The sequence below is a fragment of the Bacteroides sp. D2 genome (assembly GCF_025147085.1).
In the GTDB taxonomy this organism is placed as follows: Bacteria; Bacteroidota; Bacteroidia; order Bacteroidales; family Bacteroidaceae; genus Bacteroides.
In genome coordinates, this window is sequence record NZ_CP102261.1 from 5,305,509 (window position 1) to 5,420,851 (window position 115,343).

General features: G+C 41.9%; 96 protein-coding genes and 2 pseudogenes (1 of these 98 only partly in view). 36 read left to right on the forward strand and 62 right to left on the reverse strand.

Features of this window, described 5'->3' with window-relative positions; translation table 11 throughout:
* The 32 genes and pseudogenes from NQ505_RS19840 to NQ505_RS19995 form a co-directional block, all read right to left on the reverse strand.
* A protein-coding gene (locus tag NQ505_RS19840) for a M16 family metallopeptidase (RefSeq protein ID WP_008998388.1) crosses the window boundary here: on the reverse strand, window positions 1-276 show its beginning. Its footprint begins 1,008 nt before the window's first position; the window shows 276 of its 1,284 coding nt (coding positions 1-276); the start codon lies at window positions 274-276; the stop codon falls past the left edge of the window.
* 4 nt (window positions 277-280) lie between these two features.
* A complete protein-coding gene (gene kdsB, locus NQ505_RS19845; RefSeq protein WP_004318144.1) occupies window positions 281-1,033 on the reverse strand; it encodes a 3-deoxy-manno-octulosonate cytidylyltransferase in 753 nt (250 codons plus the stop codon).
* Window positions 1,034-1,420 (reverse strand): 2-amino-4-hydroxy-6-hydroxymethyldihydropteridine diphosphokinase, encoded by a 387-nt coding sequence (locus NQ505_RS19850; RefSeq protein WP_004318143.1) that lies wholly within the window; start codon window positions 1,418-1,420, stop codon window positions 1,034-1,036.
* A gap of 49 nt (window positions 1,421-1,469) precedes the next feature.
* A complete protein-coding gene (locus tag NQ505_RS19855; RefSeq protein ID WP_004318142.1) occupies window positions 1,470-3,794 on the reverse strand; it encodes a transglycosylase domain-containing protein in 2,325 nt (774 codons plus the stop codon).
* A 253-nt stretch (window positions 3,795-4,047) separates the two neighbouring features.
* The gene (locus tag NQ505_RS19860; RefSeq protein ID WP_004295819.1) at window positions 4,048-4,140 is read right to left on the reverse strand and encodes a smalltalk protein; all 93 of its coding nucleotides are present in this window, start codon (window positions 4,138-4,140) and stop codon (window positions 4,048-4,050) included.
* Window positions 4,141-4,208: 68 nt separating this feature from the next.
* Window positions 4,209-4,733, reverse strand: a complete 525-nt coding sequence (locus NQ505_RS19865; RefSeq protein WP_004295818.1) for an HU family DNA-binding protein — start codon at window positions 4,731-4,733, stop codon at window positions 4,209-4,211.
* 162 nt (window positions 4,734-4,895) lie between these two features.
* Window positions 4,896-6,470 carry an ATP-binding protein gene (locus tag NQ505_RS19870; protein WP_032853363.1) on the reverse strand — a complete coding sequence of 525 codons (1,575 nt, stop codon included), beginning with the start codon at window positions 6,468-6,470 and terminating at the stop codon, window positions 4,896-4,898.
* Window positions 6,471-6,755: 285 nt separating this feature from the next.
* Complete coding sequence (locus NQ505_RS19875; protein ID WP_008998390.1) at window positions 6,756-9,197, reverse strand: GumC family protein; 2,442 nt, start codon at window positions 9,195-9,197, stop codon at window positions 6,756-6,758.
* Window positions 9,198-9,206: 9 nt separating this feature from the next.
* A complete protein-coding gene (locus tag NQ505_RS19880; RefSeq protein ID WP_050486474.1) occupies window positions 9,207-10,013 on the reverse strand; it encodes a polysaccharide biosynthesis/export family protein in 807 nt (268 codons plus the stop codon).
* An 89-nt stretch (window positions 10,014-10,102) separates the two neighbouring features.
* Complete coding sequence (locus tag NQ505_RS19885; RefSeq protein WP_008998392.1) at window positions 10,103-11,509, reverse strand: undecaprenyl-phosphate glucose phosphotransferase; 1,407 nt, start codon at window positions 11,507-11,509, stop codon at window positions 10,103-10,105.
* Window positions 11,510-11,528: 19 nt separating this feature from the next.
* Complete coding sequence (locus tag NQ505_RS19890) at window positions 11,529-12,611, reverse strand: glycosyltransferase family 4 protein (protein ID WP_008998393.1); 1,083 nt, start codon at window positions 12,609-12,611, stop codon at window positions 11,529-11,531.
* 4 nt (window positions 12,612-12,615) lie between these two features.
* Complete coding sequence (locus NQ505_RS19895) at window positions 12,616-13,686, reverse strand: radical SAM/SPASM domain-containing protein (protein ID WP_008998394.1); 1,071 nt, start codon at window positions 13,684-13,686, stop codon at window positions 12,616-12,618.
* Window positions 13,687-13,732: 46 nt separating this feature from the next.
* Complete coding sequence (locus tag NQ505_RS19900; RefSeq protein ID WP_008998395.1) at window positions 13,733-14,911, reverse strand: glycosyltransferase; 1,179 nt, start codon at window positions 14,909-14,911, stop codon at window positions 13,733-13,735.
* A gap of 38 nt (window positions 14,912-14,949) precedes the next feature.
* Entirely contained in the window at window positions 14,950-15,516 is a 567-nt protein-coding gene (locus tag NQ505_RS19905) for an acyltransferase (RefSeq protein ID WP_008998396.1), read from the reverse strand.
* Entirely contained in the window at window positions 15,498-15,863 is a 366-nt protein-coding gene (locus NQ505_RS19910; protein WP_008998397.1) for a glycosyltransferase, read from the reverse strand. The genes NQ505_RS19905 and NQ505_RS19910 overlap by 19 nt, the downstream gene beginning before the upstream one ends.
* Window positions 15,864-15,877: 14 nt before the next feature.
* On the reverse strand, window positions 15,878-16,468 hold the full coding sequence (locus NQ505_RS19915; protein WP_259825838.1) for a hypothetical protein: 591 nt from the start codon (window positions 16,466-16,468) through the stop codon (window positions 15,878-15,880).
* A 10-nt stretch (window positions 16,469-16,478) separates the two neighbouring features.
* Window positions 16,479-17,516, reverse strand: a complete 1,038-nt coding sequence (locus tag NQ505_RS19920; protein ID WP_008998400.1) for a polysaccharide pyruvyl transferase family protein — start codon at window positions 17,514-17,516, stop codon at window positions 16,479-16,481.
* The gene (locus NQ505_RS19925; protein ID WP_008998401.1) at window positions 17,513-18,724 is read right to left on the reverse strand and encodes a Coenzyme F420 hydrogenase/dehydrogenase, beta subunit C-terminal domain; all 1,212 of its coding nucleotides are present in this window, start codon (window positions 18,722-18,724) and stop codon (window positions 17,513-17,515) included. The genes NQ505_RS19920 and NQ505_RS19925 overlap by 4 nt, the downstream gene beginning before the upstream one ends.
* A 4-nt stretch (window positions 18,725-18,728) precedes the next feature.
* Window positions 18,729-19,850, reverse strand: coding sequence for a glycosyltransferase family 4 protein (locus tag NQ505_RS19930; protein ID WP_008998402.1), 1,122 nt, complete (start codon window positions 19,848-19,850; stop codon window positions 18,729-18,731).
* 232 nt (window positions 19,851-20,082) lie between these two features.
* Window positions 20,083-21,201 (reverse strand): glycoside hydrolase family 99-like domain-containing protein, encoded by a 1,119-nt coding sequence (locus NQ505_RS19935; protein ID WP_008998403.1) that lies wholly within the window; start codon window positions 21,199-21,201, stop codon window positions 20,083-20,085.
* Window positions 21,202-21,493: 292 nt separating this feature from the next.
* Window positions 21,494-21,950: pseudogene (locus tag NQ505_RS19940) on the reverse strand (hypothetical protein); the annotation flags it as partial.
* Window positions 21,951-22,352: 402 nt separating this feature from the next.
* A pseudogene (locus NQ505_RS19945) lies at window positions 22,353-22,711 on the reverse strand (hypothetical protein).
* 35 nt (window positions 22,712-22,746) lie between these two features.
* Window positions 22,747-24,072, reverse strand: a complete 1,326-nt coding sequence (locus NQ505_RS19950; RefSeq protein ID WP_008998405.1) for an O-antigen ligase family protein — start codon at window positions 24,070-24,072, stop codon at window positions 22,747-22,749.
* A 28-nt stretch (window positions 24,073-24,100) separates the two neighbouring features.
* Window positions 24,101-25,237, reverse strand: coding sequence for a polysaccharide pyruvyl transferase family protein (locus NQ505_RS19955; RefSeq protein ID WP_008998406.1), 1,137 nt, complete (start codon window positions 25,235-25,237; stop codon window positions 24,101-24,103).
* A gap of 7 nt (window positions 25,238-25,244) precedes the next feature.
* Window positions 25,245-26,213 (reverse strand): Coenzyme F420 hydrogenase/dehydrogenase, beta subunit C-terminal domain, encoded by a 969-nt coding sequence (locus tag NQ505_RS19960; RefSeq protein ID WP_004303675.1) that lies wholly within the window; start codon window positions 26,211-26,213, stop codon window positions 25,245-25,247.
* Entirely contained in the window at window positions 26,197-27,747 is a 1,551-nt protein-coding gene (locus NQ505_RS19965) for an oligosaccharide flippase family protein (RefSeq protein WP_008998407.1), read from the reverse strand. The genes NQ505_RS19960 and NQ505_RS19965 overlap by 17 nt, the downstream gene beginning before the upstream one ends.
* Before the next feature lie 78 nt (window positions 27,748-27,825).
* A complete protein-coding gene (rfbB, locus tag NQ505_RS19970; protein WP_008998408.1) occupies window positions 27,826-28,899 on the reverse strand; it encodes a dTDP-glucose 4,6-dehydratase in 1,074 nt (357 codons plus the stop codon).
* Window positions 28,900-28,906: 7 nt separating this feature from the next.
* The gene (gene rfbD, locus NQ505_RS19975) at window positions 28,907-29,773 is read right to left on the reverse strand and encodes a dTDP-4-dehydrorhamnose reductase (protein ID WP_008998409.1); all 867 of its coding nucleotides are present in this window, start codon (window positions 29,771-29,773) and stop codon (window positions 28,907-28,909) included.
* A gap of 5 nt (window positions 29,774-29,778) precedes the next feature.
* Window positions 29,779-30,348: a dTDP-4-dehydrorhamnose 3,5-epimerase gene (gene rfbC / locus NQ505_RS19980; RefSeq protein WP_008998410.1), complete on the reverse strand. Its 570-nt coding sequence runs from the start codon at window positions 30,346-30,348 to the stop codon at window positions 29,779-29,781.
* Window positions 30,349-30,397: 49 nt separating this feature from the next.
* Complete coding sequence (gene rfbA / locus NQ505_RS19985; protein ID WP_008998411.1) at window positions 30,398-31,285, reverse strand: glucose-1-phosphate thymidylyltransferase RfbA; 888 nt, start codon at window positions 31,283-31,285, stop codon at window positions 30,398-30,400.
* A gap of 72 nt (window positions 31,286-31,357) precedes the next feature.
* The gene (locus tag NQ505_RS19990) at window positions 31,358-31,924 is read right to left on the reverse strand and encodes a UpxY family transcription antiterminator (protein WP_004318113.1); all 567 of its coding nucleotides are present in this window, start codon (window positions 31,922-31,924) and stop codon (window positions 31,358-31,360) included.
* A gap of 354 nt (window positions 31,925-32,278) precedes the next feature.
* Window positions 32,279-33,232, reverse strand: a complete 954-nt coding sequence (locus NQ505_RS19995; protein ID WP_032853370.1) for a tyrosine-type DNA invertase cluster 3b — start codon at window positions 33,230-33,232, stop codon at window positions 32,279-32,281.
* Between the two features lie 129 nt (window positions 33,233-33,361).
* Here NQ505_RS19995 and NQ505_RS20000 point away from each other — a divergent pair, with 129 nt between their 5' ends.
* The 8 genes from NQ505_RS20000 to glyA all read left to right on the forward strand — a co-directional run bounded on the left by NQ505_RS20000 (window position 33,362) and on the right by glyA (window position 39,411).
* Window positions 33,362-33,772, forward strand: a complete 411-nt coding sequence (locus NQ505_RS20000; protein WP_008998413.1) for a DUF4119 family protein — start codon at window positions 33,362-33,364, stop codon at window positions 33,770-33,772.
* A gap of 224 nt (window positions 33,773-33,996) precedes the next feature.
* Window positions 33,997-34,341 (forward strand): SH3 beta-barrel fold-containing protein, encoded by a 345-nt coding sequence (locus NQ505_RS20005; RefSeq protein WP_008998414.1) that lies wholly within the window; start codon window positions 33,997-33,999, stop codon window positions 34,339-34,341.
* A gap of 23 nt (window positions 34,342-34,364) precedes the next feature.
* Window positions 34,365-35,144, forward strand: coding sequence for a DUF4373 domain-containing protein (locus NQ505_RS20010; RefSeq protein ID WP_004318109.1), 780 nt, complete (start codon window positions 34,365-34,367; stop codon window positions 35,142-35,144).
* Between the two features lie 112 nt (window positions 35,145-35,256).
* Window positions 35,257-36,198 carry an aspartate carbamoyltransferase gene (gene pyrB / locus NQ505_RS20015; RefSeq protein WP_004315282.1) on the forward strand — a complete coding sequence of 314 codons (942 nt, stop codon included), beginning with the start codon at window positions 35,257-35,259 and terminating at the stop codon, window positions 36,196-36,198.
* The gene (pyrI, locus tag NQ505_RS20020) at window positions 36,195-36,656 is read left to right on the forward strand and encodes an aspartate carbamoyltransferase regulatory subunit (protein WP_008998415.1); all 462 of its coding nucleotides are present in this window, start codon (window positions 36,195-36,197) and stop codon (window positions 36,654-36,656) included. Before pyrB ends, pyrI begins: the two co-directional genes overlap by 4 nt.
* A gap of 16 nt (window positions 36,657-36,672) precedes the next feature.
* Window positions 36,673-37,242 (forward strand): flavin reductase family protein, encoded by a 570-nt coding sequence (locus NQ505_RS20025; RefSeq protein WP_004325806.1) that lies wholly within the window; start codon window positions 36,673-36,675, stop codon window positions 37,240-37,242.
* 16 nt (window positions 37,243-37,258) lie between these two features.
* On the forward strand, window positions 37,259-37,996 hold the full coding sequence (locus tag NQ505_RS20030) for a porin family protein (protein WP_008998416.1): 738 nt from the start codon (window positions 37,259-37,261) through the stop codon (window positions 37,994-37,996).
* A gap of 134 nt (window positions 37,997-38,130) precedes the next feature.
* The gene (gene glyA, locus NQ505_RS20035) at window positions 38,131-39,411 is read left to right on the forward strand and encodes a serine hydroxymethyltransferase (protein ID WP_004308877.1); all 1,281 of its coding nucleotides are present in this window, start codon (window positions 38,131-38,133) and stop codon (window positions 39,409-39,411) included.
* Window positions 39,412-39,749: 338 nt separating this feature from the next.
* On the opposite strand, the gene NQ505_RS20040 is transcribed toward glyA, so the two are convergent.
* Window positions 39,750-41,417: a formate--tetrahydrofolate ligase gene (locus NQ505_RS20040; protein WP_004295785.1), complete on the reverse strand. Its 1,668-nt coding sequence runs from the start codon at window positions 41,415-41,417 to the stop codon at window positions 39,750-39,752.
* A 167-nt stretch (window positions 41,418-41,584) separates the two neighbouring features.
* Here NQ505_RS20040 and aspT point away from each other — a divergent pair, with 167 nt between their 5' ends.
* The 3 genes from aspT to NQ505_RS20055 all read left to right on the forward strand — a co-directional run bounded on the left by aspT (window position 41,585) and on the right by NQ505_RS20055 (window position 47,129).
* Window positions 41,585-43,279 (forward strand): aspartate-alanine antiporter, encoded by a 1,695-nt coding sequence (aspT, locus tag NQ505_RS20045; RefSeq protein WP_008998417.1) that lies wholly within the window; start codon window positions 41,585-41,587, stop codon window positions 43,277-43,279.
* 22 nt (window positions 43,280-43,301) lie between these two features.
* Entirely contained in the window at window positions 43,302-44,945 is a 1,644-nt protein-coding gene (aspD, locus tag NQ505_RS20050) for an aspartate 4-decarboxylase (RefSeq protein WP_008998418.1), read from the forward strand.
* 177 nt (window positions 44,946-45,122) lie between these two features.
* Window positions 45,123-47,129, forward strand: a complete 2,007-nt coding sequence (locus tag NQ505_RS20055; protein WP_032853413.1) for a tetratricopeptide repeat-containing sensor histidine kinase — start codon at window positions 45,123-45,125, stop codon at window positions 47,127-47,129.
* A 20-nt stretch (window positions 47,130-47,149) separates the two neighbouring features.
* On the opposite strand, the gene NQ505_RS20060 is transcribed toward NQ505_RS20055, so the two are convergent.
* Window positions 47,150-49,258, reverse strand: a complete 2,109-nt coding sequence (locus tag NQ505_RS20060) for an outer membrane beta-barrel family protein (RefSeq protein ID WP_008998420.1) — start codon at window positions 49,256-49,258, stop codon at window positions 47,150-47,152.
* A gap of 132 nt (window positions 49,259-49,390) precedes the next feature.
* Here NQ505_RS20060 and NQ505_RS20065 point away from each other — a divergent pair, with 132 nt between their 5' ends.
* The 4 genes from NQ505_RS20065 to NQ505_RS20080 all read left to right on the forward strand — a co-directional run bounded on the left by NQ505_RS20065 (window position 49,391) and on the right by NQ505_RS20080 (window position 53,040).
* Window positions 49,391-50,905, forward strand: coding sequence for a sensor histidine kinase (locus tag NQ505_RS20065; protein WP_008998421.1), 1,515 nt, complete (start codon window positions 49,391-49,393; stop codon window positions 50,903-50,905).
* Window positions 50,906-50,917: 12 nt separating this feature from the next.
* Window positions 50,918-51,613: a response regulator transcription factor gene (locus tag NQ505_RS20070; protein WP_004295780.1), complete on the forward strand. Its 696-nt coding sequence runs from the start codon at window positions 50,918-50,920 to the stop codon at window positions 51,611-51,613.
* Between the two features lie 23 nt (window positions 51,614-51,636).
* Window positions 51,637-52,410, forward strand: a complete 774-nt coding sequence (locus tag NQ505_RS20075) for a hypothetical protein (RefSeq protein ID WP_008998422.1) — start codon at window positions 51,637-51,639, stop codon at window positions 52,408-52,410.
* 81 nt (window positions 52,411-52,491) lie between these two features.
* Window positions 52,492-53,040, forward strand: a complete 549-nt coding sequence (locus NQ505_RS20080; RefSeq protein ID WP_008998423.1) for a hypothetical protein — start codon at window positions 52,492-52,494, stop codon at window positions 53,038-53,040.
* 139 nt (window positions 53,041-53,179) lie between these two features.
* Here the strand turns inward: NQ505_RS20080 and NQ505_RS20085 are convergent, their stop codons facing one another.
* Complete coding sequence (locus tag NQ505_RS20085; protein WP_008998424.1) at window positions 53,180-54,187, reverse strand: SDR family oxidoreductase; 1,008 nt, start codon at window positions 54,185-54,187, stop codon at window positions 53,180-53,182.
* A 203-nt stretch (window positions 54,188-54,390) separates the two neighbouring features.
* Here NQ505_RS20085 and NQ505_RS20090 point away from each other — a divergent pair, with 203 nt between their 5' ends.
* The 3 genes from NQ505_RS20090 to NQ505_RS20100 all read left to right on the forward strand — a co-directional run bounded on the left by NQ505_RS20090 (window position 54,391) and on the right by NQ505_RS20100 (window position 57,892).
* Complete coding sequence (locus NQ505_RS20090) at window positions 54,391-55,293, forward strand: helix-turn-helix domain-containing protein (protein ID WP_004295775.1); 903 nt, start codon at window positions 54,391-54,393, stop codon at window positions 55,291-55,293.
* Window positions 55,294-55,323: 30 nt separating this feature from the next.
* A complete protein-coding gene (locus NQ505_RS20095) occupies window positions 55,324-56,223 on the forward strand; it encodes a helix-turn-helix domain-containing protein (RefSeq protein ID WP_008998425.1) in 900 nt (299 codons plus the stop codon).
* Between the two features lie 385 nt (window positions 56,224-56,608).
* Window positions 56,609-57,892 carry a clostripain-related cysteine peptidase gene (locus NQ505_RS20100; protein ID WP_032853373.1) on the forward strand — a complete coding sequence of 428 codons (1,284 nt, stop codon included), beginning with the start codon at window positions 56,609-56,611 and terminating at the stop codon, window positions 57,890-57,892.
* Between the two features lie 271 nt (window positions 57,893-58,163).
* Here NQ505_RS20100 and NQ505_RS20105 read toward each other — a convergent pair whose 3' ends face one another.
* The gene (locus NQ505_RS20105; RefSeq protein ID WP_008998427.1) at window positions 58,164-59,333 is read right to left on the reverse strand and encodes an RtcB family protein; all 1,170 of its coding nucleotides are present in this window, start codon (window positions 59,331-59,333) and stop codon (window positions 58,164-58,166) included.
* A 138-nt stretch (window positions 59,334-59,471) separates the two neighbouring features.
* On the opposite strand from NQ505_RS20105, the gene NQ505_RS20110 reads away from it, so the two are divergent.
* The 3 genes from NQ505_RS20110 (at window position 59,472) to NQ505_RS20120 (ending at window position 61,681) form a co-directional block, all read left to right on the forward strand.
* On the forward strand, window positions 59,472-60,383 hold the full coding sequence (locus NQ505_RS20110; protein ID WP_008998428.1) for an SDR family oxidoreductase: 912 nt from the start codon (window positions 59,472-59,474) through the stop codon (window positions 60,381-60,383).
* A gap of 402 nt (window positions 60,384-60,785) precedes the next feature.
* Window positions 60,786-61,064: a LysO family transporter gene (locus NQ505_RS20115; protein ID WP_004303461.1), complete on the forward strand. Its 279-nt coding sequence runs from the start codon at window positions 60,786-60,788 to the stop codon at window positions 61,062-61,064.
* The gene (locus tag NQ505_RS20120) at window positions 61,061-61,681 is read left to right on the forward strand and encodes a lysine exporter LysO family protein (protein ID WP_004295766.1); all 621 of its coding nucleotides are present in this window, start codon (window positions 61,061-61,063) and stop codon (window positions 61,679-61,681) included. The genes NQ505_RS20115 and NQ505_RS20120 overlap by 4 nt, the downstream gene beginning before the upstream one ends.
* 28 nt (window positions 61,682-61,709) lie before the next feature.
* On the opposite strand, the gene NQ505_RS20125 is transcribed toward NQ505_RS20120, so the two are convergent.
* The 10 genes from NQ505_RS20125 to atpD form a co-directional block, all read right to left on the reverse strand.
* Window positions 61,710-64,307, reverse strand: a complete 2,598-nt coding sequence (locus NQ505_RS20125) for a helix-turn-helix domain-containing protein (protein ID WP_008998429.1) — start codon at window positions 64,305-64,307, stop codon at window positions 61,710-61,712.
* A 584-nt stretch (window positions 64,308-64,891) separates the two neighbouring features.
* Window positions 64,892-65,788, reverse strand: coding sequence for a F0F1 ATP synthase subunit gamma (locus NQ505_RS20130; RefSeq protein WP_008998430.1), 897 nt, complete (start codon window positions 65,786-65,788; stop codon window positions 64,892-64,894).
* 61 nt (window positions 65,789-65,849) lie between these two features.
* Window positions 65,850-67,433 carry a F0F1 ATP synthase subunit alpha gene (gene atpA / locus NQ505_RS20135; protein ID WP_008998431.1) on the reverse strand — a complete coding sequence of 528 codons (1,584 nt, stop codon included), beginning with the start codon at window positions 67,431-67,433 and terminating at the stop codon, window positions 65,850-65,852.
* On the reverse strand, window positions 67,433-67,993 hold the full coding sequence (locus NQ505_RS20140) for a F0F1 ATP synthase subunit delta (RefSeq protein WP_008998432.1): 561 nt from the start codon (window positions 67,991-67,993) through the stop codon (window positions 67,433-67,435). Before NQ505_RS20140 ends, atpA begins: the two co-directional genes overlap by 1 nt.
* A 5-nt stretch (window positions 67,994-67,998) precedes the next feature.
* Window positions 67,999-68,502 (reverse strand): F0F1 ATP synthase subunit B, encoded by a 504-nt coding sequence (gene atpF / locus NQ505_RS20145; RefSeq protein ID WP_004295759.1) that lies wholly within the window; start codon window positions 68,500-68,502, stop codon window positions 67,999-68,001.
* Between the two features lie 56 nt (window positions 68,503-68,558).
* On the reverse strand, window positions 68,559-68,816 hold the full coding sequence (atpE, locus tag NQ505_RS20150; protein ID WP_004295758.1) for an ATP synthase F0 subunit C: 258 nt from the start codon (window positions 68,814-68,816) through the stop codon (window positions 68,559-68,561).
* Between the two features lie 108 nt (window positions 68,817-68,924).
* Window positions 68,925-70,067: a F0F1 ATP synthase subunit A gene (gene atpB / locus NQ505_RS20155; protein WP_008998433.1), complete on the reverse strand. Its 1,143-nt coding sequence runs from the start codon at window positions 70,065-70,067 to the stop codon at window positions 68,925-68,927.
* On the reverse strand, window positions 70,051-70,485 hold the full coding sequence (locus NQ505_RS20160) for a hypothetical protein (RefSeq protein ID WP_004303466.1): 435 nt from the start codon (window positions 70,483-70,485) through the stop codon (window positions 70,051-70,053). Before NQ505_RS20160 ends, atpB begins: the two co-directional genes overlap by 17 nt.
* An 83-nt stretch (window positions 70,486-70,568) precedes the next feature.
* Window positions 70,569-70,814: an ATP synthase F1 subunit epsilon gene (atpC, locus tag NQ505_RS20165; RefSeq protein ID WP_004303467.1), complete on the reverse strand. Its 246-nt coding sequence runs from the start codon at window positions 70,812-70,814 to the stop codon at window positions 70,569-70,571.
* Between the two features lie 12 nt (window positions 70,815-70,826).
* The gene (gene atpD, locus NQ505_RS20170; protein WP_008998434.1) at window positions 70,827-72,347 is read right to left on the reverse strand and encodes a F0F1 ATP synthase subunit beta; all 1,521 of its coding nucleotides are present in this window, start codon (window positions 72,345-72,347) and stop codon (window positions 70,827-70,829) included.
* Between the two features lie 676 nt (window positions 72,348-73,023).
* Here atpD and purT point away from each other — a divergent pair.
* Entirely contained in the window at window positions 73,024-74,190 is a 1,167-nt protein-coding gene (gene purT, locus NQ505_RS20175) for a formate-dependent phosphoribosylglycinamide formyltransferase (protein ID WP_004303468.1), read from the forward strand.
* Window positions 74,191-74,211: 21 nt separating this feature from the next.
* Window positions 74,212-74,682, forward strand: coding sequence for a GNAT family N-acetyltransferase (locus tag NQ505_RS20180; RefSeq protein WP_008998435.1), 471 nt, complete (start codon window positions 74,212-74,214; stop codon window positions 74,680-74,682).
* 152 nt (window positions 74,683-74,834) lie between these two features.
* Here NQ505_RS20180 and NQ505_RS20185 read toward each other — a convergent pair whose 3' ends face one another.
* From NQ505_RS20185 to NQ505_RS20205, 5 genes are all read right to left on the reverse strand, one after another.
* The gene (locus NQ505_RS20185; RefSeq protein WP_008998436.1) at window positions 74,835-75,986 is read right to left on the reverse strand and encodes an acyltransferase family protein; all 1,152 of its coding nucleotides are present in this window, start codon (window positions 75,984-75,986) and stop codon (window positions 74,835-74,837) included.
* Between the two features lie 97 nt (window positions 75,987-76,083).
* Entirely contained in the window at window positions 76,084-76,647 is a 564-nt protein-coding gene (locus NQ505_RS20190; protein ID WP_004295749.1) for a Crp/Fnr family transcriptional regulator, read from the reverse strand.
* Window positions 76,648-76,671: 24 nt separating this feature from the next.
* Complete coding sequence (locus tag NQ505_RS20195; RefSeq protein ID WP_008998437.1) at window positions 76,672-78,066, reverse strand: acyloxyacyl hydrolase; 1,395 nt, start codon at window positions 78,064-78,066, stop codon at window positions 76,672-76,674.
* 33 nt (window positions 78,067-78,099) lie between these two features.
* Window positions 78,100-78,723, reverse strand: coding sequence for a chloramphenicol acetyltransferase (locus tag NQ505_RS20200; RefSeq protein WP_008998438.1), 624 nt, complete (start codon window positions 78,721-78,723; stop codon window positions 78,100-78,102).
* 111 nt (window positions 78,724-78,834) lie between these two features.
* Window positions 78,835-80,352 carry a DUF4301 family protein gene (locus tag NQ505_RS20205; RefSeq protein WP_004295746.1) on the reverse strand — a complete coding sequence of 506 codons (1,518 nt, stop codon included), beginning with the start codon at window positions 80,350-80,352 and terminating at the stop codon, window positions 78,835-78,837.
* Window positions 80,353-80,458: 106 nt separating this feature from the next.
* Between NQ505_RS20205 and NQ505_RS20210 the strand changes: the two genes are divergently transcribed.
* The gene (locus NQ505_RS20210; protein ID WP_004308819.1) at window positions 80,459-82,678 is read left to right on the forward strand and encodes a RelA/SpoT family protein; all 2,220 of its coding nucleotides are present in this window, start codon (window positions 80,459-80,461) and stop codon (window positions 82,676-82,678) included.
* A gap of 14 nt (window positions 82,679-82,692) precedes the next feature.
* Here NQ505_RS20210 and NQ505_RS20215 read toward each other — a convergent pair whose 3' ends face one another.
* The 3 genes from NQ505_RS20215 to NQ505_RS20225 form a co-directional block, all read right to left on the reverse strand.
* Complete coding sequence (locus NQ505_RS20215) at window positions 82,693-83,850, reverse strand: MFS transporter (protein WP_004308817.1); 1,158 nt, start codon at window positions 83,848-83,850, stop codon at window positions 82,693-82,695.
* A 9-nt stretch (window positions 83,851-83,859) separates the two neighbouring features.
* Complete coding sequence (gene panB / locus NQ505_RS20220; RefSeq protein WP_004295743.1) at window positions 83,860-84,681, reverse strand: 3-methyl-2-oxobutanoate hydroxymethyltransferase; 822 nt, start codon at window positions 84,679-84,681, stop codon at window positions 83,860-83,862.
* A 245-nt stretch (window positions 84,682-84,926) separates the two neighbouring features.
* Entirely contained in the window at window positions 84,927-85,574 is a 648-nt protein-coding gene (locus NQ505_RS20225) for an HAD family hydrolase (RefSeq protein ID WP_004325784.1), read from the reverse strand.
* Window positions 85,575-85,724: 150 nt separating this feature from the next.
* Between NQ505_RS20225 and NQ505_RS20230 the strand changes: the two genes are divergently transcribed.
* The gene (locus NQ505_RS20230) at window positions 85,725-87,089 is read left to right on the forward strand and encodes an MATE family efflux transporter (protein ID WP_004325781.1); all 1,365 of its coding nucleotides are present in this window, start codon (window positions 85,725-85,727) and stop codon (window positions 87,087-87,089) included.
* Between the two features lie 39 nt (window positions 87,090-87,128).
* Here NQ505_RS20230 and NQ505_RS20235 read toward each other — a convergent pair whose 3' ends face one another.
* From NQ505_RS20235 to NQ505_RS20245, 3 genes are read right to left on the reverse strand one after another with little or no spacing between them, the layout of a single operon-like run.
* Window positions 87,129-89,447 (reverse strand): ABC transporter permease, encoded by a 2,319-nt coding sequence (locus NQ505_RS20235; RefSeq protein ID WP_004295739.1) that lies wholly within the window; start codon window positions 89,445-89,447, stop codon window positions 87,129-87,131.
* Window positions 89,448-89,465: 18 nt separating this feature from the next.
* Window positions 89,466-90,140, reverse strand: coding sequence for an ABC transporter ATP-binding protein (locus tag NQ505_RS20240; protein WP_004303508.1), 675 nt, complete (start codon window positions 90,138-90,140; stop codon window positions 89,466-89,468).
* 23 nt (window positions 90,141-90,163) lie between these two features.
* Window positions 90,164-92,473, reverse strand: coding sequence for an ABC transporter permease (locus NQ505_RS20245; protein WP_008998439.1), 2,310 nt, complete (start codon window positions 92,471-92,473; stop codon window positions 90,164-90,166).
* A 268-nt stretch (window positions 92,474-92,741) separates the two neighbouring features.
* On the opposite strand from NQ505_RS20245, the gene NQ505_RS20250 reads away from it, so the two are divergent.
* The 6 genes from NQ505_RS20250 to hcp all read left to right on the forward strand — a co-directional run bounded on the left by NQ505_RS20250 (window position 92,742) and on the right by hcp (window position 99,541).
* Window positions 92,742-93,545 (forward strand): metallophosphoesterase family protein, encoded by an 804-nt coding sequence (locus tag NQ505_RS20250; RefSeq protein WP_032843592.1) that lies wholly within the window; start codon window positions 92,742-92,744, stop codon window positions 93,543-93,545.
* Window positions 93,526-94,329, forward strand: a complete 804-nt coding sequence (locus tag NQ505_RS20255) for a hypothetical protein (protein WP_004295735.1) — start codon at window positions 93,526-93,528, stop codon at window positions 94,327-94,329. The genes NQ505_RS20250 and NQ505_RS20255 overlap by 20 nt, the downstream gene beginning before the upstream one ends.
* Before the next feature lie 97 nt (window positions 94,330-94,426).
* Window positions 94,427-95,767 (forward strand): sigma-54-dependent transcriptional regulator, encoded by a 1,341-nt coding sequence (locus tag NQ505_RS20260; RefSeq protein WP_008998441.1) that lies wholly within the window; start codon window positions 94,427-94,429, stop codon window positions 95,765-95,767.
* Entirely contained in the window at window positions 95,764-97,077 is a 1,314-nt protein-coding gene (locus NQ505_RS20265) for a sensor histidine kinase (protein WP_004318090.1), read from the forward strand. Before NQ505_RS20260 ends, NQ505_RS20265 begins: the two co-directional genes overlap by 4 nt.
* Window positions 97,078-97,087: 10 nt before the next feature.
* Window positions 97,088-97,756, forward strand: a complete 669-nt coding sequence (locus tag NQ505_RS20270) for a Crp/Fnr family transcriptional regulator (protein ID WP_004325775.1) — start codon at window positions 97,088-97,090, stop codon at window positions 97,754-97,756.
* 153 nt (window positions 97,757-97,909) lie between these two features.
* Entirely contained in the window at window positions 97,910-99,541 is a 1,632-nt protein-coding gene (gene hcp / locus NQ505_RS20275; protein ID WP_004295731.1) for a hydroxylamine reductase, read from the forward strand.
* Between the two features lie 214 nt (window positions 99,542-99,755).
* On the opposite strand, the gene NQ505_RS20280 is transcribed toward hcp, so the two are convergent.
* A complete protein-coding gene (locus NQ505_RS20280) occupies window positions 99,756-100,940 on the reverse strand; it encodes a uracil-xanthine permease family protein (protein WP_008777334.1) in 1,185 nt (394 codons plus the stop codon).
* A 166-nt stretch (window positions 100,941-101,106) separates the two neighbouring features.
* Here NQ505_RS20280 and NQ505_RS20285 point away from each other — a divergent pair, with 166 nt between their 5' ends.
* Together NQ505_RS20285 and NQ505_RS20290 are read left to right on the forward strand one after the other, a co-directional pair.
* Window positions 101,107-102,573 (forward strand): potassium/proton antiporter, encoded by a 1,467-nt coding sequence (locus tag NQ505_RS20285; RefSeq protein ID WP_004295729.1) that lies wholly within the window; start codon window positions 101,107-101,109, stop codon window positions 102,571-102,573.
* A 281-nt stretch (window positions 102,574-102,854) separates the two neighbouring features.
* Complete coding sequence (locus tag NQ505_RS20290; protein WP_008998442.1) at window positions 102,855-104,519, forward strand: long-chain fatty acid--CoA ligase; 1,665 nt, start codon at window positions 102,855-102,857, stop codon at window positions 104,517-104,519.
* A gap of 240 nt (window positions 104,520-104,759) precedes the next feature.
* On the opposite strand, the gene NQ505_RS20295 is transcribed toward NQ505_RS20290, so the two are convergent.
* Window positions 104,760-106,769 (reverse strand): glycoside hydrolase family 97 protein, encoded by a 2,010-nt coding sequence (locus NQ505_RS20295; protein WP_008998443.1) that lies wholly within the window; start codon window positions 106,767-106,769, stop codon window positions 104,760-104,762.
* A gap of 118 nt (window positions 106,770-106,887) precedes the next feature.
* Here NQ505_RS20295 and NQ505_RS20300 point away from each other — a divergent pair, with 118 nt between their 5' ends.
* Both NQ505_RS20300 and NQ505_RS20305 read left to right on the forward strand, forming a co-directional pair.
* On the forward strand, window positions 106,888-107,562 hold the full coding sequence (locus tag NQ505_RS20300; protein ID WP_004303523.1) for a response regulator transcription factor: 675 nt from the start codon (window positions 106,888-106,890) through the stop codon (window positions 107,560-107,562).
* A 23-nt stretch (window positions 107,563-107,585) separates the two neighbouring features.
* Entirely contained in the window at window positions 107,586-108,917 is a 1,332-nt protein-coding gene (locus NQ505_RS20305) for a sensor histidine kinase (RefSeq protein WP_008998444.1), read from the forward strand.
* Window positions 108,918-109,004: 87 nt separating this feature from the next.
* Here NQ505_RS20305 and NQ505_RS20310 read toward each other — a convergent pair whose 3' ends face one another.
* From NQ505_RS20310 to NQ505_RS20320, 3 genes are read right to left on the reverse strand one after another with little or no spacing between them, the layout of a single operon-like run.
* On the reverse strand, window positions 109,005-112,130 hold the full coding sequence (locus tag NQ505_RS20310) for an efflux RND transporter permease subunit (protein ID WP_004310040.1): 3,126 nt from the start codon (window positions 112,128-112,130) through the stop codon (window positions 109,005-109,007).
* Window positions 112,131-112,144: 14 nt separating this feature from the next.
* Window positions 112,145-113,239, reverse strand: coding sequence for an efflux RND transporter periplasmic adaptor subunit (locus NQ505_RS20315; RefSeq protein ID WP_008998445.1), 1,095 nt, complete (start codon window positions 113,237-113,239; stop codon window positions 112,145-112,147).
* A gap of 22 nt (window positions 113,240-113,261) precedes the next feature.
* Window positions 113,262-114,527: a TolC family protein gene (locus NQ505_RS20320; protein WP_004295722.1), complete on the reverse strand. Its 1,266-nt coding sequence runs from the start codon at window positions 114,525-114,527 to the stop codon at window positions 113,262-113,264.
* A gap of 236 nt (window positions 114,528-114,763) precedes the next feature.
* Between NQ505_RS20320 and NQ505_RS20325 the strand changes: the two genes are divergently transcribed.
* Window positions 114,764-115,126, forward strand: a complete 363-nt coding sequence (locus NQ505_RS20325; protein WP_004295721.1) for a thioredoxin family protein — start codon at window positions 114,764-114,766, stop codon at window positions 115,124-115,126.
* The last annotated feature ends 217 nt before the right edge of the window (window positions 115,127-115,343 follow it).

Below are 115,343 nucleotides of genomic sequence, written 5' to 3' on the forward strand. Positions count from 1 at the left end.
TTCGAGCCATGAGCCGTAGTAATCCAGTTTTTCGGCAATGGTGGCAGCCGTATATTTTTTCGTGCCTTCGCGCAGCATCCGGTTCGTAAACAGAGCTTGCAGTTTCTGCGATTGCTGCCAGCGTCCCCCGGCAAAAAGCACATCTATGCGTACTACTTCCTGTTCACCCGCATTAATAACAGTCAACGGAATGCCGTTTGGCAACGTCATTCGAACGGGAGGAAGTATACGAAAATTTTTCAGGGTTTGTATTTCAGGTTGTATCGTACGATCCATAAGATTAGATTCTATTCTTCAAAAATTCTTCTGCCCGTTCCAAGTCTTGTGGAGTATCGATTCCAATAGTTTCCACCTCACTGATACCGACCTTTATTTTGTATCCGTTCTCCAGCCAGCGAAGCTGCTCCAAAGATTCGGCCAACTCCAAAGAAGACTGTGGAAGCATGGTAATCTCTTTCAGCACCTCTGTACGATAAGCATACAATCCGATGTGCTTGTAGTAGGTATGTCCCTTCAACCAGTCCTGTTTCTCGGCATTACGCTGATAAGGAATGATAGAACGACTGAAATAAAGTGCGTTCCAGTTCTTGTTGACTACTACTTTCGGTGAATTCACGTTTTCCAGTACGGCAAACGGTTCATCGGCAGTAAAAGGCTTCACCAACGTAGCAATCTGCGTGGTTACATCTTCAAAACAAGCCTTTACCGCATCCAGTTGTGAAGGCTGAATAAAAGGCTCATCTCCTTGTATATTCACTACGACGTCAAAATCACCTCCAATCTTGGTACAGGCTTCATAACAACGATCCGTACCACTTTTGTGGTGAACGGAAGTCATCACAACCTTTCCCCCGAACGCCTTAACAGCAGCTTCAATGCGTTCATCATCCGTAGCTACATAAGCATCATCCAAAACGCCTGCCACTTGTTCGTATACGCGTTGTATGACTGTTTTTCCGCCCAACATAGCCAACGGTTTCGCAGGAAAACGAGTGGATGCATAGCGGGCAGGTATAATTCCAAGAAATTTCATCTACTTAATAAATAATGAAGAATGGAAAGCAGATAATGACTGTTGTATATATCCCCTTTGCCAATCCTCCGGTTTTAATATTTTGTTATCATATAAAAGCATGTCAATATCCAGACATACTTTTTCCTCTTTCTTATCCTCCGAACGACGTCCGGACCTCTGTTCTATATCTTTCAGCATTTTCCTCACCGTCTCTTCATCCTTATCGGAATAGAACAGAACCACTTGGTTGGAAAACAGAGCCGGATTCTTAAAAAACAAAGGTTTAGTTTCCAGTTCGGGAGCAAAACATATAGAAGAGAACGATTCAGTCAACTTCTGTCTGGCAAAAGTCAGGTTCTCTTTCCTATTGTAATTACTCCCTATGCAAACAATATACTTGTGCATTAAAATTAAGTATTAGGTATTAAGTATTAAATAGCACTATACTTAATACTTAATTAAACAGATCGTCCAGTCCTCTTTCTTCCACTTCGCCATCAGGAGTTTCCGAACCGGCACACGGGTCAAACCCTTCAGGGAGTTTGAATCTCTCCTGCTGGTCATATCCCAAAGTCGGATCGTCATACACTTTCTTCATATACATAGCCCAGATAGGCAAAGCTGCAGCAGCACCCTGTCCATAGGTCATTCTACCGAAGTGAATATCACGTTCGTCACCTCCTACCCAACAACCGGATACCAGTGAAGGAGTGAATCCCATAAACCAGGCATCGGAGTTATCATTGGTCGTTCCTGTTTTTCCACCCATATCGGCGGTAATTCCATATCGACGAACACGTCCACCCGTTCCTTCATTAATAACGGCACGCAGCATAACCAACATTTTGTAAGTGCTCGACGCGCTTATCACTTCTTCCATTTGCGGCGCAAAAGTAGAAATGACATTGCCATCACTATCCTCAATACGGGTAACGAACAATGGAGCCACCCGGATTCCTTTATTGGCAAAAGCCGTGTATGCGCTGACCATTTCACCGACAGAAATTTCACAAGGTCCCAGACAAAGTGAAACCACCGGATCAATTGCTTTATTGCGTACACCGAAACTATGGATCAAGCGTACCAAATCATACGGATTCAGCTTACCCATCAGGTATGCAGAAATCCAGTTATCGGAATTTGCCAATCCCCATTTCAGAGTTACCATTTCTCCATAACGCTTATCATTTGCATTACGTGGTGTCCAGGGAGTTCCATTCTCATCAATCAAAGTCTGCTCTACGTGGCGTGCCTGATCGCAAGGAGAAAATCCGTTCTCCATTGCCAATGTATATAAATACGGTTTAATAGTAGAACCTACCTGACGACGTCCCACCATCGCCATATCATACTGGAAGTATACATAATTCGGTCCGCCCACATAAGCTTTCACGTGTCCGTTTGCCGGATCCATTGACATAAATCCTGTCCGCAAGAAAGATTTATAGTAGCGGATGGAATCCATCGGTGTCATAATCGTATCTTTATCACCCTTCCAGGAAAAGACAGTCATTTCTTCCGGCGTATCGAACGCCTTACGAATCTGTTGTTCCGAAGCTCCCGCCTCTTTCATGAGGCGATAACGTTCCGTTTGTTTCATTGCTTTCGTCAACAACTCTTCCACTCGTTTTTCCGGTAGTGATCTTGCATACGGGGCATTCTTACTTCCCTCTTTTTCCTTGAAGAATACAGGTTGCAGATAATCACCCAAATGCTCTTTTACAGCATCTTCGGCATACTGCTGCATACGTGAATTGATAGTTGTATAAATCTTCAATCCATCTGTATAGATGTTATAATTTGTACCGTCTTTCTTCTTGTTTTTCGCACACCAGCCATATAACGGGTTAGTTTCCCAAGCGATAGAATCTTCGTAGAATTTCTGCATTTGCCAACCACGATAATCACTTCTTACCGGTTTCGGTGCTGTCATAACGCCACGGAGATATTCACGGAAATAAGTAGCCAGTCCCTCTTTATGGTCAACACGGTTATAAGTCAGTTTCAACGGAAGAGCCTGCAAAGAATCACATTCTGCATCTGTGATATATCCGGCTTTACGCATCTGCTCGAGCACTACATTACGACGGCCACGGGAACGTTCGTTGAAACGAACCGGATTGTAAAGTGACGGATTCTTACACATACCCACCAATGTAGCTGCTTCTTCAATCTTCAAGTCCTTCGGTTCACAGCCAAAATAGGTATATGCAGCAGTTTTGATGCCAACAGCATTATTCAGAAAATCAAATTTATTGAGATACATACTCAATATTTCCTCTTTGGTGTAGTAACGTTCAAGTTTCACCGCAATCACCCATTCAATCGGTTTTTGGAAAAGACGTTGAAGTGTATTTCTAGCCACATTTTCCGTAAACAACTGTTTAGCTAGCTGTTGTGACAAGGTACTACCCCCACCTGCATTTTTCTGAAACATCAAACCACGTTTCACAAACGCACGGAACAACGCTTTGGCATCAATACCCGAATGCTCGACAAAACGAACATCTTCCGTTGCAATAAGAGCATTGATAATACTGGGTGACAAATCCTTGTAAGCCGTGTACACCCGGTTTTCCTTGCTGTAAGACCATGTACCAAGCACTTTCTCATCTTCAGAAAAAATCTCTGTTGCAAATTTATAGCTCGGGTTCTCGAGTTCCTCTACAGGAGGCATATAGCCAATCCAACCCTTTGAAATGGAGACAAAGACTATAACAATAGCCAATACTATGACTGCCAAGAATATCCAAAGAGCTTTTATTATTTTTCGAATCATGTTTTTTCTCGCTTAAAATGACGCATTTAATTAAGATGCAAAGGTAGATAAAATCCGCTATTCAGCCAACGAGTTTGATTATAATTTCTATTTTGTTAAAATATAGAGCGATACTCCTAACAAATAGCATGAAACAAAACAAAAAAGAGCATTTTTCAAGAAAGCAACCCTCTTATTATATCTAAACACAAACAGGCGGGAAAAATCCCGCCTGTTATTCATTCATAAATATACCTATTTATAAGATAATCAATTACAAGGTTGCTGCCTGCACACCTACCACTCCGGCAATCGCACCGGCAACAGCAATAATCACTTTCAAAATAATACTCCACGTTTTTTTCATAGACATTTCTCTTTTTAAATTAAACACTAAATGAACACTCTAACCGTCAGCTATTAATCAACAAGACATTAAGCTGCGGGATCCGGTGCCTCTCCGCTACCGCCACCTTCATCTCCGCCACCTTCGCCTTCATCCGGTTTCTCGGGATCTTCCGGAGATACAGTAACGCTAATTTTCTTCAGATATTCATCCAGACTGATCAGATCTAACTTCTCATCTGCACGGGTAGCAGTTTTGGTGACACGCAACTCTTTATTAGCTTGGAAAAAGATACGAACACTATCCACACTCTTAGCATTAATATCCTTCGCCAACTCCGCACCTTTTGAACGGGCAGTCAACATAAACACACCCAAACCTTCGATATTCACAGACTTACCTTCCAACAACTGCTCCTTCATTTTTTCCACAAAATTCTGGATTACACTCTTGATGTCACCGATAGACAGCGAAGAACGATCCTGCATTTTCTGTGCAATATATTTCAGGTTGACGGACTGACCTAAAGTGATCAGATGCGGATAATATCTCTTAGGAGAATTGGGAACACGCGGATCTGTTGGCCGCGTAATGACTTTGTAAATTACACTCATACTACGTTTTTTTAAAGATTTAAATTCAAGTTTATTTATTCACGTTTTGTTGATCAACAATGCAAAGGTGAAACTTTTATTCCGGATAGAAAAGAAAAAAGCTCCTTGCGGAGCTATTTTCATTTACCTAAGTATATAATAAACTATAAATCAACAACATAATCAGCATCCTATAATCTCCCAGTCCCCAATCGTACACCGTTCGCTATCAAAACAGACAGCCACCTTTACGACAGGCAATCCACATAAAGCAAAGCGTTCCGGATAATTCTTCAAATCAATTTGCTCCATCGCTTCACCCGCACTTTTATCCAATTTCAGTTCCATCACATACAATGTAGTCTTCGTACGAAGTACTATATCTACCCGTCCACGAGGAGTACGAACCTCCACATCCACGTAATATCCCAACAAACTGAATATGATATAAAAGACCTGCTGATAGTGTCCTTCGAACCTTGTATTGTCGCAGTAAGGAATCGTAGACAGAAATTCCTGCAAACGGTGTAAAGCAGCATCCATATCACCATTCTGAATATCATAAAAAAGATAAGCTACCATGGTAGTTGCTTCAGGTGTCTTGTTATTTACATAATAAGGAAGAAGGCTCTCCATAAGTCCCAGCCTTACTTCTTTATTGGGAATATCCAGCGTATAAAGGTCTAGCATCTTATTATAATCCTTAATAGTGATATACCCACTTTGGTACAATAAAGGTACTGCATCAGTCATCGTTTCAGTAGGAGCATCGAAAACTGAAGATTTCAGCTGTCTACGTCCAATTTCGGAAGGTTTCACACCGAATTTATCCAACATCTTAACCAGATATGTAGGAGTACCGCTACCAAACCAATAAGATCCAAATTTTCCATCAGCAAAAGCATTTAGCAAACTGAAAGGATTATATATATCGGGCGAAGGAGATGTAAAATGATAACCATCATAATTTTCTTTCAATTTCATCAAAGCCTCTTCAGGTGTTATCTCCAATTTCTTTGCCAATCCTCCCAAATCATCCTTCATTTGCAAACGTATCTCATCTTCACTAATTCCACAGATAGCAGCGTATGGCTCATCCATACTAATATTCTTTATATTATTCAACTCACTAAAAATACTTAGTTGGGAGAATTTGGTAATACCAGTCAGAAATACATATCGCAAATAAGGATCACAAGCTTTTAATGGGCTGTAGAAGTTACGCATGATGTTACGCAATACATCCAGATTTTCCCGTTCATGTACCACATCAAGCAAAGGAGCATCATATTCATCAATAAGCACAACCACTTTCTTTCCGGTCTGCTCATAGGCACGTTTTATCAGTCCCATCAAACGCTGATTGGGATTAACCTCCTCCTCCAGCCGTCCATAAATCTGTTCATAACCATATAGTTTCAGATTCAATTCTTGGAGCAACTGTTCACTATCCGAATGTTTGGCGGTACTCATATCGAAGTGAAGTACCGGATATTCCGTCCACTCCTTCTCCAGTTTCTCCATAGCCAATCCATGAAACAGTTCCTTACGACCGGAAAAATAGCTATGCAGCGTGGAAGTAAGTAATGATTTCCCAAAACGTCGTGGACGGCTCAAAAACATATAGCTGGAAGCCGAATGAGTCATCCGGTAAACATATTCCGTTTTATCAATATAGAGGTAATTCCCCTCCCGTATCTTCGAGAATGTCTGTATCCCGATAGGATATAGTCTTTGCAAATCTTCCATATCAATCATATTTTTCACAAAGCTACTAAAAAATATCCATCAGTCATTGCTTTACAAAAAAAATATCAACTATCTTCACAGACGGTTGATATAATAGAAATCACATCGGATTTACACCGACATGAGGGCGTTGATCAGGAATACACCGCTGTGTATTTCCTGACCACAAAATGTAGGGGTCTTCATGTGTGTAGCATGAAGTTAGGGACCTACATGTTCCATCTCACTTTTGTGTAAAGTATTAAAAGTACTCTATGACATTATTAACTTAAAAAATATCGGTCATTAATGGCTTTAGTCTTCCTTGGCGTGAGATTGTTCTCCATATCCATAACCGTAGCCATATCGCTTACCATAGCCATAATACTTGCCATATTTGCCATAACCGTAATAATAACCGTACTTTCTTTTCTTCAGATCCAAACCATTGATTACAGTACACAGGCTAGGTAATTTATCTTTTTCAGCAAGTTCGTTGATCAAAGTATACTCATTTTTATGAGTATAGTCTGCACGGCAGACATAAACAGATAAATCAGCCACACGCCCTATCAATAAGGTATCAGTTACCATACCAACAGGAGCTGTATCCAGAATCACATAATCAAAATTCTTCTTGAGCGTTTCAATAGCTTTATCCAATCCATCACGAGCCAGTAATTCGGTCGGATTAGGAGGAACTGTTCCACCAGGAAGAATATAGAGATTCTTACTAACATCGGAAAGCTGTACCAAATCCATCAAACTCTTTTCCGGATTGGCTAAATATTGAGTTATACCAACTTCTTTTCTCGGAATATTAAATACCTTATTCAAACCCGGTTTACGAATATCAAGACCCACGATTACTACTTTCTTCCCCAATAAAGAAAGACTGATAGCAAGGTTGGCAGAAATGAAAGATTTGCCCTCACCACTAACCGTAGAAGTAACCAGAATCACCTTCTTGTCATTTTCAAGCATAAACTGAAGATTCGTTCGGATATTACGGAAGGTTTCACTCATCAGATTATTTTGATTCTCAAATACAGCAATAGCACCCTGCTTTTCATCAGTCAATGGGATATCACCAACAATAGGTACACTGGTAAGTTTTTCTACATCAGAACGACCTTCAATCTTGAATTTAGTCAATTCGAGCAGATAAATAACCCCCACCGGAATTCCGACTCCTAACACTAAAGCAATCAGGTAAATCATTTTACGTTTAGGAGATACAGGAGCATCATCTGCTATCGCGTCATCTATAATCTTTGCATTGTTGGCTGTAGCAGCCAGAGTTATAGCATTCTCCTCACGCTTCTGAAGCAACATCAAATAAAGTCCGGCCTTTATCTCCTGTTGGCGAGCAATACTCACAAACTCACGCTCTTGACCAGGTGCCTCACTAATGCGACGGGAATAACGGTTCGCCTCACGATCCAAATCCGCCTTCGTGATAAATAATCCACGTAACACTCTGTCTAAAGAGACTTGTACATTCTCTTTCATTGCACTAATGCTGGTATCCAGATTTATAATGGTAGGATTATTCTCTGTTGATGTACGTAATAAACGTTTCCTCTCAACAAGAACATCATTATAACGGTTGATAGCAGCAGCAAGATTCAAATCCTGCAATCCGATATTACTAGGTAGAACCTCATAACCTTCATTTTGCATATATTTCTGCAAATCCTGCAGCAAATTAATCTGGGTTTGATTCTCCACACGCTTCTTTTCATATTCAGCACTACCAGTTAAAGCTATCTGAGCATCACTGGTCAAATCCGTAATACCTGCCCCACGTTTGAAACTCTCCAGATCCTTTTCCGTACTACCCAGTTCTTTGGAGATTATACTAATACGTTCATTGATAAATTCTGCTGTTTTCTGCGCCACTTCATTCTTATCATTATTCGTATTGATATTATACATCTCCAATAACTTATTGATAAAATCCTTGCCTCGTTGTACATTTGAGTTTTTCAATGATATGACAGCTACAGAAGTAGTTTTGGAAGTGGGCTCAATAGTCATATTCTTGCAATACGCTTTCGCTACAGCCAAAGGCTTATTTATTGTTGCTGTTATATTGCGTGTAGTCTTTTCCGAATCCGTAGTTTCTTCCAATGTTCTTTTAGAAGACAATACAGAATCCGGTGTCAGAAAGAAGGCCAATGTTCCCCGTTCGGTGGGAAAAACTGCCGGCAACTTTTCGAAATGCTTCTGATATTCATCATCGCCTATCTTCACATTCACATCCATACTTCCCTGTGGTTGCAATGCCATCTCCACAATCATCGGCTCCTCCAACAAATCAGCTTCCTGCGGAGTCAGGCTCACTTGTACTGGTGAAGTCTTATACATGTTTCTGGAAGGGAATTCATCTTCATCCGTATAGGAAATATAAAGCCCCAAATCTTCAACCACCTCTTTGACGATAGTCTTGGAACGGAGAACTTCAATCTCATTATCAATATTCTGCGAAGAAGAGACCATGCCATCCAATCCCAGACTCTCCAACCCGGAAAGCATTCCGGCACTACCACCTTTCTTATCATCCTTTATTAGAACCGTAGCGGAAATATTATATACGGGAGTGGACATATAAAGATAGACCCATGCCGCAATCAAACACACTACAACCGTACCCACAAACCAAGGCCAGTGGATCAAATACTTAAAAAGCAGTTCCTTGACGTCTATATTTTCTTCCTTAGATTCTTGTGCTTCGTTGAAATCTGTTTCTTTCATTGCAAATCATTATTTTAATATATTTACTAATAGGCTGACAATAGATACCAAAATAGAAGTAGCAGAGAACCAAAGACTGGTACTGTTGCCCACATCCGAATTTCGAGCCTTTGCTTTATTGGGGGTCACATAGACAATATCATTCTGCTGTAACCAATAGTAAGGCGAAAGAATGGTTTCGGCCTTATTCAAATCCAAGGTTACAATTTGCTGTTTACCGTTTGCGTCTTCACGAATCAACTTTACATTATCACGAAGACCGTAGACCGTCATATCACCAGCCATGGCCAATGCCTCCAACAGATTCACTTTCTCATTAGAAATAGTGAAAGTACCGGGACGGGTAACTTCGCCGATAACAGATATTTTATAATTTACCATACGCACCGTTACAATGGGAGTCTCCTTCATGTAAGGCTTCAGTTTATCTATAATCAGCTGTTCCGCTTCCCTTTTCGTTAAGCCTCCTAACTTCAATTCTCCTAACACCGGAAAATTTATGTTTCCTTCATTATCTACCAAATAAGGTTGTAATACAGGTTGAGTAGTCACATAAGACGAAGTACTCACAGCTATTCCGGCATTGCTGGCAACTGTCAGGTTAAAAGGTATCGCAAGTTCAGGATTAGTACACGATACCACAATAGTCAACAAATCCTTGGGCATGATTTTTGCATCATACAGTTTTTCCTGTTGTTCTACCTCGTTCACAACTTCCACATTCTGGAAATAGGGAACCTTTTTATAAGACTGACAGGCAGCCAATAGTAATGGCAACAATAGTAGCCACAAATTTCTCTTGTTTAGTCTTCTCATCATAATTCTTAAATTCATAATTAAACGCCCTTTAATTCCTAAGTTTTAAGGCAAGCGCACCTACCTTTTAATTTTTAATCTTTAATTTTCTAATATGCTTCTTTTTCACCACGTATAGCATTATACACCGTCTTATACATGATATATAAATCCAATAAAAACGTCCAATGTTCTATATACCAGATATCACGCTGCACACGCCCCTCCATCTGCCAGAGCTCTTTCGTCTCACCACGATAACCCGTCACCTGCGCCCATCCAGTTATTCCAGGTTTTACAAAGTGACGAACCATAAACTTATTTATTAGATTGGAATATTCCTCCGTATGCTTCAACATATGAGGACGGGGACCGACAATAGACATATCACCCTTCAACACATTAATGAATTGCGGTAATTCGTCCACACTAGTCTTTCTCATTATTTCTCCGATACGTGTTTTACGAGGATCGTTTTCCGTAGCCTGAAGAGTATCGCATTGTGTATTTACCTTCATCGAGCGGAACTTGTAACACCAGAATTCACGACCATCTTTACCACTGCGCTTTTGTTTGAAAAAGACAGGGCCGGGAGAACTTAGCTTGATCGCGATTCCGAAGAATATATAGACAAATGGAAAGACAGTAATAAGAAATACCCCCGAACAAACAATATCAAATGCACGCTTAATAATACGGTTTTCTAATGACTCCAATGGTTCACAACGAATGGAAAGTACAGGAACATTACCCAATAACTCAAAATGCATCCTACGTTTCAAATAATTCCGAACATTAGGAACACTAAAGAAACGGACCAGATGGTTTTCACAGTAATTTATGATAGGAACAATCTCCGCACTTCGCACAGAAGGAAGACTACAATAAAGCTGGTCAATCTCTCCCGTGTGTTTTTCCAAAAAAACAGTCACTTCATTAGGTTGTCCCAAATATGGAATTTCCTGTGGATAACGGTCCGAAGGGAAATCCTCGAAATAACCCAGTATACGATAACCAGACGTAGGGTCATCCGTCATCGCATGATAAAGTTCCTGCATATTCTCATGGCTCCCAACCAATACTACCTTGCGGACATTTCCTCCCTTTTTCCGATAAATCTCCAGTAAGTGACGGGAAATTAAGCGGTAGCTAATAATGACAATTATCAGTGCAACATAAAACAGTCCGAAATAGCGGGAATGAGAAAAATGAAAATGAAAAACAAGCAACGTACAAACCGATAAAAAGACAAAAGGAACCATGTTACGTAAAACACGGATCATGATCTGTTCAGGACGCACCAAAGGACGATGAAGAATAACACCTGAATGCATGTTACAAAGTAAATAGCATAGAGTGATAAGAGTCATACCCTGAAAGATAGAACCGCAATGAATACACCAGAAACGGGTACCCAGAAAAAAATTAAATCCCCATAAAAGCAGGTTCAGCAAAATAAGATCCCCCAAAAGGACCAAAGACTTTAGGACTTTGTTAAAACGTTGGATTTCCTGCATAAATTCATTTATTAATATTTTAAACCACTCCCCGATATACCGCTAATACTTGCTCTGCAATTGTATCCCAATTGTATTCATCCATAGAATAAGATACCGGAACAAAATCTTTTGATAACGCTTTTTGCAATTTGTCTTTTAGCTCTTTTTCATCGTCAGTCTGAAAATAACAATCATACGCTAATCCTACCTCCAGGTTAGCAGGGATGTTACTTACGATTACAGGTAGGTCATAGCTCATAGCCTCCAACAACGCGATAGGCAATCCCTCGTGAGAAGAAGGCAACACAAAACAACAGGCATGAGTCAACAATTCATGCAATTTCTTACCTTTAATAAATCCCGTAAGAATTACCCCATTTTCCTTGGCCAGTTTCTTTAAATTTATCGAATAATCATCTTCAAAATCGCTATCACCGGCTAATATGAGTTTATAGTCAAGTCGTTTTAAAGCCGAAAACGCATGAATCAAATGATGAAAATTCTTTTCGGGCACAAAACGTCCCATGGCAAATACATACTTATGAGATTCCACACCCAGACTCTCCAGATAATCCGTATCTGCAATTTTATCAGGCGCAGGCACTCCATTGTAAATAAGACGACAGTCTCTCCGTCCATATTTGCGCACCAGAATATCATTTATCACTTCCGAAATGACAATTACCTCATTTGCAAACATTACACCCATTCGTTCCCCCAGCTTCAACATCGTTTTAGCCGCAAGCCCCCATTTATCCCTGTCATAATCCGGACCATGGTGAGTAAAAACGACTTTCATTCCCAACAGACGCGCCAGGGGAGTCAACAATGCCGGACCAATAGCATGGATATGCACAATATCCGCATGCAGACTTCTTGCTTTCAAAATCGCCTTGAACGTATGAATAACGGCTTCCAGTGATTTTTTTTTCGGGGTTGTTATATCCACCAATTTCACTCCCTGATATTCCGTAAGTGAATCATGAACGTAACTTTTACGACGAACAATAGTTATATCAATATCTTTTTGTGCCATACGAGGAAAAAGTTCCTCGCAGTGTGTTTCGACACCACCTAGGATATTGGGTATTCCCCGGGTACCGGTTACTACAATTTTCATAGTATCAGAACTTTTCTCTTAGGTCCCCTTGACAAGGATCCTGCCCTACATTATACCAACACTTATCAAGACAGGCAGACTTCCCTTGCATACTACGAAGTTTATTTGCTATGGCCCACTTTAACGGATGTTTGATATATTTGTGCATCACCGGAGAAGCAGTACCCACCATCCAGCAGTTCTTCGGACATTTGCGTACCATATCACGTACCTGCTGTGCTTGTTCACTTTCCCAAATAGTCATAAAGTTCAGAGTTTCACGAATATTACCCATTTTCTTCATCCAGTATTTTTCCTCCAAACCATTACATGGATACACATCACCATAAGGTTCAATAAAGAAATTGGCAGAACCAGCTTCACATGGCAGCATACGGCGACCTCCTTCTATATAGTTAATCAACCCCATATTGAAGAAAGCACGAAACCAACTTTTCGGATGATTCTCCTTCAATTGCCATTCTATCAACTGTTCAAAGTTTTTGCAGACTTCGTCTTTATTCGTTATCACATTATCATCTTTATGAAAATAATACGAATTATGAAAAGCGGCTGTAGCAAACTCCATTCCCAATGACTTACTCAATTGATAAAGCGAAAGCATGTCTTTTGAGTTATTATTGGATACTGTACATCCAAAACCGATGTCTTTCAGTCCCATACCTTTCAGCGTCAATAACGTACGCAACCCTTTATCAAAGCCACCCGCATGACCACGCAACTCATCATTCTTGCAACTTAATCCCTCGATAGAAATACGAATACCGATATTAGGGAATTTCTTAGCCAATGCTACCACACGGTCTTCAAACCATCCGGAAGTGGAAATCACAATACGATCCGTATGTTTATAGCATTCTTCAACAATCTTATCCAAATCCTCACGAATGAAAGGCTCGCCACCTGTCAGATTTATAAATTTCAGCTTCGGAAGTGTACGTAACTCCTCTGGCTGTATTTCTTTACTCTTTTCTGTGGGATACTGCCACACATTACACATCTTGCAACGCATCGGGCAACGATACGTCAGAATAATGCTCGCGTCCGTAGGACACGGGATATTATTTGTAGTCATAATATAATAAGATTTTAAATATATACGAAAGAAATATGTTTCCTCATCACTTGGTGTAAATCTTCATCAGCTGTTTATAGTAAGTATCAGCAGAGTATCTTTCTTGTGATTTTTTGGCCAATGATTCGTAATCAAACGTATATGTGAACATCATCTCAATTTTCTTTTTTAAGTCCACTATATCTTTTGATTTGAACAACATTCCACTTTTTCCCTCTTCTACCAATTCGGGAATACCTCCAATGCACGCTCCCAAAACTGGAGTTCCTAAACATTGTGCTTCAATCACTGAAAGTGGATTATTTTCGTTACATTCCGATGAAATAACACTAAAACGAGCGCATCCTAATAGTTCTTTTATTTCCGGCCATTGTTTATAGCCTACAAGTTCGATATTTGTTCCTTTGCACAGTATTTTCAACTCTTCCATCAGGGGGCCTTCACCAATAATTTTCAATTTATATGGCAACTGACGAGCTGCTTTTACCAATGTAACCACCCCTTTTTCATTAGATAGACGACCTATAAAACAATAATAATCCAACTTATTATACTCTTGCTTCCTTGTTTTTTCTATATCTATAAAATTACAGAGTGTACACATTTTTGTTTTATCAAAGCCTCCTTGTATCATCTTATTCGCTATAAATAAACTTGGGCAAATAAATATATCTGTACATTTCTCCAAACGCTCACGATTCCATGATACTGCTTCCTTATAAGCTAAGAAACTAGCAACAATAGAGTTCTTCATACATTTATACTCAAGCACCTTACGTTTATCCATAAAACATTCTTCACAGGCTATTTTTCCATTACGAAGACAATCATAACGAGGACAAAGAAGCTTCAAATCATGTAGAGTCCATACAACTTTAATTCCTCTTTCATGTGCTAGTTCAGCAATTATGGGAGAAAGTTGCGTATGAATATTATTCAAATGTACTACGTCAGGTTTGAATTCATCTAATAATGCACAGAAATTTCTTTTTACTTCATTTGTTCCCAATGGACGCAGAAAAGCTTCCAACATTCCTAATCCGGGTTTAAACTTCACTTCACTCGGAAAATATTTTCTCCATGGAGTTTCCAAATTATCAGGATAATCCATTGCAAATATCGCTACCTCATGTCCATACTCTCGTAGCAATAACTCCAGGTTAAGCATATAGATACAATCACCGCCACGACGGTAATAAAACTTGTTTGCCAATAATATTTTCATAAGAAATAATTGAGTATTTTTCTAATCATACAATTTAGTTATCTAAACCTCTCCCATTCTTTACTTTCAAAATTGTACCTTTTAAGCACTTTTGCAGGACTACCTGCTGCTACACAATAATCCGGTATATCCTTGGTCACTACAGAGTTTGCCCCTATTACGCATTGCTTGCCAATATGGACATTGCCCACTACGACTACATTTGTTCCAAGCCAAGTGCCATCATCTATCAGTACACGATCATCCTTACCAGCCCTACATCCTTGTTTATAAATATAAACATCTGGATTTCTATATTCATGATTATGGTCTGCTATAAATACATGAGGACTGGTTAGCACTCCTTTTCCTATTATCACAATGTTATGTGCTGATATTGTGAAATGATTGCCTATCTCTGTGTGGTCTCCTATAGACAAAAGAGCATTCCGACTTATATAAACATCCAACGAAGGCCGGAACTTTACATTATCTCCCAATTTAAAATTCCCCTTATTGATTATATTTAAATTAATCCCAAGATAACAGCAATCTCCACACTCGATGTGATTAAATCTGCATTTAAGCCATCCAATCAGATACTTGACTAATAATTTGATTCGCATAAGTCCACGATTTTTTGAATGCCAGAATCAAAATTATCTCTTCCACAAACATCTTTTAGAAACTTGTGGAGCTTGAGTGCCTTATCATTACGTTCTTTCTCATTCAATAAATAATAACGAATAGCACCTTTCCATTGCTTCACATCACGTTCCAAAGCACACCCCCGATCAGAAGTAATATATGCTCTCGTTGTGGCGGTTGAGGTGGTAATAACAAATCTCTTACTTCCCGCTGCTTGAAACAACACCAATAATCCTGCCGGAGCTTCGGTTGTCAGTGGCATTGCTACTATGGCGGAATTAGCCATCTCTTGTAGAAACTGATTAAAGGGCAGATTACATTTCACCTTAATGTTCTCTGTTATATATTCTTTAACATATGATAGTCTAAGCTATTCATTACAAATAAAAATTTCACATCAGACATTTGTTTTGCCACTTCTAGCATAAAAGACCAATCTCTTGAATTTCCTCCACCTACAAATATATCATGATTCAACGATTCACATTTTCTTTCCCATTTTTCATGATAAGGGTCATGAATTACAGTATAATTAAAATCAAGACACAACCACTCTTTCAACAATTCTCCATAATGAGAAGAAGTTACACTGGCATGGAAATATTTCGACATTAAAGCTTTGCGATACATTTTCGACACAATGCGATTTTGTATAGTATCTTTCTTTTTTAAAAGAATATTGAGACAACCAATATTTCTACGCTGGAAAGTCAAAAGACACATCCAATAAAGTAATACAGCTTGAAAATCATACCAACAAAACACTGTTTCCCCTTTTCGGGAACAACATAGAGCTCGAAAACAGCCTATCGTCCAACCCACGATACGTTTCTTAGTACGAGGCGATTCAATATAGTGCACCTCTTGTCGCAAATTTCGGGGCTTAAACTCACTATCCACATTAGAAAAGCCATGTAATATGTGTATCATCTTACTATCCTTATTTTAAAACATTACGCAAAAAGTCAATTGACCGTTCTCTATAAATAGCCAATATACTGTCTACCCTCTCATAATCAATCGGACGCTGAAGCACCTCCATGTTCTTTTCCAACTCCTCCTGTGAAGTAAACACATGATTTTCTAGTCCTACTAAATCAAGCAAATCAAGCAGACGGCTCGATAATCCATTCGCTATAGGAATCACAGCAAACTGACGATGATAAAGCAAGCTAAACACTAATCCATGGAAGGAATCTGTCACTACAACCTCCGCTCCACCAATCTGCTCTATCCATCCTTTTATAGCAGGAGGATAACAATATTCAAACCCTCTCAAAGGATATCCATTAAATATCATACGAGCCGGTATACCCATCTTGTATGAAAGATAACGTGCCATATCAAGCTGACAATCATTACGATTCAAGAGATAACAGACAATGCGATGATTGGGAGTAATAGATGAAGTAATTTCCACATAAGAAGAATGTAACATTGTAGGATCAAGCACTAAGCTACTATCAAGGCTAAATTGCTGCTTTAATATATTTTGGCCCGTAACTTCTCTCACAGATATGCCCGAAAAACGATGAAGAAGTTTATCTATAGTAGGCAGTAGCTCTTTATGGCTCTCCGGCCACATATTCACCCCAAAGCTCGAAGCAAACGACACTCTGCGAACCTGCTCCCCTCCAAAATCAAGAAAATAGGCTAAACATTGTTCACGACTAATTAAAGGATTCCATGTTTGGTCACTTCCTACCAATAAACAATCATAATCCAACTTTGCCTTTTTAAGCTCCTCCACTGTCTTATAATGCCGTGTAAGCGATGGGTAAAACTTTTTGCAAAACCTATAAAATTTAATAAAGCGAGGAATAAAAATCAATTGTCTCAACTTTATAGGTTCTGGCTGCCTAAGGTCTATCAACTCTACTTCATGTCCCAATTCCTTAAGAAGCCGACATGTGGCATAAGTTTGCAACACTGCTCCACAATTATACGACTTATGATATGTTAATAATCCGATTTTCATTGCTTATGTCCTATTCTATCTATAATATTTACTACTATTCCGTAAACTTTCCGAATCACTTTCAACAGTATCCATGGACTTTTATTTGAAAATGTATTTGCATATATTTTTGAAAATGTGCTGTCACTTAATTGTGAAGAAAGGAAAGCCAACAACTTTCGTTCTAAAAAATATTGCTGAATCGAATGTCCTGTTACCAATCTATGATTATGAGATATGGCTAAGTTCATATCAGCCTTATCATAAAATAAAGAATCTCTTAATGACGAAAGGAACTGCCTCGCTTTATCAGTATGAGCTATAATCAACGATATACCATCAAAATGTTCTTCATCATATTTAATACATCCCCAATAATCCCCTATGGTAAAGTCTGATTTGCGATTTTTTCCAACGAAAGGACAGTCATAACAAGAATACCTATTCGTTAATTCGAGACTAAACCCAGTAGTAATTAAATTATTTTTATTTGCATAATCATAAATTTTACCATTTTCATCTTCGACTTTCAAATTATAACGAAATCCTCTAGGTTTCCATCCTGTTTCCTTTGTACGAAATGACAAAACACGCTTCACTTTATACGGTGCCTGACTAATAAATTTATCAATTAAAATTCTAGAAGGAATTCCACCACAAATTAAATCCACCGTAACCAGATTCCCTTTATAAGTTCTATCTTTCAAAAAAGATAATAGTCCAGCAATTTGACAACCTGTACCCGAGAAAAGAACCATTCGACCTTCCTTCAAATATTTCAAAGCGAGTTTATAATTTCCAGATGTATTGCTATGTGTATATTTTGACCCCTGCAAACAACTCAATTCTTCCTTAGTCTCAATTGCCTGATGATGAACATAACAAGGTGATTCTATTTTCGCACCAAACACAATTCCCCCTTGTTCTATTACAGAAAACGCCATTGCATAAAAAGCGCCACCTGAAGCACTAGTCTTTCGATGTGTTCTATTTTTTGCCCAAGCTGCATAGAAATCTGAATATTCACTTTTCTGATATTCGAAATTCGAGACGATCGGACAGATTTGTTCACACATGCCACAACCAACACATTTACTTTTATCTATCTCTACATACCGATGCCCATCATAATGTTCAACTATATTTATAGCATTTTTATTGCACACATCTATACAAGCAAAACAGCCTGTACATTGTTTATCTGTAGCCAGTCGAGGTACAAAACTCATAAATTTACAATTTAGAAAAGAAGTCTTTATATTTCGCAACAATACTGGTTAGCGAAAGCTCCTTATCTACAAAATTCTTTTGATTAACAGAAAGTTCTTTTAAAAGCACATCCCTGTTTTCTATACACCACTGCATTTTATCCGCTAAATCACCTGCATTTCCTGATTGGAATGCTAATCCCGTCACTCCATCTTCTACAAACTCCTTAAATTGAGGAATGTCAGAGACCAATGTAACGACATTATATCTAAATGCTACCGTTATAGCCCCACTTTGGGCTATATCTTGATAAGGCATAACAAAAACATGACTATCTGCAAACATATTAGCTACATCCTCGTTAGGAATTCGTTTAATCATTAGTTCAAACACATCTGGACACTTTATAAACGATGCATAGTTTTGTTCCCAATTACAATTACAGCTACCAGCAATCCTTACTTTGAAGTTTTCAATACCTCTATCATGCAAAATATTTGCAGCTTCAATCAATAAATCAACCCGCTTATATGCAACAATATTTCCAAAAAATAAAAATCTAAAAGTCCGTTCTTCCTTTTTATTTACTTCAATAGTAGATTCTCCATAATCCTTTAAAGCCAAATGTGCCATTAGAATATTCTTTCCATGAACTTTCTCTTTGAGAATTACTTCCTGGCTTCTTGAGAAGACCTGAATATTCTTAAAACTACGAATCCACATATTAGTTAGTTTTTTAGCCCATTTTTCCGAATTAGCTCCTCTTGGAGTAGAAACATTGTGACATGCGATAACGACATTTCTTTTAGGAAGCATTAAACGATACATCATAGTGCCATAAGGATGCATAGCTGCTGAAATATAATACAAATTTGGAAGAAATGCTCTAGCTCTTTTAATAATACGTATTAAATCAATTATATTATGAGGGCTCCTAAGTCGATACGTTAAATAGAAAAAATAGACCAAAACATTAGGATTGTCTTTCAGTACAGATCTTACATATAACTCATAATCGATCTCCTGATTATTTTCTACCACTATTTGCCAATCAATAGAATAATCTTTGGCTAAAAGATTTATAATTGGCAAATCAACATCAATGAAACAACTTGGAGTTATCCAAGATATTTTTTTCTTATTCATATAAAAAAGGTATATATCGTAAGTATCCAGCCCCTATAACAATAATCCTTAGCCCAGTATTCCTGGTTTTTGGGAGCTATAGTTTACATTATTTCTCAAAATCTTCACTACTATGCATGACTATTATTTTTTTAGACCATGCAAAGTTTGAACAACGGCCAACTATTGACAAAACGTGAAACCTTACTCCTCACTCCAAAATTTGTAAAAGCGCTCAATCTCTTATAAAGATTTATTCCAAGCCTTTATTTAAAGCTTTTTTTAAAGCTTCTATATATCCTTTACCATTTTTCAAATCAGGTTCCATATAGTTCCCTTCTCCCCATTCATTCCAAGACTTCAACAGAAGAATTTGTTGATTTTGAGGTTTATTTTTTATTGCATCTAAGGCTTCCAATACATGTTTATAAAAGAAATATGGAGTTGAATTAACCCAAAGACTACCATTCCATCCACTACGCGGAGTATGATCCCATTGTGGTACAATAGAAGGTATTACATCTACAGATTGATCATCTTCCGTTATTAATGAATGATAATACTTACTATAATCGATCATTCTAGGAGGACGTTTTAAAATAAAGCCTTTTGCATATTGATATATTTTAAAAAGTCCTCTCCCCACCTTACCCAACTTATGAAGTTGTGGATTTACCATTCCACCTAACCTCTGGTAAGTGACTACATCGAACCCTTTAGCTAATAGTTCTTTTTTACTAATAGATGAAGACGTTATATTTGCCACCAAATAAAGCCCATCAAATCCGGCTCTTTCAGTCCAACATTTAAAGTTCTGAATATATTCTTCAGGAATTGAAATTGGATCAAAAATAAGCAAAAAAGGCTTGTTGTCTATTTTTACATATCTAGGATCCTTAAATGCCTTTAATAAAAATGTAAAATGCATTTTTTCATCATCAATTCCTGGATACATTTGTTCTATCAACAGTTTATTAGTTGAAGTACCATCACTATTCCAATTCTTTGCATACCAAGAATGATTTGCCCAACCTAGACAAAATGGGAAATCAGGTTTCCCTGTATTTAAGACTTCATTAAAGATATCTGCCATCAAGCGTTTTCCATTTCCAAACCAATAATGCCAATAACAGAACGCTGTAACTCCCGCCTCCTTAGCTAATTCAACTTGCTGTTCTCGTACAATAGGTAATCTTAAATCATAATATCCTAAATCAGCAGGAACTCTGGGCTGATTGTGCCCTTTAAATAAAGCTTTTGCTTTACCAACATTTGTCCACTCAGTGAAACCTTTTCCCCACCATTCATCATTATCCGGTATTGGATGGAACTGTGGCAAATAGAATGCTATTATTTCAACTTTATTTCCCATTCGTTTTTCGTTATAAATTATATAATTTAGCACCAATTGTAAACATCTCTAATCTAAAATACGGTACTATAGTAAGTACTCAATTAAAGGCATCTCCCTTTGAAAGGGCATATAAATGTGCCCTAAACCGAGTTTTGTTAATAAATTTAGTTTTGAATTTAACACTGGCTTGTAACCAATGTAATTTCGTCAGTGCCCATGTTATTTTGCATGAGACATACATGCTTAGTGTACAGTATCTTTAAACTGGGCTGCCTTCAACTCATCACTAATAAAAACATAAGCATTAGCCAATAGCCTGAAGAAACTCTGGAGTGGCTTTTCGTCCCTTCGAATTTGGTTACTACCTCAGGATGCCCCACAGTGGGGAAATATCCCCATTTAGGCTTCTTACCAGAACGTTCCTGATTCGCATAATCAAACTTTTCCTGAAGGGATTTTAACTTGCGTTCCGCTGATTTACGAAGTTTACGCTCTTCGGACAATACTAATGTTTTCTCTTCATACCAAAATTGGAATAAAGCCCATTGCTCCTCCAAAGCCTTTTGCTTGGCTATGAAACCCTCAAAAGTAAGACGCATAGCTTTCTCTGTCAAACGTAAGTCTTGACTCTCCTCGGCAAGGTATTAAATATATCGGTCTTTTTGATCTTCTGCCATACCTTCACTATAATTTATAGGAGCACGTGAGTAGTTTTCCCTACTCAACAACTCCCGTTTTAATTCAATTACAAGTTGCAGTTCGTTCATATTTAAGCCTCTGATTTACAGCATTAAAGATAGCAAAACATTCTCCAAGCCCGCAAATAACATAGTCATATAATTATCTGATTATCAAGGCTCTAATAATCAGATTCTCAAGAATTAAAACTACATTCTTTCAGTCAATCCGATAAATTGTATCAACCCCTTTTCGCTCCACTTTCATGAATTGATAGCCTGATACAAACTTCTTTTCAAACACACTGTAGGAACGGTTATCGAATGAAAACATATGGACTATTCTACGTTTTCGAGACATGACTATAAACACATCCCTATCATAGGATTAGCGGTGAAGCCGCTCGCGCATGATGGACAACACGCGGCTGTGATTGCAACGCACATCCGTAAAATCACGAACATAATAGAAATGGTTAAGACCGATTACACTTAACATAAAGTTTCCAGTTTCTCTACCAGCAGAACTAAATCCTGATAGCTTAAATTCTTTCTAGATGAATGAAGGCCATTGCTCATGCGAATATCAATCCAAATACAAACAGAATTCACATTGCTTCCTGATAAAGTACCAGGATAGCAGTTGGATCAGGGAGATTCCTCGGCTTTAGCAACAGGTACGCCATCAACTTTAACTTCAACTACTCGGTTACGGGTATCCTGATACCATTTATGAAAGAGGTTATAAGGAATTTTATGCTTCACACAAAAGAATTGGAAAGATTCGCCATGAGGCAAAGCCTCGGTTTGGTACGAAAGTAAAATCTTTCAAGATCTGTACTGCTATACATAATTTTATTATTTTGTTTACAGCAATGATAGACCTTTAGCGACTAGCAAGTTTTTGACTGCTTACATGTTCTCTACCTATAAATATTTTCGAGTCTATTAATAATAGCGTATAGAAAATAATAAAATATTTCATATAACCATATTCTCCTGTAATAGTCGAATAAGCGATGTAATAAACAGCTAATGTAATCACAAACAATGTTACATTAACATTCTTGTTCATTCTATATACCCCCCTAAATAACCAAACAAATGTAATGAACCACACACACAAGCCTACTATACCACTATTACAAAGTACAACGAAAATAAGAGACTCGAAAGCTAATAAAACAGGGTGAAGATCATGAATAGACATGTAATAGCCACACCATTCATATCCCTTTCCAAAAATTAAACAATTTTGTATTTCCCTTAAACAACCATTCAGTTGCTCCATACGCATATCAATAGAAGAGCCTTCCACATTCGTTTTGCGACTATCCTTAATAAAAATTGAATCTACCATTGCTGATAGTTCTGGTATATTTTCAATAATAACATAACCAATAAATCCTATAACGGCGACATATATCATCGGTTTAATTCGATGTAACATTAATAGATAAAAGAAAACAGTCAGAAACATGGCAGCTATCGGAGTACGGATGCCACAAAGAAAAATACAGACAACAATAAAAAACATCAATAAATATATAAATAATGGTTTTATTTTATCTTTCAAAGAATAAAGATATACCATTGCTAAGCCTAAAAATAGACCGAAAATCATAGGGTGAGTGAACACTGATGATATTTTGATCATAAGCCGAGCCATTTGCTCACCAAATTGAGCCTCACGCAATTCTGCATTATTAATCTGTGCCATAAAATAGACATAAGGATTTAATCCATTCAAGGTCAACAAGAAAATTCCATATATAACGATGACAATAATTACAATAACCATACAGTTTCTACTATATCTAATGATTTTAGGATCATATCTAGACACATTCCACATAACTATTGGTAATACTAAATTAGTCATCATATTTGCACGCCATGAATTCAATGCAATATCTGTTGGAACAAACTCTTGAAAAGGCATCATAATAAGCATCATAGCATAGAAAAAAATAAATGGATAGAATGGACGTAAATCCAACCTAACTTTACCGTGATGTTTATAATAATCTATGACAAAAGCAATAAGAAGTAAAATATTCGCAAAATTCCAGCTCAGAGAAATCCCTAAAAAATTTATATTAAAATATGGAACCAAAAAAAAGTAAACGAGATACAAAACCAGACCTATTCGCAACTTTACGAAAAAAGCCACAAGAATGATAATGGTTAACCAAGATTGAATAAATGCCATAGAGCGGATATTGTAATATAGGCTAAAATTAGTCCAAGCTTTTATATTTTGTAACTATTCTCTCTACTATAGCATCTGCTTCCTTTTCACTGATATCATTTATCATGGCTGTACTATCATAAATGCCATTTGCTTCAAATGCTCCTTGAAATTTATAACTATATGCTAACCCAAACAATGGTACTCCTGTATACATAGCTGCAAAATTAGCATGCATACGTGTACCAATAAAAAACTTCATTTGAGATATAATAAACTTTATTTGGGGCGAAATCAAATCTTGATCAATAAGTATAATATTGCTCTTATCATGCAATTTAGAATAGACATCACGTGCAGCTTCCAAATCGTCATTTGCAACTTCTACTTTCTGATAATTATATGAATGAGGTATTAAATAAATCGCAATATTCTTCTGTTGGAAATAAACAATAAGTTTATTTATGAGATATGGATACGTAGAGAATTGCCCTGAAAGAGTTCTAAATTTATTGCTATAAGCCAATCCGCTTATATTAATACCTATTGCATTAGCCTTAATTTCAATGTTAAAAGGTTCCGGTTTCATATAGTATGACAAATCCCTCGTTTGTTCATACTTCAATCCCATTGCCTCCAAATCAGAAGCATATTTATCATCACGAACAAAAATTTGACTAGCGTAACAAAGTATACGGTCAGCTATAACTTTATTCTTGCTCTCTCTAAATGGTCCTAATGTTTGAGGAAGAATAATAACAGGAATATTAAATTTCATTGCTAAATTGATATCAGGCAACCGATTGAGAAAAGAGGTAGTATTATAAATATCTGAAAAGCCATCTCCTCCATTAATTGCAGCAACGTACTCGACTTGCTTTATCATTCGTCCTAAATTAGTAAAAGGTAAACAAACATGCAAATATTTAAACAACAAAGCTTCTACAAAAAAAACATTAACCGTTAAACATTCCCATTTCACACCTGCTATATCAATCTTTTGAATATTAGTTCCCCTATTTTTTGATTTAAAAAGATTTTTCACAAAACGAAAATTTAGAATTTTCGTCTCCTTTGATAACAATTCTCTCTCATTCAGAAAAGAAAGTGAGCCATAGCTTAAAGCTGCTGTTCCTCTATTATTATCTCTAAAATTAAGTCCTGAAATGATAATATATGGTTTCATTGTATTTTTATTTAACAATTTTATAAACAATTCGAATTATAAGCATATGAAATCTAAGCATGAATGGAGATAATGTCATGATTTTCTTATATAATATATTATTCCCCATTTTTGATAATATATTATTAAACTTTTTTTCTAGCGATGCTTTATCTTTGGCCATTATAGTATGTCCTTGAGCTTCTATATAGTCTTCCACAGAAGAATCTATTAGCCGCAATAACGATTTATTTTTCATTTCTTCAATAAAAGCTAATCCCTTCTCTGTATTGATTAAAAACATTGTATGACCTATTTTGTCACTAATTTTATATTTTCCCAACCAAGGATCTGCTAATGATACATCCGCCTTATAGCTAATATCTTCTTTGCACATGAGGCAACGTTTGGGACGGAATAATTTTGACTGATGCATTAATCTCCAAGGATTAGTATAATTATTTTTATATATTTTTTTACCATCAAACAATTCTATTTGTATCCCACTTGGCCACCCATTTCCCCTATATTGCATATTAATCACCTGACTTTTATCAATACCCATATACCGATAACAAAGCCATGTTCCCTCAAGAGTAGTTTGTCCTGAACAACAGAATGATATAATAAAATTATTAATATTATTCCTATCCAACACGGACCGTATTCCTTGAACTTGACAAGGCATACAAGTCACTATAATACCATTTTTAATACTCGATATATTCTCCTTTAAAAAAGAGAATATATCGATATCTTGATAAACACTACCACAGATATTTATTTCATTAAAGTCATATATCAATTTTGGAATATAGCCGCACTTTTCTTTATCATAAACAAAAGTCATAGAGGTATCATATTCAGACGTTGAAAGGAGATATTTAATGATAGATGTTCCTATACCGCCCGAAGATGCTTTATAACGAATCAGGTCATCTGTTGAATATCCGATATAATAAGCTAATGCTTTATTTATATTAGAATTTTCTCTCATATCTCTTATTAAATTTATTCTTGATATATGTTATAAAAAACGTGCGTTCATCCTTAGAAATTCCACTGAAAAATATAAAGATACATGTAGCTACCAATGACACTAAGGAAAGTATTATAAAACGTTCTAATCCTTGCGTCATGAAACTAATTATAATATATGGAGATATCAATGAAAACATAGAAACCAATATAACCCTTACTATAACATCCTTAAAAAATATTCGTATAGACAATCCTATAATCCTATGTAGCATTATTAAACGAACAACAAGGCAAAGAATAGAAATAAAAATAGTTGCATAATAACAATATGCTGGCTCAAATCCCATTTTAAAAAGACCATATGAAAGCGGAAATGCCATCAAAGCTAATCCTCCCACAATTATTTGGTAATTCCGTATGTTGCCAGTGGCTAACATTGCAGTAAATAAAGTATTTGAGAGAGATTGACATAACATATATATCAAAGATAACTGTACAAAAATAACTGTATATTTTGGTGTATTTTTCAGCCAACATGCAAGGATATATTCTGTTTCGAAAAGAATGGGTATTACCATAATCAACAAAAGATAAAAAGAATAACGCGAACCAGTCATCACAAGTGTCATCATATATTCTCTATTTCCAGATGCATAAGATTTTGTTATTTGCGGATTAAGTGCCATAACAAAATTGCTTACAAACTGATTTAAAGCATTATCAACTTGTGTCGTAATTCCTCTAGCCGCATTAACTGCTACACCAAAGAATATATTTAAAAGAATATTAATTCCATAGTTAGTCAAAACGACCGATGAGGACCCAATTATATTCCAGCCAGAGAATCCTAAAATTTGTTTATAATAAAAACGTTCTTTTACTAATTTGAATTTACATTCAATAAAATTTTTCGAACAATATACCCCATAAACCATACGAATAGCTAAAGAAACCAGCAACATTAAAGCTCCATATATTATCAACTTATCAAAAGTGGATAATATCAATAGATAAACGATGAGTAATTTCAGAATAGACTCTATTAAAGTGATATAAGCAAAAGCAGCCATCCGTTCATGTGCAATTATAGTTGAATTATATGGGATGCTAATAATATTAACAACAAATGTTATTAATGAAAACTGAAACACCCAGTTAGCAGCCGTTAATCTTGATATAGGGATATTCATTTGATTATTCAAAAAATATACACCTACGCTCTCTGCAAGTACGATTATTACGAGTGCTATAATTATATGTATTAATACAGCTGTTGAGAAAATCTCCTGACTATGATTTTCATCTTTTTTTCCTAATTCATATGTAATGAAGCGTTGTGTAGACGATGTTAATGTAGCACTAATTAAAGCGAACATTCCAACAAATCCACCTACAACATTATAAATTCCAAAATCATTTATACCTAAAACTTCTAAAATCACACGTGAAGTATACAAACTTATGGCCATTGTAATAAATGTCCGAATATAAAGAAGTAATGTATTCTTCGCTATACGTTTAGAATTATTTTGTGTAATATTTTCAGTCAAAATAGAAATTTACTCGTTAATTATTAATGTTTATAGAAAACTTTAATAATTCATTTTACCAATATAAAAATGCTCTTATTAAAGAGATTTATCATCTCTGTCATTATCTTTTTGATAATCACCAGTTGTCACATTATCCATCCAGTTCTGATTATCCAAATACCATCTAACAGTTTTCTCTATCCCTTCTTCAAACTGCAAACTTGGCTCCCAACCTAATTCATTCTTCAATTTATTCGAATCGATTGCATAACGTAAATCATGTCCTTTACGATCTGTTACATAAGTAATCAAATGATCTGAAGTACCCTCGGAATTACCTAACAAACGATCAACAGTCTTTATGATAACTTTTATAAGATCAATATTCTTCCATTCATTAAAACCACCAATATTATAGGTCTCAGCCGTGTTTCCGTTATGAAAAATCAAATCTATCGCCCTAGCATGGTCAACAACATATAACCAGTCTCTTACATTTTCCCCCTTACCATATACCGGCAAGGGTTTGCCCTGACGGATATTATTTATAAATAATGGGATCAATTTCTCCGGAAATTGATAAGGACCATAATTATTGGAGCAGTTTGTTACAATGGTAGGCATACCATAAGTATCATGAAAAGCCCTCACAAAATGATCACTACCTGCCTTGCTAGCTGAATAAGGACTATGGGGCTGGTATTTAGTCTCCTCCGTAAAGAATGTACCATCGAATTCCAAAGCACCATAAACCTCATCTGTAGAAATATGATAAAAACGCTTATCTTCATAACATTCAGGAAGTATCTCCCAAGTCAGTTTTGCAGCTTGGAGCAGAGAGAGAGTCCCCATCACATTCGTTTGAGCAAATGTAAACGGATCTTTTATACTACGATCTACATGACTTTCAGCAGCCAGATGAATAACTCCATCAATATGATACTGCTTGAAGATTTCTAGCATTTTCTCAAAGTCACAGATGTCGGCCTTTACAAAGGTATAATTAGGCTGATCTTCGACATCTTTCAGGTTGGCTAGATTACCGGCATAAGTCAGTTTATCCAGATTGATTATATGATATTCAGGATATTTATTGACGAACAAACGTACAACGTGCGATCCAATGAAGCCTGCTCCACCTGTAATCAGTATATTTCGTGCAAAATTCATGTCTATTTTAATAATCTAATTGTTGTTTCAATTCATTTATACATTTCTGCAGAGAGTCTTTCCAATAAGGAACAGTGATTCCAAAAGCAGATTTCACCTTTGTTTTATCCAGTACAGAGAAATGAGGACGCTTTACCTTACTGGGAAATTCATCGCTGTGACAAGGTTGAATATCACACACATTGCCACTCAAGTCACAGATTTCCTTCGCAAAGTCATACCATGAACACACGCCTTCATTACTAAAATGGTAGATACCTTCTTTATAAAGTTGATTCTCCTCAATCACTTGATAGATAACAGATGCCAAGTCTCCGGCATAAGTGGGAGTACCAACCTGATCAAAGACTACTTTCAGGGTATCTTTATCAGATGTGAGCTGTCGCATCGTTTTTACGAAATTCTTCCCATAAGGGGAATAAAGCCAGGCGGTACGAAAGATAAGATAATGACAGCCGATTTCCTGTATGCTATGCTCACCGGCCAGCTTTGTTTTACCATACACACCCAAAGGATTAGTTTCCCAATCTTCCCGACAAGGGACATTTCTGTCTCCCTGAAAAACATAATCAGTAGAGACATGTATTAAGGTAGCATCAGTTTCTTTAGCTACAACAGCCAGATTCTCCACAGCCTTATTATTCAATAAATCAGCAGTCGCGAAATCGTCTTCCGCCTTGTCCACATTGGTATAGGCAGCACAATTAACGATGACATGAATTTGGTTGTCATTGACCATTTTACGGATAGAATCACGACTGGTTATATCCAACTCTGCCACATCGGTAAAAATATATTGGTTGGAGCTGGTTGACGACACACGGCGCATCTCATTGCCAAGCTGACCGTTAGCTCCTGTCACTAGAATATTCATTGAGCTTAATACAGATTTTCGTTATAATCAAATAGCCAGCCGGCTTCTTCCAGACGTTCGTGATGTTGGTCTTTCACGGAAAGGATTACTTTATCAGCAGGAACCTTCCAGTCGATTTTCAATGCGGGATCATCCCAAGCCAGGGCACCTTCACATTGGGGAGCATAGAAGTTGTCACATTTATACTGAAAGATAACCTCTTCCGTCAGGACAACAAAGCCATGGGCGAATCCACGCGAAATAAAGAACTGACGGTGGTTTTCTTCAGTCAATTCCACCGATACATGCTCTCCAAATGTTGGTGAGCCTTTACGGATATCGACAGCCACATCAAGGACAGAGCCTTTAATGACACGTACTAGTTTACTCTGGGCATAAGGCGGTTTCTGAAAATGAAGACCACGTAAAACACCATAGCTGGATTTACTTTCATTATCCTGGACAAAATCTACCTTACGGACCTTTTCTGTAAATTCACGTTGAGAGAAAGATTCGAAAAAGTAACCACGGTCATCTTTAAAAAGGCGGGGTTCAATGATGACAACGCCCTCGATAGCAGTTTTGATTATTTCCACTGTGATTAGTGTTTGTTAGTTATTTAAATTACCGGAAAGGAATATGGCATTATTCCAGTCCCAGTTCATTTATTACTTTTAAAAGGTACTGGCCATATTGGTTCTTCAGCATGGGCTTGGCCAGCTCACGCATTTTATCCGCTGTTATCCAGCCATGACGCAGGGCAATACCTTCAAGACACGCGACTTTCAATCCCTGACGCTTTTCAATCACTTCAATAAAAGTGCTGGCTTCGGAAAGAGAATCGTGCGTGCCGGTATCAAGCCAGGCAAAACCACGGCCTAGTAATTGGACCTTTAATTGGTGGTCATTGAGAAATTCCTGATTAACGGTAGTGATTTCTAACTCTCCACGGGGAGAAGGTTGTATATGTTTGGCTACATCCACCACTTTATTGGGGTAGAAATAGAGTCCCACTACAGCGTAGTTGGATTTTGGATTTTCTGGTTTTTCTTCAATACTCAAAACATTCCCATTCTTGTCAAAGTCAGCAACTCCATAACGTTCGGGATCGGCAACCCAATAACCGAATACGGTTGCTTTCTGCTCTTCCTCGACTGTACGGACAGCCTCCTGCAACATGCGGGTAAAGCTTTGGCCATAGAAGATATTATCACCTAATACCAGACAGACGGAATCATTGCCGATGAAGTCTTCACCGATAATAAAGGCTTGTGCCAGACCGTCCGGAGAGGGTTGTTCGGCATACTCAAACCGTACTCCATAGTCGGAGCCATCACCCAAAAGACGCTTGAAACCCGGAAGATCATAAGGAGTGGAAATAATCAGGATCTCACGGATTCCAGCCAACATAAGGACTGAAATCGGATAATAAATCATGGGCTTGTCAAAGACAGGAAGCAACTGCTTACTCACTCCTTTGGTGATAGGATACAGACGAGTGCCTGAACCACCGGCTAAAACTATTCCTTTCATAAAAGCTTATTTCAATTTTAGAAAATAAGTAAGCTGTTTTGAGATGGACACAAAGTAGCTTTTATTCTGTGTTTATTTAAACGGTTCCACATACCCAACCGGCATATCCGCACAAGCACACCCCAACATATTCAACCGGACAGCAATCTTACTCCTGCCATCCACCGTGACAAGTTCTCCTACAAGACCAGTCAAAGGACCTTTGACAACACGTACTTTTTCACCACGTGCCAAAGGAGCGCTATTCATACAGATTGCCTCTTCGGAATAATCGAGCATAAAACGGAAACGGGCCATTTGTTCATCAGGAATGATAGTCGGACTGCTCTCACCGCGCATTACCATATACCGACTAACTGTAGAAAAGGAAAGAACCTCTTTACGTTCCTTAGGATCAGCATGTACAAAAACCATCATCGGAAGCAACACGGACTCAACTACTTTACGGCGGTCACTCCATTGATGTACTTCTTGCTGGACCGGTACAAAATTTTCAATCCCTATTTTGTCTAAACGCTCGGCTACTTTCTTCTCATGATGCATACGGACCAGAGCGACATACCAGCGTTTAGAGTGTGCTACGCCTTCCCCTGTCCCAATACTAGGCCCAGCACTTAAAGTTTCTTTCGTTAGAATCATACCTTTTTACCCCTTATGTTTCCGTTACTTCTTAGGTAACGGATAAGGTACTCATTCACAGGAAAACAGATGAAAACAGAAAAACATGGACAAGAACCGCCTACAGCAATGTTTTTCTAACCTACGCGAAGGGAAAAACATCTTTGAAAACAGAATATAGGAATATCGGGCATGATGAAACAGAATTATCATGTCCTGATATATTTTTGTTGCATATTTCAACAAATCAGAAAAAAAAGAAGATTTTACTTGTTTACTATTTGTATTTTTGCATATCTTTGCATCGAATAATTTTCCGTTACCTAAGAAGTAACAGATATACTTCGCCCTTGATTTCTAACACTTTACCATTAATTATCTACCTAAACGATAGTTCCTAATGTAAGATAAATTCCCTTTATTTACCTCTGTACGTTCTCTTAGCTCAAAACCTTTTAAATAGATTTGTGTGGTTTTTATAGATTTATGTCCCAATGATTCACTAATCATTTCAATTGGCACTCCACGATACTTGGCTGTCGTTGCCCACGAATGGCGAAGTGTGTAAGAAGAAACGGGAGAATTCAAACGCAGAGCTCTCGCCAAATCCTTCAAACTATTATTGAATCTTCGAAGAGCAGACTGATATTCACTGTATGCCCTTTCATCCTTTCGTTTCTTGTTACCGCAAAGTATGTCGAACAGATAGTTCGGACAATTGGGAATGGGTTCCTGATTATTCCGGAGTTGATTAATCATTCCCCTGGCAGTATCAAGCACTTCCACGCTCATGGGAGTTTTCGTCTTGATTCGATTATAACGTAATACACTCTGCTCTAAAGCTGATTTTTCCAGATGCGCTAAATCGGCGAATGACATTCCACAAAACTGGAACATCAGGGCGGCAATAGTTTGTGTGCGACGTAAACGCTCCGATTTGGGATCCTCATACAGAAGTTTGTGCAATTCACCGGCAGGCAAAGCTTTCTTTTGGCGGACATCCACGCCTGTATAAACATCATGAAATAATCGGGGAACATAAGGAGCACTACCCGCTTCCACTCCCCGATTGTAAATGCTACGAAGCATACGCATATACGTAGAAATCGTATTGGGCTTCAAACCACACTCATAAAGATACTGACCATAACGTCGTAAACGTTCTTTGGTGACCTGTCTGAACGACATATTCAACGTACCACAAAACTTACTGAAAGAATAAAGGGCATTCTTATAGACATGCGCTGTAGAATAACGCCCCTCCTTTCGTAAACGATTGATGTAGTTCTCCCCACATCGACTAAATCCATTTTTATTCATCATTTGCATCACTAGTTATTTTATATATACTATTTGGCAAGCGACAAAAGAACAAATCTTTTTGCAGGTTCAATTTCACTTTCCAGATATTATTTTTAGAATTAACACATATTTAACCAACGTTAAAATTAGTAGATTATGAAAAGTAAAAATGCCAAAAAAGGTAGTAAAAACGACAAGGTAAAAAGAAGTGTCCAAACAATGAAAAAAGCCCCCAGGAGGCATTCAAGGGAAGAAATCATCAGTGAAGAAGAACTGGATAACAGAATAGCAATCGATGGAGATATCCGTCTTTATTTCACCATGTATTTAAAAATCTTTATTGATGGACATTTCCGCCATCCCAAGAAAAGAAAGCTGATAAATCTAGCCCAATATATCTATGACCAAAAAGTATTATACATCCACAAACACGGTGGCTATAAGTTAATGGAACTTAGTAGTATACATGCTGAATTGGGGGCATTGAGAAAACCTGTTGAAGAAGAGTACATGAAAGAAAAAAAGGAAAAAAGAGAACAAGCTGAAAAGGTCAAAAGCAAGTACTAAGAAAAAATAATGGGACAGTTGGAATATAAGGCTTACCTTCGCCGCCGTTTTCAACCCGTCGAAAACTAACAGATTTTCTCTTAAAAAATAGTGACGGTATGCTATCGTTATAGCGTCACTATAATGAAAGGATAGTGACGCTATGACAACAACATACCGTCACTATCTATAAGGGAAGATTTACGCTCAAACAGATTATTTTTCATAATTAAAAACAGAAGAAAATGAGACAAAAAATCAGGAAGAATAAGTTAGAAGCTTGCAAATTAGTATGGAAAAAACGTATTACTGCTGAAAAGGGGATTTCGGATAAATGCGCAGAGAGAATTGTACAAGAGTGTATTAGACTAATAGAACGCATGTTGTATGGAAATGCAATGATCGCTTTTCATAGGCAGGATGGCACATTCTGCCTGGAAAAAGGAACACTAGTAGGATATGAAAAATTCTTTCATAGAAAATTCAATATCACAGCAAAACAAGAGTCTATTGTCTATTGGAGTGAAGAACAAAAAGGATGGAGAAGATTTATGATCGGAAACCTGATGGAGTGGAAAGCTATTGTATAAATCAGATTAAAATATATTTAACAATGAATATGATTAACAAAGGGATACCTTATTTCCCGACACCGGCAAACTTCTTTGACGAAGAAGTGATGGAACTATTAGAAGCTAAATTTGGAGTGTTAGCTTCTTACATTGTCATGCGATTACTTTGCAAAATATATAAAGAGGGATATTATATCTCTTGGGGAAAGGAACAAAACCTGATTTTTGTCCGTAAAGTAGGCGGCGGGATTAAAGAGGATATGATGGAAAAGATTGTCGATCTGTTATTGGAGAAAGGATTTTTCCATAAGGAAACCTACGAAAAATACGGCATACTCACTTCGGAACAGATTCAAAGGGTGTGGTTCGAAGCCACTACACGAAGGAAAATAGATTTCTCCCAACTACCTTATTTATTAGAGACCAAGAAGAAAAAAGGGATGCAAAAAGAAGAGTTGAACGCGGAAAATGCAGACATTTTTGAAACTCAAGAGGAGGTGAGTCAAGAAAATGCAGACATTTCCCGACAAACTAAACTAAAGGAAACTAAACTAAATCATGAAGAAGAAGAAACCAACGTTGTTTCGATTGAAATTCCGGGGTATGCCTACAATCTGGCTACACACAACATAGCAGGATTGATGGAGAGTCTGGACAACCATAAAGTGACTGACCCAAAAGAGAAACAGACGATTCTCCGGCTATCGGACTATGGCAGGAAAGGCACCCAGGTGTGGAAACTGCTCTCCAATACGGCCTGGAGTAAAATCGGAGCACCGGGGAAATATATCATTGCAGCGTTAGCTAGCGGACGGAAATAAACCGACTGATTAAAAGCTGATAAAAAAGGTACGAAAAATCTGTGCTTTTCACAAATTCTTCGTACCTTTACGCTCCGGTAAAACAAGTTCTATCCACATAAAAGATAACAAAATGGAAAACAGAAGTTTAGTAACCATTGCCGAACATTCTAAAGAAAAAATCCTCTACATGCTCGAAATGGCGAAGCAGTTTGAAATGAACCCCAATCGCCGGTTATTACAAGGAAAGGTTGTAGCAACCCTGTTCTTTGAACCTTCCACCCGTACCCGCTTGAGTTTTGAAACAGCTGCCAACCGTCTCGGCGCACGAGTAATCGGATTCTCTGACCCCAAAGCTACCAGCTCTTCCAAAGGGGAAACACTTAAAGACACGATCATGATGGTGAGCAACTATGCAGATATTATCGTCATGCGACACTATCTCGAAGGAGCTGCACGGTATGCCAGCGAAGTAGCCCCGGTGCCCATTGTCAACGCAGGTGACGGAGCCAACCAGCACCCGTCGCAGACGATGCTCGATCTCTACTCTATCTACAAAACGCAAGGAACGCTGGAAAATCTGAACATTTTCTTGGTGGGTGATTTGAAATACGGCCGCACCGTACATTCATTGCTGATGGCGATGCGACACTTTAATCCGACTTTCCATTTTATCGCTCCCGAAGAGCTGAAAATGCCGGAAGAATACAAACTTTACTGCAAAACGCACCAAATAAAATACGTTGAACATACAGACTTTTCCGAAGAGATTATCGCCGACGCCGATATTCTGTACATGACCCGTGTACAACGCGAACGTTTCACCGACCTGATGGAATATGAACGGGTGAAGAATGTATATATTCTCCGTAACAAAATGCTGGAGAACACACGTCCGAACCTGCGTATCCTGCACCCGCTTCCCCGTGTCAACGAAATTGCTTACGATGTGGATGACAATCCGAAAGCATACTATTTCCAACAGGCACAAAACGGTCTGTATGCCCGCGAAGCAATCCTTTGCGATGTATTAGGTATCACATTAGATGACGTTAAAAACGATATTTTATTATGAGCGAAAATAAACAAGCATTGCAAGTAGCTGCCCTGAAAAACGGGACAGTGATTGACCATATCCCATCCGAAAAGCTCTTTACCGTAGTGCAACTGCTCGGTGTGGAACAGATGACTAGCAATATCACTATCGGATTCAACCTCGACAGCAAGAAGCTGGGTAAAAAAGGGATCATCAAGATTGCAGATAAATTCTTCTGCGACGAAGAGATTAACCGTATTTCAGTAGTTGCTCCGCACGTCAAGCTGAATATCATCCGCGATTACGAAGTAGTGAAAAAGAAAGAGGTGAAAATGCCGGATGAACTTCGGGGCATCGTGAAATGTGCCAATCCGAAATGTATCACCAACAACGAACCGATGGCCACTATCTTTCATGTGATAGACAAGGATAATTGTATCGTAAAGTGCCATTATTGCGAGAAAGAGCAGAAACGTGAAGAGATTACAATCCTCTGAATAAACGTATAGCCCTATGAAACAGGACTGGAAACCAGGAACGATGATCTATCCGCTGCCGGCTGTACTGGTCAGCTGCGGAAAGGAAGAAAGCGAATATAATATGTTCACAGTAGCATGGACGGGTACGATTTGTACAAACCCGCCCATGTGTTATATATCCGTACGTCCGGAACGCCATTCTTATGACATTATCAAAAAAAACATGGAGTTTGTCATCAACCTGACAACGAAAGATATGGCTTTTGCCACCGACTGGTGCGGAGTTCGTTCGGGACGTGATTATCATAAATTTGATGAGATGAAGCTGACACCCGGACAGTGTACGGTGGTCAGTGCTCCGTTGATTGAAGAATCTCCTCTTTGCATTGAATGCCGTGTGAAAGAAATCATCTCCCTCGGCTCACACGATATGTTTATCGCTGACGTAGTAAATGTGCGTGCGGACGACCGGAACCTGAATCCTGAAACCGGAAAGCTGGAACTGGCCGAAGCCAATCCGCTGGTATATGTGCATGGAGGATATTATAATCTGGGAGAGAAAATCGGTAAGTTCGGTTGGAGTGTAGAAAAGAAGAAATCATAAAAAGTGCGATATTGCCATGAATATGCTGCGTAAATTCATTCTTCCCGGTTTATTAGCCATAGCCTGCACGGCTGTCGGCCAGAACTATAACGCAGAAAAAGTAGACCGCCCCAATACAAAAAAAATAAATATCGGTATCAAGGCGGGATTCAACTCTTCCATGTTCATGGTATCTGAACTGAAAATTAAGGATGTGACTATCGATGAGGTGCAGAATAACTACAAGATAGGTTATTTTGGCGCCCTCTTTATGCGCATCAACATGAAGAAGCATTTCATTCAGCCGGAAGTGTCCTATAATGTAAGCAAATGTGAGATCACTTTCGATAAGCTCGGTTCACAGCATCCTGCCATCGAGCCTGATTATGCTTCGGTGCAATCGGTGTTGCACAGTGTGGATTTCCCTATTTTATACGGCTATAATGTGGTGAAAAAAGGGCCTTACGGAATGTCTATCTTCGCAGGCCCCAAACTTCGCTACTTATGGGGAAAACACAATGAAATCACTTTTAAGAATTTTGACCAAAAAGGGATTCACGAAAAGCTGTATCCGTTCAATGTCTGCGCAGTGATCGGTGTAGGCGTCAACATCTCCCGTATCTTTTTCGATTTCCGCTACGAGCAAGGCATCGGAAATATCTCCAAGTCCATCATTTACGACAATATCAATTCCGACGGCAGCACGGGAGTGAGCAACATTATTTTCCGTCGCCGCGACAGCGCGTTAAGTTTTTCGCTGGGATTCATCCTTTAAGAATAAAATATCATTAAATCCGGCTTTTTACTAACATTTTTCTTGTACTTCCTTCATTCTTTATTTATTTTCATTAACTTTGTGCGCTTAAAATAGGTATCTCGAATTAGAAATTTAATCTTACTTATAAAAGAATGAAAAGAGACGACATCATTTTCGACATCATCGAAAAAGAGCATCAACGCCAGTTGAAAGGAATCGAGCTTATTGCATCAGAAAATTTTGTGAGTGACCAGGTTATGCAGGCAATGGGTTCTTGCCTGACTAACAAGTACGCAGAAGGTTATCCCGGCAAACGTTATTACGGAGGTTGCGAAGTAGTAGACCAAAGCGAACAAATCGCTATCGACCGCCTGAAAGAAATTTTTGGCGCTGAATGGGCAAACGTACAACCACACTCGGGAGCACAAGCTAATGCTGCTGTTTTCCTCGCAGTTCTGAATCCGGGCGACAAATTCATGGGATTAAATCTTGCACACGGCGGACACCTTTCTCATGGCTCACTGGTAAACACTTCCGGTATCATCTATACTCCTTGCGAATATAATCTGAATCAGGAAACTGGACGCGTTGACTACGACCAGATGGAAGAAGTCGCTCTACGTGAGAAACCGAAAATGATTATCGGTGGTGGTTCTGCATACTCTCGTGAATGGGATTACAAACGTATGCGTGAAATCGCCGACAAAGTAGGCGCTATCCTGATGATCGACATGGCTCACCCTGCCGGCCTGATCGCTGCCGGAGTGCTCGAAAATCCGGTTAAATATGCACATATCGTCACTTCTACTACACATAAAACACTTCGCGGACCTCGTGGTGGTGTCATCATGATGGGTAAGGATTTCCCCAATCCGTGGGGAAAGACCACTCCGAAAGGTGAGATCAAGATGATGTCTCAATTACTGGATTCTGCCGTATTCCCGGGAATCCAAGGCGGACCACTGGAACATGTAATTGCTGCTAAAGCAGTTGCTTTCGGTGAAATCCTGCAACCTGAATTTAAGGAATATGCTAAACAAGTACAAAAGAACGCTGCTGTACTTGCACAGGCTTTAATCGACCGTGGTTTTACCATCGTTTCCGGTGGTACAGACAACCACTCTATGTTGGTTGACCTGCGTAGCAAATATCCTGAACTGACAGGTAAAGTGGCAGAAAAAGCATTGGTTTCTGCCGATATTACTGTTAACAAGAACATGGTTCCGTTCGACAGCCGTTCAGCTTTCCAGACTTCCGGTATCCGTTTGGGTACTCCCGCTATCACAACTCGTGGTGCAAAAGAAGATTTGATGCTCGAAATTGCTGAAATGATCGAGACTGTATTGTCTAACGTAGAAAATGAGGAAGTTATTGCACAAGTACGTGCACGTGTCAATGAGACAATGAAGAAATATCCTCTTTTTGCTTATTAAAAAACGATTTCAAAGCTAATAGCTTCACTGTTATCAGCTTTATTTCTTATTTATAAGGTCTGCTCTTTGTGAAAGGAGCAGGCTTTTTTTATTTATTAACGGTCCCGCCCGAACCATCTGTCCATATTTTCGTTTTTCTTACTATAAAAGAAATATATGATGTCATATATCACTCATAGCAAGGACGAATTCAACCGTACAGTGTGCAAGAAGAGAAAACAGAAGCGCACTGGACTCTATATACAGTCATCCCCGTCTTTCCACATTTTATTTCATAGGGAAAGACGGGGATTTATTTTACCGGCATCATACCGGAATATTTTTTTGAGGTATATATTTTAGCTCAATCCTTCTATTTCTCCATCCACAATATCGATGTGCAATGCTTGCGGCTCCTTGGGTAATCCCGGCATACGAAGAATTTCTCCGGCAATGGCTACAATCATTTCAGCTCCGTTATTGATAACAATATCTTTAATATGGAACTCGAAGTTATTTACCGCCCCATAAATCTTTGGATCGGCAGAGAATGAATATTGTGTTTTAGCAATACAAACCGGATAATGAGTGATTCCCATTTTCTCGATCAGTTTGATACGGTTGCGTGCAATACTACTATAGGTAATAACGCTGGCTCCGTAAATATTAGTGGCTACCTTTTCGATCTTCTGCTGTATGCTATCTTCTTCTTTATAAGTGTAGCGTAAAGATTCGGACGGATTGTTCTCTATGGTATCTACTACCAGACGGGCCATATCTACTGCTCCCTCTCCTCCTTCACTGAACGCATTGTTAATGGCGAAACCCACTCCCAACTGTTCGCAATGTTCGCGCAGTAATTCCATTTCTTCATCCGTATCGGATGCAAACTTATTGAAAGCTACGATGATGGTCTGACCGAATGAACGAAGGTTACGAACGTGTTTGTCGAGATTACGCAATCCTTCTTTCAAGCCTTCCATATTCGGCTCTTTGATACGGTCGAGACTGACACCTCCGTGCATCTTTAATCCTTGTGCCGTAGCGACAATCACTGTGAGACGTGGTTGGAGTCCGCTCTTGCGGCATTTGATATTATAGAATTTTTCTGCACCGAGATCGGCACCGAATCCGGCTTCTGTTATTACATAATCACCGAAAGACATTGCCAATTTAGTGGCCAGAATAGAGTTACAACCATGTGCGATATTAGCAAACGGACCACCATGTACAAAAGCAGCGGTTCCTTCGGTAGTCTGCACTAAATTAGGATGGATAGCATCTTTCAACAACACAGTGATGGCTCCTGCCACTCCCAAATCTTTCACAGTAAAAGGTTGGTCGTCATACGTGAAGCCCAACAGGATATTTTCAATACGGCGACGCAGATCACTCACATCTTTGGAAAGGCAAAGAATTGCCATAATCTCCGAAGCAGGAGTAATATCGAAACCGGACTCTTGGGTAATCCCGTTCGATTTAGGTCCGAGGCCGACAACGATGCTGCGCAACGAACGGTCGTTCACGTCAAGCACTCTCCGCCAAAGAATTTCTTTCAGTCCAAAGCCCTTTGCCTGATTCTGATAAAGATAATTGTCGAGTAAAGCAGAAATCATGTTATGAGCAGAAGTGATGGCATGAAAATCCCCTGTAAAATGGAGGTTGATCTTGTCCATCGGAAGCACTTGTGCATATCCCCCACCGGCTGCTCCTCCCTTCATTCCGAAACATGGACCGAGAGACGGCTCGCGAAGAGCGACAATCGCATTCTTTCCAATTTTATTCAATCCCAAAGCGAGACCGATAGATACTGTAGTTTTGCCAATGCCCGCTTTGGTTGCTGTGATAGCAGTTACCAGAATGAGATTGCTTTTCTTCACTTTCTCTTCATCAATCAGTTGTTCGGGGATCTTTGCTATGTAGCGGCCATAATTCTCCACTTCCTCGCGAGGGATTCCGATACCTTCGGCAACTTGCTTAATCTTCTTCAGCTCAATACTGCGAGCTATTTCTATGTCTGATTTCATACAGAATATGATTAGTTTTATTTTTGAAGGAACAAAAGTATAACAAAAAAGCGAAATAGAGAAATTTAAAGTTCGACGGATATTATATCTCTATTTTTCATAACACAACAAACTCTTTTTACGCTATAACTGTTGTAAATGACATAACCTAAAACAACAACTTAATTATGGAATGGATTATTAATCAATTAAGGGTACATCCTGAACTTGCTATTTTCCTGACGCTCTTTGCCGGATTTTGGCTGGGCAGACTCAAAATAGGGAAATTCTCATTGGGGACAGTCACCAGTGTTCTGCTGGTCGGAGTATTGGTAGGACAACTGAATATCACTGTAGATGGTCCGATGAAAGCTGTGTTCTTTCTGCTTTTCCTGTTTGCCGTTGGCTATAAGGTAGGTCCGCAATTTTTCCGCGGATTGAAAAAAGACGGTCTGCCACAAGTGGGATTCGCTGTACTGATGTGTATTGTCAGTCTGGTAGCCCCGTGGATACTGGCCAAAATCATGGGATATCATGTAGGAGAAGCTGCCGGACTGTTGGCAGGCTCACAAACAATATCCGCCGTTATCGGCGTGGCAAGCGATACGATCAACCAGCTGGGAATCAGCGATGCACAGAAAGCCACGTTCATCAATGCAATTCCGGTAGCGTATGCCGTAACTTATATTTTCGGAACGGCCGGTTCGGCGTGGATTCTGGCTTCTCTCGGCCCTAAAATGCTGGGTGGACTGGATAAGGTGAAGGCCGACTGCAAGGAACTGGAGGCTCAAATGGGAACATCGGAAGCTGATGAACCCGGATTTTCCCCGGCTCTTCGTCCGGTTGTGTTCCGTGCTTATAAAATCACCAATGAATGGTTTGGCAAAGGAAAAAAAGTCAGTGAACTCGAAACATATTTATGCAAGAATGATAAACGTCTGTTTGTAGAACGGATTCGTCAAAGAGGAGTGGTGAAAGATGTCAATCCGAACCTGATCCTTCACAAGAATGACGAAGTGGTACTTAGCGGACGCCGTGAATTTGTGATTGGAGAAGAAGACTGGATCGGTCCGGAAGTGATTGATGCACAATTACTCGACTTCCCGGCAGAAACTCTTCCTGTAATGGTGACCCACCGGACTTTTGCCGGAGAAACGGTTTCCAAAATCAGGGCACAGAAGTTTATGCACGGGGTTAGTATCCGGAATATCAAACGTGCCGGAATCAATGTTCCGGTATTGCCTAAAACGATTGTAGATTCGGGAGACATTCTCGAACTTACCGGTCTTAAACATGAAGTGGAAAGTGCTGCCAAACAAATGGGTTATATTGACCGGCCTACCAACCAGACGGATATGATCTTCGTAGGATTGGGTATTTTGCTCGGTGGTCTTTTCGGTGCACTGGCTATTCACCTGGGAGGTGTTCCTATCAGTCTTTCTACCAGTGGCGGCGCATTGATAGCCGGACTTCTGTTCGGTTGGCTACGCAGCAAGCATCCTACTTTCGGAGGTATCCCCGAACCCTCTTTATGGGTATTGAATAATGTAGGATTGAATATGTTTATCGCAGTGGTCGGTATCGCTGCAGGTCCCAGTTTCATTGCCGGATTCAAGGAAGTAGGCGTCAGCCTGTTTATCGTCGGTGCATTGGCAACAGCCATTCCTCTCCTCGCCGGATTGCTGATGGCGAGATACTTGTTCAAGTTCCACCCTGCCCTGTCATTGGGATGTACGGCAGGAGCACGTACTACAACAGCTGCATTGGGAGCTATTCAGGATGCAGTGGAAAGCGACACACCGGCATTAGGATATACGGTGACGTATGCAGTCGGCAATACGCTCCTGATTATCTGGGGAGTTGTCATCGTACTACTTATGTAAAACTATATAAATAAATATCATTATGGAAAAGAAAACAAATAACCCTGCCATTACCAAAAGTTATGCCAAGAAAATGGAAACGATCAGCCCGTTCGAGCTGAAAAACAAACTGATCGATATGGCAGATGAAAGTATCAAGAAGATAGCACATACCATGTTGAATGCCGGAAGAGGTAACCCGAACTGGATTGCTACCGAGCCACGCGAAGCCTTTTTTCTGCTGGGACAATTCGGCCTTTGCGAATGTCGTCATGCGTTTTCACTGGAAGAAGGAATAGCAGGTATTCCGCAAAAGGCGGGAATTGCTGCCCGTTTCGAGGCTTTCCTGAAAGAAAATGAGAAAGCTCCCGGTGCTAACCTATTGAAAGAGGGCTATAATTATATGCTGATGGAACATGCTGCCGATCCGGATACACTTATTCACGAATGGGCAGAATCGGTGATTGGCGACCAGTATCCTGTGCCCGACCGTATTTTACATTTTACGGAGTTAATCGTACAGGATTACCTGGCACAAGAGGTGTGTGACCGCCGTCCACCGAAAGGAACTTTTGACCTTTTCGCGACTGAAGGAGGTACGGCAGCCATGTGTTATCTGTTTGATTCTTTGCAAGAGAATTTCCTGTTGAACCAGGGGGATGCCATTGCTTTGATGGTTCCTGTGTTCACTCCTTATATAGAAATCCCGGAACTGCGACGCTATCAGTTCGACGTGACCGAAATTTCCGCCGACCAGATGACTCCTGACGGTTTACATACCTGGCAATATAAGGATGAAGACATAGACAAGCTGAAAGATCCGAGGATCAAAGCGTTATTTATCACCAATCCGAGTAATCCGCCCAGCTATGCGCTTAGCAAAGAGACTACCGAACGTATCATCAACATTGTGAAGAATGATAATCCGAACCTGATGATTATCACGGATGATGTGTACGGAACATTTATTCCTCATTTCCGTTCATTGATGGCTGAATTACCACACAATACGCTTTGTGTTTATTCGTTCTCCAAATATTTTGGAGCTACGGGATGGAGAACCGCAGTGATCGCTCTACACGAAGACAACATCTACGACAAAATGATTGCCCGCCTGTCGGAGGAGCAGAAATCAATCTTGAACAAACGTTATTCCAGTCTTAGTCTACAACCGGAAAAGATGAAATTTATCAATCGTATGGTGGCTGACAGCCGGCAGATTGCATTGAATCATACTGCAGGGCTTTCTCTACCTCAACAAATACAGATGAGTTTGTTTGCCATCTTCTCGCTTCTGGATAAAGAAGACAGTTATAAGAAGAAGATGCAGGAAATTATTCATCGCCGTCTGCATGCGCTGTGGGATAACACAGGTTTCACGCTGGTGGAAGATCCGTTGCGTGCCGGATATTATTCGGAGATCGACATGCTGGTATGGGCGAAGAAATTCTATGGGGATGACTTCGTTACTTATCTGCAAAAGACCTACAATCCATTGGATGTGGTTTTCCGCCTGGCAAACGAAACTTCACTCGTTCTGTTGAATGGTGGTGGCTTTGCCGGACCGAAATGGAGTGTGCGTGTGTCACTAGCCAATTTGAATGAGGCCGATTATGTGAAAATCGGACAAAGTATCAAATGTGTTTTGGAAGAATATGCCAAAGCATGGAAGGCATCCATACATTAAAATCAACAAGGTATTATAGGCTTTGAGAATATCCGAAAGTCAGTAGTTATCACTTCTTTATAACTACTGACTTATCGGATATTTCAGTATCTATTTCACTCCAAAAGTTTTTCGTTCAACTAGCTGGATTTAATAAAAAAAGCAGTAGATTTGCAAGCAAACAAAACAAAATATGCCATGCGACACCTACTACTTATCATATTCATAATTATACCCTCACTATGTTTTACAATAAATGCGTCGCAACACCCCAGCGACAGCCTCATATATCTTCTGAAGTCAACAAATTCTTCTCCTCAAAAGATTCAGATATGCAGAAATCTGGCGGATATATATCTGGATGCTCCGGAAGCAAAGATGTATCTTCTACAGATGTATCATGAATCCTTAAAGATTAACGACAAAGAAAATGCCTTGAATGCTCTCAGTGATATTATCACGGAAGAATTAAATAGCTTGAACAAAGATTCTCTTTCTAAATATATTAATTGTATCAAGAAGATAGCCAGTCTGGAAGAATGCGAAAGCCTGTTGCCTTTAGATCACATGCGTATTTTTGAAGCACAATGTTATTCTGACCAGAAAGATGAAGCTATTAAAAAAGAATTAGACTTTATGGATTCTAAGGAAAGCACAAGCAATATTTATAAAGAAACTGCAACAACATATACTGTAGGAACAAGTTTTTACATAAATCAGAAACACAAAGAGGCTTCTTCTTATTTAGAGAAAAGCCTGAAATTGGCAGAATCACTTTCTGTCAATGTGAAGAGTAAGTATCAGAAAAGAATTATCTGGAAGCTAGGCATGGCATACTCTAAAAGTGGCAGGAGACAGGAAGCGATCCTGTTAATAAAAGAGCTGATTAATATGGTAGAACAGGAATACAAAAGAGATTATCAGAAACAACGTCCGTTTTATAATATAGACTCCTATCGGATTCAATATTATTCGTTTATGATAAGCAATCTGGACCTGCTGACACCGAAAGAAGAAAATGATTATTGGAAAAGGATCTTACTGATTGGTAAAAAACTGACTAATGACTTTGACAAATACAATTATTATCTTTGTGCCAATAATTATTATACGAACAGCCGGACCCAAAAAGACTTGTCAAAAGCTATTGCAGCGAACGATACTCTTATTAAAATCGCCAAGATTCTGGCTCCACAAAATCTACCGGGATTGTTGAATACGGTTTCTCTGCTTTATGAAAAACAAAAAGATTATCCGAATGCTCTGAAATATTATAAGAACTCGCATTATATACAAGATTCATTAAGCAGTAATGACGCACGTCAACAGTTGAATGAACTCCAGGTGAAATATGATGTAAACACACTGAACAACGAAAAGGCTGAACTGGAAATAAAAAACAAAAAGACACAGATTATATCTTTAAGTACTTTATTGATTATTGTGATCGGGGTTTGTAGTTATCTTTACTTCTCTCTGAAAAGAGAAAAGAGAATGAAAGCGGAGCTGAAAGTCCTGAACCGTAAAGCGCAGGAAAGCGAAAAGATGAAGCAGGCTTTTATCAACTCAATTTGCCACGAGATACGCACGCCGCTTAATTCGATTGTCGGGTTCTCTGATTTAATCATGAATGAGGACATTGACGAAGAGATGCGCCGGGAATTCCCCGCTGAAATTCAAAAAAGCACTCTGCTGCTTACAGGGCTTGTTAACAGTATGCTGGAAGTGGCGAATCTGGACGTTTCTGAAGATAAGCTGCCTTGCGGACCGACTGACATAAGAAATATCTGTATTCAGGAAATGGAAAAGATTTCCCCCAAACCGAGAATAAAATATCAATTGGATATTACAGAAGATACACTGTTTATTCCGACAAATGCCCAATATCTCACTATGGTGATTGAACATTTACTGAATAATGCCAATAAGTTTACAGAAGAAGGGTTTATTGCGTTAGGGTATAAGGTCAATCTTTCGAAGAACCAAATATGTATCAGTGTCACCGATAGCGGTTGCGGTATCCCGAAAGAAAAACAGGAAGAGGTATTCAACCGTTTTTCGAAACTTGATACTTTCGTTCCGGGCAATGGGTTGGGATTGTATCTCTGCCGTCTCATCGTGAAACGACTTGACGGAGAGATTAAAATTGATCCGGAATATACGGATGGTACAAGGGTGGTTGTCAATTTACCGATGAATGAATAGAACCATGAGTTATTTCCCGCTTATTTAAAGCGGGAGGTATCGACTTCTTCCCTCTTCTTCTCTTTGTATCCTCCGAATTTATAGTTAAACGAAATACCGAATGTACGGGTAGTGCGCATATAGTGGTTTTTCACATTCTGCAATCCGTAACGGACTTGTGTCGAAATGGTGGAGGTATTGAACAGGTCGTCACACTTCAGCGTCAATTGTGCTTTTCCTTTTGCAAAGGTGTAACGAAGCGCTGCATCCAGATTTCCCGAACGAGGAAGATCGAAAATTCCCTGTATAGCTCTATTTTGATAGAATCCGGTCAGGGTGAATTTTAAGTCGGGTTTGGTGGAAAGGGTAAATGTGTTGTCCATCGTCAAGACGAATGTATATAGTTTACGGTCAAACGGGATATCCCAGAAGTCACTATCTTTCTGGCGATAACGAAAACCGATGGCGGTGAAACGGGAGTCGAGCCATTTTTTCACCTTAAAGGGAACTGTCATTACCAATCCGGCTTGTGATGAAAAATCAAAGTTGAAGAATTTGTAAATCTCTACTAAGCGTTCCGGTGATTGGTAGAGGGTTTGCATTTGCTTGTTTTTGGTATAGCTATAAAAGGCGGAAAAAACATACTTGCCTTTTAGTATATAATTAAGGCTGGTTTCATAGTTCGTGGCAGGTTTGAGATAGGGATTTCCTTGAATTTCAGAGTATGCTCCCATGTAAGAGATTGCATTCTGTACGCTCCAGTATTCGGGATATTCCTTGTCACTACTCAATGAGAATTGCAGGACATGTCCGGCAGCGGGCATATAAGTTAGATTGGCTACCGGGTACAGGCTCCATTCATTCCAGATATTTGTATGATATTGCTCTGCTGCCAGAGAAACATCGGCCGAGAGTTTTTCACCGAAGCTTTTGCTTAGTCCGGCATACACATTCAGGGTTTGTTCGCGACGGCGGGAGTTCATGTTATTATCCGGTAACAGGTTATCTGTTTCCGGGTCATAATATCTTTGATAGCTATGGTCTAAAGCGGTCGTATAGGTTATACCATAATTCAATCCCCAGCCTTTACCTAAGGTATGTTCTTGCCCGGCATAAAAACGCCATTGATTGATTTGCTGTTTATCCCGGCTCAAGAAATTCATTGTCTCTGTTCCCATCGTGCTATATAATAATTGGCTGCCGGGAGAATGATAGGATGTAAATGCCACTCCGGCTTTCAGCCCGAAAGGGGTTTGATAATCTAACTTTGCATTATGGAGCTGGCTGTCTCCCTGCGAGTCGGTAACAGAATTTTGCGCACCGGTAGCTATGGAATAATGTTTGGAATCGGTAAAAGCTGTTGTATAGACCAGGCTTAACAGATGATCTTCTGCGAGGGAGTAATCCATTCCGAGGCGTATCTGATGACTATTGGTACGGGAAGTCATGATTTCATCCATATCCATCTGATGTACCGAACCATCGGCTAACGTGTGAAGTGCTTCTTTCTCCGTTATCCTTCGGTCGCGATCATAAGAGTAAGAGTAAAGAAGATCTGCAGAGAATTTACGTCCGGAGTACAGAAGACTTCCACGTTCTGCCAAAGATTCGTAGTGATGTTGGTTAAAAGCTGTATAGAGTTCTCCTTGAAGGGAAGATGCCTGTCCTGTGCCGGGTGCTAATATCAGGTTAATCATCGGTCCGCGTACCTGATAGCGTGCCGGAGCGGAATACATCACTTCCGCCTTTTCAATCCGGCTGGCAGGAATCGATTTTAATAAAGCATCCAATTGTTCGGCAGACAGAGTGGTCACTTTTCCGTTGATGACAACAGTTACCTCCTGTCCTCCCAACATCAGACTGTTATTCATATTTACTATGCCCGGAAGATTTTTGACAACATCATAGGCATTATCCACAGGCAAGTTGCCCACCAGTCTCGGTACGTCATACACGAGTTTGCCTTGTTCGGCTTTCACAATCGGGCGTTCACCAGTAATCATCACTTCGGGCAGTTCCTGAAACAAACTATCCATATAACCTATATTCTTGATACTGTCGACAGGTTCCTGCGACTGTTGTCCGACTTGTGCTGTAGCGGATATCCACACACAAAGAAGAGACATAAATAGTAAACTAATCCGTTTCATTTCGTCTTTTTTTTTGGAATACGACAAAATACGGTAGAAAAAATGGAAATTTGCGTTATCATTGGCTTATCTAGTGTTATTTAGTCTTATCAAAGAGAAGAATAAGAATAGTTTCCTATTATCTTTGCCTGTATGAAATTACCGCTAAAACATATCGTCATACTGGTTATCTGCTCGTTAATCGGAATCTTTGTTTATCAAGCTTATTGGTTGACAGGGCTTTACCGGTCGATGAAAATGGAAATGGAGAGTAATATCAGAGATGCGATGCGGACGAGTGACTTCAACGAGGTCGTGCTCCGTGTAAATGATTTGCAAAAAGATAATGTGGAACACGGTTCGCTGACAGTATCAGCCGGATATGATGCGGACGGCAATTCATTAGTGACTCAACAAACGATTTCTTATACGGATAGTAGCCGTCAGGATACGATACACTCCCGGACAGAAATAACCACGGATACGGTAAAAACCGTTGGTAATGCGGAAGATTCTACACCTGTTGCAAGTAGCGAGAATGGGCTGGATGTGTTATTGAAAAAGCAAGATTCGCTAAAGGAGCTGTTAATGAGTATTCAGCAGGGTATTCATTCGGGTGTGGATACTTATATAGATGTCAACCTGCAGCGATATGACAGTTTGCTCACCCATGTGATGAAAGAGCATAATCTCTCTATTCCTCATCACACTCTTTTGATTTATACCGGGATCAGTGCCGATTCTTCCATTGTATATACCGATACATTAGGTATTGCGGGAGATAGCAGTTATATCCCCAGTCCCAAGGCAATCCGCTATGACTATGAATTTAATATGCATCACAGCCAACGTTACCAACTGGTGTTCGAGCCAATCAATTCATTGGTATTAAAGCAGATGACAGGTATTCTGGTCACTTCATTTGTAATTCTTCTGATTCTCGGATTCTCTTTCTGGTTCCTTATCCGGACGCTCCTGAAACAGAAAACGCTGGATGAAATGAAAAGTGATTTTACCAATAATATCACGCACGAATTAAAGACTCCCATTGCCGTAGCCTATGCGGCTAATGACGCATTACTGAACTTTAACCAGGCGGAAGAGAAAAGCAAGCGCGACCAGTATCTACGCATCAGTCAGGAGCAGTTGCAAAGGCTTAGCGGGCTGGTGGAACAGATTTTATCCATGGGAATGGAGCGTCGCAAAACGTTTCGTTTGCATCCGGAGGAAATCAACCTGAAGGAGTTGATTACTCCGCTCATGGAGCAGCACCAGCTAAAAGCGGACAAGCCTGTACATATCGAATTGGATATTCAACCGGAAACGCTTGTCATTGTAGCCGACCGTACGCATTTCAGCAACATCATCAGTAACCTGATAGATAATGCAGTGAAATACTCGAAAGAGGAAGCCGAATTGTCTATTTCCTGCCGACAGACTGGGGGGACAGTAACCGTCAGCGTTACCGACCGGGGAATCGGGATTCCACTTGATAAACAAAAGCACATATTTGATAAATTCTACCGGGTTCCGACGGGTAATCTTCATAATATAAAAGGTTACGGACTAGGACTGTTCTATGTAAAGAGCATAGTCGAAAAACATGGAGGAACTATCACCGTAAAGAGTGAACCGGACAAAGGAAGCACTTTTACCATTACTTTATAAACCCATAAAATCATGAGTAAAAACAAAATTACCGTATTACTGGTAGAAGACGAACAGACACTCGCCATGATTATCAAGGATACACTTGAAGAAAATGATTTTATCATTCATACGGCGAATGACGGCGAGGAAGGGCTAAGCCTTTTCTTCGAACTTCATCCGGATGTACTTGTAGCCGATGTGATGATGCCGAAAATGGATGGCTTTGAAATGGTGCGTCGCATCCGCCAGACGGATAAACAGACTCCTGTCTTATTCCTGACTGCCCGTTCGGCCATCAATGATGTGGTGGAGGGCTTTGAACTCGGAGCAAATGATTATCTGAAAAAGCCTTTCGGTATACAAGAGCTGATTATCCGAATCAAAGCACTAATGGGAAAGGCTTTTCTCTTCACAGAGAATAAGGTTGCCAATCATTTTGAGATAGGAAGTTATCTGTTTGATCCTGTTGCACAAACTTTATTACACGCAGGAACGAGACAGGAACTCTCTCATCGTGAATCGGAAATCTTGAAACGGCTTTGCGAGAACCGGAATCAGGTGGTCAACACGCAGGATGTCTTGCTCGAACTTTGGGGAGACGACAGTTTTTTCAATTCCCGAAGCTTGCATGTGTTCATTACCAAATTGCGGCATAAGCTCTCGCAAGATGAACAGATACGTATTGTCAATGTACGGGGAATCGGCTATAAACTGATTGTCAACTAAACTCTTTAACACTGCAAAGTGCCATGAATAAAAGACAGTTCACAGGATTTATGTTTTTACTTTGTACCTGTACCGCATTTGCGCAACAGGTGGAAGTGAAAAAGGATAGCATCGGCCGTGCGGTTCTTCTGCCACCGGAGCAAAAGCAGCCATTAAATATGGATAAGGAGGGCTTCATCTTACCCGATATGAATATAACGCCGAACGACAGGAAGCCAACCATTCAAACGGATAGCATGACGCTTCATATATCTCCTCCCGAATTTATGGATACTCCCTGGCCTACTCCCAGACTGGGCACTTCTTTCGATCCTTTCAGCCGTGATTATAATCGGTCGGATATTTTCGGGATCAATGCTAACAGCTATTTAAGTACGTATAGTTTGCATAATACGTATCCTACCATGGGGACGCATATTCAGGTAGGTGCCATTTATACGTATGCCCCTAATGAACGATGGGAGCTTTCAGGTGGGCTGTTCAGTGCCAAGTATACAATGCCTTCTTTCCAACATGGTGCCAGAAATGATTTTGGTTTTAGCGGTTCGGCCGCTTACCGGATTAATAATTTTCTGCGTATACGGGCTTTCGGCGAATATTCTGTGAATGGCGAACGAAATGCTTCGCAGGGGTATCTCACTCCTATCTATCCGCAAAGCGGTTATGGCATGATTCTTGAAATCAAGTTCAACGATTATATCGAACTCCATGGAGGTATGGAACGTTCATACAACCCGATGAAAAGGAAATGGGAGACGGCTCCTGTCGTTTATCCGGTGATTAAATTGAAAAGATAAGTTTTTTTCTAAGAAAACATAACGGAAGCGGATAGTCAGGTGGAAATTATCTATCTTTGTGGTAAATCAACCTTTACGAAGATGAAAAAACTGATTCTATTTCTTTCGCTGATATTATCGGTCGGTTTTGCATCCGCACAGTCGGAAATTCCTTCCGATAGTATTCGTCGTGCTCCATCTACCAATATCAAAGAGTTTGGTGGTTTTCTGCTGGATATGGGGTTAATGAACGTAGCAACTCCCGAACTTCCCCAATTTAATTTAGATATGCCTAATATGACGAAAGATTATAATCAGCTCTTTCGTTTAAACACGGATATTACCTATTCTCAAGGATTCACCGACTCTTTTTCTTCGTCTTCTTACTCCGGGTTTTCTGGTTTTGGATACGGATATGGTTGGGGATTGTCTTCTTCTCCACAGTTTATGCAGATGGGATCTTTCAAGCTGAAAAACGGAATGAGAATCAATACTTACGGAGATTACAACAAGGATGGCTGGCGGGTGCCTAACCGCAGTGCTATGCCTTGGGAAAGGAATAATTTCCGGGGAGCGTTTGAACTGAAATCTGCTAATGGTAATTTCGGAATACGAATTGAGGTGCAGCAAGGAAGAAATACTCCTTATTAAATAATAATTAGGCACGGATTGCACGTATGTCACAGTCTTTAGGGTTATCATTGCTGAAAAATAACCGCGTTAATCCGTGTAATCCGTGCCTAAAAAATAGCAATTAATTAGTGGCAGGTAGTTATTAAAATCAGGAAAATCAGAAGGCTTTATCTGCCGCACTGATTGCATCGGCTATACGGTCACACCACGAATCAAATTCCGGATCGGGTGTTTGAGTTTCCGGATGAGAAAGCATATAATGTACAGCTTGCCGCAATCCGTCCGCCATGGAGATATGGCATATAAAATCCGGGACGAGCCGCTTTATCTTCGAATTATCGAAAACAACCGTAGCTGCTTTATCTCCTAAGAGTTCCCCCCTGAAATCATAATGATCGCTATGTTTGGCAAGGAAATCGGATGCCACGTGCAATGCGTTCAGAGGTTTGTCTAACGCATCGGCGATTGTCTGGTAAATCTGATTCCAAGTCATACTTTCATCGGTAGTGATATGAAAAGCGTTACCAATAGCATGTGGATTCGCCATCAGTCCGACATAGCCTTTGGCAAAATCTTTGGAGTGAGTCAGTGTCCACAAAGAGGAGCCATCACCGGGAATAATGACAGGTTTGCCGTCAAGAATCCGTTTGAGAATCTGCCAGTTTCCCTTATCTCCATGTACGGCTACGGGAGGTTTGGTTCCGTTATAGGTATGGCTGGGACGAACGATGGTCACCGGAAAACCACTTGTCCGGTAGGCTGACATCAATACCTCTTCCGCTTCTATCTTGTTTTTGGAATACTGCCAGTAGGGATTGACCAGAGGGGTGCTTTCGGTAATGCGATAATCGGTCAATGGCTTTTGATAGGCAGAGGCACTGCTGATAAAGATGTATTGCCGAGTTTTGTTCTGAAACAGGCGGATATCACGCTTTACGTCTTCTGCCGTATAACCGATGAATTGTGCAACCACATCGTAGTGTTCAAGTGCGATGGCTTTTGCCACAGCTTCTTCATCATTAATATCCGCAATGATACTGTGAATTCCTTCCGGCATTTTTTTTGAGCCGCGGTTAAGGAGAGTAATCTCCCACCCTCTCTGTTGCGCCAATGCAACTACATCTGTACTGATAGTACCCGTTCCTCCAATGAATAATGCTTTCATAAAACCTGTTTTTTATATTCTCCGGAGCAAATATATCAATTCCATGACTTACTTCCAGCAATCATTGCCATTTATTTTTCCGCCCGCAAGTTTATGTAGTATACAGATTACTGATTCTTGTACCCTTATTACTGATTTGAGGTATGAAATAAAAAAGATACCTCCAAATGTTTTATCTTTGTATCAGATTAATAACAAAGCATATGGATGAAATAACAAAAATTGAAACCGTCGATCAGTATGACCAGTTGTTTGGACTGGAGACATTGCACCCTTTAGTTAATGTAATCGACTTCTCAAAAGCTACCAAGTCGGTTGAGTATATCCGTATGAACATCGGATTCTATTGTCTGTTCCTGAAAGATGCCAAATGCGGGGATCTCACATACGGACGTAAGAATTACGATTATCAGGAAGGAACGGTTGTCTGTATGGCACCGGGACAAGTGAGCGGAATAGACAACCGTAACCGAACGGCTCCCCGTACCAAGTCGATTGGGGTTTTATTCCACCCCGATTTAATCCGTGGAACTTCATTAGGACAGAATATCAAAAACTATACTTTTTTCTCTTACGAGGTAAATGAGGCATTGCATCTTTCAGATCAGGAAAGAGAAATCGTAACCGATTGCATACATAAAATCCGGCTCGAACTGGAGCATACTATCGACAAGCATAGCAAGCAACTTATCGTACGGAATATCGAACTGCTATTGGATTACTGTATGCGTTTCTACGAACGGCAGTTCATTACACGCAATCAGGCGAATAAAGATATAGTCGTTAAATTCGAGCAATTACTGGACGAATATTTCCAAAATCAGGTGGCAATGACCGAAGGACTGCCATCCGTGAAATACTTTGCAGACAAGGCATGCCTCTCTCCTAATTATTTCGGGGACCTGATAAAGAAGGAAACCGGAAAAACTGCACAGGAATATATCCAGTGCCGGATTATCGAACTGGCCAAAGAAAGAATACTGGAAGGTGTTCAAACTGTCAGCCAGGTAGCTTATGAACTGGGATTTCAATATCCACAGCACTTCAGCCGGTTATTTAAAAAGCATGTCGGCTGCACCCCGAACGAATATAAACAAAAAAACTAGACGTATTTTAGATACAGGAGTCTCAACATCATGGGAGATAAAGTACTCAAAATAGGAACCGTGCATCAATGCAATTGTTGCCTGGGGAGTAAGACACTACACCCGCTGGTAAGTGTCATCGATCTCTCAAAGGCTGACTTGTCAGCTCATACGGGCATCAAGTTCGACTTTTATACGATTCTATTGAGTGAGTGTAAATGTGAAGCGTATATGTATGGTCACCAGTATTATGATTTTTCGGATGGTACTTTGCTCTTCCTTAGTCCCGGAGAGTCTATCAATATGAAGGAAAACAGTAAGAATTTTCCTTCCAAAGGATGGATATTGGCTTTTCATCCCGATCTGATTTGTGGCACTCCGCTCGGACTTAATATACATAACTATACTTTCTTCTCTTATCTGCCTGAAGAAGCATTACATATATCTTTGCGCGAGAAGCAAATCATTCTGGAGTTTATGGATAAAATAAACCAGGAACTCGAACGTTGCATTGACCGACATAGCAAGAAGATAGTTTCCAAGTATATAGAACTATTGCTGGATTACTGTATCCGTTTCTACGAACGCCAATTCATTACACGTAATGAAGCGAATAAAACGATTATCAAACAATTCGATAAAATCATAAATAACCATTTTGAAACGAAACAGGTATCGACTGTCGATATACTTTCACATAAGTATTGTGCGAACCGGCTTCATTTGTCTCCTGAATATTTCAACGACTTACTGAAGTATGAAACGGGGAAATCATTTAAAGAGTATATCGAGTTCAAACGCTTCGAGATTGCCAAAGATTGGTTGGTGAATACTGATAAAACAATCAATCAGATAACGCAAGAGCTGGGTTTTCAGAATCCACAGTATTTCAGCCGGTTATTTAAGAAAATCACAGGTTGTTCTCCGAATGATTTCAGGATACCTAATTGAAAGTATATGTCAAAGGGATTAGAGGAAGATAAAGCAATCAAAAAGTCTTAATAAAATTTGAATTGGAATATCAAATTCTTAATCTATGTTATGAAACATACTTTTTTTCTTGGAATATTTGCTAATTTCGCAATAGTCCGTATCTTTGCAATGTGTTTTTCATAGTATTAGATTTAAGGTTAACAAAGGTTGGAGCAAGGCGTTGCTCCTTTTTTTATGTCTATACGTAAGCTCTCCTCTTTTTCTTATTCATGATAGTATAGGAATTACGCTATTTTTCAATAACTTTGCAAAAAGAGAGATGTCAATTATGTCTCGATAAGACAGATCAAAAGGTTCTCTTTTTACGTTACATATAAAAAGATAATTTAATCCTTGTAGAATAATGGAAACAATGCAACCATATTATCGTCTGATGAAATCAATCCTCTTTGTATTATTTCTTTCTTTTGGCATGATTTCATGTGAGAAAGAGGATCCTGTTGCTACCTCTCCAACTACAAGGCAAACGGATGACTCAACTACTGATCCGACAGATCCCGATCCGACTGATCCTGTTGTTCGTTCGAATAATGAACAGACGGTGTTCATGTATCTACCCTGGTCGAACAATCTCACTTCTTTTTTCTATCAGAACATTGCCGATTTGAAAAGTATCATCGGAAACAATATATTGAAGAATGAACGGGTGATCGTATTTATATGTACATCGGCCACCAAAGCCACTCTCTCCGAACTTGTCTATGAGAATGGCAAAGGTGTACAGAAGACTTTAAAAAACTACGATTATCCGGATCCTACCTATACAACTGCAGAGGGCATCACTTCTATTTTGAACGATGTACAAACCTATGCTCCCGCCAAACGATATGCAATGATTATCGGATGCCACGGAATGGGATGGATACCTGTATCGAGAGCAGTTTCACGCAGCAGCTTGCAGATTAGTAAAAAGCACTGGGAGTATGAACATGCACCGATGACACGTTTTTTTGGAGGAACACAAACGAAATATCAAACTGATATTACTACGCTTGCCGGAGGTATTTCGAACGCGGGCCTAAAGATGGAATATATACTTTTCGATGACTGCTATATGTCTACGGTAGAGGTTGCCTATGACCTTAAAAACGTAACAAGCCACTTGATAGCTTCTACAAGTGAAATAATGGCCTATGGGATGCCATACGACAAGATAGGCCAGTACTTAATCGGAAATATAGATTACGAAAAGGTCTGTGACGGTTTCTATTCTTTTTATTCAAATTATGTGACTCCCTGCGGAACAATCGGTGTTACTGATTGCTCGGAATTGGACAACCTGGCGGCTATTATGAAAGAAATAAATCAGCGTTATACGTTTAACGAAGAATTAACGGGCGAATTACAAAGATTAGACGGATATACGCCTACCATATTCTTTGATTACGGTGATTACGTTTCCAAACTATGTTCCGATCCGGATCTATTAGAACAATTCAACGAGCAGCTGAAACGCACTGTACCCTTTAAAAGGAATACCAAACAGTATTTTACAGCAATCTCTTCCTCCTACTATGGAGAAAGAATTGATATCAATACTTTCTCCGGAATCACGATTTCCGACCCAAGCACTAATCCGGGTGCTTCAAAAAAGAACGAAACAGCGTGGTATATCGCCACTCATTAAATCTACTCTAAGAAGTATACGGTGGTAGAGAGTTAATTCTCTGCATGTGGTCTGTCAAATCTCTTAATAAAAATTGAATCGAGAAAACCAATTCTTAATCAATGTTATAAAACATACTTTTTTTCTTGGATTATTTGCAAAGTTACCAGAAGTGCGTATCTTTGCACTGTGTTTTTCATAGTATTAGATTTAAGGTTAACAAAGGTTGGAGCAAGGCGTTGCTCCTTTTTTTATGTCCATACGCTAGATACTCCTTTAACATGGCATGACATTATCCCTTAATCACCGCCATTGGAGCCAGCTCCACCAACGGTTTCACCAAGTCCCGCTCATTCGCTATCACTTGTGCAATATCTTTATAAGCTCCCGGTGCTTCATCCAGTTCGTTCTGCGAACGAAGTCCGTGAATGATACCTTGCTGATCCATTCTCTCTTTCTCTTCATCCAGTGACAAACGGCGACAGGCATCCTTTCTTCCCATTAATCGACCTGCACCATGCGAACAGCTTTTGAAACTCTCCGGGTTACCCAGTCCCTCAACAATATAGGATTTAGTACCCATAGATCCGGGGATAATACCAATCTCACCCTCATAGGCACGCGTAGCACCTTTTCGGTGTACAATCACATCCTGATCGAAGTGATTCTCCCAAGCGGCATAGTTATGGGCAATATTAATCATAGGCTCAAAGTCCGTTTCAGGTTTCACCGCCTGAATAGATTCACAGATACGGTTCATCATCAACTGACGGTTGGCAAAGGCAAAAGCCACACAATAATTCATTTCACGGAAATAATCCTTTGCCATCTGTGTCTCCATTGGCAGGTAAGCCAGTCCCGGTACCATTGCAGAATACCATTTCTCATTCCAATACTGTGCAATCTTATTATAGTGATTGGCAACCTTCAAACCAATGTTACGGCTTCCGGAGTGAATCATCACCCAAACGTCAGATGTCTCTGTATCTTTCTGAATCTCTATAAAGTGATTTCCTCCTCCCAAGGTTCCTATCTGCTTCAAACAAGCCTCGTACTGATTCTTCAAAACAGGCATCTCTTCAAAGTCGAATCCTTGCGGAAGCAATTCCTGATCCTGCTTTTTATTCTGATGATCGAATCCCAAAGGAACAACTGCACGAATCTTCGACATAATGGAAGTCAAATCCGTATAACTAAAATCTTCCGCTTTTAGATTTGTCTTAATCGCACACATACCACAACCGATATCCACTCCCACAGCATTGGGAACAATCACGCCATTGGTAGCCAACACACCGCCAATAGGCATTCCTTTTCCTGCATGCGCATCAGGCATGATGGCAATATGTTTAAATGCAAAAGGCAGTGAAGTCAAATCCATGATCTGCGACATACAAGAGTCCTCTACTTCATCCAACCAAAGTTTAGCGGGTAAACGTGTTCCCATAATTACTTTTTCCATACATTTTTTCTTTTATCAATTCATATAAATCTCGTTATCGGGAGCAAAGTAAGAAGGGAAGTACGAAATCTATTTGCGTAGTTGATATTATTTTTTATTTTTGTAGAAATAATCTATAACATCTATATATAGAACCTAATGAAGAAGATATTAATTATCGGTGCCAACGGATTCACCGGACGCCAGATTTTAAACGATTTGTCTGCTTGTAAACAATACAAGGTGACGGGCTGCTCCCTGCATCCGGATATTCTTCCCAATAACGCGGAGGATTATCGTTTCATCGAAACAGATATCCGGAATGAAGCGGACGTTAAGCATCTCTTCGAAGAGGTTCAACCCGATGTAGTCATTAATTGCTCCGCCCTGTCCGTGCCGGACTATTGCGAAACGCATCACGAAGAAGCCTATCTTACCAATGTTACCGCAGTGGGCCAACTAGCCGATTTATGCGAAGAATACAAAAGCCGGTTCATTCATTTATCCACGGACTTTGTTTTTGATGGAAAGATAAACGAAGCTGCCGGGCTGTTATATACAGAAGAAGATCTCCCCGCTCCGGTCAACTACTACGGATATACCAAATGGAAAGGAGAAGAGAGAGTGGCAGAAACTTGCAGCAGTTATGCCATTGTCCGTGTAGAAATCGTTTATGGCAAGGCACTGCCGGGACAACACGGTAATATTGTGCAGCTGGTAATGAACCGTTTGAAAGCCGGACAAGAAATACGTGTCGTATCCGATCAATGGCGGACACCAACCTATGTTGGAGATGTTTCGGATGGAGTACAACGTTTAATAGAACATACGACGAATGGCATCTTCCACATCTGTGGCGACGAATGTATAACCATTGCAGAGATTGCCTATCAGGTAGCAGATTGTATGAAACTCGACCGTTCTCTTATCCATCCTGCCACCACAGAAGAAATGAATGAAAGCACTCCCCGTCCCCGCTTCAGTGGGATGAGTATTGATAAAGCCCGGACAATGCTCGGATACAGGCCCCAAAAGTTAAAAGAGATTCTTGCGAACTGGAATAATTTATAAGGGAAAGAGCACATAACCAACTTTTTACAACCATCTATCTCGTTCCGGATATTCCTTTCTCTTCATTTATTGCATATTTATTTTGAAAATATGCAATAAATAACTATCTTTGCACCAAATTCAAAAAAGACCAATGATGAATCAAACATTACAATTACATAACGCTACTCTTTTTCTTGCAGGAATACCAATTTTCTGTAAGTCCTGTTGCGTGCATGTGCATTGGTTCAGTGGATTCATCTAAATTTCCCAACTATTTCTTTACAGGAATTACCTGCTGACTTGTTTTGTTAGTCACAGCAGTATTCCTTTCTGATTTTCAAGCAGATGTAACATCTTCTTTGAAAATTCTTTTGTATGTTGTCAATCATCAGTTTAACCTAACCCAAAATATATACAATTATGTTCTCTATTATATCTACCATGTTTTTAGGAATCGGCATCGGCTATGTATTGCGTAACTGGAGTATTCTGCAGAAGACAGAAAAGACAATTTCTCTTACAATATTCCTGTTGCTCTTTATTCTCGGTGTATCTATCGGTTCTAATAGCCTGATTGTGAACAATCTTGGTAAGTTCGGATGGCAAGCCATTGTTCTTGCTGTGTCCGGTGTATTGGGAAGCCTGATTGCTGCCCGTTTGGTACTACAATTATTTTTCAGGAAAGGAGGCGAACAATGAAAGGAAGTCTGATCGTTATAGTATTCTTTTGTGTAGGCTGTATCATGGGAGCTTTCAATAAGTTCGAGTTCGATACACACACAGTTTCCATGTACATACTTTATGCATTAATGCTACAAGTAGGAATCAGCATCGGTTCCAATAAGAACCTGAAAGCCATTGTTTCACATTTGCACCCTAAAATGTTGCTGATTCCATTGGGAACAATTATCGGTACGCTGTTATTCTCCGCCCTGGCAAGTTTGCTATTGCGTCAATGGAGCGTGTTCGACTGTATGGCAGTGGGAAGTGGATTTGCCTACTATTCACTCTCTTCCATCCTTATCACCCAGTTCAAAGAACCCTCCATCGGACTGCAACTGGCTACGGAACTGGGAACCATTGCCCTACTGACTAATATTTTCCGTGAGATGATGGCACTTCTTGGTACTCCGATCATCAAGAAGTACTTCGGGAAACTCGCTCCTATTTCAGCAGCAGGAGTCAACTCGATGGATGTACTGCTGCCTTCCATCACCAGATATTCAGGAAAAGAAATGATTCCCATCGCCATCCTGCACGGCATTCTGATTGACATCAGCGTTCCCGTTTTCGTTTCTTTCTTCTGTAATCTTTAACCCTGTCCGGGAATAATAACCTTATTTATTAATGCCCGGAAACAGCCAATACAAACTTGATATCAGCATAGGAGACAGCGTCTCCTAATGCTACCTTTATAGCGAATATTCCCATGTATTCATGTTCATCCAAATACTTGCGAATCTTCGCTATATTTTCAGCTTTCACCACCTGCTCCACTTTGATCTTTCCCGAACGGACATAATGCTCCAGATGTCCGGCAATGGTTCCGGATACCAAATCACGAGCCTTGGCTATTTCATCTATATTCATTCCCTGACGGAACATTTCATAGCTAACCAACTTCGTATCTTTCTTCGCCTCCTTCTCTTTCTCCTTCTCCGCCTCCTTCTCCTGTTTCTCTGCCTCTTTCTGCAACTTCGTCTTTCGTTGCCTTACCGTATCATCGCTATTACCGGAGGAGATTAACATATCCGTTATCTCCGGCCTCTCCAATTGATTCTCCGCCATATACTTGCGGATAATACCCAGAATCTCAAGCCCGTATCTCTCTACTCCTTTCGCTCCAAAATAAGGTATCGCCTCCAAAGCTCTTGGACTATCCGGTAGCAGATTCACAATTCCCATCAATGCTTTCTGTTGCATAATCACATAAGCAGGGACATTCATCTCCCTTGTTTTGGCTGTTCTCCATTCAGACAGGGCACGATAAAGCTCCGGATGCAGAATATCCGTAGGAACCTCCACCTTTACCTTTTCAGCACTGCGTGTACGCTCTTTCCGTTCCTTACGTTCTTTCTTCTCCTTCAAAGCCTTCGAAGAACCGGAAGACGTAGAATCATCTTCAAGGCTCAACATTACTTTAGCCTTCAACTTCAAATAATCCGTAATGGCAAACCTCCCTCTTGTAGACACAGCTTCCAACAGAGACTCCTTAATCCACAACGCATCATCCAGCGCCTGCATACGCTCTGCCAACAGCTTTCTCAACTCTTTATTATCAAGAGGCATATTAGTCTTATCATACAAAGCCCGAACCGGTTCCAACTCCTTATGAAAATATCCGGCACCGGAACGAATCCGCTCCTGTAACTCCTCATTCGCCGCATAATCCTCACTCTCATGTATCAACCGGGTATACTGATTGCGGAAACGTTGAGACACCTCCACAATCTTCTCTTTAACATGGGGAGCCAACGCCTTATATTCAGCCAACTGCTTCGGAAAGAGCTTATACAAATCCTCATCCATAAGACGAAGCAACCGTTTATAAGCCTGATCGATTGAATAGAAATTAAACAAATCACTCAACAAATCAAAGAAATACGCCTTTTGCATATCATTCAACTGCTGGCTGCCCGGCTTATTTTGCTCCACCGCTTTGGTGAAATTATCCACCGTAGCATCACTTATTATGGCTTCCCTGCGCAAAGGAGACTCCAACACCATACCCTCCAGCGTCTTGCAACGACTCAAAGCCACATAAGTTTGCCCATGTGCAAAGGAATTCCGTGCATCAATAATAGCACGTTCAAACGTCAAACCCTGGCTCTTATGTATCGTAATAGCCCACGCCAAACGAATAGGATACTGGCGGAACGTCCCCTCTATCACTTCAGTGATTTCCTTCGTCTCCTCATTCAACACATACTTATAATTCCCCCACTCTTCCGGCAACAACTGAAATTCGGATCGATCCCCTTTACCACGCACCACAATACCCGTTTCATTAACCGCGACCACCTCACCAATCATACCGTTATAATATCGTTTCTCGGACGATGGATCATTCTTCAGGAACATAATCTGTGCTCCCTCCTTAATTGTCAGAAGTTTATCCGCAGGATACGAATATTCTGGAAAATCCCCCTCTATCTCGGCACTAAAATGATACGCCTTGCCGGGCAACGATGCCAATTCGCGATCATTAACCCTCTGTGCCTGATTATTATGTGTTGTCAGACGAATATATCCCTCTTCTTTTTGCGGCTGAAAGCCGGGCTGATAACGACGGTTCAGTTCATTCAACACTTCATCATCCGCCTTATTCTCCCGAATTTTATTTAATAAAGAAAGGAAGAACGTATCACTCTGACGATATACTTTCTTGAGTTCAATCGTCATATATGCCGTTTCTTTCAATGCATGACTTGCAAAGAAATAAGGAGTCTCATAATGCTTTCTCAACAACTCCCACTCATTGTCTTTCACGACAGGCGCCAGCTGTTGCAAATCTCCAATCATCAACAGCTGCACCCCACCAAAAGGTTTCTCCCTATCGCGATACCTCCGCAGAGTTGCATCCACCGCATCCAACAAATCAGCACGCACCATACTGATCTCATCAATAACCAGCAAATCCATACTACGGATGATATTCCGCTTTTCTTTACTATAACGATAATGCGTCTGGGAAGAATTAAAAGTAGTTTCGGGCACAAAAGGAGCAAAAGACAACTGAAAGAAAGAATGAATCGTTACGCCTCCCGCATTGATAGCTGCAATCCCTGTCGGAGCCAATACGACCATGCGTTTGGGCGTATGTTCTTTCAATCGTCTAAGAAATGTCGTTTTCCCGGTTCCAGCTTTTCCGGTAAGAAATAAATGGGTGCCTGTATTTTCAATGAACTGCCAAGCAAGCTGCAGTTCCGGATTATTTTCCATGCTTTTCCAATTTTCGGTAAAGTTACTGAATATTCTTTTTCTTTCGTCTTGATACGAAAGAAAAAGAACCAAAAAGAAAGAATCAAGGCACGTGTGGAAGCCTTACAATGTGGAAAGCTTAATAGAATAAAAGGCCAACAGAATGATAACCGATATAGCCTATATAATATAAAGAGACTTATGAAAAGTTCAAAAAAAGCTTTGCCATATAAAAGCCGCAGACGTTATACGACTCAATATAGCAAAGCAGAACAATATATAATAAAACTATAAACGATATAACAGCGGCTCACCAAAACAATACCAAGCATATCGCACGGCTTCCCCGCACCTCCATCCAGAACAGCTTCCCCGCAAACCTACCCCACAATACCAGCAGCAACGCCCACCCCGCCAGCTTCCCCGGCCTACTTTTTTCTCCGTCAGGCGAGCGCCCGTAACGGAGCGTTAAGAAGGGCAGACTGTTTGAGCGTAGCGAGTTTCTGCCCTTTAGCGAAGTGAAGGAAGCGAGTAGGAGAAAAAAGTCAGCCTTGAATTTTTCTTTGCTTCTTTCTTTTGTTTCAAGACAAAAGAAAGATGATTAATTACTTCATGGATCCCCCTACAATATCCAGCAATTCATTTGTAATCGCCTGCTGACGAGTCTTGTTGTATTGCTTCGTCAAATCCTGAATCAGCTCATTTGCATTGTCCGTAGCCACTTGCATAGCCAGCGTACGTGCAGCATGTTCCGAAGCATTAGAGTCGACAGCGGCGGTAAAAATCTTCTGGCTCAATACAGTGGGGATTAAGCTCGCGATTAATTCCTCCGCGTTCGGTTCGATGATATAATCATTGGCAATCTCGTGCTCCTGTGCCTCTTCCTCTTTCTTTCTGTCCTCTTCGCTAACCACGTTCGTCAGATTAATGGGGAGATACGTCTCACGGAGAAGGATCTGTACCCCCATTGATTTGAAATGATGATAGATTATTTCCACACGGTCTACTTCGCCTGCTACATACATATCCATCAGTCGGTGAGCCAGTTCGGCAGCCTCCTGATACGTTGGTTTGTCGGAAAGCGTTGGAGAAACCTCCTGCGGTTTAAAACCCATCCGTTTGGCGGCTTCATCCACCTTCTTGCCTACCGGGAATATCAAGATATTATCCTGTCCTAAAGTACGGAATTCCCCGATAGTCTGCATCATCATTTTGATGACGTTGGCGTTGAAAGCACCACAAAGAGAAGTGTTCGAAGAAAAAACAACGATTGCTACACGCTTCACTTCACGCTCCTGCACATAAGGAGATTCGATAGGCAGGTCCGCGCTTAGGAAGTTAGTCAGAATCTTGTTCAACTTCTTCTGATAAGGCAGCATATTCTCAATGGCTCCTTGTGCCTTGTGTAATTTGGCAGAAGCCACCATCTTCATTGCTGAAGTGATTTTTCGGGTACTCTTGACCGAATTTATTCTGGTTTTTACTTCTTTCAGTGAAGCCATAGTGATAATTAAAAATTAATAATTAAAAATTAAAGGGCGATCTGATTTATAAAAAAGCCAATTAGATAAATTGTTTAGTGACCATGGCGGCAGTCTCTTCAATAGCCTTAATCACATTATCATCAATCACACCCGTTTTCAATACATCCAATACATCCTCCTGATGATTCAGTTGCAGCGATTCGATGAAGCTACGTTCAAAGTCCTGCACCTTATCCAGAGGAACATCATGGAGCAGTCCGTGTGTACCACAGTAGAGAATAGCAATCTGCTGTTCTACGGGCATCGGGCTGTATTGAGGCTGAATCAACAGCTGGCCGTTCTTACGTCCCTTGTCAATCGTCAATGCGGTAATCGGGTCCATGTCGCTGCTGAACTTAGAGAACGCTTCCAGTTCACGATACTGTGCCTGGTCGATCTTCAATGTTCCCGCCACTTTTTTCATAGCCTTAATCTGCGCGTTACCACCTACACGGGATACAGAGATACCGACGTTGATAGCCGGACGCGTACCCTGGTTGAACAAGTCAGTTTCGAGGAATATCTGTCCGTCGGTGATAGAAATCACGTTCGTCGGGATATAAGCCGATACGTCACCAGCCTGCGTTTCGATGATAGGCAATGCCGTGAGAGAACCACCGCCTTTGACAATTCCCTTCAGACTTTCCGGAAGATCGTTCATTTCGCGAGCCACTTCCTCCTGACTGATAATCTTGGCAGCACGTTCCAACAGACGGGAGTGCAGATAGAAGATATCACCCGGATAAGCCTCACGACCTGACGGACGGCGAAGAATCAGAGAAACCTCACGATAAGCTACCGCCTGCTTGGAAAGGTCATCATAAACCACCAATGCATGACGACCGGTATCACGGAAATACTCGCCAATGGCAGCACCCGCAAAAGGAGCGTAATACTGCAATGCAGCCGGATCACCAGCCGTAGCAGCCACCACAATCGTGTAGTCCAGTGCTCCGTACTCACGAAGCGTATTAACGATAGAAGCAACGGTAGAACCCTTCTGACCGATAGCCACATAAATACAATATACAGGATCACCTGCCAGGAAGTTACTGCGCTGGTTGATAATCGTATCAATAGCGATGGCAGTCTTTCCCGTCTGGCGGTCGCCGATAATCAACTCACGCTGTCCGCGACCGATAGGAATCATGGCGTCTACCGCCTTCAATCCCGTCTGCAACGGTTGGTTCACAGGCTGACGGTAGATTACCCCCGGAGCTTTCCGTTCCAATGGCATATCATACAGTTCGCCGCCAATCAGCCCCTTGCCGTCGAGCGGTTCGCCCAGCGGGTCGATCACACGTCCCAGCATGCCCTCTCCTACACGGATGGAGGCGATACGTTTGGTACGCTTCACGACGAATCCCTCTTTGATCTTGTCCGTCGGACCCAACAGCACAGCACCCACGTTGTCCTCTTCGAGGTTCATCACGATTGCTTTGATACCATTGTCAAACTCCAGCAATTCATTGGCTTCGGCATTTCGCAATCCATAGATACGCACTACGCCGTCGCTCACCTGGAGCACCGTACCGATTTCGTCAAGTTGCACATTGGCGTTGATTCCTTCGAGCTGCTTGCGCAATATATCAGATACTTCGCTTACTTTTATATTTTCAGACATTATACAATTCTCCTATTCTTATCAATAAATTGTTGTTTCACTCGCTTCAACTGCGTGGCAACGCTTGCATCCAGTCGGTAGTCGTTGACATCGAAGATAAATCCGCCTTCGATCGAAGGATCTATCACCGTTTCGAGTTCCATCTGGGCGTGCAAGATATGCTCTGCTGCGGAACGAATCCGGTTTTCCGTTTCCTTATTGACGGGAACGGCTGTAATGAGCTTACCCACTCCGATATGCTTCAACTTCCGGTAAAGATCCAAATACATCAGGCTGATAAATTGCAGATAGCCTTCACGCCTGTTTCGCAGTACCAAAGTGATAAAACGGACAAACTCTCTGGTCGATTTCCCGTCACCGTCGGCAGCCGTGCATACCAGTGCCAGCTTCTCTTTGAATGAGATGACAGGGTTATCAAGTGCTTCGCGCAAACCGGGCTGTTCACAAAAACTGTGCGACAGCGTCAGGAACTCCTGATATAACCTGTCCTCCAGACCTTTTTCCTGTGCATATTCAATGATGGCTTTTGCATAACGCATTGAGAGTATTCCGACTTCCATCTTCCTTAGTTCTTATTCGGGGTTAGTACTTCATCCAGCATACGGTCGATCATGCCCATCTGTGCTTCCTTGTCCTCAAGACTCTTGCGGAGCACTTTCTCGGCGATGTCCACAGAAAGCACGGCTACCTGGCGACGGATGTCGCGGATGGCTTCGTCTTTCTCTATCTGGATTTGTTGTTTCACCGCATCCAGTTCTTTTTGTGCGGCAATTTCGGCTTGTTTACGGGCCTCGTGAACAATCTTGTCACGTTCTTCCATTGCTTCCCTCAAGATGCGTCCTTGTTCTTTGTTGGCGGCAGCCACCAATGCGTCGCCTTCCTCTTTCAGTTTAGACAACTGGGCATTAGCCTCTCTCGCCACCTCCAAAGACTGGTCGATATAGGTCTTACGACCCTCCACCATCTTGATGATGACGGGGAAGCCGTATTTCGCCAATATCACGAACACAATCCCGAATGAGAGAAACATCCAGAACAGCAGGCCACTATCAGGTAATAGTAATGACATATCTTTTAATTAAAAATTAAAGACTATAAATTAAAAGCTGGGGTGGGTTCTCCCTTTTAGAGGAAGAACACCAACAGACAAACTACTACCGCCAACAGAGCCACACCTTCAATCAAGGCGGCGGCGATAATCATGTTCATACGGATGTCCCCTGATGCTTCCGGCTGGCGTGCGATTGCTTCCATTGCCGAACCACCAATCTTACCAATACCCAAACCAGCTCCGATTACTGCAAGACCTGCACCGATAGCTGCACCTAATTTACTAACTCCTACTGCTGCTGCAGTGGCTTGTAACAATACTGATAGTAACATAATTTTCAGTTTTAAAATGGTTTATATTTTCTCTTGTTTATTATTTAATCATTCATTCCGCGCGTTTATTCCGTATTCTTTTTATCGACGTTTTCACCGCGTTTCATTTCAATCTTCTTCAGTTTTCACTTTGGCCCCTTCCTGTGCCAGACCGATAAACACTGCCGACAACATCGTAAATACGTAAGCCTGGATGAAAGCAACCAACAACTCAAGCGCATTCATAAAGATGTTGAACAATACAGAAGCCACCGTCAGCGTGCCGTTCAGTGCAGGCCCCATGCTTGCCGAGATAAAAATCAGGCAGGTAAGCACCAACATCGCCATGTGTCCCGCCAGCATATTGGCAAAAAGACGAATCATCAAAGCAAACGGTTTCGTAAAGATTCCGAAGAACTCGATGAATGGCATCATCGGTATAGGCACTTTCAGCCACCAAGGTACATCAGGCCAGAAAATATCCTTCCAGTAATGTTTCGAACCGAAGATATTCACTGCCAGGAACGTGCAGACTGCAAGCACCATAGTGATAGCGATATTTCCCGTCACGTTCGCACCTCCGGGGAAGAACGGAATCAATCCCATCATATTATTGATAAAGATGAAAAAGAACGCTGTCAGCAGATACGGTGCAAACTTCCGGTAGTTGGGTCCTACACAACTCTTGATAATATCGTCGTTCACCATCATGATGAACATCTCCATGAATCCGATAAATCCTCCCGGCGCTTTCGCTCCTTGCGGACGTTTTCTGTACCAGTGTGACACGCTCAATACGATGATGAGCAACAACACGCTGTTGAACAGCAAAGCAAACGTCACTTTCGTGATGGAAATATCCCACGGGCGAACCTGTTCGCCTGCCGCATTATACTCTACCAGTTTGCCCTCGTACTTACTTCCTTCGGGAGCGATGGAAAGTCCTTCATAAGTCCCTCCATTCTCTTCGAGACGGGAAGAAAGGAACGTGTGCCAACCTGTAGTACTACTATAAACAATAATAGGTAATGGTATAGTAATGTGCGTGTTACCCCACGTCGTAATATGCCATTCGTAGGAGTCGCCGATATGACCGAACACAATTTCTTTCACATCCACCGTGTTCTCCTGTTCCTCTTTCGGAGTAATCTCGTCCTGCGTCTGTTGTGACACCGCTTCCCCCTCCTGTTCCTGTGCAAGAACCGGCAAGCTGACTGCTGCCATGAGGCAGAACAGAATCAACGGAGCTACTATGTTATGCAACTGTTTCATTTTTCTTCTTATTTTTCTTTTTCCGTTTCTGATTCAACTCAAAAGAGAAGAAGAACCAGGTTTCGAATACCAGATATATCAAATAGAACAAGATAAACGTCAGCAGAAAGGCTCTGGCTTCTTCGCGAACGGCAAGACAATAAATCAATACCAGAATCAGCGAAAGAATCATTTTTATCATCTTCGTTGCCAGATACAACAGTAACATTCTCTGTGGAGCATGCCGGCGGCAAGCGTCGAAAGCATAAATGCTAAACAGCCCGAAGAAGTAAAAATAGATCGGAATAAACGGATACCCTCCGAAATAATGCCCCGGCAAAGCGAAGTGTAGAATGACAGCTCCGAGTGCCCCGCTAATTACCGCAAATAAGGTATGCCACCAAATAAAATTCCGTTTAGTTTTACTAATATTCACCATGTTACTGTGTTTTTCTGTAAGGTTATAATCTCGTTTTTTTCAATCTTTTGATGCTTAGTCTTTGTGCCGGTGGGGAGCTTCCGTCAGGAAACACAGGCGGAAACCGTACCGTCACTCATTTCGACAAAACCGCCCTGAATATCCATCGTGTGCTCTTCTCCGTCCATCGTCGTGTAACTCAACGTTCCCGCTTTCAACGACGAAACAATGGGCGCATGCCCGGGGAGAATAGAAAACGAACCGATCATTCCCGGCAATGTGACAATCTTCACATTTCCGTCGAATATGCTCTTTTCGGGCGATACTATACTCAAATGCAGTTCTTTCATCATGCTATCTTTTTATTTTTTTGCTGCCTGTTCCAGCAATTTCTTACCTTTCTCTATTGCCTCCTCAATGGTTCCGACATTCAAGAAAGCCTGTTCGGGAAGATAATCCACTTCTCCTTCCAGAATCATCTTGAATCCCTTGATAGTGTCTTCAATACCCACCATCACACCCGGAACGCCTGTAAACTGTTCGGCTACGGCAAACGGTTGTGAAAGGAAACGCTGCACGCGACGGGCGCGGTTCACCACCATCTTGTCTTCTTCCGAAAGTTCCTCCATACCGAGGATGGAAATAATGTCCTGCAATTCCTTGTTACGTTGCAGAATTTGTTTCACCTGCTGCGCTATGTCGTAGTGTTCCTGGCCAACAATGTGCGGGTCGAGGATACGTGACGTAGAAGCCAACGGGTCTACCGCCGGATAAATACCCAGCTCCGTAATCTTACGGTCGAGCACGGTAGTGGCATCCAAGTGGCTGAAAGTCGTTGCAGGAGCCGGGTCGGTCAAGTCATCGGCAGGCACATACACCGCCTGTACGGAGGTGATAGAACCTTTGCGGGTAGACGTGATACGTTCCTGCATCGCACCCATTTCCGTAGCCAACGTAGGCTGGTAACCAACGGCGGACGGCATACGTCCCAAAAGGGCGGACACTTCCGAACCTGCTTGCGTGAAACGGAAGATATTATCAATAAAGAACAGAATATCGCGTTTCTCGCCTTCTTTTCCTGCGTCGCGGAAAGATTCCGCCACCGTCAGTCCGGACAATGCCACAGAGGCACGTGCGCCCGGAGGCTCGTTCATCTGACCGAAAATCAGAGACACTTGCGATTTCTCCAGTTCGTTATAATCCACTTTCGAAAGATCCCAGTGACCTTTCTCCATTCCTTCTTTGAATGCTTCGCCGTAACGGATTACACCGGATTCAATCATTTCGCGCAGCAAGTCGTTACCTTCACGGGTACGTTCACCTACTCCGGCAAATACAGAGAATCCATTATGTTTCTTGGCGATATTATTGATAAGTTCCTGAATCAATACAGTCTTTCCTACACCGGCACCGCCGAACAAACCGATTTTACCACCTTTGGCATACGGTTCGAGCAGGTCGATCACTTTGATACCTGTGAAGAGCACCTCTTGCACAGTGGTCAAATCCTCAAACTTAGGGGGTTCGCGATGAATGGAATATGCACCTTTGCGGTCGAGTCCTTTCATACCGTCGATCGAATCACCGACTACGTTCATCAGTCGTCCTTTAATCTGTTCGCCAATCGGCATCGTGATCGGGCCTCCGGTGGGATACACTTTCATGCCTCTCTGAAGTCCGTCAGTACTGTCCATCGCTACGGTACGCACCGTATTTTCGCCGATATGTTGCTGAACTTCTACAACCAGTATTTTGCCGTTTGGCCTCTTTATCTCCAGTGCGTCGTGGATGCTTGGCAGCACCAATTCTGCATCCGTACCCTCAAAGTACACATCGACCACAGGGCCGATCACCTGCGAGATATGTCCGATAATCTGTGACATAAGCAATCTCTTTTATTTATATTATTCTTTTCTCTCCTTTTTGACTTTATAATATGAAAGGAATGCACATTTTTCGCGTTTTACCTATTTCATTATTATAATAAACAGTTGAGTTCAGTTTTTGTTCAACTATTTTCTATATCCCATAAACTTCTGTCCTTAGAAATAGTTAAAGAAACAACTGCGCAAATGTAGAAACAATTCCGTGTCGTTGTGCTTCCTTTTTCATAATTTGTCGTTCGATAACACTTATTAGACCTACAATGACTACAGATTGACCAATTCAGGCAAATTTCTGCTACAAATCAATAGCAAAACAAGTTTGGGGGCAATAATCTATCAATAAACTAAATTAACCCATCGAGTTTCCTATCTCTTTGTTAAAAATCAATGGATTAGCAAAAACAAGAAATAGTGGCAAAAACAACTAGTTTTGTGTTCGAACACAGAAAAGTCCTTATTTTCATGCTTTCCTTAAGAAAGTTTAAAGCCATATTTCCTGTTTTTCTCCTATCTATTCTATTCCTTATATATTCCGCATTTTTGCATTAAGATTCACATCCATCTTTATAAAGTTCCCAATTTGCATAAAAGAGCAATATAATAACGCCACATACAATTATTATCTCATTTTTTTGCTGTAATTTTGCACCACTAATATAAAACACTCAAAATGATGAAGAAAATACTGTTACTCGGTTCCGGCGAACTAGGAAAAGAATTTGTAATTTCAGCTCAACGTAAAGGCCAGCACATCATTGCTTGCGACTCCTATGCAGGAGCACCGGCTATGCAAGTGGCCGATGAATTTGAAGTATTCGACATGCTGAACGGTGAAGAGCTGGAACGCGTGGTGAAGAAACACCGCCCGGACATCATCGTTCCGGAGATTGAAGCCATCCGTACAGAACGCTTATACGACTTCGAGAAAGAAGGTATCCAGGTAGTTCCCAGCGCTCGTGCCGTGAACTTCACGATGAACCGCAAAGCCATTCGCGACCTTGCCGCCCAAGAACTCGGACTGAAAACAGCCAAATACTTCTATGCCAAAACTCTGGAAGAACTGAAAGAAGCTGCCGATAAAATCGGTTTCCCTTGTGTCGTTAAACCATTGATGTCTTCTTCCGGCAAAGGACAATCGCTCGTGAAGAGTGCCGACGAACTCGAACATGCCTGGGAATACGGATGCAGCGGCAGTCGTGGCGATATTCGCGAACTTATCATTGAAGAATTTATCAAGTTCGACAGCGAAATCACCCTGCTCACCGTTACCCAAAAGAACGGCCCTACCCTCTTCTGCCCTCCTATCGGACACGTGCAGAAAGGTGGCGACTACCGCGAAAGTTTCCAGCCTGCACACATTGATCCCGCCCATTTGAAAGAAGCGGAAGAGATGGCGGAGAAAGTAACCCGTGCCCTCACAGGTGCAGGACTTTGGGGAGTTGAGTTCTTCCTAAGCCATGATAATGGAGTCTATTTCTCCGAACTCTCTCCTCGTCCGCATGACACAGGTATGGTGACACTGGCGGGCACACAAAACCTGAATGAATTTGAATTGCATCTGCGTGCCGTACTCGGCCTGCCCATTCCCGGCATCAAACAAGAACGGATAGGCGCAAGCGCTGTGATCCTTTCCCCGATTGCCAGCCAGGAACGTCCTCAATATCGCGGACTAGAAGAAGTGACCAAAGAAGAAGATACTTATCTCCGCATTTTCGGCAAACCGTTTACACGTGTCAACCGCCGTATGGGTGTGGTACTTTGTTATGCTCCGCTTGATTCTGATTTGGATGCGTTGCGCGACAAGGCTAAGAGAATTGCAGAGAAAGTAGAAGTTCATTAATACAAGAAATTCAGAGATAAGATGAATAAAATCCGCCAAGTAAACCTGTCTGATATTCCAGCACTGCAAGAGCTATATCAGCATACAGTTCTGACTGTGAACCGAAAAGATTATACAGCCGAAGAAGTAGCAGATTGGGCTTCGTGCGGAGACGATACGTCACACTGGAATGAGCTTTTCGAAGAACAACATTATGTGGTTGCAAAAAACGAAGAAGGCGTGATTGTAGGCTTTGGCTCTGTAAACGATGACGGATATATGCACACACTGTTCGTTCACAAGGACTTTCAGCATCAAGGTGTCGCAACATCTTTGTATAAGCATCTCGAAGCATATGCACGAGAAAGAGGTGCGAAAAGATTAACATCGGAAGTTAGCATCACGGCAAAACCATTTTTTGAAAAACAAGGTTTTCAGGTCGATGAAGAGCAAAAGCGGAAAGCTAATCAAATGTGTCTCACCAATTATAAGATGAGCAAGCAGCTCTGTTAATCACATCTAATCATTTCTAAGATGAAAACATAGAAGAAAGCTCATTTGCAGATAAAGAAAGTCTTATTTTATATAAGAAAAACTCCAGCTAATGTAACTTTATCCGTCACCATAGCTGGAGTTTTTCTTTTTAACTTCATGAAATGAAAACGTCATTTCTTACTCAAGAAACGTTTAGCCAAATATTTACGTATTGGTTCATCATACAGCTTCAAACACAGATAAGCAAGAATAATACTCAAAATAAAGACACACAAAGCTACGTGCCAGGTTTCACCTAACGTGTAGAGTTGATTCTCAATCAGCCATGCATAGAACAGATACATCAACGGATAATGTATCACATAAACCGGATAAGATATATCTCCCAAAAACTTACATATCTTTGTCGATTGCTTGTCCGTGGTGGTGCCCGACGCTCCTATCCACAGAATGATAGGGAAAGCCACAATCACGCAAAACGCTTCATAAACACCATTCATGCAAAGCGGCTCCAACCCTTCCAGATAAGGAACAGAGAACAGGCCAATCAGCGCAATGGTACATATCCAAAATGCACCTTTCACCTTCATAGGCTTGAAATTGCGCGACATAAGCATACCCAACGAAAAAGGGAAAAGCATACGCAAGGAACCGCCCAAAAAGTTAACCCCATCCAGCGTCCAGCCCACTCCTATGTTTCCATAAGTGGAGACATTAAAAACAGCAAACGCCGCCAATGCTGCGCCCAGCAACACCACAAACACCGTCAGTGCCTTGTTGGACAAGCGGCGAATGAACAACGCATACAGGATATTGCCGATATACTCAAAAAACAATGACCAGCAAGGACCATTCAACGGAAACATCTCACCGTTGCCACGAACTTCGTACCCAACACCCGGCATGGCAGGAATGAAGAAGATCGTACAAAGCAGAGACAACATTATCATGGAGATAGCTACGTGCGTCCCGTCCCATTGCACACTGCCCTGAATACAGAACGTGATAGCACCGAGAACGGCACCCATAATGACCATCGGATGAAGACGTATCAATCGGCGTTTAAAGAAATCTTTCATGGTGAGACTTTTACCCCAACGGTCGTCGTAAGCATAACCGATCACAAAACCCGAAAGGATAAAAAAGAAATCCACGGCTAAATATCCGTGATTCAGAGTTTCAATAGCGCTATTACTGGCAAAAGCGAAGCCCTCGAATACGTGATACCATATCACCATAAGAGCCGCCACACCGCGAAGTCCGTCAAGAAGATCATAATGCGCCTTGGTGTCTGAAAAAGCTGAAGCAGAAATGTTCGACATTTGTTTTTCTATTAGTAAGTTAGTATTTTCAGAAGGCAAAGATACGGTTTGCGCTACGAAGTTTCTTTGCTCTAAAGCAAAAAAGCCCTGCTAATCGCTATTTTTTAGCACGTACCCGACTAAGGGTATAGATGGAAATGCCCAGAAAGGCAGCCACATATTTCAGCTTCACTCGGTTTATCAGTCCGGGATAGCGACGGTTGAACTGTTCGTAGCGCTCTTTGGGCGAAAGTTGGAGGCGCTCCACAAACATGTGGCTAAGCTCCTTATTCACATTCTGATGCAGGATTCTTCCCCAGTTGGCTATGTCGATATATGTTTCGTAGAGGGCATTCAGCTTGTCGATGTGGATGACGTAGATTTTGCAATCGGAAAGCGTTTCAACGCTTTCTACCGATGGTTGCTGATAGTAGAGCGAATCCATGCCGAACGTGACGTCGCCCTCCTGACTGAACCACGTAGTGGTGTCCTCTCCGTTGTGGTGGAATACGGAACGGGCGATGCCCTCTTCAATGAAATATACCAGGCGGTCTGTGACGCCTGCCTGAACGATACGGGTATCTTTGGGATAATACCTTAATTCCATATTCGCCTGAAGCGCTTGAAGTGCTTCGTCGGAAACCGGATAGATTTGCCTGATTTTACGAATGATATTTTCCATTTGGGGGTAATGGCGTATTGGGGGTTAATGACGTACTTTAGGATATTTATTATTAAAACGGAAACCAAGACCGAGCATCAGATAATTAGGGGTCTGGAAATCCTGAAGATTGTAGCCGATGTGAAGGAATGAACTCCGGGTGACATTGATCTTCAACGCAAAGACCTGATACAGTCCGCGCAAATCGCCACGCCCCAGCACATTCGTTCCTAAGCCGACACCGATGGTAAAAAACGGCATCACGTATTCTGCCCGTCCGGAAAGTCCGAACGCAAGCTGATTCTGAATGCCCGGCACGAGAAATTTACGACGGGAGGAACCACTGCCTGCATCGTACTCCACCAGCGCATCTTCGGTGTACACATTAGCACTACCGTCATAAACACCGTCCAGCGAAACTCCGAAACGCAGCTTATAGTTGAGATTGTACATCGGAGCAAAGTTGAATCCCGCTACGGGATAGCTGCCCGGTGATGCAATCTGCTTCTCGCCTACATAGACGCCTTTGCGGCGCCACGAGCCGAACAACACCAGGTCATAGCTGACGTGCCGCGGAAAACGGGGAACATAGGGATGCACCAATGATTTAGTGAGGTCGGCTTCTTCCCGGTTGAAGTTGTACACCAGTCCGATCTTCGCTCCGGTGGTGTTGACACCTGCATTGGGAAACTTGGTGTTGCCGTTGGAGAAATGCGTAAAGTCTCCACCGATGATAAAGTCGAAATAACGGGAAAGCGACCAGTTAAGGTAGATACCCGCATTGAGATAGGCATTCACCCGTGAGCCTACGGCTCCGTTGTAAGAGTTGTAATCGTTGTCATAAGGTTTCCATCCGGCAGAAATACCGAAATTCCACTCGTAATTGAGCGAAAGGCGGGGATGGAAGCGGGCAATGCGTGCACCTTGAAAGACGTAGAACGTCATCGGATCACCCAGCTGCTTTTTGTCGCCAAAGGTGGTGAAGGCTAAGCCGAAACCTTGATAAGCTCCGCCATAGATGCGGTCGGCACAGGTGTTGGGACGAAACTTGAAAGAGTATTTCAGATGAGCGGCAAATGAACTCTGGATGGGTTTCCACCGTTCGTTCTCGCCTTGCAGGAAAGGATTGGTGGGGAACACGTATTGCGGCCGCGCCTCTATCCCCAACCGGTGAATGAAATGGTGGGGAACGTAGGGAGCTACGGTGTCGGCTCCGCATTGCGGGAAGCTGTTGTGCCGGAAGCCATGAATTTCTTCCTGCAATCTCCGCACTTCTTCACGAAGTTGGCGGACGTCCTGCTGAAGCTGTTCCACGTCTTGCCGCATTTCCTTCACCTCTTTCTCTTCCTGCCCTACCTCTTGCGCACAAAGCGAAGTGCCGGGGAAAAGCAAAGCGGAACAGATTACGGCGATTTCCCATCTGGGTATCTTTACTCTCATATAATAGTCTGGTTTGTCTTTTCAGAACGGAAGTTACAAATGGAGCTTCTCAATGAACTGTGCCACATGATAGCCGTCCATCAACCCATGATGGCAGGTTACGGAAACGGGCATCATCAGTCTTTCTCCGTCGCGGAAGTACTTTCCGGTGGAGATTTTGGGAACACTGTCGCCCGAACGCATATTGGTGGGGTGCTTCATGTCGGTGAATGAGAGCCACGGCACTGCCGAATAATGTATGGCATTGGGATGGAAAGTGCCTCCTTTGTTGAGTCCCGTAGTGGCTTGCAAACGTTCCATTTCTGCTTTTGCCCGACGGATAAAGACGAGTTCGTCCGGATCGTATTCAAAGGCGGCAAAAGAAAAGGTATGGTCGTCACGGCCTACGGTGGCTTCGGGCAGAAGGCTGTCATAGCACACCACCTTATCGCCCTCGATGCGGTAACGGAATTCTTCTACCGCAGCAGCGGCAGTCGTTATCCGGTGGAGGACTAACAGGGAAAAGGATATGCCTTTGGCTTTGGCTTCCTGATACGCGCGCGTACAGTCTACCTGAACGGTCACTCCGAAAAACGGATCGTCAAAAGCACTGAAATGTTCGTAATGTTCTCTTCTGTTCCAAGTAGCAATATCGATGATCTTCTCTATCTGATTCATTCTAAACACTCTTTTTTATTTGAGAAACGCAGATTAACGCAAATTATCGCAAATTTAACCTATTTCCTTTGCGGTAATCTGCGTTAATCTGCGTTTCTAAATTCAGTCTCTTTACTGATGTTGCTCACGCAACAGGTCGTTCACTGTTTTTACCGGGTTGAAAGTGGAAAGTGGCACTTCTACAAAGACGGTATTCCAGTCGCTCATCGCTCCGTTCCACAAGCCGGGAAGTTCGAGAGCTTTCAGGTCTTTGCCGTTCTTCGATTTGTAGGAGATGAAGCCTGTTGCTTTATCTACGTACTTCACCAGGTCGAACTTATGTCCTTTATAGTCGCGCACGGCGCATACGAGGTCTACCGGATTGAAGTGTGTACCTTTCTCGAACATTTCTTTCTTCTCCGGATCGTCCATGTCGATCTGTGAGCTTTCGAGGATTTGCAGGGAGATGGTTCCGTCGCTGTTGTAAGCAAGGAACGGGCCGCCACCGGGTTCGCCTACGTTCTTCACCATTCCGCAGACGCGCATCGGGCGGTTGAACTTGTTTTTCAGGTAGATGGCGAGTACGGAATCTTCGAGGTCTTTCGTCTCCGGATTCTTGCAGAAGAGTTTCTTTTGCAGGAATTGAAGCATTTCCATCATCTGGTCGTGGGTGTATTTACCGCTGTCGAGCAGGGTAAGGTATTCGAATACTTGTTCTTGCAAAGTCACGAGCACTCCGGCAATCAGTTTCTTATAAGTAACGGTGTCGGCTTTCAGTCTGTCGGGCACTACGTTGTCGATGTTCTTGATGAAGATAATGTCTGCATCGAGGTCGTTCAGGTTCTCGATCAGTGCGCCGTGGCCACCGGGACGGAACAGCAGTTTGCCGTTGTCACGGAAAGGTTGGTTGTCCATGTCGGCGGCAATCGTGTCGGTACTCGGCTTTTGTTCGGAGAAGGTGATGTAATAGTCTACTCCATAGCGTTTGGAAAATTCGTCTACCTTTTCGGCTACCAGCTTCTTGAAGAGTTCACGGTGTTCGGTAGATACCGTGAAGTGCACGTTTACTTTACCGCTCTTTCCGGCAGCATACAAGGCTCCTTCGGCGAGATGTTCTTCCATCGGCGTGCGTGAACCTTCGGGATACTTATGGAATTTGAGCAGACCTTTCGGTAGTGCGCCGTAATTCAGTCCGGCTGTTTCGAGCAGGGCGGATACCACTGCTTTATAGTTGCCGTCTTCGATCAGTCCGGGAATATCTTTTCCGTCGATACGCTGGCAGGCTACATTCAGGTCATCATAGAAAGCAAAATTCTTGATTCCGTCGAAGAATGTCTGTTCGAACTTGGTAGTCGGTCGGTCATAGTCGGCAGACAGGAACTCGAACAGGTTCTTGAACATACGACTCGCTGCACCGGAGGCGGGCACGAACTTCACAACAGTCTTATCTGTGTTGGTATATGCATCCCAGGCGGCCAAATAAGCCTTCTGTTCTTCTGCATCGGGAGCTAATATTCCCTTTTCGATGGAGGCTGCCGCATCCAGCTTCAAAAAGGGGAAACCCGTCTGGAAGCATGCTAATTGTTCTACAATTTGCTCTTCCGTGATGCCTTTCTTGGCAAGCAACTCTTTGTCCTGTGTCGTTATCATAATATCTAATTTTATTAATTGATGCCCAAAAATACAAAATGTTATTTACTTCTTGCCGAATAACCGGGAAAAAAACTAATTTTACATCGAATTAACAAGATTGAATATGGACGACTTTTTTACATCAGAGGAAAAAAAGGAGCTTTTTTCACTCTACCGGCATTTGTTGCAATCTGCAGGAGATAGCATTTCCTGGAAGGATTGCCTAAAGTTAAAGAGACATCTTATCAAAGCGGCCCAGTGTAACGGTCTGCAACGCAATAACTTCGGGATGAATCCCGTCATCAGAGATTTACAAACGGCAGTGATCGTTGCCGAGGAAATCGGTATGAAAGGTTCGTGCCTGATCGGTATCATGTTGCACGAAATCGTGAAGGGGCATGTATTGTCTATCGACGAGGTGAACGCCGAATATGGGGATGACGTAGCAAGTATCATCAAGGGATTGGTGAAAACGAACGAGCTGTATGCGAAGAGTCCGGCTATCGAGTCGGAAAACTTCCGTAATCTGCTGCTTTCTTTTGCGGAGGATATGCGTGTAATCCTGATTATGATTGCGGATCGTGTGAATGTGATGCGCCAAATCAAGGACACGGGCAACGAGGAGGACCGGCTCAAAGTGGCGAACGAGGCTGCTTACCTGTATGCTCCGCTGGCACATAAGCTGGGATTGTACAAGCTGAAATCGGAACTGGAAGATTTGTCTCTCAAATATACGCAGAAGGAAACGTACTATTTTATCAAGGATAAGCTGAACGAGACGAAGGCGTCCCGCGACAAGTATATCGCTGCTTTTATCGAACCGATCCAGAGGAAGGTGTCGGAAGCAGGATTGAAGTTCGACATCAAGGGGCGTACCAAGTCGATTCATTCGATATGGAACAAGATTCAGAAGCAGAAAACGTCTTTTGAGGGGATTTATGACTTGTTCGCCATCCGTATCATCCTCGATTCGGAGCCGGACCCGGCTAAGGAGAAGCAGGAATGCTGGCAGGTTTATTCGATTGTTACGGATATGTACCAGCCGAACCCGAAGCGTCTGCGCGACTGGCTCTCTATCCCGAAAAGCAATGGTTACGAGTCGTTGCACATCACTGTGATGGGCCCGGAAGGGAAATGGGTGGAAGTGCAGATACGTACCCGCCGCATGGACGAGATCGCGGAACGCGGATTGGCTGCTCACTGGAGATATAAAGGTATCAAGGGTGAAACGGGTCTGGACGAGTGGTTGACTTCTGTGCGGGAGGCGTTGGAGAATGCAGACAACGATTCACTGAAAGTGATGGATCAGTTTAAGATGGATCTCTACGAGGATGAAGTGTTTGTCTTCACGCCCAAGGGGGATTTGTTCAAGCTCGCCAAAGGGGCTACGGTATTGGATTTTGCTTTCCATATCCATAGTAAGTTGGGATGCAAGTGTATCGGCGCGAAAGTGAACGGCAAGAATGTGCAGCTCAAACAGAAACTGAACAGCGGCGACCAAGTGGAGATCATGACTTCAAACACCCAGACGCCGAAGCAGGACTGGCTGAACATCGTGACGACTTCCAAAGCGCGCACCAAGATAAGACAGGCTCTCAAAGAGATGGTGGCACGCCAGCACGCTTTTGCCAAGGAGACGCTGGAACGGAAATTCAAGAATCGTAAGTTGGAATATGATGAAGCGACCATGATGCGCCTCATCAAGCGTTTGGGCTTCAAGAATGTGACGGAGTTTTATCAGCGGATTGCCGACGGTGGACTGGACGTTAACGAGATTCTGGATAAGTATGTGGAGCAACAGAAGCGGGACAGTGATACGCACGATGAAATTGTGTATCGCAGTGCCGAAGGGTATAACTTGCAGGCTGCGCAACAAGAGGAAACGACGTCTAAGGAAGATGTTCTGGTAATCGATCAGAATCTGAAAGGGTTGGAATTCAAGTTGGCTAAATGTTGTAATCCGATTTACGGGGATGATGTGTTTGGTTTCGTTACGGTAAGCGGTGGTATCAAGATACACCGGGCGGACTGTCCGAATGCCAATCAGATGCGCGAACGTTTCGGTTATCGTATTGTGAAGGCTCGTTGGGCGGGGAAATCGGTAGGTACGCAATATCCTATCACGCTGCGGGTTGTAGGGCATGATGATATTGGCATCGTGACTAATATCACTTCTATTATATCCAAAGAGAATGGTATCACGCTGCGCTCCATCGGTATTGACTCGAACGACGGTTTGTTCTCCGGAACACTGACGGTCATGGTGGGTGATACGGGACGTTTGGAGGCTCTTATCAAGAAATTACGTACTATAAAGGGAGTAAAACAAGTTAGCCGGAATTAATTCCGGCTACTCTCCTATCTTACTTTCTTCTTTATATAATAAGGATAGGTAATCAATGCAAAGAAGAGTAAAGCAATGGATGCTACTATCTGTCCGGTATGTAGCATCTTATCTGTATCCAATTCCATGTAGCAGGCGGTAGCGATTCCCAGGGAAATGCCGATTTCGGTTGCCAGCAGATGGGTGGTGTTGGCTGTTCCGCGTTGGCAATGGTGGGATAGCTTTACGAACATCACCAGAAATTCCGGCAGGATAAAGCCTAAGCCCAGTCCTAAGAGTACGGAGGAAATGCCTATGGAGATGTCTGTATTCAGTAGGGACATGGCTACGATTTCCAATCCGAGTCCTATAATGACCAGTCGCAGTGTTTTCTCTTTCAGGAAAAACAGACGTGCAAAGAACAGGGAAACGATGTATCCGAGGGCTGTTCCTACAAAGAACGGTACGGGGATTCCTGTGTTTCCGAGTACGAAATCGTTTAGGAAAGGGTGTACCATGGGAACCAGCAGTCCCGGAATGAAGGTTATCAGGATCAGATTGATGGCAGGAACCCATCCACGAAGCAATAGGAAGCGGTCGAAGGAATAGAGTTTGGTGACAATCGGCGCACGGAAAGGTACGTAGACTCCTGATAACATGAGGATTCCGACAGCTCCGGTTATGACAGATACAGTGAGCAGGGTTTGGAAGGATTGGCTTTGATAAAGCCATACTCCGAGGATAATGCCTGCGATCATTCCCATACGTGCCATCCAGGAGAAACTGACGTTTCCCGCACTGCGCAGTGTGGAGTTGGTGATGTCGATGGCCAATGTGATGCCGGCTGTTGTGCCTATGCCAAAGGCAAGCCCTTGCACGGTGCCCAACAGAATCAGTTCTGTGAGGTTGGTAACAAAGGCGTATCCGATGGTCGCCACTACCATCAGGGCAGCAGCAAACATACAGACGTACTTACGCTTGTATGCATCTACCAGATAGGCATGGAAAGGACCGATGAGGAACATCCCCAAGGTGAAAAAGAGAAAGATTACTCCTGTCTGTGCAGCCGGCACTCCGAGACGGTCGGCCATCTCTACGGAAAGCACCGGAAATAACACATACAAGGATATAAACAACAGCAAATTAGCTACACATATCCGCATAAAATGAACTGTCCACAATTTAACTGCCATATACTATATTTAATATTGTTCCTTCTCGTTGGGGAAGTAGCAATTCTTCACGTCAGAAACGTAACGGCTGATGGCATCGGTCATCACCGTGTACAAGTCAGCATAACGACGCAAGAAACGCGGACGGAATCCGTTGTTCATGCCAAGCATGTCCTGAATCACCAATACTTGACCGTCTACGTGGCCACCGGCACCGATACCGATAATAGGTATGGTCAGTTCGGATGCTACGCGTTCGGCAAGGGTTGCGGGAATCTTTTCGAGTACAATGGCAAAACAGCCTGCTTCTTCTAATAGATGGGCGTCGCGAATCAGTTTTTCGGCTTCGGCGTCGTCTTTGGCACGCACGGTATAGGTGCCGTATTTATTGATGGATTGAGGCATGAGTCCCAGATGTCCCATTACCGGAATGCCAGCGCATACGATGCGTCTCACCGTGTCTATGATTTCTTCACCACCTTCGAGCTTCAAAGCGTCAGCGTGGCTTTCTTTCATGATACGGATGGCTGAAGCAAGTCCTTCCATCTCGTTGCCCTGATAGGATCCGAAAGGCATATCAACCACTACCATCGCACGTTTCACGCCGCGTACCACGGATTTGGCATGATAGATCATTTGGTCGAGTGTGATAGGAAGTGTTGTCACATTACCTGCCATTACATTGGAAGCGGAGTCGCCTACCAGGATTACGTCCATTCCCGCACCGTCTACAATCTGTGCCATTGTGTAATCATAAGCAGTCAGCATAGATATTTTTTCACCTCTCTGTTTCATTTCAACCAGGCGATGAGTAGTCACCTTTCTTGAGTCATCTGATATATAACCAGCCATGTCTTTTTAAATTAAAAATTAATGATTAAAAATTAAAACGACGTCAAGCGCCTTCAAAAATCGCGGCAAAGTTATAACATTTAATTCATAACAGAGAAGGAAATGCAAAAAATCCTTTCAAACACCTCGCTTGGATAGCTGGGGAGGCGGTTGGAAGGATTCTGTGAGGTATAATAAAAGCTCCTTAACAATATAAGGAAGCGATTTATCAAGTGCAATAATGCGTTTCGGATTTATTCTTTCTCTTAACGATGCAGGGTCAGGAGCTTGTCGTAGGTCATGCCGGTGAAGTCGTCTATTATATAATGTGCTTTGCCAGTGATGGCTTCACGTGTATTGGTGGTGGCAAGTCCGATCACTGTTGCCCCGGAAGTCATTCCGGCTTGCAGGCCGTGGAAAGAATCTTCAAAGACGTAGGTGTTTTCGGGGGTGGCTTCAAAGATTTCCATCCCGAGCAGGAAGCAGTCGGGAGCCGGTTTGGAACGGGCAAACATCTCTCCGGTCAGGATGCGGTCTACCATTCCTTTAAATTCGGGGTGGGCATTGTAGACGTTAGCCATCTTCTCTTCGTTGGAGCTGGTGACTACGGCTATCTTTGCACCGTTACGGCGAAGATCGGCTATAAAGGCTTCTACTCCGGGGATGTATTCGTAGGACATCTTTTGCTCGTAAACGTAGAGTTCGGCGCTTATTTCAAGCTGGGCTTCGGGTTGGTCCGAGAAATACTTTTCATAGATTTGCAATAATGTCTGTCCCTTAATCCGGCGGCCGAAATCTTCTTCATTCAGATATTTCCGTCCCTGCTCGTCCCAGAAGACTGTGTACTGCGTTTCTGTATCCATAATGACACCATCAAAATCGAAGAGTGCCGCAATCGTTTTCGTTGTATTCATATATAAACTTTCTTTTTACCTAAACGTTAAACCTTGTGTATCCGTCGTTGCAAAGTTCCGAATAATCATCGAATCAGGCAAATAATTCGTACCTTTGCAAAGCTAAAAAAAACGTAACATACGTTTTTATCCAACAAAATCTACTAGCGCATGAGCAAGAACGACCCACATATCTTAGGCAAAGAAAGTATCGGCAAATTGCTGTTACAATATTCCATTCCTGCAATTATCGGAATGACGATTACTTCTATCTATAATATTATTGATAGTATCTTCATCGGACATGGTGTAGGCCCAATGGCGATTGCCGGACTAGCCATCAGCTTTCCGCTGATGAATCTGGTGGTGGCTTTCTGTACATTGGTATCGGCGGGCGGTTCTACGCTGGCGTCTATCCGTCTGGGGCAAAAGGACATGAAGGGGGCTACGGAAATCTTGTCACACACGTTGATGCTCTGTATCACTAATTCGTTCTTCTTTGGTATTTTGTCTTTCATCTTCCTGGATGATATATTGGTTTTCTTCGGGGCCAGTAACGAGACGCTTCCTTATGCACGGAGCTTTATGCAGGTGATCTTATTGGGTACTCCTATCACTTATACGATGATTGGGTTGAACAACGTGATGCGTGCTACCGGATACCCGAAAAAGGCGATGTTGACTTCGATGGTGACGGTGGTGGCGAACATTATCCTCGCTCCTATCTTTATTTTCCACTTTGAATGGGGAATGAGGGGGGCTGCTACGGCAACGGTGATTTCGCAGTTGATCGGTATGGTGTGGGTGGTGAGCCACTTTGTCAAGAAAGACAGTACGGTGCATTTTGAGGGGAATATCTGGAAGATGAAACGGAGGATTGTGGAGAGTATCTTCGCCATCGGTATGTCTCCTTTCCTGATGAATGTGTGTGCGTGTGCCATTGTGATTATCATCAATAACAGTCTGCAAAATTACGGGGGCGATATGGCGATTGGTGCTTATGGGATTATTAACCGTTTGCTGACGCTTTATGTGATGATTGTGTTAGGTCTGACGATGGGTATGCAGCCTATTGTGGGGTATAACTTCGGAGCACAGAAGATAGACCGTGTGAAACAGACATTGCGACTGGGGATTATCTCCGGGGTCGTGATTACCAGTAGCGGGTTTATTATCTGCGAGTTCTTCCCTCATGCCGTATCGGCTCTTTTCACGGATAGCGATGAATTGATTGATTTGGCCGTAGACGGTATCCGGCTGGCTGTATTGATGTTCCCGTTTGTAGGGGCGCAGATTGTGATTGGTAACTTCTTCCAAAGTATCGGGAAGGCTAAAATAAGTATTTTCCTTTCGCTGACGCGACAGTTGCTTTATCTTTTGCCTTGCTTGCTGCTCTTTCCCAACTGGTGGGGATTGGAAGGTATCTGGATTAGTATGCCGGTATCGGATGCATTGGCGTTTATTACGGCGGTTGTCAGTCTGATGATTTACATTAAGAAAGTGTCTAAACAACATCCGGAAACGGTAGCGGAATAAAGCATTAACTGCTTTACTCCGCCTGTTGGTTTTTATTCTTTATTCTGCTTTGATGCTCTTTACGGGGTTTTCATTGGCAACGTGCCAGGCTTTCACTACCACGCAAGCCACGATAACCAATAGTACCAGCAGGGCTATTCCTATAAAAAGTAACAGATCCATATCAATTCGTTCGCTAAACTGTTCCAACCATATTTGGCCTGTAAAATAGGAAGCGGCAGTACCTATCAGCACAGAGATTACGGAGATATTCAGAATGTCGTATATCAATAGTTTCAGGATGCCGGAGGCCTCTGCCCCATTCACTTTGCGTATGGCTATTTCCTTGCTGCGGCGTTGAGTTTCTCCATTCACATAGCCAATCAATCCCGTGATGACAATAAGCAGGATGAAGCAGGACGAAATCCAGACTGCGTTACGGAAACGGTATACGCTCTTATAGCCTTCGCGAATCATGCTGTCTACTGAATTGAAGTTCAGGGCTACATTCGGGAATGTTTTTGCCACACATTCGTTCAAGCGTTTCAGGTTCTCGTCATAGGGTTCTTTTAGACGAACATTGATGGTGTGATTGGCCGATTCTTTATCGGCAATCAATACGATAGGAGACTGACTGGAATAGAAACTTCTATTACGAATATCATCAAACACTCCCACGATGGTACCTTCTACCCCACTCACTGATTTTCCTACGGCACCATCGGTCCATTTCATCAAACGAACGAGTTCTTTATTTACCAATAGATCGCCTTTTTTCTTGATGGTAGTGCCTTCTGTTATTCTGATTCCCATCACATTCGGATAATCATAGTCGCACATATTGAAATTAAGGGTGGCAATGCGTTTGCCGTCGTTACCAATCAATCCACGTGTCCAATATTCTCCCAGTACGCTGTGTGTGGATGCCGATACCCCGTCCACCATCGGTTGGCGGAGCAACTCGTCTTTTACATGTTCTACTGTTTCGCCGGACATCCAGGTTTCGGCTTCTACCAGTCCCGGAATCTTGATTCCCATATCTCCATTCATCAGGTGAGAATATTGTAACAGGGTAACCAGCAATAATCCGAGTACAAAGGAGGTACCCGTGAACTGGACAAATAGTAATGAACGTTTCCATCCTCTTTTTCCATCCGTATAGTGCCGGAATACCTGCGTGACGGGAATACGTGAGAACAGTTTTCCCGGTATGCCTCCTGCCAGGAGGAAAAGGACTACTACAGTGAGCAAGGGTATCCAAATGATGTCCCAGGCAAACAGTGAGGCAAGGCTGGTTCCCAACAGGTCTTCGATCAATTCGCCCATGTTGATTATCAACAGGAAGCTAAACAGGACGGATAGTAGAACCAATACTCCGGTTTCTGCCAGAAACATGCCAAAGATGTTTCCGGAACTGGCTCCACTGCATTTATGCACTCCTACGCTTTTTGCACGACGACTGATAGTGGCTATTGAAATCAACATATAATTCATGATGGCTACAAAAAACACTGAAAAGCCGAGGAAGCCGAATATCATCAAACGTTTCTGGGTATCGGCAGAATCCAGATGGCGTTTCGAAAGAGGAACAACGCTGTATTCCAACTTCCAGTCATCCCATTGCAAGGGGCTGTATTTTGCCATTACTTGTTGAATTTTGCTGTTCACCTTGTCTATATCCGACGCATGACGCAAGCGTGCAAAGGCATAAAAGATATCATTCCCATTCCAACCGTTACCACTCGCATAGCGACCATCGCGGTGGATGGTAATCACAAAGTCACGGGAGAGCATCGAATTTTCGGGTATGTCTTTATAGACGCCGCGAATTGTGAGCTCCAACTGCTTGTCGGCCGAAAGGGTTTTCCCAATAGGGTCTGCGCTACCGAATGTTTCACGGGCAAAATGTTCTGATACAAATATGCTATTCGAGATGATGAGATCTTTCGCGTTCCCTTTTAGTACGGGTATACCCATCGTTTCAAAGAAACAGGTGTCGACCATCATGTAATTTGCTTTTGACAGCAGTTTGTCTTCCTTATAAATATGATAAAACTGGGAAGGAAGTACACAGGTGGCTGATTCTATTTCTTCAGGCATATCCTGCGCCAAGGTAAAAGCTACCGGATCACAGACGGTATAGTCATAATTCATTCCGTCATCACCCTGCACTTCGCCGGTCGTCATATTCTGTGCCGCTATTCTCGCCATTATCAGATTCTCCGCTTCCGGGTAACATTTCTCATAGCTCATCTCAAAAGCTATTTGCGAGAAAAGCAAGATGCCAACTGTTAGTCCTAAAGAAAGGGAGAGCACTCTTACGATATTCAAAGTACGCTCATGCAGTAATGTACGTATGCTATAATAGATTTGTCTCATACTTGCTTCTGATCTGGTTTATGCTATCACACTGGCTACCACGCTGCCGTCGAACAAATGAACTGTACGATGGGCAAAGGATGCATCGTGTTGTGAGTGTGTCACCATGATAATGGTTGTTCCTTCTTTATTCAGTTCGGTCAACAGGTTCATCACTTCTGCCCCATTCTTTGAGTCGAGGTTACCGGTCGGCTCATCGGCGAGAATCAGTTTCGGGTTGGTCACTACGGCACGGGCAATGGCGACACGTTGTTGCTGACCACCGGAAAGTTGTTGCGGAAAGTGTTTGGCACGATGGCTGATGTTCATCCGTTTCAGAATGTCTTCTACCATGCGGCGGCGTTCGGATGCTTTAAAGCCCAGGTAGGTCAGAGGAAGTTCTACATTCTCGTAAACATTCAGTTCGTCGATCAGGTTAAAGCTCTGGAATACGAATCCGAGTTTGCCCTTACGCACATGGGTACGTTCTTTCTCTTTCAATCCGCCCACTTCTTCACCCATCAAGCGGTAGGAACCTTCGGTGGGGTTATCGAGCAACCCCAGAATATTCAACAAAGTGGATTTACCACAACCGGAGGGGCCCATAATGGCTACAAACTCTCCCTCTTTTACTTCAAGGTTTACGTGATTCAAGGCAACTGTCTCTACTTCGGAAGTACGGAATACTTTACTGATGTTGTTTATTTCAATCATACTCTTTTTATTTATGTTTTTAATTATTCACTTTTAAGGCTATTCACCGGATTTTCATTGGCAATCCGCCACGATTTCCAAAGTACGCAGGCTACGATAACGAGAAGATTTACAATCGCTATCAGTACATACGCCGCCCAACTGACAGGCACGTGCTCGGCAAACATATCCATCCACATATCATTAACGTACCATGATGCCGCTACACCGATCACAACGGCTACAACGGCTACATAGAGCACATCTTTCACCAGCATTTCCAGAATGCCGGAGGCTTCGGCACCATTGACTTTACGTATGGCAATCTCTTTGGAACGGCGGCGGACTTCATCGTTTGTGTAGCCTATCAATCCCATCATCATCACAAAGAACATGGTAACCGCCGCCAGTATGGTGGCATTGCTGAAAACGCGGATGGAGTTATAACTCTCTTTTATCATCTGCTCCATCGATCGGAAATCGACCGTTTTATCGGGGAAAGCGTCTGCCGACACTTTATTCAGTTTCTGAAGATTCTCTGCAAAAGGTTCTTTCAGCCGGACATGAACACAGTTTCCGAAATTCTTGGTACTCATCAGGATGAAGGGTGCTTGCGGGTTGGTGAAATTACCGATCCGGAAGTCTTTAATCACTCCCACTACTTTACATACGTAGCCTGAATTATAGACAGTACGGTTCAATAGCTCTGTTCCCCAGTGCATCCATTCGCCGTATGTTTCATTGATGGCTACTTCATTTTCATTCCGTGGCATACGCCCCTCCTTCATCACCATACCCATCATCTTTGGATAGTCTTCCATCATTTCGCAAAAACGGGAGGAGAAAAGTGATTGTCCACTTTCATCCTGAATCATCGTTCCACTATAACTATAGACGGGATGGGAATCGGCACTGGACACGGACTCTACATAAGGCAGGTCACGGAAGAAAGTCAGGGCATAGTCCTGGTTTTCTTTATTGCCGAAACCAGTATTGGCTACGACAACGCGCTTCGGATTGTATCCCAGGTCTTTGTTCAAGACATAGTAGTATTGCAGCATCACCACATACATCAATCCGCAGATGAAAGCTACGCCGGCAAACTGCACGAATAATAGCGGGCGTTTCCATCCTTTTTTTCCTTCTGTGTAGCGGCGGAAGACTTGTGAAACGGGGATTCTGGCAAAGATGCGTCCGGGCAGTGCTCCTCCTATGAGGAACAGGATAGCTACCGTCAGCAGGGGTACCCAAAGACGGTCTAAAGAAAACAGGGCTCCGAGTTCAACGGCGGTTGTGTCTTCTATAAAGTCGCGGAAGTTCAGTAAGATTAATCCCATCAATAGCAAGGCGAAGAGAATAATGATAGCTGTTTCCAATAGGAACATTCCCAGGATTTTGCCGCTGCCTGCACCGCTACACTTATGTACGCCGATGGCTTTGGCACGGTATGAGAGTGAAGAGATGGAGATCAGTACGTAGTTCAAGGTAGCGATAAAAAGGATGATTATTCCCAAGATAGACATGATGTTCCGCATCCGCTTCACGTCCGGTTCTTCCCTGTATACATCACGGATCGGCTTTACAAAAGCGGTATAACCTACCACTTTCTGGTCTTCCGCAGGACGATATTTCTTTATCAGGTCATTCAACCGTGCATTCACCACGGATTTGTCTGCTCCGGGACGAAAACGGATAAATGCGATCCAGCTATCGCCTCCCCTCCAGGAGTAGTTTCCCCATCCACGGCTCCATACGGTAGGCAGAGAAATCACTGCATCCGGTCTGACGGTAGCATTTTCGGGTATGTCGGCGTACGTGCCTTTCACTGTCAGTTCTATTTCTTTATTATAGGAGATTACTTTGCCTATCGGGTTTTCTTGGTCGAACATCTTACGCGCCAACCGGTCACTAAGAAAGACAACATCTTTCTGCATCAGTTCCTTTTCCGGAACACCGCTCAAAACATCGATACCCATAGTTTGAAAGAATAGTGAATCGGCTGTCACTTTGTTAGCTTCAAAACGGACACTTCCATAATAAAGAGGGGCACTCATCCAGACACAATAGCTGGTGGCTGCTTCCACTTCTTTAGGAAAGTTCTCCTGTATGGCACCCGCCACCGGTCCGCAGTTCATTTCCTGCGGCTCAAAGGTTTGGCCATTGGCGGAAAAGACGGAGAAGATCTGATACAGGTTATCATAATCTTTGAAGCATTTGTCAAAGCTCTGTTCGAAAGCCACGCGGGCAAACAACAGGATGCTCATCGTCAGCCCCAACGCCAAAGAGAGGATTTTGATAACGTTGGAACCATGCCCCCGCAATAAAGTACGGATCACATAATAGATTTGTTTCATATTATATTTTATTTCTGTTTTTTCTATTTTCAAGAATGCAGAAAGCATGCCAAAAAAGAATAACAATTCATTATCAAGTGTTTATCATTTCAACCTTTCTGAATATTGTCTAAAAATTAGACAGTACCGTCTAATTTTTAGACAACCGGGAGACTATTCCATTTCTCCTTTAAATTGTTCCAACAGTCTCTATTATCCATGGGGAGATTGTCCATCCCGATAGAAAACTTTATCTTTGCATCTAGTTTTCTAAACTATTAAAGTAATGATGAAGAGGAAGAATTTATATGCACTGTTTTCGTGCCTGTTCCTTTCGGGATGCGGTATGATAGACTATCATCCGTATGACGTCCGCATCAGCGGAGAAACAGAGGTCAACGCCCACAATATGGAAAGAATAGAAGCAAATTGCCAGGGTAAAACTACGATACGGTTCGTGACAATGGGCGACTCACAACGATGGTATGACGAAACGGAAGATTTTGTAAAAGCAATCAATCAACGAAATGATATTGACTTCGTTATCCACGGAGGGGATATGAGTGACTTCGGACTGACTAAGGAATTTCTTTGGCAAAGGGATATCATGAACGGACTTCATGTGCCTTATGTGGCTCTGATCGGAAATCATGACTGTCTGGGAACGGGAGCGGAAACCTACAAGGCTGTATTCGGCCCCACAAACTTCTCTTTCATCGCAGGAGATGTGAAGTTTGTCTGCCTGAATACCAACGCTTTGGAGTATGATTACTCCGAACCTGTACCGGACTTTACCTTTATGGAAAATGAGATAACGAACAGGCGGGATGAGTTTGAAAAAACGGTCATTTGTATGCACGCGCGTCCCTATACGGATGTGTTCAATGATAATGTGGCAAAAGTATTCCAACACTATGTCAAACAGTATGCAGGAATACAGTTCTGCACGGCCGCCCATACCCATCACCATCAGGACGATATGATTTTTGATGATGGAATACATTATGTTACCAGTGATTGTATGGATTACCGTACTTATCTGGTATTTACAATAACTCCGGAAAAATACGAATATGAGCTGGTTAAATACTAATTATATCTTACGCGCGGGAGTACTGTCCGTGCTTCTCCTGCTTCCCGGTCTGATGTCTGCTACCTGCAAGAGGGATACAATCATCAACAACTACAAGGATGATTCGCTCCGTTTTATCATCAAGGATGATTCAATTATCACCTTTCGTAACGGGGAGTCTTCATTCACCATTATCAAAGCGGACTCCGTGTTGCCTGCCACACCGAAGCACACCAAACATACCCGCTACGATAATCGGGTTCACCGTTTCCGCAGAAACTGGGAACGGATTATCCCGACTCATTCCAAAATACAATATGCCGGAAATATGGGATTGCTCTCTTTCGGTACAGGATGGGATTATGGAAAACGTAATCAGTGGGAAACGGATGTATTGCTCGGATTCATTCCGAAATATTCTTCGAAGAAAGCAAAAGTGACCATGACGCTCAAGCAGAACTATATGCCCTGGAGCATTAATATTGGAAAAGGATTCTCGACAGAGCCTCTTGCCTGTGGTCTTTATGTGAATACCGTATTTGGAAATCAGTTCTGGGTGAACGAACCGGAACGTTATCCGAAAGGGTATTATGGTTTCTCAAGCAAAGTGCGTTTCCATGTCTTTATGGGACAACGCCTGACCTATGACATTGACCCGCAACGTAGATTTATGGCCAAGTCTGTAACCTTTTTCTATGAAATAAGTACGTGTGACCTTTATGTGATTAGTGCGGTAAACAATAGTTATCTCCGTCCACGTGACTACCTTAGTTTATCATTCGGATTGAAGTTCCAGTGGTTATGATTGGAGATACAAGGGGGATAAAATCAATTTTGAATTACGATTCTTGAATTATCACATCCTTTTTTCGTAAGTTTGCGCTTTACAAACTTGAACGAAAATGAGTAAATCTGGAACAATCATCATTGTAGACGACAATAAAGGGGTGCTGACTGCCATACAAATCCTTTTAAAAAGTTATTTTTCAAAGGTCGTTGCACTCTCCTCGCCTGTCACCCTGACGAGCGTCCTGCGGGAGGAAATGCCGGAAGTGGTATTGCTGGACATGAATTTCACATCGGGCATCAATACCGGCAATGAGGGATTATTCTGGTTACATGAAATAAAAAAAGTACGTCCGGATCTTCCGGTCGTACTTTTTACGGCTTATGCCGATATTGAACTGGCTATCCGGGGTATTAAAGAAGGAGCAACGGACTTTATCGTCAAACCCTGGGACAACCAGAAACTGGTGGAAACGCTGCAAACTGCAGCAACCTCTACGCACAACGATAGGAAAACGGCAAGTAAAGAAAAGCCTGTTCACTCGCCTATGTACTGGGGAGAAAGCAAGGTTATGCAACAACTACGGGCTTTGATTAAAAAGGTTGCCGTCACCGATGCCAACCTCTTGATAACGGGTGAAAACGGAACGGGAAAAGAGATGCTGGCACGGGAAATCCATGCGCTTTCCAACCGCAAATATAAAGAAATGATTGCTGTGGATATGGGAACCATCACCGAATCTTTATTCGAGAGTGAGCTTTTCGGACATATAAAAGGGTCGTTCACTGATGCACACACCGACCGGACAGGTAAGTTCGAGGCTGCCGAAAAGAGTACGCTGTTTCTCGACGAAATAGGAAACTTGCCCTACCATCTGCAAGCAAAGCTACTAACCGCCATCCAACGGCGAAGCATTGTGAAAGTGGGAAGTAACACGCCAATTCCTATTGATATCCGACTGATATGTGCCACGAACCGGAACCTGCAGGAGATGGTAGCGAAAGGCGAATTCCGGGAAGACTTGCTCTACCGCATCAATACCATTCATGTGGAAATTCCTCCCCTGCGCGAACGGAAAGAGGATATTATCCCATTGGCCGAACGATTTATGGTTCACTTCTGCAAGCAATATGACAAGTCGTTGATGAAGTTCACTCCCGAAGCAAAGGATAAATTGACTGCGCATCCCTGGTATGGTAATATCCGCGAATTGGAGCACGTCATCGAAAAGGCGGTTATCATCAATGACAGTCCGCTGATTCCTGCTGAATTATTCCAATTATCCGTACCACGGATAGCCATTCAGGAACAGAGTATCTCCACCCTGGAAGAAATGGAAGTGCAGATGATACGGAAAGCGCTCGATGCCTGTGCGGGAAATCTATCGGCAGTGGCCGCTCAACTGGGAATAACCCGGCAGACGCTCTATAACAAGATGAAAAAATTCGGATTATGAGCTCACAGATCCAACAACTGGGGATTCGGTACTGGTTCAGAGTTTTGCTGACTGTACTTTTCTGTATATCGACTGTCTGGTTCGGTATTCATCAATCATACGGTTGGTTGGGCATCAGTCTTTGTCTGCTGGTACTTAGTATCATCTGGCAAATCCGCCTGTACCAGCTTCACACCAAGCAGGTGCTTTTCATGATTAACGCGCTTGAAAATAATGATAACACTTTTCATTTTCCCGAAGAAAACGGTACTCCCGAAAGCCAAAAGATCAACCGGGCACTCAACCGGGTGGGACATATCTTATATAATGTAAAAGCGGAAACCGCACAACAAGAGAAATATTACGAGCTGATTCTGGATTTTGTCAGTACAGGATTGCTGGTACTCAATGACAATGGGGCTGTTTATCAGAAGAACAAGGAGGCACTCCGTCTTTTGGGGCTGAATATATTCACGCATATCCATCAGTTGAGTAAAGTAGACACTACGCTCATGGAGAAAATAGAGAACTGCCGTCCCGGAGACAAACTGCAAGTGATATTTCACAACGAACGGGGAACCGTTAATCTATCCATACGTGTATCGGAAATCAATGTGCGCAAAGAGCATCTGCGTATTCTGGCTCTGAATGATATCAATACCGAACTTGATGAAAAGGAAATAGATTCATGGATTCGCCTGACACGGGTTCTGACGCATGAAATCATGAATTCGGTCACGCCTATCACTTCTCTTTGTGACACTCTTCTTTCCATGTCCGAGGGTAAAGATGAAGAAATCAGTCACGGGTTGCAGACCATCAGCACCACAGGAAAAGGCTTGCTCTCTTTTGTAGAATCTTACCGGCAGTTTACACGCATACCTGCACCGGAACCGTCATTGTTCTATGTGAAAGCATTCATAGAAAGGATGATTGAACTTGCCCGCCATCAGAATCCGTGTGACACTATTTGTTTCCACACGGAGATTTCTCCTGCGGACTTAATTCTGTATGCGGATGAAAACCTCATCGCCCAGGTAGTTATCAATCTTCTGAAGAATGCCATCCAGGCAATCGGCAGCCAGCCGGATGGTAGAATCGAGCTTCGGGCTTATTGCAATGATATGGAAGAAATATGGATCGAGATCAAAAACAACGGTCCTGAAATCCCGTCGGAAATAGCAGAGCATATCTTTATTCCTTTCTTCACCACCAAAGAAAATGGTAGCGGAATCGGACTTAGTATTTCACGGCAGATCATGCGTCTTTCGGGCGGGAGTCTCACTTTGCTTCGAGAGAAAGAAACAACGTTTATTTTAAAATTCAAATAACTATTGATATATGATACCTGCACTCGTCAACAATCCCTTATTCCGGGGGATCACTCCGGAAAGACTTTTTGCCGATCTGGAAGAGATCAGTTTCCATACACGTTCTTATAAGAAAGGGGAAATCCTGGCTCAACAAGGAGCTGTGTGCAATCGCCTCGTCATCCTGACCAAAGGAAGCGTGCGTGGAGAGATGATTGATTATTCGGGACGTCTTATCAAAGTGGAAGACATCGCTGCTCCAAGAGCGATTGCCCCTCTGTTTCTGTTCGGTGAGGAGAACCGCTATCCGGTGGAAGTGACTGCCAACGAACCGACAGAGGTTATCGAACTTCCTAAATCAAGTGTATTGAGTTTATTCCGTAAGAACGAGCAGTTTTTGGAAAACTATATGAATCTTTCTGCCAATTATGCACGGACTTTATCGGATAAGCTTTTCTTTATGTCGTTTAAAACGATTCGTCAGAAACTTGCTTCGTACTTGCTCCGATTATACAAACAGCAACAACAGACGCATATCACCCTCGACCGTTCACAACAGGAATTGAGTGATTATTTCGGAGTATCCCGTCCTTCCCTCGCCCGTGAACTGGCGCACATGCAGGAAGATGGATTATTGATAGCCGATCGCAAGCATATCACTATTTTACAGAAAGAACAACTGGTACGGCTTATTCAATAATAGGAGCAGTTTAAAGATTTATGAATCGAATAATGAGTGTTTTAGATAAAAAATATTCATTGTTGTAACATTGGTTACAGAATCACCTGAAACTTTTCCTCTACTTTTGCGTTCAATAAATAAAATATTGGACTAATTAAAAACGTAAAAGTTATGAGTATGTTCTGTTATCAATGTCAAGAAACCGCAATGGGTACCGGTTGTACCTTGAAAGGTGTGTGCGGTAAAACGTCTGAAGTGGCTAACCTGCAAGACTTACTACTCTTCGTAGTACGTGGAATTGCTGTCTACAACGAACATCTGCGTAAAGATGGACATCCTTCCGAACAAGCAGACAAATTTATCTATGATGCTTTGTTCATTACCATCACCAACGCCAATTTTGATAAAGTGGCTATCACTGAAAAAATCAAAGAAGGACTGAAACTGAAAAAAGAACTTGGCAACAAGATAAAGATCGAAAATGCTCCTGACGAATGTCTTTGGGATGGAAACGAAGATGAGTTTGAAGAGAAATCAAAAACGGTCGGTGTGCTTCGCACTCCCAACGAGGATATCCGCTCACTGAAAGAACTTGTACACTATGGCCTGAAAGGAATGGCTGCCTACGTAGAGCATGCGCATAACCTGGGCTACGAGTCACCGGAAATATTTGCTTTCATGCAACATGCCTTGTCTGAACTGACCCGCAATGATATTACAGTGGAAGAACTGGTTCAGCTGACTTTGGAAACAGGAAAGTATGGAGTATCGGCAATGGCACAGCTGGATAAAGCGAATACCAGCAGCTACGGAAATCCGGAAATCTCACAAGTGAGTCTCGGTGTACGCAATAATCCGGGTATATTAATCAGCGGACATGACTTGAAAGACCTGGAAGAGTTATTGGAACAAACAGAGGGTACAGGAGTAGATGTATATACTCACAGCGAAATGTTGCCTGCACATTATTATCCTCAACTAAAGAAGTACAAGCATCTGGCAGGAAACTACGGAAACGCCTGGTGGAAGCAGAAAGAGGAATTTGAAAGTTTCAACGGTCCTATCTTGTTCACAAGTAACTGTATCGTTCCGCCACGTGCAAATGCCAGCTACAAGGATCGTATTTACATCACAGGAGCCTGCGGCTTGGACGGGGCACATTACATCCCCGAACGTAAAGACGGAAAACCGAAAGATTTTTCTGCACTGATTGCTCATGCTAAACAATGTCAGCCACCGGTAGCCATTGAAAACGGAACGATTATCGGAGGATTCGCTCATGCACAGGTGACAGCCCTGGCAGATAAAGTGGTGGACGCCGTGAAAAGCGGAGCTATCCGTAAATTCTTTGTAATGGCAGGATGCGACGGACGTATGAAGAGCCGTGAATACTATACGGAATTTGCTCAAAAATTACCTGGTGACACCGTGATTCTTACTGCCGGTTGTGCCAAGTACAGATATAATAAACTGGCTTTAGGTGATATCAACGGCATTCCGAGAGTGTTGGATGCAGGACAATGTAACGACAGTTACTCATTGGCCGTCATCGCTTTAAAACTGAAAGAAATCTTCGGATTGGATGATGTGAATCAGTTGCCTATCGTATACAACATCGCTTGGTACGAACAAAAGGCGGTCATTGTTTTATTGGCATTACTGGCTTTGGGAGTGAAACACATTCATTTGGGTCCTACACTTCCCGCTTTCCTTTCACCGAATGTCAGGAACGTATTGATCGAACAATTCGGGATCGGAGGTATCAGTACAGTGGATGAAGATATTGTGAAGTTTCTATCATAAATGATAAGGAAACAGAAGGGTATTTTACAAGCAGATTCTCTTCTACAAAATAGTGACGGTATTTGATAAGGATAGTGACGGTATACAACAACCATACCGTCACTATTTCCATCATATACCGTCACTATCTTTTTTTTCTATATTAGGAGGACTCCTGCTTAATCAGGAGTCCTGCATTTACTCCCGCATAGTGGATGTTTTTTTGAATAGAATTTCAATCCTCTCTGGGTAATATTAAATTGAGAACTACTCCCACCAAAGCTGCCAGTCCAATGCCGGACAATGAAAAATCGCCCCAATTAAAAGCAGCGCCACCAATGCCGACAGTCAGTGTCAAAGATACAATGATTATATTTCTGGTACGGCTCAAATCAATGCAATTATTCACAAGATTACCAATACCCGCACAAGCAATCGTTCCGAAAAGCAATAACATGATGCCGCCCAGTACCGCACTTGGAATGGATCTTAATAATGCACTGATTTTACCGATAACGGAGAATAAGATAGCGGAAATGGCAGCTATTCGGATCACTTGCGGATTAGTAATCTTTGTCAGTGACATGGCTCCTGTCACTTCCGAATAGGTAGTCACAGGAGGCCCACCCAGCAATCCGGCACAGAAACAGGCCAGACCATCACCCAATAAGGTGCGGTGCAACCCCGGATCTTTCACGAAATCTTTTCCGGTGACCGTATTAACGACATAAATATCACCAATATGTTCTATCACCGGAGCAATGGCTACCGGAATCATAAACAACACAGGTTCCCATGAGAATTTAGGAAAGACAAACTGCGGCAATCCAATCCAGGCAGCATCCCTGACACCGGACAAATCCAAATCGTAGAAAAGCCATGCAGCCAGATACCCTACTACAATTCCACAGAAGATAGGAATCAGTTTCAAAAGCCCTTTGGCTTTCATTGAAACAACGACTGCGGTAACCAACGAAAGCAGTGCCAGTACCCAGTTCTCTTTTGCCATATTCACTCCTGTTCCCGCCAGTGACAAACCTATCAGAATGATGACAGGTCCTATGACAACAGGAGGAAACAGCCGCTCAATCACCCTCACTCCCTGCCATTTGACAAGCGCACTCATCACAAAGTAAACTAATGCTACTCCAACCATGCCGGATAAGGTGCCGGGCAACCCATAAAGTTCTGTCGCTTTAATGATAGGCGCAATAAATGCGAAACTACTCCCCAGAAAGACAGGAACCTTTCCACGCGTAACCGCATGAAAGATAAGCGTACCAATACCTGCTGTAAACAGAGCTGTAGAAGGGTCAAGCCCTACCAATAACGGTACGAGTACCGTAGCACCGAAAGCTACAAACAAGAATTGTACCCCCACCACCCCTTTCCTCAAAGGTGTAAGATTATTTGAATCCATAAGTATAATGTAGATTATTCTTTGCAAAATTAGTCTTTTTAGACAATTTAACTCCCTTTTTTCACAAAAATACATCCAAAAAGAGTTTTTATTTGTTGTTAATAATGTGTAACTTCGCACGGTGAGAATTAATACGACAATTTTATAACTTTATAATATATTGCCTATGATATTTACAGCAGAAAACACCCTACTTATCGGTTCTATCTTACTTTTCGTCAGCATCGTTGTTGGAAAAACCGGATACCGCTTTGGAGTACCTACCTTATTATTGTTCCTCGTAGTAGGAATGTTGTTTGGAAGTGACGGCCTCGGCCTGCAGTTCCACGACGCGAAAGACGCCCAATTTATCGGTATGGTGGCCCTTAGTATTATCCTTTTCTCGGGAGGTATGGATACGAAATTCAGAGAAATCAAACCTATTCTAGGTCCCGGTATCGTGCTTTCCACTGTCGGAGTACTACTTACAGCTCTTTTCACCGGACTCTTTATCTGGTGGATATCAGGTATGAGCTGGTCAAATATTTATTTACCTATCACTACTTCCCTGCTTTTGGCCTCCACCATGTCATCTACGGATTCGGCTTCGGTGTTCGCCATTCTCCGTTCACAGAAGATGAACTTGAAACACAACCTTCGTCCCATGCTGGAACTGGAGAGCGGAAGTAATGACCCGATGGCCTATATGCTTACCATTGTCCTGATACAGTTTATTCAATCGTCAGGTATGGGAGTCGGAGCTATCGTAGGCTCTTTCGTCATCCAGTTTATCGTCGGCGCGGCTGCCGGATATGTACTTGGAAAGCTAGCTATCCGGATGTTAAATAAGCTCAATATTGATAATCAAGCCTTGTATCCCATCTTATTACTGGCATTTGTGTTTTTCACTTTCTCCATCACCGACTTACTGAAAGGTAACGGATACCTTGCCGTATATATCGCCGGTATCATGGTGGGAAACAATAAAATCATGCACCGTAAGGATATCTACACCTTTATGGACGGACTGACCTGGTTGTCGCAAATCATCATGTTCCTTTGCCTGGGATTGCTTGTCAACCCGCACGAAATGCTCGAAGTAGCTGCCGTGGCATTGTTGATTGGTGTTTTCATGATTATTATCGGGCGCCCGTTAAGCGTGTTCCTTTGTCTGCTTCCATTCCGGAAAATCACGATGAAATCACGTATTTTCGTATCTTGGGTAGGATTACGCGGTGCAGTTCCTATCATCTTTGCTACCTATCCGGTAGTGGCGGGCGTAGAAGGTTCGAACCTCATTTTCAACATTGTATTCTTTATTACCATTGTCTCATTGGTCGTACAGGGAACAACCATTTCTTTCGTCGCCCGGATTTTGAATCTTTCCAAACCGCTGGAAAAAACCGGTAACGACTTCGGAGTGGAACTTCCGGAAGAAATAGACTCTGATCTTAGTGACATGACTATCACCAAAAGTATGCTGGAAGAAGCAGACACATTGAAAGATATGAATCTTCCGAAAGGCACGCTGGTAATGATCGTGAAGCGCGGAGATGAGTTCCTGATTCCCAACGGAACGCTGAAACTGCACGAAGGAGATAAACTATTACTTATTTCCGAAAAATCCAAAGAAGAAGATACTGATTCAGAATAACATCTGAAAAGAGTTATTCAGTACACTATAACTGATTCGTCTCCACGCATGAAACCTCTTGCCTTTGCAAGATATTCGTTTCATCTTCATGCGTGGAGACGAAATGTTTTATATAGGCCAATGAACTAGTTCTAAGGAAGAAACACGAATGACCTTTATCCGGCTGATAAAATTGTTCGCTCCCCCTCCGTTAATTAACCGTAAAACTTGAATTTAAAATTCGGTTTACATCTACGAAGTATTAATTTTGCGCAGTTTTAAACTAAATGTGCAAAAATCGAATGGAACAAGAACATCAGTTCATTGATTATATTGAGCAAAGCATCATCAAAAACTGGGACAAAGATGCCTTAACTGACTATAAAGGAATTACCCTCCAATATAAGGATGTAGCGCGTAAAATCGCTAAATTTCACATCGTCTTGGAAAGTGCCGGCATCCAGCCGGGAGATAAAATAGCCGTTTGCGGACGTAACAGTGCTCATTGGGCGGTTACTTTCTTGGCGACCATCACTTACGGAGCTGTTATTGTTCCCATTTTGCATGAATTCAAGGCAGATAATATTCATAATATCGTCAACCATTCTGAAGCCAAATTACTTTTCGTCGGCGACCAGGCATGGGAGAATCTGAATGAAGATGCCATGCCTTTGTTAGAGGGCATTGCTTCGCTGACTGATTTCTCGGCATTAGTGTCCCGAAACGAAAAACTCACTTACGCTTTTGAACACCGGAACGCTATTTACGGTCAACAGTATCCCAAGAACTTTCGCCCGGAACATATTTGTTACCGGAAAGATCGTCCGGAAGAACTGGCTATCATCAACTATACTTCCGGTACCACGGGTTACTCTAAAGGAGTGATGCTCCCCTATCGCAGTCTTTGGTCGAACGTGGCTTATTGCTTCGAAATGCTTCCCGTTAAACCGGGAGATCATATCGTTTCCATGTTGCCTATGGGACACGTGTTCGGTATGGTATATGATTTCCTTTACGGATTCTCTGCAGGTGCACACATCTATTTCCTGACGCGTATGCCGTCTCCGAAAATCATTTCCCAATCTTTCTCCGAAATTAAACCCAAAGTGATTTCTTGTGTACCGTTGATTGTGGAAAAGATTATCAAGAAAGATATTCTTCCTAAAGTAGACAGCAAAATCGGCAAGTTATTGCTGAAAGTGCCTATTGTGAACGATAAAATCAAATCGCTGGCACGACAGGCTGCCATGGAAATCTTCGGTGGAAACTTTGACGAGATTATTATCGGAGGCGCTCCTTTCAATGCGGAAGTAGAGGCTTTCCTTAAAAAGATAGGGTTCCCCTACACCATCGCTTACGGTATGACGGAATGTGGTCCGATTATTTGTTCCAGCCGTTGGGAAACACTGAAACTTGCTTCCTGCGGAAAGGCAACCAGCCGAATGGAAGTCCGTATTGACTCACCGGACCCGAAAACACATGCTGGAGAAATCGTATGCAGAGGAATGAATATGATGCTGGGATATTATAAAAATCCGGAAGCTACGGCGCAAATTATTGATGCTAACGGTTGGCTGCATACCGGTGACCTCGGTACGTTGGATGAAGAGGGTTATGTGACAGTCCGCGGACGTAGTAAGAACCTGCTTCTCACCTCTAGCGGACAGAATATCTATCCCGAAGAAATTGAAAGCAAGCTGAACAACATGCCGTATGTTTCGGAGTCACTGATCGTCTTACAGCACGAAAAACTGGTAGCCCTGATCTACCCGGATTTCGACGATGCTTTCGCTCATGGATTGCAGCAGACGGATATTCAGAAAGTAATGGAGCAAAACCGTATCGAATTGAATCAACAGCTTCCTAACTATTCTCAAATAAGCAAGATTAAAATCCATTTTGAAGAATTTGAAAAGACTGCGAAAAAGTCAATCAAGCGCTTTATGTATCAGGAAGCAAAGGGATAATTATCCCGGATAACACAATGAGTATCCTTGCAATAATTCTCATAGTATTAGGCACGGATTATATAAACTGATAATGAGAACATGCTTAATAATAAAAACGGTGAACAGCCTCAACACTGTCCACCGTTTTTTCTAACCTCTAACTAACTTTATTTATACTACCTATTTTTCTATCTTCCTACCTAAAAACGAATCCTATTTCCATTATTAACAGTCTAACTTTATAATCAATCGATCTTTTTAAAGTGCCATAAATGAAATAGCCTGTCCGCCTCCGGCAGCCATTCGTATGTTCAACGTATTTTCAGAAGTAACCGTTTGTTCCGTTATCCGGTAATCCGTAGGATTTGATTTCCAATCCGCATTCTCTCCATCCGCATAGATGACAGCTTTATACTGTTTGCCCGGTTCCAGGAAATCCAGTTTTATTTCCAGTGTACGGGGTTTCTCGTTCGTTGCCGCTCCCAAGAAATAGTTGCCTTTTGCTTTACGCACGATGGCTACAAATTCCCCCGGTTCTCCTGCCAATGCTTTCGATTCGTCACAATCCGGATCGAAATCGCGGAAGAACTGGAAAGCCGGATGGCCTTCATAATTTTCAATCATATCAGATGCCATCTGCAAGGGAGAATACAAAATCACCCAGTTAGCAAGCTGTTTCGCCAATGTTGTATTCACACGGCTGTTTCCTTTATCCTGATCGTTCCATTTCTGGCGACGGGGAGAATCTTTGGTGTTCAGAAACAAAATATCAAACGTACCCGGTGTATAATCCAGCGGACCGGACAGCATACGGGTGAACGGCAACATGACATGATGAGACGGAGGATTTCCTTCGCTCCATGCATTCCATTCCATCCCTCTCACTCCTTCACGTGTCATCATATTAGGCCATGTACGACGGATACCGGTATCTTTAATAGGTTCGTGCGCATCCAGCGTCATTTTGTGACGGGCAGCTGTTTCCACCACTTTCTGATAGTGGTTGACCCCATATTGGCTGTGATGAAGATAACCATTCGGGAAAGCTCCCGCATATCCTGTCTTAAGGACATGGATACCGTGGTCTGTGTACCATTGCATAGCATGATCCATCTGGCGCTCATAGTTGGGAATATTCCCTCCGGTCTCGTGATGGCCGATAACTTCAACTCCTTTTTCCTTTGCATAACGAACCACTTCATCAATGTCAAAGTCAGCATACGGTTTCGTAAAGTCAAAGTTTTGCATACCACCCCAGCTTTCCCAGCCTTCATTCCAACCTTCAAACAAAACGCCTTCAATCTGATTGGTAGCGGCAAAATCAATGTATTTCTTGGCATTGACAGTAGTGGCTCCATGACGTTCATCCATCTTCCAGGTTTCTACGCCGAGATGCATCCCCCACCATACACCTACATATTTCATCGGACGAATCCAATCGGTCGTTTCTATTTTACTTGGTTCATTCAGATTTAAAATCATAGCCGAATTAATCAGACTAACGGCATCCGGAACAATCTGAATAGTACGCCAGGAAGTAGTGAAATGATTACCTTTACGCACTTTCACACCATCAGGCCATGGAGCAAGTTCAGCTTTCAACGTATAGTTTCCTGCCTGCTTCAAAGTCATTTCCGAGAAATCGTACAATGCCGCTTCATGAATACTTCCGTAGACGCCATCGGCAGTTTTAAAGGTGAAAGGAGTATTGGCTGTCTCCACCTCGGAAATGGGACGTTGCGCATAAAGCAATTCATAAGTTTCGGCACTGGCAGGAATAGACCATGATGTACCGTCTTGGCAAAAACGGAAAGTTGTCAGTTCATCCGTAATCAATAGGGAATCCGCTGCGGGCACATTATATTCATAACGGAACCCTACCCCATCATCAAACACACGGAAACGGAGAGTTAACTCCACCTGATCTTTATTGACCAAATTTACCGCCATCTCATTATAATGATTCCTATTGGTTTTATTTTCACCCCATAGTTGCGTCCATGTTTCATCTTTACTGTCGAAAGTCGTGTTTTTTATCTGAAATCCTCCGCCCAGGTTGATACCGTTTTTCTCCGTAAATCCCAATGTCGAATTTTCAATCAACAATGAGTCATCTACTAAAATGTTATACAACGGTTTACCGTTGTCATCTACTGTTAAAGCCATTTTGATATGACCGTCCGGCGATTTCACTTCCGTTTTCGGACTGCTACACCCGTAACATCCCAGCACACACAGAAAAGCTCCAATGACATAATTTATTTTCATAGCATATCTATTGTTTGTATATAGTACAACTCAAAAAGGAGAAACACTTAAATGTAGGGCGGATTTCTTTCTCCGGATGCCAGGAAAAAAGTATCTTTGCACATAAACAATCTGAATTATGGCAAAGATACTATTGGTTGAAGATGAAATTAATATCGCCTCTTTCATCGAACGGGGATTAAAAGAATTCGGGCATTCGGTAACCGTCTGCCATGACGGGGATACGGGTTGGAAAATCCTTCAGGACGAACCTTTCGACCTTTTAATACTGGACATTATCATGCCTAAAATAAATGGTTTGGAGCTTTGCCGCCTTTATCGCCAAATGTTCGGGTATCAAATCCCGGTAATCATGCTGACAGCTTTAGGAACAACCGAAGACATCGTCAAAGGACTGGATGCGGGAGCAGATGATTATCTCGTCAAACCTTTTAGTTTCCAGGAACTGGAAGCACGCATCAAAGCCCTGTTGAGACGCAACAAAGAAGTCCCTTCCAATCTATTGACTTGCGATAACCTGGTATTGGACTGCAATACCCGAAAAGCCAAAAGGGGTGACATAGACATCGACCTTACTGTTAAAGAATACCGCCTGCTCGAATATTTCATGACTCATCAAGGGGTTGCCCTCTCACGTATCACTCTGCTCAAAGATGTATGGGACAAGAATTTTGATACCAATACCAATATCGTAGATGTTTACGTAAACTATCTCCGGGTAAAGATTGATCGTGACTTTGATAAAAAGCTGATCCATACAGTCGTAGGATTAGGATATATCATGAATACTTAAACTCACCAACACTAATCCCGGCTATGAAAATAGGTTCCAAAATAGCTCTTTTCTATACGTTAATCAGTGTGTTGACTACTGTCATTATCATTGCTGTATTTTATATTTTCAGTACGCAGTACATCAATAAGCTCTATGCTTCTTACCTGCGTGAAAAAGCCTACCTGACCGCACAGAAGCATTGGGAAAAAGATGAAGTAGACGAACAGAGCTACCAGATTATCCAGCGCAAATATGACGAACTCCTGCCTGAAGCCCATGAGATTCTTTTAAATATGGACAGTCTTTCCGAAGTACGTGATACACTGAATAAATACCTCACGCAACACCAGCAGGCTCTTCTGCTGGCAGGACAGGACAGCATCCCTTTCTCCTTCAAATATAAGGATCAACTGGGAGCCGCCCTTTATTATCCGGATAATGAAGGCAACTTTATCGTACTCGTCATGTCCCGGAATGCCTACGGAACAGAAATCAAGGAACACTTATTGTTGCTTTCCATATTTCTCATCTTAGCCAGTTCCGTCCTGATCTTTTTTATCGGAAAAATATATTCCGGCCGTATTCTGGTTCCCCTGCAACACATACTAAAGGAATTGAAAAGAATACGTGCCAACAGTCTGAACCGCCGATTAAAGACTACTGGCAATAATGACGAACTGGAGGACATGATAAAGACATTAAATAGTATGCTCGACCGTTTGGACAGTGCATTCAAGGCAGAAAAGTCCTTTGTCAGTCATGCTTCACATGAGTTGAACAATCCGATTACTGCCATTCAGGGAGAATGTGAAATCAGTCTGCTGAAAGAAAGAAGCACGGGAGAATACATTGAATCCCTTCAACGAATTTCTTCAGAAAGCAAACGGTTATCCAGTCTGATCCGGCATCTTCTTTTTCTTTCACGACAAGAAGAAGAACTCCTGAAAAACAATATTGAAGAGATTATTCTGGCCGATATATTAAAAGAGTTGACAGCTTCCGATGAGAGAATCCATCTTCATTTGGAAGAGACAGACCCGCAGATGACTGTAAAAGCCAATCCATATCTGTTGAAGATAGCATTAAAAAATATAATAGATAACGCCTGCAAATATTCTGATAAAGAAGTAAATGCGACTCTCTACCGGGAGCAACAACAAGTCATTCTTGATATAGAAGACCGGGGAATCGGTATTCCGCAAGAAGAAATAGAACATATATTCCAATCTTTCTATCGGGGCAGTAATACCCGGGACTATGCCGGACAAGGCATCGGACTTAGCCTGACCCTGAAAATCATTTCTGCTTATCATGCAAAGCTGGATATATCTTCAGAAATAGAAAAAGGAACAAAAGTACGGGTGATTTTTTAATCACCCTTCTTTTATCCCTTTCTCTCTCTACCTACTGAAAACTACAAATTTAATCTATGAACGTTTTTTCCACAGAATAGAAATGAACTAAATACGTCTTTGCAATAACTTTCCATTTTTATCATATAACATTCGTTCATATACCACTTCCACAATAAGAGGAAAGACAAACAAAGCAAAGAAAGTCGCTCCTATCAATCCACCGATAATGACAATCGCCAACGGACGCTGTGATTCCGAACCAATTCCATGACTCATGGCAGCGGGCATCAAACCGATAGCTGCCATTGCCGCTGTCATAATCACAGGGCGGATACGCGAGCGCACTCCTTCCTTAGTGGCTTTCTCCAAAGGCGAGCCGAGTTTTAGATTCGCCTTTATATCGGAAATCATAATCACCCCGTTCTGAATACAAATACCAAACAAGGCAATAAAACCGATACCGGCAGAAATGGAGAAGTTGAACTGCGTTATCAGAAGAGCCACAATACCACCCACGGCAGCGAACGGTACATTCAGCAATACCAGTCCCGCATCCCGCGCATTAGAGAATAGAATAAACAGGATGATAAAAATGATAGCAATACTGATAGGGACAACCTGTGCCAGACGTTTTGTGGCACGTTGCTGGTTCTCAAAATCGCCCGTCCATTTCAGCGAATAGCCTGCCGGCAGATGTACGGAAGCATTCACCTTTTTCTGCGCCTCGGCAACTGCCGTACCCATATCACGACCTCTCACCGAGAATTTCACTGCACAGAAACGAGCGTGATTATCACGGAATATCAATAACGGTCCCGTAATCGTCGTTATATCTGCCAATTCTTTGATAGGTACCATCGTTCCATCCATCGCCGGAACCAATATCTTACCTATCTCCTCTTCATTCTGACGGAATTGTTCGCTGTATCTTACCATGATATTAAACTTCCGCTCATCCTCATACAACAGTGAAGCCGATTTTCCGCCAATAGCCATTTCGATAATTGATTGCACATCTTCCTTAGCAACTCCATAACGCGCCAACTGGCGTTCATTCAACTCTATACGAAGCTCCGGCTGACCGATGTTCCGAATCACACCCAAGTCTTCAATTCCCTGAACCGTACTAAGGATCTTATCTATCTGAACCGCATATTTCTCCGACTCATACAAGTCTTTACCAAACACTTTCACCGCAATAGATCCTTTCACACCGGAAGCTGCTTCCTCCACATTATCAGTAATCGGTTGTGAGAAATTGAAGTCAATGCCGGGATAAATGGATAAATCCTCCTGCATCTTATCAATCAGTTCCAGTTTTGTCAACTTACTCTCCCATTCCTTTTCGGGATAAATATCAACGTGGAACTCGATATTATAGAATCCGGTAGCATCTGTACCGTCATTCGGTCGTCCGGTTTGCGACAGCACTTGCCGCACTTCCGGAAACGTTAATAGTTTCTTTCTCATTTTATTGGCAAGAGTCACCGATTCATCAAGCGAAATGCTTTGTGGCAAGGTAGCACGAATATAGATAGATCCCTCATTCAACTGCGGAAGGAACTCCGTACCCAGGAAAGAAAAAAGCCATAATCCGACACCCGCTATTACGGTTGCCATTCCGATGGTCAGTTTTCTGTGCGCATAGAATAAATCAAAAAGAGCCGAACACTTCGCATTGATAAAATGGACAAAACGGTTATTTTTCTCACGAACATTCTTTTTCAGTAACATGGAAGACATCACCGGAACCAATGTCAATGTAAAGATCAAAGCTCCCAACAATGCAAAGCCCAGCGTGTATGCCAAAGGAGAGAACATCTTTCCTTCTACCTTCTGGAAAGAGAAGATAGGAATCAATGCAGTGATGATAATCAATTTGGAGAAGAAAACCGCTTTCGCCTTGTCTTTTGCCGTGTTACGGATCAAGCCCATTTTAGACATCACATTAAAAGCAGGCATCCCCACTTCCCTCGCTTTCTTGTCCAAAGCCACAAACACTCCTTCCACCATCACCACGGCCCCATCAATAATAATACCGAAGTCTATGGCTCCCATAGAAAGCAGATTGGCGGACATTCCCATCACCCGTAAACAGATAAATGCGAACAAAAGGGCTAATGGGATAACGACAGCAACAATCACGGTAGTCCGCCAATCTGCCATAAAGATCAATACAATAAACGTAACCAATAATATTCCTTCAATCAGATTATGCGTCACAGTCTTTACCGCCAGATTCACCAAGTCCTCCCGGTCATAGAATGCCACTATCTTCACATCTTTCGGAAGCACATTCTGATTCAAGTCCTCTATTTTATCTTTCAGGTTGGCAATCACCTCACCCGGATTCTCTCCTTTCCGCATGACTACAATCCCCTGTACAACATCATTTTCATCCATTCGGCCCACTTGTCCCAGACGAGGCAGACAGGATTCGTGTACATCGGCAAGATTCTTCACCAGAATCGGAGTGCCATTGATGTTTTTCACTACGATATTTCTCAATTCATCCAGATCGTTAATCAAACCGATTCCACGAACCACATAAGCTTGCGAACTTTTAGTGATAACATCTCCTCCTACATTGATATTACTTTTAGCTATCGCATCATACAGTTCCAAAGAGGTAATGCCATAATTAATCAACTGGTGAGGATTCACACTTACCTCAAACGTCTTCACCTCTCCGCCGAAGCTCACAATATCCGCTACGCCGGATACTGAACGGAGATTACGTTCAATCACCCAATCCTGAATCGTTTTCAGTTCCCGCACACTGCGCTTGTCACTACGAAGCGTATAACGGAATATTTCTCCCGTCGGTCCATACAGAGGTTGTACTTCCGGAGTTACCCCGTCCGGAAGGTCGGCATCATTCAATAAATTATATACCTGTTGACGTGCTGTGAAATCATCGACACGATCTTCAAACATTACATTGATGACAGAAAGCCCGAAAAGAGTGGTGGAACGAATATCCGTTTTCTTCTGAACGGGATTCATCGCAATCTCAACAGGAATGGTGATAAACTTCTCTACCTCTTCGGCACTACGTCCCGGCCATTGCGTGATAATCGTCACTTTCGTATTCGTCACATCCGGGAAAGCATCTATCGGAGTATGTTTAAAGGAAACAGCTCCGGCTATAACGGCAATCGCTGTACAGAAGAAAATAAAGAATTTATTCTTCAGCGAGAAAGCCACTATATTATCTATGAATTTGTGCATACTATTTTCTGTTTTTAATCTGCATTCAACGCATTATATACCAACAATACATTATTATTCAGCACTCTGTCTCCCTCGGAAAGTCCGGAACGGATATAGCACTCCTTGCTCAACTGTTTGTATACATCTACCTCTTTCACCTGCAAACGCTGATCCGGCTCCACCACGACCACATAATTCTTTCCTCCTTCAAATACCAGTGCATGAGCATCGATACGAGGCATAGAAGTTCCATCCGCTTTACATTTCACACTTACATTCGTAAACATCCCCGGTTTCAACAAATATTCTTCATTCTTCAATTTGATGCGGACATTCATCGTTTTACTTTCACTATTCAACAAATGATACACCTTATCAATCGTACCGGCAAACATCTTATCCGGATAAGCCAACGTAGAAATGCGTACGGAGGCATCTTCGGAAACCTTACTGATATCGCTTTCATACACATCCGCCATCACCCATACGTCTGACAACCCCGAAATCGTGAACAGCTCTTCACTCTGATCCGGACGCAACTGCATATCCCTGCTGATTTGTTTCTCCACAATAAACCCCGAAACGGGAGATTTCAGCTGATAATAAGCATTTCCGGAGAAATTATAAATAGAGAAAACATCCTTTATTCTTCTTTCTTCGGCTTCGGCACTTATCAACTCCTGCTTCGCCTGAAGTACATCTTTATCCGAAGCCATCCCGGAAGCATACATATCCTGCGTAGCATCCATATTTCTGCGTGCCAGCAATAATTGTTGTTCCGCCTCCTTCAATTGCTTTTCATAATCTGCCACTTCTCCACTGCGGATGACTGCCAACACATCTCCCTTACGAACAAAGTCTCCTATTTCAGCCTTCAGTTCCGTTACTGTACCTCCAAACATCGGATATACATGTGCCACCTGATTCTCATTAAAAGTGACCCGCCCGTTTAATGTCAGTTCGTCAATCACCTCTTGAACGTGAACCGTATCGACAGATACAATCCTCAACAAGCTATCTGTCAGGCATAAGGCAGCCGGTTCAACATTCGTTTGTTCTCCTTTACCGGAGCATGCTCCCAATACGGTAGTAAGCAATATGCAAGGAAGGAATTTATTCCAGTTCATAGTCTTTGATAATTTATGAATATTAGTAGTTCAATATAGTTTGTCCGATAGTTGTATTCAGGTTTTCCATCGCCAGGAAAACATCTTTCTTTATTTCATGTAACTGAATACAAGTTTCTTTATAGCTGTCATAGTAATCGATAAACTCCAACAAGCTGATATTTCGTTTCTTAAAGTTCTCATTCACTCCTGCTATCAGTTTTTCGAAGTTACGTTCCAGTTCCATATTGGTAGATTGATAAAGCTGAACAGCTTTATCCAACGAAGCATAAGCGGTATAAAGCTCCATATCCGCACGGTTAGCCGCATTTTCCTGTTCCGCTCCTGCCTGCTGGATACTAAAACGGGCAGCTTTCACATTTCCCTGGTTGCGGTTGAAAATAGGTACTGACAAGCTCACTCCTATTGCAAAATAGTTATTGATAAAGTTTCCGGCACGGTCATAACTACCATTCACCGAAAATTCCGGAAATGCCATTGATTTCTGCAATTTCAGATTTGCACGGGAAGCACTGACCGTACTCCGGGCAATCTTGAGATCCGGCCGTTCATTCACCATCGCTTTCAAGTCGGCGAACGATAGTTGAGACAAATCCAATTGCTTCAACACCTCTTCATCCAGTGATAACTCAACCATCGTGTCTCCCGGAAGATTTAACAAGACATTAAGTTCCCCTCTAAGGGTTAACAACTCGTTTTCCCGTTCATTCTTCTCTTTCTTCAAAGAGAACAACATAGATTCCAGACGGGACATTTCCATCAATGAAATATTTCCTTTCTCCTGTTGCAGTTTCATTCCGGCAAGTAACTCTTGCAGAGAATTCACTTCCTTCTCATAAATGGATATGGATTTCGAGAGAAAATAGACTTGTACAAACTTCTCATTCAGCTCCTGACGAAGTGTTCTCATCACCTCTTCAAACTGATATTCTGCTATTTCCTTGTTGATTTTCTCCAGTTTCACCTGCTTATTCCGTTGTCCGGCAAGACGAATTACCTGTTCAATTCCCACAACCATTTCGCCCTCCTTACCAAAGTCAAAATACTTTCCGTTCAGGCGGTTATAAACATTCTGTTCTAACGAGATTACCGGATTCTCAAATAATTTGGCTTGCAGCACTTGTGCCTGTGCCATATCAATGTTGTACCGTTCGGCTATCAGCGATAAGTTACGTTCCAGAAAACGTTGTTCCGCCTCTTTCAGCGTTAATGTTCCTGTGGTAGCCTGTTGCGCGCATATTCCTCCTGTCAGCAGAAGAAAAAAAGAAATTAGAAATACTCTGTTCATTACTATATTTATCTTTATTACCTTATTGTAGTTGTCGCGGCAAAATTACAAATCTGTAACCGGAGAGACGGGAAAAAGTCATTATAAGCCTCTCATATCAGATTAGAATTTGATTAGAAAACAGCCATAGAAGGAAGAATTGTAAACACAACAGGAAAAATGGCTATCCTTCTTTTATCCCAACTCCCCTATCTTTGCAGTAGAGAAAATGAAATGAACCATTAAAAATAGAATATATGAAAATAATAGATTTAACCAAAGATAGTTTTGTAGAGAAGGTAGCTGATTATCAATCTTATCCTGATAACTGGAACTTCAAAGGGAATAAACCTTGCCTGGTCGATTTTCATGCCCCGTGGTGCGTCTATTGCAAAGCGTTATCGCCTATATTAGACCAACTAGCTAAAGAATACGAAGGGAAATTAGATATTTATAAAGTAGATGTCGATCAGGAGCCGGAATTGGAAAGTGCATTTAAAATCCGCACCATTCCCAACCTGCTACTTTGCCCGCTGAACGGCAAACCGACAATGAAATTAGGTACAATGAATAAAAACCAATTGAAAGAACTGATAGAAACCAGTTTACTTTCAGAATAAAAATACATTAAAAGTCCGGGATACTTCTGATGATGATAAACTGCCGGACTTTTGATATCATACAGAACATTGGCTTTTATAATAGGGAGTGTGTCAAAACGCAGATTAACGCGAATTATCGCAGAAATAATTTTATAAGTCATTGATTAATATATCAATATAAATGAAATAATCTGCGATAATTTGCGTTAATCTGCGTTTTATTATTCATTATGAC

What these genes read in the sequence shown, in the direction of transcription:
- panB (WP_004295743.1), bottom strand. Translation starts at nt 84,681, where the DNA reads ATGGCTGGTTATATATCAGATGACTCAAGAAAGGTGACTACTCATCGC.
- NQ505_RS19880 (WP_050486474.1), bottom strand. Translation starts at nt 10,013, where the DNA reads ATGAGAAGACTAAACAAGAGAAATTTGTGGCTACTATTGTTGCCATTA.
- atpB (WP_008998433.1), bottom strand. Translation starts at nt 70,067, where the DNA reads ATGAAACAGTTGCATAACATAGTAGCTCCGTTGATTCTGTTCTGCCTC.
- NQ505_RS20235 (WP_004295739.1), bottom strand. Translation starts at nt 89,447, where the DNA reads ATGAGACAAATCTATTATAGCATACGTACATTACTGCATGAGCGTACT.
- NQ505_RS20305 (WP_008998444.1), top strand. Translation starts at nt 107,586, where the DNA reads ATGAAAATAGGTTCCAAAATAGCTCTTTTCTATACGTTAATCAGTGTG.
- atpA (WP_008998431.1), bottom strand. Translation starts at nt 67,433, where the DNA reads ATGTCTGAAAATATAAAAGTAAGCGAAGTATCTGATATATTGCGCAAG.
- NQ505_RS20325 (WP_004295721.1), top strand. Translation starts at nt 114,764, where the DNA reads ATGAAAATAATAGATTTAACCAAAGATAGTTTTGTAGAGAAGGTAGCT.
- NQ505_RS19995 (WP_032853370.1), bottom strand. Translation starts at nt 33,232, where the DNA reads ATGCAAATGATGAATAAAAATGGATTTAGTCGATGTGGGGAGAACTAC.
- NQ505_RS20300 (WP_004303523.1), top strand. Translation starts at nt 106,888, where the DNA reads ATGGCAAAGATACTATTGGTTGAAGATGAAATTAATATCGCCTCTTTC.
- rfbA (WP_008998411.1), bottom strand. Translation starts at nt 31,285, where the DNA reads ATGAAAGGAATAGTTTTAGCCGGTGGTTCAGGCACTCGTCTGTATCCT.
- NQ505_RS20320 (WP_004295722.1), bottom strand. Translation starts at nt 114,527, where the DNA reads ATGAACAGAGTATTTCTAATTTCTTTTTTTCTTCTGCTGACAGGAGGA.
- NQ505_RS20185 (WP_008998436.1), bottom strand. Translation starts at nt 75,986, where the DNA reads ATGTCGAACATTTCTGCTTCAGCTTTTTCAGACACCAAGGCGCATTAT.
- pyrI (WP_008998415.1), top strand. Translation starts at nt 36,195, where the DNA reads ATGAGCGAAAATAAACAAGCATTGCAAGTAGCTGCCCTGAAAAACGGG.
- NQ505_RS19955 (WP_008998406.1), bottom strand. Translation starts at nt 25,237, where the DNA reads ATGAAACCATATATTATCATTTCAGGACTTAATTTTAGAGATAATAAT.
- kdsB (WP_004318144.1), bottom strand. Translation starts at nt 1,033, where the DNA reads ATGAAATTTCTTGGAATTATACCTGCCCGCTATGCATCCACTCGTTTT.
- NQ505_RS19920 (WP_008998400.1), bottom strand. Translation starts at nt 17,516, where the DNA reads ATGAAAATCGGATTATTAACATATCATAAGTCGTATAATTGTGGAGCA.
- NQ505_RS20280 (WP_008777334.1), bottom strand. Translation starts at nt 100,940, where the DNA reads ATGGATTCAAATAATCTTACACCTTTGAGGAAAGGGGTGGTGGGGGTA.
- NQ505_RS19860 (WP_004295819.1), bottom strand. Translation starts at nt 4,140, where the DNA reads ATGAAAAAAACGTGGAGTATTATTTTGAAAGTGATTATTGCTGTTGCC.
- atpC (WP_004303467.1), bottom strand. Translation starts at nt 70,814, where the DNA reads ATGAAAGAACTGCATTTGAGTATAGTATCGCCCGAAAAGAGCATATTC.
- NQ505_RS20215 (WP_004308817.1), bottom strand. Translation starts at nt 83,850, where the DNA reads ATGGCAGTTAAATTGTGGACAGTTCATTTTATGCGGATATGTGTAGCT.
- NQ505_RS20040 (WP_004295785.1), bottom strand. Translation starts at nt 41,417, where the DNA reads ATGAAATCAGACATAGAAATAGCTCGCAGTATTGAGCTGAAGAAGATT.
- NQ505_RS20270 (WP_004325775.1), top strand. Translation starts at nt 97,088, where the DNA reads ATGATACCTGCACTCGTCAACAATCCCTTATTCCGGGGGATCACTCCG.
- NQ505_RS20210 (WP_004308819.1), top strand. Translation starts at nt 80,459, where the DNA reads ATGGACGACTTTTTTACATCAGAGGAAAAAAAGGAGCTTTTTTCACTC.
- NQ505_RS19915 (WP_259825838.1), bottom strand. Translation starts at nt 16,468, where the DNA reads ATGATACACATATTACATGGCTTTTCTAATGTGGATAGTGAGTTTAAG.
- NQ505_RS20260 (WP_008998441.1), top strand. Translation starts at nt 94,427, where the DNA reads ATGAGTAAATCTGGAACAATCATCATTGTAGACGACAATAAAGGGGTG.
- NQ505_RS20105 (WP_008998427.1), bottom strand. Translation starts at nt 59,333, where the DNA reads ATGGAAAAAGTAATTATGGGAACACGTTTACCCGCTAAACTTTGGTTG.
- NQ505_RS20315 (WP_008998445.1), bottom strand. Translation starts at nt 113,239, where the DNA reads ATGAACTGGAATAAATTCCTTCCTTGCATATTGCTTACTACCGTATTG.
- NQ505_RS19935 (WP_008998403.1), bottom strand. Translation starts at nt 21,201, where the DNA reads ATGGGAAATAAAGTTGAAATAATAGCATTCTATTTGCCACAGTTCCAT.
- NQ505_RS20245 (WP_008998439.1), bottom strand. Translation starts at nt 92,473, where the DNA reads ATGAAACAAATCTATTATGTGATCCGTACTTTATTGCGGGGGCATGGT.
- pyrB (WP_004315282.1), top strand. Translation starts at nt 35,257, where the DNA reads ATGGAAAACAGAAGTTTAGTAACCATTGCCGAACATTCTAAAGAAAAA.
- NQ505_RS20240 (WP_004303508.1), bottom strand. Translation starts at nt 90,140, where the DNA reads ATGATTGAAATAAACAACATCAGTAAAGTATTCCGTACTTCCGAAGTA.
- NQ505_RS20100 (WP_032853373.1), top strand. Translation starts at nt 56,609, where the DNA reads ATGGAAACAATGCAACCATATTATCGTCTGATGAAATCAATCCTCTTT.
- atpF (WP_004295759.1), bottom strand. Translation starts at nt 68,502, where the DNA reads ATGTCATTACTATTACCTGATAGTGGCCTGCTGTTCTGGATGTTTCTC.
- NQ505_RS20265 (WP_004318090.1), top strand. Translation starts at nt 95,764, where the DNA reads ATGAGCTCACAGATCCAACAACTGGGGATTCGGTACTGGTTCAGAGTT.
- NQ505_RS19870 (WP_032853363.1), bottom strand. Translation starts at nt 6,470, where the DNA reads ATGATTGATATGGAAGATTTGCAAAGACTATATCCTATCGGGATACAG.
- NQ505_RS20255 (WP_004295735.1), top strand. Translation starts at nt 93,526, where the DNA reads ATGAGCTGGTTAAATACTAATTATATCTTACGCGCGGGAGTACTGTCC.
- NQ505_RS20310 (WP_004310040.1), bottom strand. Translation starts at nt 112,130, where the DNA reads ATGCACAAATTCATAGATAATATAGTGGCTTTCTCGCTGAAGAATAAA.
- NQ505_RS20180 (WP_008998435.1), top strand. Translation starts at nt 74,212, where the DNA reads ATGAATAAAATCCGCCAAGTAAACCTGTCTGATATTCCAGCACTGCAA.
- NQ505_RS19905 (WP_008998396.1), bottom strand. Translation starts at nt 15,516, where the DNA reads ATGCGAATCAAATTATTAGTCAAGTATCTGATTGGATGGCTTAAATGC.
- atpD (WP_008998434.1), bottom strand. Translation starts at nt 72,347, where the DNA reads ATGTCACAGATTATCGGACATATCTCGCAGGTGATCGGCCCTGTGGTC.
- NQ505_RS20295 (WP_008998443.1), bottom strand. Translation starts at nt 106,769, where the DNA reads ATGAAAATAAATTATGTCATTGGAGCTTTTCTGTGTGTGCTGGGATGT.
- hcp (WP_004295731.1), top strand. Translation starts at nt 97,910, where the DNA reads ATGAGTATGTTCTGTTATCAATGTCAAGAAACCGCAATGGGTACCGGT.
- NQ505_RS20285 (WP_004295729.1), top strand. Translation starts at nt 101,107, where the DNA reads ATGATATTTACAGCAGAAAACACCCTACTTATCGGTTCTATCTTACTT.
- NQ505_RS19885 (WP_008998392.1), bottom strand. Translation starts at nt 11,509, where the DNA reads ATGCAGGAAATCCAACGTTTTAACAAAGTCCTAAAGTCTTTGGTCCTT.
- glyA (WP_004308877.1), top strand. Translation starts at nt 38,131, where the DNA reads ATGAAAAGAGACGACATCATTTTCGACATCATCGAAAAAGAGCATCAA.
- NQ505_RS20025 (WP_004325806.1), top strand. Translation starts at nt 36,673, where the DNA reads ATGAAACAGGACTGGAAACCAGGAACGATGATCTATCCGCTGCCGGCT.
- NQ505_RS20230 (WP_004325781.1), top strand. Translation starts at nt 85,725, where the DNA reads ATGAGCAAGAACGACCCACATATCTTAGGCAAAGAAAGTATCGGCAAA.
- NQ505_RS19850 (WP_004318143.1), bottom strand. Translation starts at nt 1,420, where the DNA reads ATGCACAAGTATATTGTTTGCATAGGGAGTAATTACAATAGGAAAGAG.
- NQ505_RS20010 (WP_004318109.1), top strand. Translation starts at nt 34,365, where the DNA reads ATGAATATGATTAACAAAGGGATACCTTATTTCCCGACACCGGCAAAC.
- NQ505_RS20055 (WP_032853413.1), top strand. Translation starts at nt 45,123, where the DNA reads ATGCGACACCTACTACTTATCATATTCATAATTATACCCTCACTATGT.
- NQ505_RS20075 (WP_008998422.1), top strand. Translation starts at nt 51,637, where the DNA reads ATGAATAAAAGACAGTTCACAGGATTTATGTTTTTACTTTGTACCTGT.
- NQ505_RS19930 (WP_008998402.1), bottom strand. Translation starts at nt 19,850, where the DNA reads ATGAATAAGAAAAAAATATCTTGGATAACTCCAAGTTGTTTCATTGAT.
- atpE (WP_004295758.1), bottom strand. Translation starts at nt 68,816, where the DNA reads ATGTTACTATCAGTATTGTTACAAGCCACTGCAGCAGCAGTAGGAGTT.
- NQ505_RS20080 (WP_008998423.1), top strand. Translation starts at nt 52,492, where the DNA reads ATGAAAAAACTGATTCTATTTCTTTCGCTGATATTATCGGTCGGTTTT.
- NQ505_RS20190 (WP_004295749.1), bottom strand. Translation starts at nt 76,647, where the DNA reads ATGGAAAATATCATTCGTAAAATCAGGCAAATCTATCCGGTTTCCGAC.
- NQ505_RS20140 (WP_008998432.1), bottom strand. Translation starts at nt 67,993, where the DNA reads ATGGAAGTCGGAATACTCTCAATGCGTTATGCAAAAGCCATCATTGAA.
- NQ505_RS20060 (WP_008998420.1), bottom strand. Translation starts at nt 49,258, where the DNA reads ATGAAACGGATTAGTTTACTATTTATGTCTCTTCTTTGTGTGTGGATA.
- NQ505_RS19855 (WP_004318142.1), bottom strand. Translation starts at nt 3,794, where the DNA reads ATGATTCGAAAAATAATAAAAGCTCTTTGGATATTCTTGGCAGTCATA.
- NQ505_RS19900 (WP_008998395.1), bottom strand. Translation starts at nt 14,911, where the DNA reads ATGAAAATATTATTGGCAAACAAGTTTTATTACCGTCGTGGCGGTGAT.
- NQ505_RS20125 (WP_008998429.1), bottom strand. Translation starts at nt 64,307, where the DNA reads ATGGAAAATAATCCGGAACTGCAGCTTGCTTGGCAGTTCATTGAAAAT.
- NQ505_RS20000 (WP_008998413.1), top strand. Translation starts at nt 33,362, where the DNA reads ATGAAAAGTAAAAATGCCAAAAAAGGTAGTAAAAACGACAAGGTAAAA.
- NQ505_RS20085 (WP_008998424.1), bottom strand. Translation starts at nt 54,187, where the DNA reads ATGAAAGCATTATTCATTGGAGGAACGGGTACTATCAGTACAGATGTA.
- NQ505_RS19990 (WP_004318113.1), bottom strand. Translation starts at nt 31,924, where the DNA reads ATGATTCTAACGAAAGAAACTTTAAGTGCTGGGCCTAGTATTGGGACA.
- aspD (WP_008998418.1), top strand. Translation starts at nt 43,302, where the DNA reads ATGGAAAAGAAAACAAATAACCCTGCCATTACCAAAAGTTATGCCAAG.
- NQ505_RS20065 (WP_008998421.1), top strand. Translation starts at nt 49,391, where the DNA reads ATGAAATTACCGCTAAAACATATCGTCATACTGGTTATCTGCTCGTTA.
- NQ505_RS19890 (WP_008998393.1), bottom strand. Translation starts at nt 12,611, where the DNA reads ATGAAAATTGTAGTAACCGGTACCCGGGGAATACCCAATATCCTAGGT.
- purT (WP_004303468.1), top strand. Translation starts at nt 73,024, where the DNA reads ATGAAGAAAATACTGTTACTCGGTTCCGGCGAACTAGGAAAAGAATTT.
- NQ505_RS19865 (WP_004295818.1), bottom strand. Translation starts at nt 4,733, where the DNA reads ATGAGTGTAATTTACAAAGTCATTACGCGGCCAACAGATCCGCGTGTT.
- NQ505_RS19875 (WP_008998390.1), bottom strand. Translation starts at nt 9,197, where the DNA reads ATGAAAGAAACAGATTTCAACGAAGCACAAGAATCTAAGGAAGAAAAT.
- NQ505_RS20095 (WP_008998425.1), top strand. Translation starts at nt 55,324, where the DNA reads ATGGGAGATAAAGTACTCAAAATAGGAACCGTGCATCAATGCAATTGT.
- NQ505_RS20195 (WP_008998437.1), bottom strand. Translation starts at nt 78,066, where the DNA reads ATGAGAGTAAAGATACCCAGATGGGAAATCGCCGTAATCTGTTCCGCT.
- NQ505_RS20110 (WP_008998428.1), top strand. Translation starts at nt 59,472, where the DNA reads ATGAAGAAGATATTAATTATCGGTGCCAACGGATTCACCGGACGCCAG.
- NQ505_RS20090 (WP_004295775.1), top strand. Translation starts at nt 54,391, where the DNA reads ATGGATGAAATAACAAAAATTGAAACCGTCGATCAGTATGACCAGTTG.
- NQ505_RS20115 (WP_004303461.1), top strand. Translation starts at nt 60,786, where the DNA reads ATGTTCTCTATTATATCTACCATGTTTTTAGGAATCGGCATCGGCTAT.
- NQ505_RS20200 (WP_008998438.1), bottom strand. Translation starts at nt 78,723, where the DNA reads ATGAATCAGATAGAGAAGATCATCGATATTGCTACTTGGAACAGAAGA.
- NQ505_RS19950 (WP_008998405.1), bottom strand. Translation starts at nt 24,072, where the DNA reads ATGGCATTTATTCAATCTTGGTTAACCATTATCATTCTTGTGGCTTTT.
- rfbD (WP_008998409.1), bottom strand. Translation starts at nt 29,773, where the DNA reads ATGAATATTCTAGTGACAGGAGCTAACGGTCAGCTTGGCAATGAGATG.
- NQ505_RS19960 (WP_004303675.1), bottom strand. Translation starts at nt 26,213, where the DNA reads ATGAGAGAAAATTCTAATATAAATAAAGCATTAGCTTATTATATCGGA.
- rfbB (WP_008998408.1), bottom strand. Translation starts at nt 28,899, where the DNA reads ATGAATTTTGCACGAAATATACTGATTACAGGTGGAGCAGGCTTCATT.
- NQ505_RS20250 (WP_032843592.1), top strand. Translation starts at nt 92,742, where the DNA reads ATGAAGAGGAAGAATTTATATGCACTGTTTTCGTGCCTGTTCCTTTCG.
- NQ505_RS20225 (WP_004325784.1), bottom strand. Translation starts at nt 85,574, where the DNA reads ATGAATACAACGAAAACGATTGCGGCACTCTTCGATTTTGATGGTGTC.
- NQ505_RS20005 (WP_008998414.1), top strand. Translation starts at nt 33,997, where the DNA reads ATGAGACAAAAAATCAGGAAGAATAAGTTAGAAGCTTGCAAATTAGTA.
- aspT (WP_008998417.1), top strand. Translation starts at nt 41,585, where the DNA reads ATGGAATGGATTATTAATCAATTAAGGGTACATCCTGAACTTGCTATT.
- NQ505_RS20290 (WP_008998442.1), top strand. Translation starts at nt 102,855, where the DNA reads ATGGAACAAGAACATCAGTTCATTGATTATATTGAGCAAAGCATCATC.
- NQ505_RS19925 (WP_008998401.1), bottom strand. Translation starts at nt 18,724, where the DNA reads ATGAGTTTTGTACCTCGACTGGCTACAGATAAACAATGTACAGGCTGT.
- NQ505_RS20120 (WP_004295766.1), top strand. Translation starts at nt 61,061, where the DNA reads ATGAAAGGAAGTCTGATCGTTATAGTATTCTTTTGTGTAGGCTGTATC.
- NQ505_RS20205 (WP_004295746.1), bottom strand. Translation starts at nt 80,352, where the DNA reads ATGATAACGACACAGGACAAAGAGTTGCTTGCCAAGAAAGGCATCACG.
- NQ505_RS20070 (WP_004295780.1), top strand. Translation starts at nt 50,918, where the DNA reads ATGAGTAAAAACAAAATTACCGTATTACTGGTAGAAGACGAACAGACA.
- NQ505_RS20130 (WP_008998430.1), bottom strand. Translation starts at nt 65,788, where the DNA reads ATGGCTTCACTGAAAGAAGTAAAAACCAGAATAAATTCGGTCAAGAGT.
- NQ505_RS20030 (WP_008998416.1), top strand. Translation starts at nt 37,259, where the DNA reads ATGAATATGCTGCGTAAATTCATTCTTCCCGGTTTATTAGCCATAGCC.
- NQ505_RS19895 (WP_008998394.1), bottom strand. Translation starts at nt 13,686, where the DNA reads ATGACTACAAATAATATCCCGTGTCCTACGGACGCGAGCATTATTCTG.
- NQ505_RS20160 (WP_004303466.1), bottom strand. Translation starts at nt 70,485, where the DNA reads ATGGTGAATATTAGTAAAACTAAACGGAATTTTATTTGGTGGCATACC.